General features: G+C 36.1%; 82 protein-coding genes (2 of these 82 only partly in view). 30 read left to right on the forward strand and 52 right to left on the reverse strand.

The annotated features are described in order from the left end of the window. The 22 genes from BKM63_RS19810 to BKM63_RS19920 form a co-directional block, all read right to left on the reverse strand. On the reverse strand, nt 1–430 hold the start of the coding sequence (locus BKM63_RS19810; RefSeq protein WP_071638310.1) for a glycoside hydrolase family 78 protein. It extends 2,345 nt beyond the left edge of the window; the window shows 430 of its 2,775 coding nt (coding positions 1–430); its start codon is at nt 428–430; its stop codon lies beyond the left edge, outside the window. 250 nt (nt 431–680) lie between these two features. Further along, nucleotides 681–2,543: an exo-alpha-sialidase gene (locus BKM63_RS19815; protein ID WP_071638311.1), complete on the reverse strand. Its 1,863-nt coding sequence runs from the start codon at nt 2,541–2,543 to the stop codon at nt 681–683. A gap of 149 nt (nt 2,544–2,692) precedes the next feature. Continuing rightward, nucleotides 2,693–3,610, reverse strand: a complete 918-nt coding sequence (locus tag BKM63_RS19820; protein WP_071638312.1) for a glycoside hydrolase family 43 protein — start codon at nt 3,608–3,610, stop codon at nt 2,693–2,695. A gap of 61 nt (nt 3,611–3,671) precedes the next feature. Further along, nucleotides 3,672–5,240 (reverse strand): glycoside hydrolase family 28 protein, encoded by a 1,569-nt coding sequence (locus tag BKM63_RS19825; RefSeq protein WP_071638313.1) that lies wholly within the window; start codon nt 5,238–5,240, stop codon nt 3,672–3,674. 194 nt (nt 5,241–5,434) lie between these two features. Then, on the reverse strand, nt 5,435–6,838 hold the full coding sequence (locus BKM63_RS19830; protein ID WP_071638314.1) for a glycoside hydrolase family 140 protein: 1,404 nt from the start codon (nt 6,836–6,838) through the stop codon (nt 5,435–5,437). A gap of 216 nt (nt 6,839–7,054) precedes the next feature. Beyond that, entirely contained in the window at nt 7,055–10,213 is a 3,159-nt protein-coding gene (locus tag BKM63_RS19835; RefSeq protein ID WP_242661195.1) for a DUF6298 domain-containing protein, read from the reverse strand. Between the two features lie 290 nt (nt 10,214–10,503). Beyond that, complete coding sequence (locus tag BKM63_RS19840) at nt 10,504–12,210, reverse strand: polysaccharide lyase (protein ID WP_071638315.1); 1,707 nt, start codon at nt 12,208–12,210, stop codon at nt 10,504–10,506. A gap of 54 nt (nt 12,211–12,264) precedes the next feature. Continuing rightward, nucleotides 12,265–12,954, reverse strand: a complete 690-nt coding sequence (locus BKM63_RS19845; RefSeq protein ID WP_071638316.1) for a DUF3826 domain-containing protein — start codon at nt 12,952–12,954, stop codon at nt 12,265–12,267. A 140-nt stretch (nt 12,955–13,094) separates the two neighbouring features. Then, nucleotides 13,095–14,804 (reverse strand): polysaccharide lyase, encoded by a 1,710-nt coding sequence (locus BKM63_RS19850; RefSeq protein WP_071638317.1) that lies wholly within the window; start codon nt 14,802–14,804, stop codon nt 13,095–13,097. 99 nt (nt 14,805–14,903) lie between these two features. Then, nucleotides 14,904–16,904 carry a RagB/SusD family nutrient uptake outer membrane protein gene (locus tag BKM63_RS19855; protein ID WP_071638318.1) on the reverse strand — a complete coding sequence of 667 codons (2,001 nt, stop codon included), beginning with the start codon at nt 16,902–16,904 and terminating at the stop codon, nt 14,904–14,906. A 13-nt stretch (nt 16,905–16,917) separates the two neighbouring features. Continuing rightward, nucleotides 16,918–20,289 carry a SusC/RagA family TonB-linked outer membrane protein gene (locus tag BKM63_RS19860; protein WP_071638319.1) on the reverse strand — a complete coding sequence of 1,124 codons (3,372 nt, stop codon included), beginning with the start codon at nt 20,287–20,289 and terminating at the stop codon, nt 16,918–16,920. 671 nt (nt 20,290–20,960) lie between these two features. Further along, a complete protein-coding gene (locus BKM63_RS19865; protein WP_071638493.1) occupies nt 20,961–21,953 on the reverse strand; it encodes a pectinesterase family protein in 993 nt (330 codons plus the stop codon). Nucleotides 21,954–22,168: 215 nt separating this feature from the next. Continuing rightward, entirely contained in the window at nt 22,169–24,193 is a 2,025-nt protein-coding gene (locus BKM63_RS19870; RefSeq protein WP_071638494.1) for an aceric acid hydrolase, read from the reverse strand. A gap of 122 nt (nt 24,194–24,315) precedes the next feature. Beyond that, entirely contained in the window at nt 24,316–26,775 is a 2,460-nt protein-coding gene (locus tag BKM63_RS19875) for a pectate lyase family protein (RefSeq protein WP_071638320.1), read from the reverse strand. Nucleotides 26,776–26,791: 16 nt separating this feature from the next. After that, nucleotides 26,792–29,122: a DUF5703 domain-containing protein gene (locus BKM63_RS19880; RefSeq protein ID WP_071638321.1), complete on the reverse strand. Its 2,331-nt coding sequence runs from the start codon at nt 29,120–29,122 to the stop codon at nt 26,792–26,794. A gap of 215 nt (nt 29,123–29,337) precedes the next feature. After that, a complete protein-coding gene (locus BKM63_RS19885; RefSeq protein WP_071638322.1) occupies nt 29,338–30,771 on the reverse strand; it encodes a sialate O-acetylesterase in 1,434 nt (477 codons plus the stop codon). A 400-nt stretch (nt 30,772–31,171) separates the two neighbouring features. Further along, nucleotides 31,172–34,573, reverse strand: a complete 3,402-nt coding sequence (locus tag BKM63_RS19890) for a glycosyl hydrolase (RefSeq protein ID WP_071638323.1) — start codon at nt 34,571–34,573, stop codon at nt 31,172–31,174. A gap of 150 nt (nt 34,574–34,723) precedes the next feature. Continuing rightward, nucleotides 34,724–38,074 carry a glycoside hydrolase family 2 TIM barrel-domain containing protein gene (locus BKM63_RS19895; protein ID WP_242661196.1) on the reverse strand — a complete coding sequence of 1,117 codons (3,351 nt, stop codon included), beginning with the start codon at nt 38,072–38,074 and terminating at the stop codon, nt 34,724–34,726. A gap of 162 nt (nt 38,075–38,236) precedes the next feature. After that, nucleotides 38,237–39,358: a glycosylase gene (locus BKM63_RS19900; protein WP_071638324.1), complete on the reverse strand. Its 1,122-nt coding sequence runs from the start codon at nt 39,356–39,358 to the stop codon at nt 38,237–38,239. A gap of 153 nt (nt 39,359–39,511) precedes the next feature. Further along, complete coding sequence (locus BKM63_RS19905; protein ID WP_071638325.1) at nt 39,512–41,185, reverse strand: hypothetical protein; 1,674 nt, start codon at nt 41,183–41,185, stop codon at nt 39,512–39,514. Nucleotides 41,186–41,424: 239 nt separating this feature from the next. After that, on the reverse strand, nt 41,425–43,611 hold the full coding sequence (locus tag BKM63_RS19915) for a family 78 glycoside hydrolase catalytic domain (protein WP_071638327.1): 2,187 nt from the start codon (nt 43,609–43,611) through the stop codon (nt 41,425–41,427). Nucleotides 43,612–43,963: 352 nt separating this feature from the next. After that, nucleotides 43,964–44,782: an AraC family transcriptional regulator gene (locus BKM63_RS19920; protein ID WP_071638328.1), complete on the reverse strand. Its 819-nt coding sequence runs from the start codon at nt 44,780–44,782 to the stop codon at nt 43,964–43,966. 101 nt (nt 44,783–44,883) lie between these two features. Here BKM63_RS19920 and BKM63_RS19925 point away from each other — a divergent pair, with 101 nt between their 5' ends. The 3 genes from BKM63_RS19925 (at nt 44,884) to BKM63_RS19935 (ending at nt 49,900) form a co-directional block, all read left to right on the forward strand. Further along, the gene (locus BKM63_RS19925; RefSeq protein WP_071638496.1) at nt 44,884–46,098 is read left to right on the forward strand and encodes an MFS transporter; all 1,215 of its coding nucleotides are present in this window, start codon (nt 44,884–44,886) and stop codon (nt 46,096–46,098) included. A gap of 393 nt (nt 46,099–46,491) precedes the next feature. Continuing rightward, nucleotides 46,492–47,862 (forward strand): phosphatidylserine decarboxylase family protein, encoded by a 1,371-nt coding sequence (locus BKM63_RS19930; RefSeq protein ID WP_071638329.1) that lies wholly within the window; start codon nt 46,492–46,494, stop codon nt 47,860–47,862. Between the two features lie 148 nt (nt 47,863–48,010). After that, complete coding sequence (locus BKM63_RS19935; RefSeq protein ID WP_071638330.1) at nt 48,011–49,900, forward strand: hypothetical protein; 1,890 nt, start codon at nt 48,011–48,013, stop codon at nt 49,898–49,900. A 103-nt stretch (nt 49,901–50,003) separates the two neighbouring features. Here BKM63_RS19935 and BKM63_RS23980 read toward each other — a convergent pair whose 3' ends face one another. From BKM63_RS23980 to BKM63_RS19950, 4 genes are all read right to left on the reverse strand, one after another. Next, nucleotides 50,004–50,816: a sodium:solute symporter family transporter gene (locus BKM63_RS23980; protein ID WP_242661197.1), complete on the reverse strand. Its 813-nt coding sequence runs from the start codon at nt 50,814–50,816 to the stop codon at nt 50,004–50,006. Further along, nucleotides 50,783–51,583: a sodium:solute symporter family transporter gene (locus BKM63_RS23985; protein WP_242661198.1), complete on the reverse strand. Its 801-nt coding sequence runs from the start codon at nt 51,581–51,583 to the stop codon at nt 50,783–50,785. Before BKM63_RS23985 ends, BKM63_RS23980 begins: the two co-directional genes overlap by 34 nt. Then, nucleotides 51,580–52,644, reverse strand: coding sequence for a Gfo/Idh/MocA family protein (locus BKM63_RS19945; RefSeq protein ID WP_071638331.1), 1,065 nt, complete (start codon nt 52,642–52,644; stop codon nt 51,580–51,582). The genes BKM63_RS23985 and BKM63_RS19945 overlap by 4 nt, the downstream gene beginning before the upstream one ends. A 157-nt stretch (nt 52,645–52,801) precedes the next feature. Beyond that, nucleotides 52,802–55,315, reverse strand: a complete 2,514-nt coding sequence (locus BKM63_RS19950; protein ID WP_071638332.1) for an L-rhamnose mutarotase — start codon at nt 55,313–55,315, stop codon at nt 52,802–52,804. A 443-nt stretch (nt 55,316–55,758) separates the two neighbouring features. Between BKM63_RS19950 and BKM63_RS19955 the strand changes: the two genes are divergently transcribed. Together BKM63_RS19955 and pelA are read left to right on the forward strand one after the other, a co-directional pair. Then, entirely contained in the window at nt 55,759–57,441 is a 1,683-nt protein-coding gene (locus tag BKM63_RS19955; RefSeq protein ID WP_071638333.1) for a glycoside hydrolase family 28 protein, read from the forward strand. Nucleotides 57,442–57,453: 12 nt separating this feature from the next. After that, nucleotides 57,454–58,641 carry a pectate lyase gene (gene pelA / locus BKM63_RS19960; RefSeq protein WP_083572293.1) on the forward strand — a complete coding sequence of 396 codons (1,188 nt, stop codon included), beginning with the start codon at nt 57,454–57,456 and terminating at the stop codon, nt 58,639–58,641. Between the two features lie 181 nt (nt 58,642–58,822). Here pelA and BKM63_RS19965 read toward each other — a convergent pair whose 3' ends face one another. From BKM63_RS19965 to BKM63_RS19985, 5 genes are all read right to left on the reverse strand, one after another. Then, a complete protein-coding gene (locus BKM63_RS19965) occupies nt 58,823–59,659 on the reverse strand; it encodes an amidohydrolase family protein (protein WP_071638334.1) in 837 nt (278 codons plus the stop codon). Nucleotides 59,660–59,665: 6 nt separating this feature from the next. Then, the gene (locus BKM63_RS19970; RefSeq protein WP_071638335.1) at nt 59,666–60,463 is read right to left on the reverse strand and encodes an SDR family oxidoreductase; all 798 of its coding nucleotides are present in this window, start codon (nt 60,461–60,463) and stop codon (nt 59,666–59,668) included. A gap of 185 nt (nt 60,464–60,648) precedes the next feature. Further along, nucleotides 60,649–61,662 carry a zinc-binding alcohol dehydrogenase family protein gene (locus BKM63_RS19975; RefSeq protein WP_071638336.1) on the reverse strand — a complete coding sequence of 338 codons (1,014 nt, stop codon included), beginning with the start codon at nt 61,660–61,662 and terminating at the stop codon, nt 60,649–60,651. A 212-nt stretch (nt 61,663–61,874) separates the two neighbouring features. Then, nucleotides 61,875–62,729 (reverse strand): fumarylacetoacetate hydrolase family protein, encoded by an 855-nt coding sequence (locus BKM63_RS19980; protein WP_071638337.1) that lies wholly within the window; start codon nt 62,727–62,729, stop codon nt 61,875–61,877. Nucleotides 62,730–62,895: 166 nt separating this feature from the next. Next, complete coding sequence (locus BKM63_RS19985) at nt 62,896–63,660, reverse strand: SDR family NAD(P)-dependent oxidoreductase (RefSeq protein ID WP_071638338.1); 765 nt, start codon at nt 63,658–63,660, stop codon at nt 62,896–62,898. A gap of 325 nt (nt 63,661–63,985) precedes the next feature. Between BKM63_RS19985 and BKM63_RS19990 the strand changes: the two genes are divergently transcribed. From BKM63_RS19990 to BKM63_RS20055, 14 genes are all read left to right on the forward strand, one after another. Beyond that, nucleotides 63,986–65,134: an ABC transporter substrate-binding protein gene (locus BKM63_RS19990; RefSeq protein WP_071638339.1), complete on the forward strand. Its 1,149-nt coding sequence runs from the start codon at nt 63,986–63,988 to the stop codon at nt 65,132–65,134. Further along, entirely contained in the window at nt 65,131–66,273 is a 1,143-nt protein-coding gene (locus BKM63_RS19995; protein WP_071638340.1) for a CaiB/BaiF CoA transferase family protein, read from the forward strand. The genes BKM63_RS19990 and BKM63_RS19995 overlap by 4 nt, the downstream gene beginning before the upstream one ends. A 128-nt stretch (nt 66,274–66,401) precedes the next feature. After that, a complete protein-coding gene (locus BKM63_RS20000) occupies nt 66,402–67,538 on the forward strand; it encodes a CaiB/BaiF CoA transferase family protein (RefSeq protein ID WP_071638341.1) in 1,137 nt (378 codons plus the stop codon). Nucleotides 67,539–67,540: 2 nt separating this feature from the next. Beyond that, a complete protein-coding gene (locus BKM63_RS20005) occupies nt 67,541–68,767 on the forward strand; it encodes an ABC transporter substrate-binding protein (RefSeq protein ID WP_071638342.1) in 1,227 nt (408 codons plus the stop codon). A gap of 79 nt (nt 68,768–68,846) precedes the next feature. Continuing rightward, nucleotides 68,847–69,914: a Gfo/Idh/MocA family protein gene (locus tag BKM63_RS20010; protein ID WP_071638343.1), complete on the forward strand. Its 1,068-nt coding sequence runs from the start codon at nt 68,847–68,849 to the stop codon at nt 69,912–69,914. Nucleotides 69,915–70,032: 118 nt separating this feature from the next. After that, nucleotides 70,033–70,473 (forward strand): MaoC/PaaZ C-terminal domain-containing protein, encoded by a 441-nt coding sequence (locus BKM63_RS20015; RefSeq protein WP_071638498.1) that lies wholly within the window; start codon nt 70,033–70,035, stop codon nt 70,471–70,473. 161 nt (nt 70,474–70,634) lie between these two features. Next, nucleotides 70,635–71,936 (forward strand): L-fucose:H+ symporter permease, encoded by a 1,302-nt coding sequence (gene fucP, locus BKM63_RS20020; RefSeq protein WP_071638344.1) that lies wholly within the window; start codon nt 70,635–70,637, stop codon nt 71,934–71,936. Between the two features lie 272 nt (nt 71,937–72,208). After that, on the forward strand, nt 72,209–72,796 hold the full coding sequence (locus BKM63_RS20025) for an RNA polymerase sigma factor (RefSeq protein ID WP_071638345.1): 588 nt from the start codon (nt 72,209–72,211) through the stop codon (nt 72,794–72,796). Between the two features lie 218 nt (nt 72,797–73,014). Beyond that, entirely contained in the window at nt 73,015–74,058 is a 1,044-nt protein-coding gene (locus BKM63_RS20030; protein WP_071638346.1) for a FecR family protein, read from the forward strand. Nucleotides 74,059–74,235: 177 nt separating this feature from the next. Further along, nucleotides 74,236–77,619: a TonB-dependent receptor gene (locus BKM63_RS20035; protein WP_083572294.1), complete on the forward strand. Its 3,384-nt coding sequence runs from the start codon at nt 74,236–74,238 to the stop codon at nt 77,617–77,619. A gap of 11 nt (nt 77,620–77,630) precedes the next feature. Further along, nucleotides 77,631–79,001, forward strand: a complete 1,371-nt coding sequence (locus BKM63_RS20040) for a RagB/SusD family nutrient uptake outer membrane protein (protein WP_071638348.1) — start codon at nt 77,631–77,633, stop codon at nt 78,999–79,001. Nucleotides 79,002–79,065: 64 nt separating this feature from the next. Continuing rightward, entirely contained in the window at nt 79,066–80,013 is a 948-nt protein-coding gene (locus BKM63_RS20045) for an ABC transporter ATP-binding protein (RefSeq protein ID WP_071638349.1), read from the forward strand. Nucleotides 80,014–80,024: 11 nt separating this feature from the next. Beyond that, on the forward strand, nt 80,025–82,295 hold the full coding sequence (locus tag BKM63_RS20050) for a Gldg family protein (RefSeq protein WP_071638350.1): 2,271 nt from the start codon (nt 80,025–80,027) through the stop codon (nt 82,293–82,295). Between the two features lie 11 nt (nt 82,296–82,306). Continuing rightward, complete coding sequence (locus tag BKM63_RS20055) at nt 82,307–85,129, forward strand: M16 family metallopeptidase (RefSeq protein WP_071638351.1); 2,823 nt, start codon at nt 82,307–82,309, stop codon at nt 85,127–85,129. A 110-nt stretch (nt 85,130–85,239) separates the two neighbouring features. Here the strand turns inward: BKM63_RS20055 and BKM63_RS20060 are convergent, their stop codons facing one another. From BKM63_RS20060 to BKM63_RS20075, 4 genes are all read right to left on the reverse strand, one after another. Next, nucleotides 85,240–85,725 carry a hypothetical protein gene (locus BKM63_RS20060; protein ID WP_071638352.1) on the reverse strand — a complete coding sequence of 162 codons (486 nt, stop codon included), beginning with the start codon at nt 85,723–85,725 and terminating at the stop codon, nt 85,240–85,242. Between the two features lie 361 nt (nt 85,726–86,086). Next, nucleotides 86,087–87,493 (reverse strand): efflux transporter outer membrane subunit, encoded by a 1,407-nt coding sequence (locus BKM63_RS20065; RefSeq protein ID WP_071638353.1) that lies wholly within the window; start codon nt 87,491–87,493, stop codon nt 86,087–86,089. 19 nt (nt 87,494–87,512) lie between these two features. Next, nucleotides 87,513–90,680 carry an efflux RND transporter permease subunit gene (locus tag BKM63_RS20070; RefSeq protein WP_071638354.1) on the reverse strand — a complete coding sequence of 1,056 codons (3,168 nt, stop codon included), beginning with the start codon at nt 90,678–90,680 and terminating at the stop codon, nt 87,513–87,515. A gap of 6 nt (nt 90,681–90,686) precedes the next feature. After that, the gene (locus BKM63_RS20075; RefSeq protein WP_071638355.1) at nt 90,687–91,847 is read right to left on the reverse strand and encodes an efflux RND transporter periplasmic adaptor subunit; all 1,161 of its coding nucleotides are present in this window, start codon (nt 91,845–91,847) and stop codon (nt 90,687–90,689) included. Nucleotides 91,848–92,112: 265 nt separating this feature from the next. Between BKM63_RS20075 and BKM63_RS20080 the strand changes: the two genes are divergently transcribed. The 5 genes from BKM63_RS20080 (at nt 92,113) to BKM63_RS20100 (ending at nt 96,788) form a co-directional block, all read left to right on the forward strand. Next, on the forward strand, nt 92,113–93,156 hold the full coding sequence (locus BKM63_RS20080; protein WP_071638356.1) for a sensor histidine kinase: 1,044 nt from the start codon (nt 92,113–92,115) through the stop codon (nt 93,154–93,156). Next, nucleotides 93,156–93,863 carry a LytR/AlgR family response regulator transcription factor gene (locus BKM63_RS20085; protein ID WP_242661199.1) on the forward strand — a complete coding sequence of 236 codons (708 nt, stop codon included), beginning with the start codon at nt 93,156–93,158 and terminating at the stop codon, nt 93,861–93,863. The genes BKM63_RS20080 and BKM63_RS20085 overlap by 1 nt, the downstream gene beginning before the upstream one ends. A 36-nt stretch (nt 93,864–93,899) precedes the next feature. Next, nucleotides 93,900–94,193, forward strand: coding sequence for a DUF3861 domain-containing protein (locus BKM63_RS20090; protein WP_071638357.1), 294 nt, complete (start codon nt 93,900–93,902; stop codon nt 94,191–94,193). Between the two features lie 114 nt (nt 94,194–94,307). Further along, the gene (locus tag BKM63_RS20095; RefSeq protein ID WP_071638358.1) at nt 94,308–95,306 is read left to right on the forward strand and encodes a glycoside hydrolase family 130 protein; all 999 of its coding nucleotides are present in this window, start codon (nt 94,308–94,310) and stop codon (nt 95,304–95,306) included. A gap of 69 nt (nt 95,307–95,375) precedes the next feature. Further along, complete coding sequence (locus BKM63_RS20100; protein WP_071638359.1) at nt 95,376–96,788, forward strand: PLP-dependent aminotransferase family protein; 1,413 nt, start codon at nt 95,376–95,378, stop codon at nt 96,786–96,788. On the opposite strand, the gene BKM63_RS20105 is transcribed toward BKM63_RS20100, so the two are convergent. The 3 genes from BKM63_RS20105 to BKM63_RS20115 form a co-directional block, all read right to left on the reverse strand. Further along, a complete protein-coding gene (locus tag BKM63_RS20105; RefSeq protein WP_071638360.1) occupies nt 96,783–97,388 on the reverse strand; it encodes a MarR family winged helix-turn-helix transcriptional regulator in 606 nt (201 codons plus the stop codon). The genes BKM63_RS20100 and BKM63_RS20105 overlap by 6 nt on opposite strands. Nucleotides 97,389–97,459: 71 nt before the next feature. Then, a complete protein-coding gene (locus BKM63_RS20110) occupies nt 97,460–97,723 on the reverse strand; it encodes a DUF2024 family protein (RefSeq protein WP_071638361.1) in 264 nt (87 codons plus the stop codon). Between the two features lie 245 nt (nt 97,724–97,968). Continuing rightward, nucleotides 97,969–98,196, reverse strand: a complete 228-nt coding sequence (locus tag BKM63_RS20115) for a thioredoxin family protein (RefSeq protein WP_071638362.1) — start codon at nt 98,194–98,196, stop codon at nt 97,969–97,971. Between the two features lie 186 nt (nt 98,197–98,382). Here BKM63_RS20115 and BKM63_RS20120 point away from each other — a divergent pair, with 186 nt between their 5' ends. Together BKM63_RS20120 and BKM63_RS20125 are read left to right on the forward strand one after the other, a co-directional pair. Further along, nucleotides 98,383–99,114, forward strand: coding sequence for a YggS family pyridoxal phosphate-dependent enzyme (locus BKM63_RS20120; protein WP_071638363.1), 732 nt, complete (start codon nt 98,383–98,385; stop codon nt 99,112–99,114). Between the two features lie 30 nt (nt 99,115–99,144). Continuing rightward, complete coding sequence (locus tag BKM63_RS20125) at nt 99,145–99,876, forward strand: AAA family ATPase (RefSeq protein ID WP_071638364.1); 732 nt, start codon at nt 99,145–99,147, stop codon at nt 99,874–99,876. 48 nt (nt 99,877–99,924) lie between these two features. Here the strand turns inward: BKM63_RS20125 and BKM63_RS20130 are convergent, their stop codons facing one another. The 9 genes from BKM63_RS20130 to BKM63_RS20170 form a co-directional block, all read right to left on the reverse strand. Beyond that, nucleotides 99,925–100,539, reverse strand: coding sequence for a thioredoxin family protein (locus BKM63_RS20130; RefSeq protein WP_071638365.1), 615 nt, complete (start codon nt 100,537–100,539; stop codon nt 99,925–99,927). A 3-nt stretch (nt 100,540–100,542) separates the two neighbouring features. Beyond that, nucleotides 100,543–101,019 (reverse strand): TlpA disulfide reductase family protein, encoded by a 477-nt coding sequence (locus BKM63_RS20135; RefSeq protein WP_071638366.1) that lies wholly within the window; start codon nt 101,017–101,019, stop codon nt 100,543–100,545. Between the two features lie 195 nt (nt 101,020–101,214). Continuing rightward, on the reverse strand, nt 101,215–101,868 hold the full coding sequence (locus BKM63_RS20140) for an Imm19 family immunity protein (protein ID WP_071638367.1): 654 nt from the start codon (nt 101,866–101,868) through the stop codon (nt 101,215–101,217). Beyond that, a complete protein-coding gene (locus BKM63_RS20145; RefSeq protein ID WP_071638368.1) occupies nt 101,865–102,188 on the reverse strand; it encodes a peptidyl-tRNA hydrolase in 324 nt (107 codons plus the stop codon). Before BKM63_RS20145 ends, BKM63_RS20140 begins: the two co-directional genes overlap by 4 nt. A 26-nt stretch (nt 102,189–102,214) precedes the next feature. Beyond that, the gene (locus BKM63_RS20150; RefSeq protein ID WP_071638369.1) at nt 102,215–103,138 is read right to left on the reverse strand and encodes a DUF6985 domain-containing protein; all 924 of its coding nucleotides are present in this window, start codon (nt 103,136–103,138) and stop codon (nt 102,215–102,217) included. Between the two features lie 42 nt (nt 103,139–103,180). Then, the gene (locus BKM63_RS20155; protein ID WP_071638370.1) at nt 103,181–104,530 is read right to left on the reverse strand and encodes a DUF6138 family protein; all 1,350 of its coding nucleotides are present in this window, start codon (nt 104,528–104,530) and stop codon (nt 103,181–103,183) included. Nucleotides 104,531–104,536: 6 nt separating this feature from the next. Beyond that, nucleotides 104,537–105,238, reverse strand: a complete 702-nt coding sequence (locus BKM63_RS20160; RefSeq protein WP_071638371.1) for a hypothetical protein — start codon at nt 105,236–105,238, stop codon at nt 104,537–104,539. A gap of 16 nt (nt 105,239–105,254) precedes the next feature. Next, a complete protein-coding gene (locus BKM63_RS20165) occupies nt 105,255–105,851 on the reverse strand; it encodes an SMI1/KNR4 family protein (protein ID WP_071638372.1) in 597 nt (198 codons plus the stop codon). An 81-nt stretch (nt 105,852–105,932) separates the two neighbouring features. Next, a complete protein-coding gene (locus BKM63_RS20170) occupies nt 105,933–106,250 on the reverse strand; it encodes a winged helix-turn-helix transcriptional regulator (RefSeq protein ID WP_071638373.1) in 318 nt (105 codons plus the stop codon). 155 nt (nt 106,251–106,405) lie between these two features. On the opposite strand from BKM63_RS20170, the gene BKM63_RS20175 reads away from it, so the two are divergent. After that, entirely contained in the window at nt 106,406–107,323 is a 918-nt protein-coding gene (locus BKM63_RS20175) for a DsbA family protein (RefSeq protein ID WP_071638374.1), read from the forward strand. 36 nt (nt 107,324–107,359) lie between these two features. Here the strand turns inward: BKM63_RS20175 and BKM63_RS20180 are convergent, their stop codons facing one another. Continuing rightward, nucleotides 107,360–108,058, reverse strand: a complete 699-nt coding sequence (locus BKM63_RS20180; RefSeq protein WP_071638375.1) for an SMI1/KNR4 family protein — start codon at nt 108,056–108,058, stop codon at nt 107,360–107,362. Nucleotides 108,059–108,107: 49 nt separating this feature from the next. After that, nucleotides 108,108–108,584, reverse strand: a complete 477-nt coding sequence (locus BKM63_RS20185) for a CinA family protein (RefSeq protein WP_071638376.1) — start codon at nt 108,582–108,584, stop codon at nt 108,108–108,110. 367 nt (nt 108,585–108,951) lie between these two features. Between BKM63_RS20185 and BKM63_RS20190 the strand changes: the two genes are divergently transcribed. Genes BKM63_RS20190 through BKM63_RS20200 form a run of 3 tightly spaced genes read left to right on the forward strand, consistent with a single transcriptional unit; the run spans nt 108,952 to nt 110,133 of the window. Next, a complete protein-coding gene (locus tag BKM63_RS20190) occupies nt 108,952–109,440 on the forward strand; it encodes a hypothetical protein (protein WP_071638377.1) in 489 nt (162 codons plus the stop codon). 39 nt (nt 109,441–109,479) lie between these two features. Further along, nucleotides 109,480–109,881, forward strand: coding sequence for a hypothetical protein (locus tag BKM63_RS20195; RefSeq protein ID WP_071638378.1), 402 nt, complete (start codon nt 109,480–109,482; stop codon nt 109,879–109,881). A gap of 30 nt (nt 109,882–109,911) precedes the next feature. After that, nucleotides 109,912–110,133 (forward strand): hypothetical protein, encoded by a 222-nt coding sequence (locus tag BKM63_RS20200; protein WP_071638379.1) that lies wholly within the window; start codon nt 109,912–109,914, stop codon nt 110,131–110,133. Nucleotides 110,134–110,268: 135 nt separating this feature from the next. On the opposite strand, the gene BKM63_RS20205 is transcribed toward BKM63_RS20200, so the two are convergent. From BKM63_RS20205 to BKM63_RS20215, 3 genes are all read right to left on the reverse strand, one after another. Beyond that, nucleotides 110,269–110,646, reverse strand: coding sequence for an STAS/SEC14 domain-containing protein (locus BKM63_RS20205; RefSeq protein WP_071638380.1), 378 nt, complete (start codon nt 110,644–110,646; stop codon nt 110,269–110,271). A 365-nt stretch (nt 110,647–111,011) separates the two neighbouring features. Beyond that, on the reverse strand, nt 111,012–112,781 hold the full coding sequence (locus BKM63_RS20210) for a RagB/SusD family nutrient uptake outer membrane protein (RefSeq protein WP_071638381.1): 1,770 nt from the start codon (nt 112,779–112,781) through the stop codon (nt 111,012–111,014). Nucleotides 112,782–112,784: 3 nt separating this feature from the next. Beyond that, nucleotides 112,785–115,343: the 3' portion of a SusC/RagA family TonB-linked outer membrane protein gene (locus tag BKM63_RS20215; protein ID WP_071638382.1), read on the reverse strand. Its footprint extends 732 nt past the window's final position; only the last 2,559 of its 3,291 coding nucleotides appear in the window; the start codon falls outside the window, past its right edge; the stop codon is at nt 112,785–112,787.

The raw sequence follows: 115,343 nt of genomic DNA on the forward strand, positions 1-115,343 counted from the left end.
CAATCCAAATCGGATTCAATTCTGATTCTAATGAAGCGGTTCTGAAAAAAGCTGTTTTACTCCATTTAGAAATTTTTCCAACTTGATTCCAGACTTTCACTTTCCAGAAATATTTGGTTTCATTTTTTAACGGACTTCCGCCATAAGTAATCTGCAGATTTTTAATGGAATTGACTCTTCCGGAATTCCAGATATCTCCCTCGTCATTTTTTAGTTTTTCTTCTGAAGAAGCAACCAAAATATGATACGCAATTTGAGAGGCATTCAATTCTTTTGAAACCAGCTGCCAGCTCAACCTTGGCTGATTCTGAATTACAGCTAATGGGTTTTCAGCCATTTCTGTTGTTAAATGTACAGGCAAAATTTGTCCTTTAGAAACTAAGGTTACTAAAAGACAAATTGCTAATACTATATTTTTGAAATTCTTCATTTCTTATTGTTGAGATTTTGAACGCGGATGAAACTGATTCGCTATCGCGAAGACGCTGATTGATGCGGATTTTATATTCTAGCTATTAAATAATAAAAAATTCGTTTTAATCCGTGTTTTTACGAAGTAAATCCGCGTCATCCGTGTTCTTTTTTTTGCCACTAATTACACAAATTTTCACTAATTTTTAAATTATAATCAAAAATAATTCGTGACAATTCGTGACAATTCGTGTAATTCGCGGCTATATTTAATTTCTTTTCGTTATCAACGATTCAATATTGAATACCGCTTCCGGAATTAATTTTCCAGTTTGAGGCAGATCGTCGTAATCATCTGTATCTGGTGCTGTGTCCGGATTTGGCGTATATCTTTGCTCGCCTGTACGGAACATAATTCGCTCAAAACCATCTACCGGAGCATAAAAAATTCTCGTTGATTCTTTTTCGTCGTTTACTTTTACAGTGTACGAACGGGTTTTAACGTTCAGTTTTACATTTACTTTATATTCCTTTCCGGCTTCGTATTTGGCAATCGTATTGAAACGAGCTCCCGTTTTTGTTTTCAACTGCCCATCCGAATCAAAAGTTAATCGTACCGCTGGCAATCCTTGTTTATTCTGAAATTCAACTTGTAATAGACCGTGATTATTCTGTTCTGGTTTAACTGTAAAAGTCACTTCCATTTTTTCTGCAAACGGAACAACACGTTCTGCACGCGCATAATCAAAATAATCCTGATCTCTTAAAGTCAGCCATTTTTTGCCGTCTTTCTTTTCGATTTTGGTTGATGCCCATGATAAATCGTAGGTATTCCATAACTTTAATTCTTGTCCGTCAGGAAGATTACTAAAAACATCATTCGCATTTTCTGTCACAACCGAAGTAACCGGAACCGGAATCGATGCTACCCAAATATCTTCTTTGTTTACGCTGTAGCTTACCCAGAGTTTTCCGTCAGGCGGAGTTCCGTCGCCTTCTGAGATACCTCGAACGTATTGAGGCCCTGCTGATTTGTAGTTGCCGCCATAACGCATCGGACTGATTTCCCCGTGAACTAATAGTAAATCTTTGTAATTCAATCCGTCATCACTTGTTGAAATTGCCAAAGGCCAGCGGTATTCTGATGGATTGTAAACGGTCGCATAACGATTATCAGACGTTTTTTGTCCCCAGATTTTAGCATTGCTGTTTACGAAACCGGGAGCACGAACAGGAGTGTATTCCCATGTTTTTCCACCGTCTTTACTGATCGAAGTCAGAGCGTGCTTCCATAAACCTACAACATCACCATTTGGTAAATGATAAGAACTTAATGCCTTGTAAGGTTTCTTTAGCGGAATTAATTCGTCATCACGATCTGCTTCTTCTACCCATTGCTGTAAAACCAACGGATCAGATAAAATTTCTTCGCAGGCTTTTTTCAAACCTTTATCTTTTGCCTGCGTATAAAATGGAAAAGCCGATTTCGACTTGTCCCATGATTTATTGTATCTGATGAAATAAATTTCGCCAAAACTTCCGTCTTTTTTGATTTCGCGAATTACACGTCCAATTCCTTTTCCGTCATTTGGATCGTCTTTTTCATCCATCGCAATTCCGTAATACGCCAAAGCAAAAAGTCGTTTGTCTTTTGAAGTATAAAAGCCCATTCTCTGGTGCATAATCGCATCCAGATTTTTAGCAACGCCTTCTACGCCCTCTTTTTTCCATCCGTCCGGAATATGATAAATTGGGAAAATTACTTTTGGTATTTTCCAGCTTACGCCGTCTTTTGAAGTCATAATCAGCGTCTGGCTTGGCGGAATATGCTCGCCCGCAGGATCGCTTAAATACTGCAGATAAAAAGTATCATTCCAATACGCCATTGTAGGCTGATGATTGTATGTCCAGCCAAAACCATCGGCTTTTTCCGGATGTTCTCTGCTCGCACGCATAATCTGCGTAGCGTGAACTCCAACTGCCGGACTTAACTGCCCGTGATGATAATCAACATTTGAAAGTGTTTTACCAACGTAACGGACGGTGTCATTCTGCGCATTTACAGCTGTACCAATCAATAAAATTGTGGCTGTAGTTAGGAGGTTGGTTTTTATTTTTTGGAAAGCAATCATTCTGTTTTATTTTTTGTTTCATGCAGATTTAAAAATGATTTTAAATCTGCGTGAAATTTTTCTAACTATTTCTTTATCTGCTTAATATCCAAAATCTGCGGGAAAAAAATTTACTCTCGCAGATTTAGCAGATTTATCAGATTTTTTATTTATTTCTTTTCTTTCAAACCTTTTAAAACTTCTTCAGAGATTGTTGTAATCGTTCCGTGTTTGTGTCCTTCGGGAAGGCTTATTTTTGATGAAACGTCTTCAAAATGAACAAAATCTGAAGTACTTAAAGCTTTATAATTTTTTGAACCGTAATTGTCATAATACAACAGCCATTTTTTAGCGACTTTCACCACCGTTGGTCCTTCTGATAAATATTCTGTCAAAGGTTCTGAACTTTTACTGAATGGCCCTAAAGGTGATTTTCCGAAAGCTACTTTTATGTTTCGCATGGGTCTAGTGTTGTCTTTTAGAACCAAAACATAGTCTTTTTTGCCTTTCTTTACAATCACACAGTCAATTACGCTGAAACCTGGTTCGTAATACAATTTTGTATCAGAGAATGTTTTGAAATCTTTTGTAGTTACATAATACATTCTGTGATTGTTTTTTTCTTCCTCGACACCTTTTTCAAATCGGAACGGAATTGTCGATGCCCAGATAATGATGTATTCTTTTTTGACATCATCATAAAAAATTTCCGGCGCCCAAACGTTTACCACTTCCGTTTCGTTTTTCATTACCGGAATATATTCTTGTTTTGACCAATGAATTAAATCTTTAGAACTTGCATATCCAAAACCATTTCCGCCTTTCCAGTCAGTTGTCCAAACCATGTGATAGGTTCCATCTGCGCCTTTTGTAATCGACGGATCACGCATAATTTTGCTTGCGCCGATTTCAGGTTTTAAGAATGAGCCTTCCAGACCTTTCCAGTTGTAACCGTCTTCGCTGTAAGCCAGATATAAACCTTCTGTTGCTGGTTCACGAAATGACGTAAAAAGGTATAAATCTTTTTTTTTCTGCGAATAACTAATCGCAAAAAGGAAAAAGGTTACTATGATGACTATTTTTTTCATGTTGTATTGCGTTTAAACTTTGTCAAAGTTTTAAACTTTGACAAAGTTGACTCACCAGTTTTTATTCTGTAATTGCTTTTTTATCTAAATCTTTTCCTTTTTTAACTGATGTTGTTACATTGTTAAAAACATTATTTTTTAGGAAAACATTCTTTGTGTCTTTTCCGTTTGCTTCGATGAAAACATCCGTAGCATTGAATGGAAAATTATTATTAATCAACACATTAGAAACATTATCTAATTTGATAACCGGAACATTTTTAATTGGTGTTGAAGATCCAACGTTATCTAAAATGATATTTTTGGAATCTGATATTTTGAAAGAAGAACCAATCGTTGCATTTACTTTTACATCGTGAAATTCAACATCTGTCGCCGTGTTAACTGTAAAACCTTCTTTTCCGTCCATATTGATGTTGGAGAAAGTGATGTTCTGAATCGGCATTTCGGTAATTCCTAAAATTTGTCCTGCTTTGTTCACGTTTGAAGCTGTGATATTGCTCATGTGAATGTTTCTGAAAATCGGTGTTTTCTCGGTTACAGGTTCTACTTTGGTATCTTTATCATAGAAAAGGCTTAGTACAATTGCTTCTTCTTTAATGTTTTTCATTACGATATTATCGACGCGAATATCTTCTACAACACCGCCTCGTCCGCGTGCTGCTTTGATACGGATTCCTCGATCTGTTCCGTCGAAAACACAGTTTGAAATCGTGATTTTCTTGATTCCGCCCGACATTTCACTTCCAATAACAACGCCGCCATGACCGCTTAACATTGTACAATTGGTAATCGTAACATTTTCAGTCGCTTTTCCGTATTTACGTCCGTCACCGTCTCTTCCTGATTTAATCGTAATGCAGTCGTCTCCAACGCTGATATGACAATTTGAAATATGAACATTTGTGCAAGACGAAGGATTGATCCCGTCTGTATTTGGCGAATGCGGATTAAAAATCGAAATTCCGGTTACCGTTACATTATCACAAAACTCAGGATTTATGGTCCAGAAAGGTGAATTTTGAAACGTAACGCCTTCAATTAAAATATTTTTACAGTTATAAGCCTGAAAAAAAGAAGGCCTGAAGAATTTTTTATCAACCGTTCTTTTGTAATAGGGCTCGGTGTAAAGGCCTTTGTTTTGCTCTTCCCACATCGTTTGGTATTTGGTTGGAGGAAGCGGTTCTTTGGCTGTTTCGATTCGGTACACTTCATTCCACCACGCTTTTCCTTGTCCGTCGATTACGCCTCTTCCTTTGATCGTAATATTTTCTACATCTTTCGCATAAAATAATGGCTGGAAACTTTTCATTACGATTCCTTCGTAACGCATTTCTACATAAGGCAGATAGTCATCAAAATTTTCTGAAAACTTTAAAAGCGCACCTGAATCCAAATGAATTGTGATGTTGCTTTTTAGTCTTAAAGCGCCGGTTAAATATTCCCCGGCAGGGAAAAAGATGGTTCCACCTCCATTTTTAGAAGCTTTTTCAATGGCGTTTTGAATGGCTTGGGTGCATTTTATTCCTTTGTTGTTTCCTCCTTCATTTAAGATGTTTAACCAGCCGTCGTTTGCGAAAGTGGTATTAAGTCCGGTTATGAAGCAGAGGATTATTAGTATATTTTTCATGGTTGTGTTGTTTTCTCATTTTTGTCATTTCGACGAAGGAGAAATCTTCGTTAGTAGCTCCGCATGATTGAGCAACTTTGTAGAGTTTCTTGCGAAGATTTCTCCTTCGTCGAAATGACAATATTGTGGATAATCTGTGATTACTTATTTCAAGAATTGCATTTCACTAATTACTTTTTACTTTTCACTAATTACTAAATAGATTTCAAAATCAAAACCCAGTCATTACCGTCTTCTTTTTTTCCTGCTGGTTGAAAATTTTGAGTTCCTTTATTATCAAAAGTTCCAATTTTAGTTTTCTTGCCATTTCTTGGATTGTACCAAGCTGCTTCGAATTTATCCCCGGAAATTTTTCCTAGTTTGGCTTCAATTATTCTTCCGTTGTAGGTGTAAAACAAAGCATATTTTTCTCCTCTTATCACCGGAATGTAATCGTATTTTTCTCCTTGGTTGACTACTAATGAAACATCTGGAGTTCCTTCTAAAAAGGGAAATTCCTCCATTAGTTTTTTAATATAAACCATCTGCTTTGCTCCTGGTGCATTAATGGCTGATGTCCATAGTTTCTTGTTTCCGTACGCTGGTTTATCGCCTTTTCTAAACATCTGCATTACAGCGTTGTGTCCGTACGTATAACCTGCTGCGCCTGATAAAACTGACCAATATCCGTAACGGCGAATATCATTTGCGGTCCATTTTGGTTGTAGAGTATCGTGGAGTCCGTGCGGAATTGCTTCGTAAGATGGTTCTCCGTCAAGCGTAGGTTTGGTTGGTTTTAATTCGAAATCTCTAAGCACAAATTTGTAATTGTCTTCTTTGAAATTCGTTTTTATTGAATCCTGATCGTATCTCCTGTGTCCTGACTGAAACATATTGAAATCCAGCCATTTTGCGTTGTGAAAATTCTCCGAAGAATCGGTTCTTCCAAACGGGTGAAAAGTCACTAATTGGTTTGGATTGTTTGTTTTTAAAGTATTCCCGATGGCGTTCCAGATATCCTGAAATTCATTTCCGTGTGTATCACCGCCATTTAACCAAATTACGTTGCTTTTGTTTTTATATCTGTCAGCCAAGAATTTAGCATATACAATTGCCTGTTCTTTGCTTACTTTATTTCCTTTAGAAACGTTGGTTCCCCAAACCGGAACCATTGCTAAATAAATTCCGTTTTTGCGAGCGACTTCTAATGTATAATCTACGTGATCCCAATAATCGTATTGTTTTGCATCTTTAAAATCATTCCCTGCAGTAAGCAATGGTTTTGATACGTCTTCATTGATTAAAGCTGGATCGCCATACACGTTAACGGCATTGATGTTGTGCAAAACCATCACCTGAACAACGTTGAATCCTTTGTCTTTTCTGTCTTTAAAATATTTGTCTACTCCTGCTCTGTCTAATTTTCCGAATGCCAGCCAGCCTGTGTCGCCCAGCCAGAAAAATGGTTTTTCATCTCCGGTAACAAAATAATGCTGATTTTTAGAAATTTTGATTTCAGGCAGGGCATCTTTTGTTTTGGCAGCCTGCGAAAATCCGCTTTGTGCTGTCAATAAAAAGCTTGCACTTAGGGCGTATAAATATTTAATTTTCAGATTCATTTTGGTTGTATTTTGAATTTATGTTTTTTGATATTTGTCACGAATTACACTAATTTTCACTAATTTTTTCTTTGCTTTGATTTTTTAGATTTGCGTAAAATATTTTATTCTCGCAGATTTGCTTCGCCAGTTCGCTATCGCTCCGGTGGCAGATACAGCAGATTTAATTTAAAATTAATTCGTGCAATTCGTGTAATCCTTGGCAAACATTTTCTTTTATTTCTTCACTACAAAAAGTACTTTTTCTTTTATTTCAGCTTGTGGAATTGTTACTTGTTTTCCTCCGCTTACATTGGCTTTTTTGTTGAAAGTTCCTGTTTCTCCGTTTATTGCGTATACTTCAAAAGTTCCTTTGCTATTTGATAAGTCGATTGTAATATCCTGATCGGTTTTCAGATAAAAAAGATAGCTTTTTCCTTTGTTTTCGAGTTTCCAGAGATTGTCTGAAAACGTATTTCCGTCTACTAATTTCATCTCGCTTAAAGCGGTATAAAAGTCTGGAAGCTCGATTTTCGGAATATTTGCTAATGAAGCGCCCGCCATTAAAGCCGGCCATCCGAATCTTGGCGAACCGTCGGTTGAATATAAAATTACCTTTTCAGGATATTTTTCCCGGTATTCACGCACGGCACGATATACCTGATTATCCGTTTCTTTTCCGGTTTTTAATTTTCGGGCGTGTTGTCTTGGTGCTAAATTTTTACCGCCTTCTGGTGCGTAAGCCGATCCGTCTTCTTTGTAATACCAATAACGAATATCAATGGCATCTACAGTTTTAGCTCTTTTGGCATCATTTAAAATAGCATCCTGAACGTCTTTTGTAGCACTTAAACCAATGATTGCTTTTTTACCCCTTTCGTCTTTCCATTTTTGAACTTCGTCCAGCCAGAATTCCATAAAGTGCAGCGGACCTGTATATTCGGCACTTGTTAATTGAATTACGTTGCTGTTTTCTGCAAAATTCTCCAGCGATTTTCTGATGAAGCCCTGGTGCAATTTTCTTCTTACAGTATTCGTAACATCATAAAACTGCTCTGCCATAAAAATACGTTTGTCTCCTGCATACGGCGGCGGTTCTGGAAAACCAGTGCTGTTTATATTGTTGGCCGAACGCCACGGTGAACTTGACCAGTGTGCTCCAGCTTCAATAATATTATGCTGAAAATATTGCTGATTGACTAATAATTGCCCATTCGCTTCTGCCGCATTCGCAAAAAGCGACAAACGATCCCAGTACCAATCATTGAATTTTGTTAAATCATATTTACTTAATTGATCCCAAGCCAAATCCTGACCGCTTCTGGCAAATGGCTGTTCGTAAAACGGCGGCCAAACATCGGCATCAAAACGGCGAACTCTTTCATGATCGTCCATTCTTCTTTCGTACCACAAACCGTAATTGTGCTCTAAAGCAACCATATTATTGGTACTCAAATAATCTGATACTTCATTGATATTATCTGTAAATCCGGTTCCGGTTCTTCCCGGAACGAATCTTGTAACATCCGGAACTGATTTAGAAATATCACTATCTCTAAGACTTCCTCTCCACCACGGCACGCTTAATCTGTTTCCGGCGATTACTTTATTGTCATAAGTAAGCCATCCATTTTTTGTGGTTACTTTTTTATCTGAAATTGTATTTTGTGTCGAATTTATTTTTAGATCATTCGCATTTTTAAGTCCTGAATTGTTTGTATTGATTGGATTTGCTTTTGAAACTTCTGCAATCCATTCTACTAAACTTTGCTTTGGAGCGACTGAATTTTTGGTTAATTCGGTGGCAACTTCCATTGTAGGACTTGAAGAAGGTTCTGAACCTAAATCATAAATATGCGGATTGACAGGAAGTTTTTCCAGTCTGTTTTCTAGTTGTGCATAAAATAAACTTCTTGGTGAAATATGGTTGTTTACGTCTTTCCAGTGCCCGTCTCCAGCCATAATGCCGCCCCAAGTTCCAAAAGCCCAGTTTTGCGCTGTTGGCGGATTGTAACATTCGATTTTTGATGCTGAAGTTTCCCAAATAACGCTGTTTGCAGCGGTCCATCCTGCTCCTCTTCCGTTTTGTTCCCTGTTATTGTAGCTTAAAGCGTGGCCGTCTACATAAGAAATTTCAAATAATACGCCTGTTGCCCAGCTTCCAATGGCGCCGCTGTTATTGAATGGTAAAAATGATTCGCATTGAATAAATACATTTGGTCCTGTTGTACCAAAGCCGCCTACCGTAAAATCGTGGTAGCCGTATTCTGAATAACAGCGTTGAAATAAGGTCTGCTGTCCTTCTGTATAAAAAGTATGACGTCTAAAACCTGCAATTTCAGAAACGGGTTCGGTGGCAATACAGTCTTCAACTGTAATTTGCTGTGCCGATTTTAATACCGAAACCGCTCCGCCGGCAAAATGCTTAAAACTGACTTGTTTTACCCAGGTATTTCTTGCGTTTTCAATGCTGATTCCGAACCATCTGTGTTCTTCGTCTTTTGGTTTTGAAGTATCATAAGCTGATTTCAATAAAATATTTTCGATTCCGATTTGCTCGATTCTTCCCGACCATGAATAGGTGTTTACTTTTGCAGTTCCGTAAACATCATCTAAAGCCATTGTTAGTGGAGCATTTAATGTCACTTCATTGCCATTGATTTTGGTTACAACTCTGTTCCAGGTAATATCCCAGTCATTTTTTTTCCAGCCAACCCAGCCTGTTTCTGCACCAAAATCATCCATTTTCAACTCTTTAATCCAATTATCGGTTAAAGGTTTTGTGATGATAATTTCATCTGATGGCTTTAATTTTGAGGTATTTTTTAACTGAATTGTTTTGGTTCCAAGCGACGTATAATTTGTACTGAATTCAAAGATTTCACCGAATTTTTTATCGTCAATTCCTAAAATTCTGATTACAGCTTCTCTTTTTAATCCAGTTCCTAAAAGAATGGTTCCGTTTTCATTATTACCGCTTCCGCGTAAAATAACGCCTGATTTTTTAATAAATAAAGTACCGCTGATTTTAAAAGTTCCCTTGTCTAAAAGTACTGCTCCGCGAAAACCTGATTTGTTTGGTTTTAAATTACTTACATAATCAATCGCAGCCTGAATTCTTTGAGTTGCATCTGTTTCTTGTTTTGGAACAAAAATTTTATTCTCGACATTCGGAATTGCTTTTTCTGATGCCATGTATCCTGCATAAGAAAAATCAGGAATTTGGTTTCCTTTATTATCAGTTGTGAAAGAAAGTTTTCCTTCTTTGGTTTTGATAATGTCCGGGAAATTGGTTTGTGCTGTTGCAAGGCTAATGCTGAAAAGCATCACGAAAGCCGATAAAACTATTTTATCTTTTTGAAGGGAGATTGTATTTTTTAACTGGATAAAATTCACCTTATTATTTTTTTTTAGACTTTAAAATTAAACCATATGAGTAATATAAGCTCATATAATTTTTAGGTTTGTCTTTCTCCACAATCTTGTCATTTTTCTATGAAGGAGAAATCTCCGTTAGTTGCTCCACTTGCTGGATAAACTTTGTATTAGTTACTTGCAGAGATTTGCTGCGCCCGTTCGCTATCGCTCGGGTTTTCTTCGTTGAAATGACAAACTTTGTGTGTATTCTTTATGTTAAAACCTATCAGATTTAATTTGAGAATAATCTAGTGACTAAATTTAAGACTTTATTGTAATAATCCTTTTAATTTCGCCAATGTATCCGTGTTATTTTCGGTTTTTGTCCAGTCAATTTTATTGTTTGGATCGATTCCGTTAAAATATTTCTCGATGTTTGTATATCCGTCTCCGTTTGAATCTTTAACCGCATCTGAAGCATCATTCGGGTTTAACCCAAATTTTTTCTCCCATGCATCCGGAATTCCGTCATTATCAGAATCTTTGTATGCTTTTCCTTTGTACTTTGGATAACCTCCCACTTGGTCAGGATGCGTTATAATTCCTTTTTTATAAGAATCTGCAGGCAGTCTTCTTTTAATGTATTCTTTTCCAATTGCGTTTTCTAAACCGTCTTTTACTTCAATTTTTCCTGTGCGGACTTGTTTGATGATTCTTTCGTCAACTGCATCTCTTTTCGGAATTGTTGCTCCCACATTCGTCAAAACAAAATCATACGCTTCCTGTGCCGGCATGATATTAAACTTTGGCATTGAGAAAGGTTTTGGCTGTTTTATTGCAGCTAAAAAATCTTTTGTTTGCGCTTCCGGAAGATCTTCTAATTGTACACCGCCATTCCAGTTATCTGCTGTAACTTCTGGAGAACCCACGATAAAGTTACCTGAAACATAAGCTCTTCCGTATTGTTTTGGCTCAATGTAGCCAGATTCTGGTTTTACAATTCTGTAACGAATTGGCTGATCTGCTGGTGTTATTGGACCTGGTTTGAAGTAATTATTGATGATATTCAGCATCGAACGGTAATCACCTCCGTCAAGGGTACGATTCCACCAATTGAATACTACGTTATTGACGAAATTAAAATCGCCGTACATTCCGATAGAAGCATTTCTTGAAATGTTATCTGCCCATAAATTTCGCATAAACGTACTGTTTAATCCGCCGATTGTACTTCCAAAAGCGTGATTATAAGTATCTAAACCTTCCGAAGAAATGGTATTTTGAATGGTGATGTTACAAGCTGGTAATTTCTCCAGTTTTGATTTTGCATTAGCTGCGAATTGATGTCTGTATAGCGAAATATTCTCGTCTAATCCCCAGCTTACTGAGCAGTGGTCTACGATAATATTTCCCATCGGATTTCCGCCTAATGCATCATCTCTTCTTGTTACTTCGGTTGCACCGCGTCTAAAACGCATGTGTCTGATAATAACGTCATGAGTATCAATTTCTAAAGTTTCTCCAGCGATGCAAATTCCGTCACCCGGTGCAGTCTGCCCGGCAATTGTAACGTAAGGCGCTCTCATGCTGATTCTTTTTTTCAATTGAATAATTCCCGAAACATTAAAAACAATGGTTCTTGCTCCAACCGCTTCGCAGGCTTCACGAAAAGTTCCTTTTCCGCTGTCTTCTAAACTGGTAACTACAAATATTTTTCCGCCACGTCCGCCTTGTGTGTATGCTCCACCCCCTTCAGCACCCGGAAAAGCCGGAATATCTGCCTGAACAAAATCTTTAGGATAAGATGCCCAAGGTAAATAAGGCTTTCCTTGTTTTGCCTGCTCCTGAATAATATGATAGTTGCTTGTCCAGATTTCGTTTAGTCTTTTTTCTTCATCTGCTAAAACTGCATCTGCTTTTTCCTGAACTGGTTTTGGAATTACAGGATATTGCGCATAAGCAGATGATACAAGAGAACAAAATGACAACGCCATAAATGTTCTTTTTAAAGTACGGTTGGGGAAAATAGTATGCATTGAATTGTGTGTGGTTGTAGTTAATAGTTGTAATAGAAAATTTGATGGAAAAAATTATTCTTTTGCAGTCGAATCTTTTACTTTATTCTTTTCTCTCTGCTCAACACGTTCGTGCCAGTCTTTACTTTCTTTGTTTAGATCGTAACCTTGTTTTGATAAATAGTTGTTGATTCTTCCTTTATATTTACCAAACCAGCCGTGCTTTTCTTTAGATGAACCACCGTCCATGGCATGTTCTCTTGCTTCTACTAAAGCTTTGTAGATATAGTCTTTTTGTTCTGCCGTTAAATTTGGAAGCATATCGTTATAACCTGCAACAGTTATAGGAAGCACGCCGTAAGTCATTCCGTCTTTAACTTCAGTAATTTTTTCTTCTGACAATTCTTTACCTAATTTTTTAAGGTAAGATTTGTGCAATTTTGCAATTGATTCATCTGCTTTTGATTTCAGTTTATCAATCTTCTCGTTTTGTTTTTCTTTGGCTAAAGCAGTATCTTCTTTTACTTTTTTGATTTCTGCATCTCTTCCATCTTGAATTTCAGTTAAATCTCTAAACTGCTGTGCAATAATATTTGAAACTGCTTTTTCCTTTGCCTCGTTTTTTAAATCTAATTTCGTTACAATTTTTGCAGCTCTTTCGTTTGTAACTTTAACATATTCAGGATCTAAATGCTGCTGCGCACTTAAAGTTGAAAAGGCAAAAACAAGCGATAATAGACCAATATTTATTCTATTTAGTGCCATGATATTTTTATTTATTTGAAAAAATCTTAGAGATTCTTAAAGGCTTTATTTTTTAATCTTGCTAACTAATCTGCTAAATCTGCGGGCTAATTTTTTTCTCGCAGATTTAGCAGATTTGTAGATTTTTATTCTGATGTTTCTTATTTTAAATCTAGTAAAGGTCTAACTAAAGTTTCTTTGTTATTAGCTAAATCTTTCCAGTTTACTTTTATTGCCGGGTTTACGCCATTGATGTAATCTTCAATATTCGAGTATCCGTCTCCGTTTAAATCTCCTTTTGCATCAGATGGATCGTTTGGATTTAAACCGTATTTTTTCTCCCATGCATCCGGCATACCGTCTTTGTCTGTATCTAAATAAGGTTTTCCCTTGTATTCAGGATATCCTCCAACTTGAGAAATATCTGTAATGATTCCTTTTTTATAAGAATCCATCGGTAAACGTCTGTGTTCGAATTGATAGAATTCTTTTTTCTCTAATCCTTTTGCATATTCAGGAACTCCCGTTTTTACAGTTCTTACGATTCTTTCGTCAACTTTATCTCTAATTGGCAATGTTGCTCCAACATTTTTAAGAACAAACTCATAAGATTCTTCTGCAGTCATGAATTTATTGAACCAAGGCATTGGGAATGGTTTGTCGCTTTTCATTTTTGCAAAATATTCTTTTGCTTCATCGTACGTCATCAATTCACCTTTCTTGTTTTCAAGCTGAATTCCGCCGTCCCAGTTGTCTTTAGTTACTTTTTCGTTGTTGTTAACCACGTTTCCGTTTACATACGCACGACCGAAAACCATGTACGGCAATTTGCTTCTTCCTGATTCTGGTTTCAAGATTCTATAGCTGATTGGCTGCGTTAAATCAGTAACCGGACCTGGTTTGTAAAAGTTATTAATGATGTTGTAATTTGCGGTGTAATCTCCACCATCTGTTGATCTGTTGTACCAGTTAAAAACAACGTTATTTACAAAATTGAAAATTCCGTTCCACCCAATTGAAGGGTTTCTACCGGCATTATTTGCCCACATATTTCTCATGAAAGAGCAGTTTTCTCCACCTAAAGTACTTCCGAAAGCATGGTTGTAAGTGTCTAATGCTTCTCCAAATAAACTGTTTTGAATTGTAATATTTACAGTTCCAACTTTGATGTCTGGATACCCCGGTCCCGGATTGTACATGTGTCTGTAGATTGACATATTTTCGTCTAATCCCCAAGTTGCAGAAACGTGATCGATCATGATATTTCCAACGGGATTTCCTCCAATAGCATCATCACGACGACCTACGAAAGTTTCTCCGCGACGGAAACGTACGTGTCTGATAATTACGTCATGCGTATCAATCCAAGTTGACTCTCCGGCGATACAAATACCATCACCTGGTGCAGTTTGTCCAGCGATTGTAATGTAAGGTGCACGAATGATTAATGGGCTTTTAAGTCTGATAATTCCAGCTACATTAAATACTACAATTCTTGCTCCTCCTTTTTCGCAGGCTTCACGCAAAGTACCTGGTCCGCGATCTTCTAAACTTGTAACGGTGTATACATTTCCTCCGCGACCACCAAATGTGTACATTCCTCCTCCTTCAGCTCCCGGAAAAGCAGGAATTTCTGCCTGAGGTAAATCTGTTGGACGAGATGCCCACGGAATATATGGTTTTCCATGCTTTGCTTCTTCTTCAATAATCACTAAAGCTTTGGCCCAAGCTTCGTCAGAAAGTCTTGCAGCTTCTTCTTTAATTGCTTTTTCCTGCGCCTGAACTTCTGGACTTATCTTCGGATATTGAGCAAAACATTTTGCACTTCCCAAAAAAAGCAGAGATGCGATAAATAATGCGGAATTTTTCATGTTAATTTTTCTTTTGGTAATTCTTTTTAAACAAATCACCTGTACTTTTTTAAGAATACAGGTGATTTCTTTTATGTAATTTTCTTTTAACTTTAAAATTTATTCTTGATAATCATAAGTACCAGAAGCACCATTTGCATCTTTCCATCCAACAGTTTGTGTTAACCACGGATTTTGTGCTAATACAGCCTGGCTTAGTCCCTGAATATAATAATTCTGTCTCCAATTTATTGAAGCAGGTTGTCCGCCAATATTATCCATAGGAGTTGGAGGAGAACGTAACTCAAAATTTGCCGTATAAAAAGCAGCTAAAGCTGTAATCTGTGCGTCAAAATTTGCTGCATCCGGGTCTACTGAGATAGAAGCACGAGACGAAGTTAAAGGATCTGTATTAACAGGGCTTGTACCAATTTTGTAATGTAAATAATTACCAACACGTTGTGTACCATTAAGAGGCGTTACTCCCAGTTTTGAACAAGTTCCCGCATCATTACTGTACAGCATCCATCTTTGTATATCCCAGAAACGTTTACCTTCATACGCTAATTCTACTCTACGCTCATATAAAACTGCTTCAATAGCTTCGTATTTAGTTCCTAAAGTTCCTATTCCGTAATTATCTGCTGGTTTGATTCCAACACGATTTCTAATTCTTCCTAAATAAGCAATTGTATTATTTGTCTGGCCTAATGCTGCATAACATTCTGCAATGTTTAACAATAACTCAGCGAAACGGTAATCGATAATATCTGTACCTGAATATTGGAAATTACTTGCATTCCCAACCGTAGGGCTTGACATTTTACGAACAAAAGCAGGGCTCGGCACATCATTACCCATACTAAAACCGTAAGTATTAGCCGCGGGAGCAGACCAGCGATACGCCCAAACAGTAGGCTGACTTGCTGTAGTAGGAGTACTATTAGTATATGGCCAGTAGCTTCCAGAAAATGCAAAAGTTCTATAAAAACGAGGATCACGATCTTTAAAAAATAAGAATGGATCATAATTATTTGCTGCAGTAGGTCTTTTTCCACTAGCCATAGGAAATAAGTCAATCATACTTTTTGGAACTTTAACACCACTGCCTCCTGCACCTCCTTGACTTGCAAGTCGTATAGATTTTTCCCATGAATTATTTGAATTAAGGGCCGTAGTACCATTTGCTAATAAGCGAACAGTGATGGCTTCAGGATTGAAACTATTATCAGAAATGTAGAACATTTTTGCCCAATCACTTGCCGATGCTCCATATAAATTTTGTCCAGCTGCCATTAATTGTGTTTCAGCTTCTAAACCTGCTTTTAATGCAGCATCCCAACGCTCTGGAGATTCCCAGTTTTTATTAAATAAAGGACTTGCATATGTTAACAAAACTCTTGACTTTTGAGCCAAAGCTGCTCCCTTAGTATAGCGACCATACTCAGCTGCCCCCCACTCATTAGCTGTAGGTAATAAACTGGCGGCTAAATCTAAATCACTTACAATTTGTGCAACTACTTCAGAAACTTTAGCTCTAGGAATTTGCGTTGCAGGGTTATCATTAGTCGCGTTATCAACAGTAGTTACAATTGGAACCCCTCCGTAAGTACGCATTAAATCAAAATACTGAATAGCACGTAAATAATACATCTGTCCTTTTACACGATTACGAAAAGTCTGCGACAAGTTTGCCCCTTTTGTATCAATATTTTCGAGCATACTGTTACAATCTCTAATTCTGTTATAAGGCTCATTTTTAATAGCATCTCCTAAAGGAGTTCCATAATAAGGAGAAGCATCAGCAGCATTCTCCCATGTATAATTAGCATTAATTAAACTTTTATCTGCAATAGTATTTGATATTCCGCCTACTTCTTCTGTATAAGTAGCCTGTGTTGTACTAAATGATCCTACTAATGTAGCCATAGGAGATTTATAGGCATCAAAGAAATCATAGTAAAGATTATTTACATACCAGGTTACACGTTCTTCACTCTGATAGAATTCATCATCAAAATAGTTGTACTGTTTTTTTTCTTCCAAAAAATTATCGCTGCACGAAGCACTTACAATAAGTAAAAATGCCAGTGATATATATATATTAATTTTTGTTTTCATAATTATTTAAATTTTAGAATGTAACATTCAAATTAACTGACCATGTTCTAAGTGTAGGATATCTTGCAGAAGAAGTATCGTACATATTACGGTAATGATCTGGATATGGATTATACAAATCCCAAAGGTTATTTCCTGTAACTCCTAAAGTAACTCTTTGCACTCCAATTGTTTTAAGAGGCTCTTGCGGCAATTCAAATCCTACTGTAAGATTTCTAACTACACATCTAAAATTGCTAAGCTCCCAAAAATCTGATGGTGCAAAAGCAGTACCCTGCTGCCCCATGTTAGGATACTTTCCGTTAGGATTATCAGTTGCATCGTACATATCTCTCCAAAAAGTCTCGTGTCCCCAATCGTTTTGCGTAGACCCTGTTCCTTGTTGTACTAAATCAATTGAATTATATCCTCCCCAAGTTGTAGCAATTTGAGTTCTAAAATAAAAAGATTTATAATTTAATCCTAAATTCGATGTAAAGCCATAGGTTCTATTACTATTCGCTAATTTAATATAATCTAATTGTTTTTCGATACGACCATCAGCTGGTGCCTGACTCTTTGTCGATGAATCATATGCGCCTCCAACATCTTCATAAGCCAGCATTCCTTTTCTCATTTGTGACACATTGTTTATTCCTAAATAATTAGGAACTCCTCCCACTGCTGCTGCGTTTGCCGTTAGATAATTCCAGTAATTAGTAACGTCTTCATCTGTACGCAAAATACCATCTCCTGTAGAAGTTTGTTTCCATGTTCTGAATCCCCACACTGGTAAGAAGCTTGAATATCCTTCCTGAACAGTATTGTAAGATGGGTGTTGTATTGGTGCTGTTGGATATTTTTTGTACTCATTATCAGAGAAACCAAAGTTGATTCCTACGTTATAGCTCAAATCTTTTTTAATTTTATCTTTCCAATTCACACTAACCTCTGTTCCCCAAGCATTTACATCTGCATAATTTTGTTCAGCAAAAGCACCGCCTATTGAAATAGGAGTTCCTGCTTCGCCGGCAAGACTAATTAACATATTTGTAGATTTATCATAATAAAAATCTGTAGTAATCTGAAGTCTGTTTCTTAACATGGTGATATCAAGACCTATATTTTGTTTAAGCGTTGCATCCCATTTAACATCTGGATTAGGTGTTGGTCTTGGCGTAATAGCACCTCCAAGCACTCCTCCTGCACCGCCAAATTGATTTCCTTTATCAGCAATAACATCATAAAGAACAAGCCAGCGCCATGGTTTGATATTATCTTTTCCTGTTTTACCAATAGAATAGCGTAATTTTAAGTTATCAATAAAAGGAACTGCTTCTTTAAACCATTTTTCATTTGAAACAACCCAACCTACTTGAGCTGATGGGAAAAATCCCCAATAATTTTCTGGTGCAAATTTTGTAGAAGCATCACTTCTAAAAAGTAATTGCAGAATATATTTGTCTTTATAACTATAATTCACACGTCCTAAATAAGAAAATGTTCCAGACTCTCCCTTATTTGCAAGTGAATTTGTTGTAATTGTACCTGCTGTTGTATTACTTCCTAAATAATCTTTTGAAGTACCTTCGTAAGCTAATCTAACACTTTTAAAATTAGCTTCAGAGCGTTCGATACCAAACATTCCATCAATACTGTGATCGCCAAAAGTTCTTGCATAGTTAGCGAAGAAGTTTGCCTGAACGACTTTATCAACATCTGTATTATAGTAAACTCTTGAGTTTCTAATATTTGTCTCTATAGCATAATCACCCTGAGGGTTAGTTGTAACATTATAAATAGTTGGATCAGCAGCACTAGCAAGGTGATTTCCAATTGTTTCATAGTTTCTAATTCTAGCTAAATCATAAGGTAATTGTACCTGCTCAGAGTTTGCACTAGACTGAGTTCTTGCGTAACTTCCTTTAAGCGATAAACCTTTTAAGAAAGGAACTTTATAATTCAAAGATAAATTCACATTATATGAAAACTCTTCATCAATTTGATAACCACTGTCTAAAGCAGCAAAATAATTCCATCCTGCTATAGTATTATTTGCGTTTGCGCTTTGTAAATTACGATCTGTACGGGCAATTGGAGAAAGCCAATAATCTTTCCCTTCTACAGTAGTAGACCAAGGAATATATCTTGGCATGTGCAGTAAATATCCATAATCTGCCTGCTCTCCACCTGATGCTCCACCAAAACTTGAATCGCTGATGTTTGCAGATGCTTTAGAAAATGATTTTCTAGTATCAACTGTATTTGCAGAAATTGCTGCAGAAAGTTCAAAATCTTTAGCCAGCTTAGCTGTTAAACCAGTACGGAAATTCCATTTTTTATAATCTTGTTCACCAAGGTTTGCTCCCTGATCAAAATAAGTTACACCTGCAAAATAGGTCGCTTTATCATTTCCACCACTTGCACTCAATGAATGTCTTTGTTGAAAAGCTGGTTTCCATGCCTTTTTTAACCAGTCATAATCTAATCCTTTCATTTGCTCCAATTCTTCTGCAGAAAAGTATTTTGATTTATCAGGATCTAGATTAGAATTTAAAAATCTGTTTTTCCAAATTCCATGATCGTAAGCGCTCATTACTTTACTATGGCTGACAGCATCATTAAATGCTGACTGACTATAATAATTAAACTTTAATTTACCATCCTGACCTCTTTTTGTCTTTACAATTATGGCTCCTTGAGAGGCACGAGAACCATAGATAGCAGCAGAACCGTCTTTTAAAACTGTAATACTCTCAATTTCTGAAGGATCTAATCTGTTAAATGTTTCAAGAGTAGCTAATCCTGTTGTTGGGTCGATTTGTACCATGTCATCAATTACAATCAAAGGAATAGTTGTATTTCCATCTTTAGAAAAACCAAAAGATTGACGAATCGAAACATCTGCTCCAACTCCCGGACGACCTGAACCACCGGAAACATTTAATCCCGGAGTCAAACCTCTTAAAGATTCACCTAAGTTTGAAACAGGTAAGTCCTGAATTTCATCTGGCTTTATTGTAGCAATTGCACCAGTAATTTTTTGTTTTTTCTGAGTACCATACGCTACAACTACAATATCATTCAATTCATTGGCATCTTCTTGTAATTTAGTATTAACAATTGTACGCCCTGCCAAAGGAATTTCTGCTTTCTTCATTCCAATAAAAGAAAAAACTAATGTTGCTCCTGGCTTTACAGTAATTTGGTACTTTCCGTTGTAATCTGTAGTCACGGTGTTTTTAGATGACTTTTCTGTTACGTTTACACCAGGTAAAAGAAATCCCGTATTATCAGTCACTGTACCTGTAATCTTAATTGGAGTGCCTGCGGTTTGAGCATAAGTAATTACACTCATCAGTGCAAACAAAAGAAAACTACATCTTTTAATAAGTGCTTGTTTCATAAATGCTTTTTTGTTTGGTTAGGTTATTATGTTAGTTAGTCATGTTTAAATGTGTCTCACTTTTTTACAAGATTTAAATGAAACCTTAAAGTAAAGAAAATTAAATGTTAAAAACACATTTATTTTTTATAATCCAAAAATATAACGATGATACATTACAACCGTCCTGCTCTATCCTGTTTTAATGGCATTATCTAAAAAAAAACTACTCAAAAAAACAATATTAATAAAAAATAGAAAGAATAAGTGAGCTAAATAGAAAAAACAAACAAAATGTTTGAGTATAATCAAATAGAAGATTGGCTTTTTAGGCAAAAACAGCAGAATGTGCATCAAAAAAGAAATTTATATCTTTTTTATGCAAAATATCGCGCAGACTCTCTGTTTTTAAAGAAGTTATGCTTGTCGTAATTCAGCAAAAAATGCTTACACTTTTTGCATTCAAATTGCAATTAAAAGTAAAATACTTACAAGATTAAAAAGAGAAAGAGACCTGAAACAATACTTAAATATTTCACAAAAAAAATATTTTTTTAAACGTAATTTCTGACCAATAAAAAAATGAAACGTAATTTATACACTAAATTTTAATTCTAAATGGAAAAAATCAACAACATTGCAGTCAGGTCAGGCACTCACAAGCCAATTGGAATGTATAAATATTCTATTTTTTAGAGTTTATTATCGGGATTCCAGCCATTAAAAACCAAATCTCTTTTATATTTTGAACTATCTGATTTTGGCAGCTGATATGACCATGAAACCCTTTTAGATAGATATTTTGCACCAGCTCCCTTACTTCCTAATTCTGCATAATAAGCCGTTTTGTCTTTATCAGGAAACCTTGTATCAATCCATGCATTCCAACCCTCTGGAATAATATGCAAACCTAAGTCTGTATTAATAAAAACGGTTTGAGCATAAGGCCTCCAAGGTCTTCCCAAAAATACTTTATCGACGGATTTGTCTTTGGCTGTAAGTTTAGAATCAACAAAAACAAATCCATAAGCCTGTCCTTGCGGCGTCGAAGCTGCTGTGATATAAGAGTTCATTAAACTTTCGATGGTACATTTATAAAAATAAGCCGTTGCCGCACCGAAAATAAAATCGGTTGTGCCGTTGATTAAACAATTCACAAAATAGCTGCGGGTATTTCCTTCTGATAAGTAAAGAGTATCCTGATTTCCCAAAATATCGCAGTTCTTTACTGTAACCCGATCACTTTTAATATGAAGCGCAACCGCCTGCCCTACTCTTCCTGCGGTATTTTCTACAGTAAGATTTTCTAGCGTACAATCGTTTCCTTTAATCAAAAATGAATACGAAGTTCCCGTTCCAAAAGCGGTCTTTCCTGAGGAATCTTTTTCTCGAAGCGGTTTTCCCGAATAATCATCAAATGAAATAATCGTTTTATTTCGATCCGTTCCTTTTAAAGTGATGAATGCTTTTGAAGCCGGAATCTCCAATTTCTCAACATACTTTCCTGGCTTTATAGTTATTACAACAAGTTTCTCTGAATTGTCTTTTACATTGTTAACCGCTTCCTGAATGGTTTTAAAATCTCCTGAACCATCTTGCGCAACGGTTAAAGACAATTTGTTATCGAGCGTTTGGGCTGATAAGAAAGTAGTTGAAAATAAAAATAAAACGCTTAGGTATTTCATATTTTTAATTATTAATTGAATTTTTTCGAGCGATACCGAGCAGGCGAAGCAAATCTTCATAAGCAGCTCCGCAAAGATTGTCGATTTTCTATGTAGAGTTTCTTACGAAGATTTCTCTCCCGAAGCCTCGGGATCGAAATGACAAATTTTGTGGAGAAAATCCGTTTATAATCCGCGTTTTTACGAAGTAAATCCGTTTCATCTGTGTGCAAAACTTAATGCGACATCCAAACCGTCATTTCGCCTTTTCCTTTATTTCCCCATGCAAAATACGGAATCAATTTGACTGGTACTGCAGTTGCATCTTTGGAACTAAGCGGTTTGTATAATGTTTTATTCCAAGAATTATCAGATTTTATAACCGCTTCTGCATCAATGCTTACTAAGTTTCTATTATTCAATGTAAAACTGTTAGTGGTAAATTTCGAATTCACATTTAAAGCAATATCATTTACACTTGTTTTTGCAGGAAGCTGATCTGATTCTAAACAATAAACCAGCGGTCCTCTTTTTACAGCGATTTGATTTTTAACTTCTTCTACCAAAGGATTGGCTTCCATTAATTCAACCGGCATTGGGAGATCTAATTCGATCACATCTCCTTTTTTCCATTTTTGATTTAATTTTAAATAAGTGCCGGAAAGGATTTTGTCATTACTCTTTGCATTATTAACTGAAACCGAAGCATTCTGACTCCAGCCCGGAATTCTTAAAAAGAAATTCTGCAGATCTTTTGGAGCCTTTACAATTTTCAACGTTATTTTTCCATCCCACGGATAATTCGTCTGCTGTTCGATTTCGATATCTTCTCCGTTTAACGATTTTGTTTTCAAAGAATTACTTCCGTACAAATTTACATATAAACCTTCTTTTGAAAGATTGTAAGCATAATTTCCAACTTCGGCAACTGTTCTTGTTACGTTTGGCGCACAACAGTTTGATAAGGCGATATAACCTTCGCGTTCATTTCCCCATCTTTGGTGAAACGGCAGGTCATTAGAAACATTCAGCGGATTATTGTAAAGGAATTTTTCTCCTTCCAAATCCATTCCGGAAAGTACACTATTATAAAGTGCCAACTCTACAATATCGGCATATTTAGCATCTCCGGTAATTTGAAGCATTCTCCAGTTCCATAAAACATTTCCAATATTGGCACAGGTTTCGGTATGAGCCGTTGCGTTTGGCAATTGAAAAGGGCGGCCGTAAGCCTGATGAATTTTCTGCACTACTGTTGGATCGTAAGAAGTTCCGTCTGGCGAAACGCCGTCGTACAAAGAACCACAGCCTCCTGTAATGTACATTTTACGGTACGTTACATCATCCCAAATAGATTCCAGATTGTCTAACAATTTCCTTTCTCCTGTTTCGGCGTATAAATCAGCAACTCCCGCATACAGGTAATTCGCTCTTACAGCGTGACCCATGGCAGTAGTCTGCTGTCTAAACGGAATGCGATCCTGATTGTCGTCGGTTCCATCATTTGTAGTTCCTCTAATGTCAATCAAATTATTAGCCAGTTCCAGATATTTCGGATTTTTAGTCGTTCTGTACATTTCGACAATTCCCATATAATGTGACGGACAAATCGCATTTCGAGCCAGTTCCGGTGATGCTTTTTTGTAGAAGTCATATAAGAAATCGGCAACGCCTTTTGCAATATTTAAGAAGTTAGTTTTTCCTGTAGCACGATAATGAATGCAGGCAGCAGTCATTAAATGTCCCATATTGTATTTCTCAAAACCCAATTGTTTTTTTACTTCTTCCGGCCCTAAAGTTCCCCAGCGTTCATCGATTAAAACAGGTGTATGAATGTAACCGTCTTTGCGCTGTACTTTCGCGAAAAGCGCAATAGCTTTGTCCATTTCCTGATCAAGTTTCTTGTCTTTTGTAACGGCATAAGTGGCTGCCATTCCTTCAAAAATCTTGTAGAAATCACCATCATGAAACGAAGGACCTTTAAATGTTCCTTTGCTTACGCCTGCTGCAATTTCGAAGTTTTTGTAGGCATGCGAAATCTCATCGTTATGATACAAATCCCACATATAAGGCAGGGTGTTTTTGGTTTCTACATCAAACTGTTCTTTCCAGAAACCATTTGTCCATTTTACATCTTGTAAGCCAATGCTTTGCAGTTTTGAATACGGACTTTCTGAATTCGCAACCAAACCTTTGTTCTGCGACAGTAATCCAGAACTAACAAAAAACAAACTAAGGGAAACATTTAAAAAATTTTTCATTTTATAATGATTTTTAACCATATAAGCAATATAAGCTCATTTAAAACAAACTTTATTAAACTTGAACTGCATAAGATTAAGTCTATCTTATAATTTCTTATATCACTTATATGGCTTACTATTTATTTTACAAAGAAATTAATTGTTCTGCTCATTGAATCTCCGTCGGCGTCTTTTACGGTTAGTACGAAAGAAGCGAATCCTTTTTCAACGGTTGCAAACTGAATTTCTTGTCCTTTTAAAACTACTTTTCCATTTTTAAGATCAGAGAAAGTGTAAACAGGTTTGTTTTCATAACCTTTGAAAAAATCTCCTGCATTTAAAACTTGCTTTTCACCTGAATTCACAAAATAATGAGGCGTTGACAGCCAATCCAGATAATTGTCTAATTGCGTAAAACCATCCTTATCTGTATCCTGATTAGCATCTGAAAAATCTCCTGCTTTTGAATTTTCGTTTAAACCAAAAGCTTTTTCCCACCAGTTTGGCAATCCGTCATGATCGGTATCCCAATCTGAAGGACGTCTTTCTGAAGCAAAGTTTGACCATCCTCCTGCATCTTGTTCGTTATCGATCATGCCGCCCAGACCGCTTTTACTTCCTTTATAAGTGAAAGTTCCTTTTAAAGTTTCACCAATAATTCGGTTATCGTGTTTATCAAAAAACGGCTGATTCGCCCCAACATCTGAAAGTACGTTTTTATAAGCCGCTTTAGCAGATTGTGTATCTACATACGAAGGGAAAAATGGCTTATCTACGAAAGTTTCATATTCTACTTTTTCATTATGGCTTATAGTAGATTTTCTTCCTTTATCCTGAGATTTTTCATCAAAATAACCGGGCATAATATTTCCGTTAAAATAATAACGCTGCATTCCTTTTCCAACGCCTTCATGCTGTGCATTTAAAGCCACAAATATTTTAGTTGAAGCTCCAGGTTTGTAATAATTATTTACAAAATTCACCTCGTTTGCACCACCATCTGTAGTTCTTTTTCCCCAGTTGTAAACCACATTATTGGTTATATCCAATCGGCCGGTATAATAACCGTCACCGTTTAAACCGCCGCCAATACTCCAGTTACGACCATAATTATGAGCCAGTAAATTGTGATGAAAACTACCAATATCGCCGCCAATTGTAGCTGCAAATCCGTGCATTTTTCCCGCTTCGTATTTATCATGACCTGCCACATTCAACGCTTCAGAAATTAAAGTTCGCTGCAAAGTAATATGATGGGCGCCACGCGAACTAAACGATTCGTCAATTGTCCAGCTGATCGAACAGTGGTCAATAATACTGTAATCTGCACCCGTTAATCCCATTCCGTCAAAAGTAGTGCCGCCTCCAATTCTCACTTTTAAGAAACGCACAACACCATCATTTCCAGTCAATCCGATTGGAGCTCTGCTGATGGTAATTCCTTCGCCCGGCGCTGTCTGACCCGCAATAGTGATATAAGGCTGATTTGCCACTAATCGTGAAGCCAGTTTTATATTTCCTGAAACAGTAAAAACAATAGTTCTCGGCCCGATTTCCTGATTGATAGCGTCACGTAAACTTCCCGGTCCGTCGTCATTTAAATTGGTTACTTCAATTACTTTTCCGCCGCGTCCTCCAACAGCATAGCGGCCATAGCCTTCTGCTCCCGGAAATGCCAATTGTGCAGGTTTGAACGACCACACATTTCCTAAAGTTACTTCGCCATTTGCATCCACTTCATCCACTCTCCAGTAATAAGTTGTTCCTGAATATAAGTCAGAAACTGTAAAACTTCTATCTGCTAATTTTCCTTTGAACTCTTTTGATGATTCTGTCGCATTTTCTACGGCATTTTTATCTTCACCAAAATACAACTTATGAGCTGCCACATTTTTTACAGCATCCCATTTTAAAGTTAGAGTTTTCCCCACTTCAACATGTTCGTCACGGTTTCTTGGTTCAGGAGTACGCGCCTGATTCATCAAATTTGGTGTGTCAATTTCAAATCCATTGATCACGATTTGTTTTACGACATCAGGATTTGAAGTTGGGTCGATTTCAAAACGAACAATTACATCTTTGCCTTTTTCTGCATTAAAAGTGATATACGCCATCGATGCATCGATTTTAGCATTGGCTCTCTGACTTGCATTTACTGTTTGCTGCAGTTTTCCGTTTACGAATATTTTTATCGGAGAAAAAGTTTTTCCTGTAATGACATCAAAAGCGTTATGAAAAGTTAAAAGTGTATGTTTTCCTGCTTTCAATCCATTGATTTTCAATTCTAAATTTTCAGAAGTTACCAAGCCGTCGCTTCCTAATTTGTTGTAATGCGGTGCGCTCATTCCAACTTTGTACCACTTAGAAGTAAAATTTCCTTTTAACTTAAATGACACATTATTAAATGATTTTTCGGCTTCTTTTCCTTCGTTGATCACCCAGGAATCATAACTCGGATCATGAACCTCTTCCAGTCTTCTTTGAAAAAAGTCAAAATCGACTTTTACTATTTGTTTATCCTTATGCTGCGCAGATTGTGCTTGCCCATTTGTGGTCAAAATCAGCGACAAAACAGCAGCGCTTATTAATTTCTTTATCATTTTTGTTTGGTAATAGTTAGTTTAATTTTGTTTTTTCTGTTTCAGATTTTCCAAGCAGATTTATAATGTCTTTTTTTCTTTCTTCCGGAATAACTTTTAAAACCTTCAATTCTCCATTCAGGAGTTCGGCTTCAACCGTTGTATTTTGTTTTGCATGTAATTTAAAATGAACGTTCCAATCCTTTGGCCAGGCTGGAAAAAGATAAATTTTTCCGTCAGTTTCCTGCAAAAGCATTTCCTGCATTCCAATCATTCCCGAACCGCCCCAATTATGATCTGGAACCCAGTCAAATCCTGGTCCCCAAAAAGCTGGGAAACGTCGGTCTGAATTCGCCATTTTTAAGGTATTGTATTTCGCAGCTTCTTCTGTTAATCCCAAACGTGCTGCGAAAATATTGTCTTGTTTCCATCCAATATGACTTCTAAATTTTAAAGCATCTGCATCGTATTTCCAAGTGTTTAAAGCCGTTTCTAAATCAGGTTTTCCAACTCCGTAAATTCCCCACGGATAAACGGGATATAATTGCGGCACTTCCGAATTATTCACTCTTTCCCAAGATTTTGCAGGAAGTAAAACTTTATGATTTTCAATCTGTCCGAAATTTAAAGGCGGAATTCTATTTTGAAATCCTTTTAAATATTCAGCATCTTCTTTGGACAATTCTTTTGCAGAAAGGCTTAAAAGATTGGCTGTAATAACTTGTAAAGCCGAAATGGTACTATTGGCATTATTTGCCATTTTATACGTTTCTGCTCCCGAACCCGGAAAAAGAACCAGTTTGCCATTTCCGTCCAGTGCTTTTCTCCCTCTTTGCTTCGCTAAATATTGATAATGTTCATCAAAAAAACGAAGACAACTGATTATGAAAGCATTATATTTCTGAATGTCTTCTCCAGCATATTCTTTTTGCTGCAACATCATTTGGCAGAATTCAAAAACCGTGTCCCACTCATATTCCAGCCACGCATTGTATTCCATCCCCGGATCGTAATCTGCGGGACGTTTCCATTCGTATTCTGCGGGATTTGGCAATCCGAAATTTTCCAGTTGTTCTGTAAACGAAGCGCCATTATGATTCCAATATACTTTGCTTCTTAATTCGGCATTTTTCTGTAAACTCAAATAATAATCCAGCTGTGATTTCATCATATCAAAATCACCGCTTTTTACCATTGGAAAATAAACCAATCTTTGATTTTGAGCCGTCATGGTTCCTCCTCCCCAATTTCTGAAATCAGGCGTAAAATCTAAATCGGGATTTGTAAAAACGGGATCAACGGTAAATAATCCGCCGTTGAATTTTGTTGGGTATTTTCCATACGCATTACAGCCGAGCATATATCGAAACAGCTGATAATTCTGTCCGATTTGATAAACCGAATCTTTGGCATTCGATTGCTTTTTCTGAGTAAAAATAAAACTGCGGTTCCAGAAATTATTCCACCATTTTATCGTGTTTTTTTCTGCTTGTTTTGCTGTGTTCTTGTTTGCAGAAATCAGACTTTTCAATCCATTCTCCCAAGTTGAAAAATCAGATTGATTGGTATTTAAATAAATTTCTAATGCATGTTTTTTGGATGGCTTTACGCTTGTTAAATTAAAACCTTTAAAATCTGTCGATTGGTATTTTCCTAAGTACGTTCCGTCAGGTTTTAGATTATCGCCCGTCATAAAGCCCCCGAAAGTTAAATTCGAAATCGGATTCAGCATTTGGTCTTTAACCGACTCCATTTTCTGCTGTTTTACAGCCACATCAAAAACGGTATTTTCCCTGTTTCTGTGGTAGAATTTAACTCTATTATTTTCAAATGAAATCGAATCTTTATAAGTCACAATATCTCCCTGAGACGCCCATTTATAGGAATTGGCATTATTGGCTTTTCCTTTTGAATCACGGTTTTTATAACGCCAGCTTTCATAAGAAGCCGTCATTTTTAATGCATTTTTACTTTCTAAATCAACGTGGATTATCGGTTTAAAAACATCTACCCAAAGTTTAATTTTAGTATTATTCTGCCCGACTAAAACATATCCGTCTTTTAGTTTCAATTCCTGATGAAAACCTGCTGCTCCCTCAAAAGGATTCGGTGTTAGCGTCACCTTTACCCTTCCTAATTTCAGCAAAGTATTGTGTTCGTCAAAAGTACCGCTTCGCGAAAAATAAAAATACAAATCGCCTTTTTCTACCCATACATTCATACCAATATCACCGCCTCCCAAAGGCATTGATTCTGATGAATTATTGCTCTGCGTTGTCCAAACCTGATTGTAATTATCGAGCACTGGAATTTGTGCTTTAACTAAAAGCGATGCAAAAAGAAAAAGTAAAATTATTGTATTTTTCACACTTATTTATTTAGATGTAAAATTACTTAAAAATGGAGAGCCACTTTATATTAATATTTTTAATCGAATATTCTAATTTCTTTTTGTTTGTGTTTTAGGAAAGACCTGCCAGCTATTAATTTACTGGCAGATTAAATCCAAAAAAAATTTGACCAATCAAGTAAATAACTTAAATGAACTTATTAGACTTTAGATATCATAAAAGGTTTAATCGATTACCATTCATCCGTTCTAAACGAAGAAACCGGCAAACCGCCTGCACTAAACAATTCCGCTTTTGCGAAATCCTTCCATAAATAACGAATAGCAACTGGTTTCTTTACTTTATCCGAAGTTAAAACCACTGATTTTCTTCTCACTACCGTTTTTGCCGGATAGAAAACTTTGTCTTCTCCCGCTATTTCAAAACCTGTTACTTCTTTATCATAAGAGGTAATTCCGTTGGCAACATCATCAAAAGAAACGGTGACCGAACCGTCTTTTATTTCCATTGATTTGTATTTCGGACTTTCGAATTCGAAACCTTCGATTTCGTATGTTTTTGCCAAAGCCTGGAATGCCAATCGGTTTCCTCCTTTTTCTTTGTCCATTGGGTGAATATTATTTTCTTCTCCCACGTCCATTAAAACCGCCATTCCCGAATTCGGAATTTCCTTTGAAGCTTTAAACTGCGCCTCTCGCAAATAAGCCGAATTGTATTTCTCCAAATAATCTTTTGGATGAAAAGAGGCATAATTAAACGGCGCTATCTGAGCGTAGTAAAAAGGGAAATCTCCTTGTTTCCACAAAGCTCTCCAGCTTGAAACCATTTTTTTCATTAAAGCAGTGTATTCAGATGCTCTTTCGTAATTCGATTCTCCCTGATACCAGATACAGCCTTTTATTCCGTAACCAATTACAGGCGAAAGCATTCCGTTAAACAAAGTTGTTGGAACACGATTTGGATCTTTTGCCAATTCTTCTTTTGTTGTTGGAATTTTAGCGCTGGCGAAATCTTTCAGCATTTCCTGATTCATCCACGCTTCCATGCTAGAACCTCCGTAAGAAACATGAATCAGTCCCACCGGAACGTCTAAAACTTCTTGTAAAAGCGAACCAAAATACCAAGCCGTTGCACTAAAATTGGAAGTTGATTTTGGCGAAGCCACTTCCCATTTTCCTTCAAAATCCTGCAAAGGTTCTAAAACAGTCGCACGCGGAATGGTGATTAACCGAATATTTTTATTGGTTGATCGTACAATGATTTCGTTTCCGTTTTTTACCGGTTGTCCCTGAAATCCTTTTAAAGGCATTTCCATATTCGATTGTCCGGAACACAACCAAACTTCGCCGATTAAAACGTTTTTAATGATTACTTTTTCGCTTCCTTCAACAACTTCAATTGTAAACGGGCCACCAAATGACGGTGTTTGCAAAGCTGTATTCCATTTACCGGAGTTGTCTGCTTTTAACTTGTAGGTTTTAGAATCCCACAAAGTTTTTACTGTAACATTAGCGTTCTTTTCTGCCCAGCCCCAAATTGGTGCACTTGACTTTTGCTGCAGCATCATGTTATCTGTAAACAATGCCGGCAGTTTGATTTTGGCATTCATTTGAATGGTTGCCACAAATGCAATTACAACAACAAAAATGTTCTTTAAATTTTTCATTTTACCTTATGCTTTTAATTCTAAAAATTTATGCCGCTCCTCTGGAGCTAAATTATTCTTATATATTATTTTCTATAACTATTTCGCTCTTCCAGAGCTTGTCTTTGTCTCGAAAAAAGTTATGTCTTTTTTAAAATAAAGACATGTCTTTAAATATTAAACAAATATTTTAACCTTCCTAAATAAGTCCCAGAGGGACTAAACATTTATAGAAAAAACGATACCATCACACAAAAGCTCCATCGGAGCGACATCTTTATCTCATTTTTCAATTGCCTCCAGCTTTAGCTGGAGGTCTTAAGATTTTCTCTATCTAGGGCTTTAGCCAAACTAATTATTTGGATAAAGCCCAATCCAAATTTTCTACTAAACCTCCAGCTAAAACTGGAGGCAATTGCTTTTATTTTTCTTTTACAAACTTAACCGGCCCGAATAATCCTGCTTTAAGCAATGGCTCTCCTTCTAAACGATATGCTGCATTTGTCCACGTTAATTGTTCTTCTTTTGGTAATTTTTGATCGCCCATTAAGCGGTTTGCCCAAGTGTTTGTAACCTTTATTTCTATTGTGTTTTTTCCTTTTTTTAATGCCGATGAAATATCAGTTCTTAAAGGGAATGTCCAAATGGCATCGCAATCTTTTCCATTGATTGTAATCTCTGCGATATTAGAAATTTCACCTAAATCCAACCAGATTTTATTGGTGTCTTTTCTTTTCCAAATAAAATCTTTTTTATAGCTGACAGTTCCTGAATAATATTTAATTTGTTCATTTTCAGAAGTACTCCAGTCAAAAAGCTTATCGATTTTGATCGTTTCTTTCGGACCTTTAAATGCTGGATCAAATTGCAGATTCCAGTTTTCATCTAAAGTCTGAACCGTTTCAAATTCTAAATTCTTTTGATCGGATTTTGCAGAAACTTCCTTTGCTTCTCCTTTAAAAATCACAAAACCAGATTCATTTTCATTTAAATTAATTGAGACAATTGTTCTGCCGTTTTCGATTTTCCAATTGGCCGTTGCTGAAGTCTTATCGGTTACAGGATTGTACCAAACCGGAACTTTTCCCTCAACTCTAAACGAAGCTTCAAAAGACCTTTTTTCTCCTTTTTGATTGGAAATAAAGTAAACATCTTCCGTATCCGATTTGCGGTGTGTCCACGCAATTGTTTCAGAATCGGCTCTGTTTAAATTCGGGAAATAAACGTCCTGCGTGATTCCAATGGAAGCAAAATCATTTTCTAAGTACGGAAGTTTAATAACCGTTCCTTTTCCTATTTTCCAAGATGATGCGTTTGAATTCCAAATTTCATCTACTAACTGCTGCCATTTTTTAAAATCTTCATTCGATTGTAAACCAGGTTGCAAATTCGGTTTTTCATCAACAAAAATGGTTGCGCCATCTTTTACTAATTGTACTATTTTTTCTGCGGAAGCCAAAGAAATCATTTTGTTTGGTGCCATTTTATGACTTCCCGGAAACAATAAAGCACCGTATTCGATTCCGCCTCCAAAAGAGATTTTTCCGTTCTCCATTTTGGCACGATTTATCAAAACATCTGAATTGAATGAATCGTATTGATACCCATTCAACGCATTTATCCATTGCGATAAATCGGTTAAATTTTTAGAATACGATACTTCTTTTGGCATCTTAGCGCTTGGCTGTCCTTCATTTTTTAACCTGATTTCTTCGCTGGCAACACGTTCTTTTCCAAAAACATTCGGAATAAAAGGCACTAAACGATCAGGCAAAACAGAACGAGAAGGCAGATCTTCGCCGATAAAAACAGCCAGATCCACTACAGGTTTTCCTTTTTGCAATTGGAATTGTACTCTTTGGCAATACTCAAACCACGCTTTTCCGGGTTCCCACCAAGTCTGGTCTCTTTGAAAATAAGTTCCAATTCCGCCTAAAGTCATTCCCGGTTTTCTGTCGATCCACGGATTATGAACAAAAACGTGGTAGAAAAAACGGTTAATTCCGAGAGCATAATTTCTGTCGGCAACCACTTTTAAATTTCCGGGATGTTCGTCCCAATCCATTTTTAAAGCCGTAAAAGCCTCAGCCTGAATAATATCTTTTCCATAAATATGTCCGCCAGAAATAGCGTCTAGCATATCATTTGGTTTGTCGTGCGTTGGGCTTTTCAGCCAAAATTCACCGCTTGGATAATCAATATATTTAAAATGCAGAAGTCCGTCGCTCATCATGGTTGGCGCGACATTTTCTGAACTGAATTTGACATTCGAATCATCCGCAATTTTTCTCAAAGTCCCAAAGAAATTCTCGGCAACTAATTCTGAAATCGTTTTTCGAACATCGTATAAAACCTTTTCTGAAGTCTGAATATCTTTTACCGGAATCCCAGCCATAACCGGAAGATAATCAACAATATCGTAGCCCCTTCTAGTTTTAAATTCGGCTCTAAAAACAGGCGACCAGTTTTGACTGCCGCATTCCCAGCTGTCCATGTGCAGGATTTTAACCACTTTTGAAGCCAATTCAGGTCCGGCAACGCGAAGCATTTCTCCAAACCAATGATCCAGCTGAAAACGAATCGCTTCTGAATTAAATTTGTCCACTTCCAGTCCTCTTCCTCCGCCTGCTGTAGCATTTTCGTGACCTGTAGAAGTGTTTCCAAAACGGATTATTCTCCAATTCGCTTTCGCAGAAGCTTTCCAGTTCAAAACACCGTCTGCGTTCACAAACTGTGAAATATTGATCATTTTTGATGGATCAATACAGTCGGAAGTGCTGATTTCTTTCTCTGTAACCTGCGGACTCAATCTCCAAATCGCAGCTGATTTTCCCTGATAATTATCGATTAAAGGTTCGTTTGACAAATAGATTTTTGCCACTTTTAAACCTTGATTCCATTTGGCAGGATCTAAATCTTCTGCGCCTGGTTCCGTACCTTCCGGATCGTAAACGAATCTAAAATATTTAGCTTTTGTGGGTACAATGCCGTGGGTATAAAAAGCATCAACATCCTGCCAGCCCTGACGCGGTGTAGTTAGTCTTCCTAAACTTTTAAAATTCACTCCGTCATCGCTGTATTCTACTATTAAACGATGCGCCTGATAATTATTTCCTTTGGTTTCAATCTGGATTGATTTACACAAAAACGGCTCTTCAAATTCGTATTGAATCCAGCCTTTTTTGGGCATTCTGAATTGTCCGTCTTTTTCAGATGAACTTAAAATCGAAGCGTCTGATTCCGGATTTGTGGATGTTATTTTTGGACGTTTTTTATTCGAAGTAATAAAGCTTTCTTTTACCGGAATGGCAAACGTTGCAATATCTTTATAATAGTCTTTGTAATGATTTGGAACCGCTAATTTTAAGTTTTTAAAACTGTTTCCACTTACGATTGTATCTTTCCACACCACTTTCTGCATTGACATTTCCGGCGTAATCCAAGGTCCTCCGGCAACGGCAAAACCATCGGCGGGATGAAAGGCGATTTTTACTCCTATTCGTTCTGCTTCGGTTAAAGCAAAACGGACTAACTCCCAGAATTCTTTGCTCAACTGCAAAACCGGCGGCTCCATCAATGGCGGATTTGCAGGCCCTTTGATGGTCATTAAATATGCACCTTCGATCCCGCCTTTTTTCATCGCTTCTAAATCGGCTGTAATTCCTTTTTTAGAATACGCACTTTGCATCCAATACCAATATACCCAAGGTTTTGAGGATTCAATTGTAGGCTGAAAAAAGCTGTTTTCTTTTTTATGGATTTCCTGTGCGGAGACGAAGCTCGCAAGAAGAAGGATAAAAAAAAGGTGTTTTTTTTGAAACATTTTTATTGTTTTATTACAATCTGCCTAATCTGATAAATCTGCGGGGAAAATTTACTTTCGCAGATTTGGCTGATTTAGCAGATTTTTTGATTTTTCTTTTTTGTCATTTAATATTTAGTTCTTAATTTTAAGATTATCAATTATCAATTACTAATACTTAAACTTCTTCAAACTATTTTCTAATTCGTTTTTTGAACCGCTGAAAGGCGTCAAATAAAAACTATATTGATAATCTCCTGATTTAATTTGATATTGTTCTATTGGCTGTGCTACAATTGTCCAGCTGTCATTTCCTCCCACTCCCATCTGCATTAAATCGATATTTAGCGTTAAAAATCCCGGATCTTTCAGATCGTACGTATGACCAGCAGAACTTAAGTTTTCCTGTGTATACGGCCATGCGCTCATGCTTAAAACTTTGGTATCGTTTACCACTAAAAATCCGTTGTTTTTCTGCGGAGTTGTCAAGGCCATCCATCTTACATCGCATCGGTTTCCGTTTTCCTGCGGTTTTGGGTAATGTTCAATAAAATCATTTATTGGCAATGAATATTTCCCAACAAACGAGCCAAAACTTCTGTCGTTGTAATTTTCCAATTCTCCTTTTCCATACCACGAAATCTGATCGAATTTTCTTTGAACTCCCATCTGCATTCCGATTTTTGGAATGTTTGGCAGTTTGTTTGATGCTTTTAAACTGTAATCTACTTTTATCAATCCATTTGGTAAAATATTGTAGACCACATTTACGCTTGCACTGTCTTTTATAATTTCGTAATCGCTTGTAATTTTAATTTCTGAAGCCGATTTGTCGATTATAATGTTGACCAATTTTGGTTTTGCTTTGTACCATTGTTTCAACAGCTTTTGCGATTTCCAACCTCTTTTATCGTTATCTGTAAGCGGTCTTACGAAGTTAGGAAGCAATGGAGCAAAAACCTGTTCTTCACCATTGAAAATATATGAACTCAAAGCTCCGTTTGCTTTGTTGATGTTAATGTCGAAATTTTTTCCTTTGATTTTAAAATCAGAATCGGATTCTGAAACGTTTAAAGTTTCTTTTTTAGATTCAGGCGAAACCGCTTCTTTCTTTTGCAGCACAAATTGATCTTCCGCGACAGCGTAACCTTTTGAAGCCCAAAGTTCTTCTTTTGAAAGCTGGAATTCTATATTCAAAATATACTCGGCACCGCTTTTCATTTTTGGCAGATACTGACTCACATTTAAAGTTGTGGATTTCCCAGCTTCTACTTTGAATGGTTTTAATATTTGTGTTTTGATTACATTTCCGTTTTCCAAAATTTTTAAAACCGGAATATAATCTTCTAAAGATTTAACGGCCTGACGGTTTTTGATTTCTAACTGATTTCCGTTTAAAGTGGAAACCGCTGGCTGATACACCCATTTATTCTCAAAAATAGATCCTTTTGGTTTTCCGTTAGAATCTACAATTCCTTTGGTATTGAAATTTCCGTCATGGTATTTTTCGCCAAAATCTCCTCCGTGGGCAAAATAATTCTGACCTGATCTTGAATCGAATTTCACCAATCCCTGATCTTTAAATTCCCAGATACAGCCTCCGATTACTCTTGGAAGCGAACGGAATTCATCCCATAATTCTTTTAAATTTCCAACTGAATTTCCCATTGCATGAGAATATTCGACGAAAATAATTGGCCTTGTATCTTTCTTTTGATCAACTAAAAATTTTGGAGTGAAAACGCCCGGATAAAAACGGCTGACCATATCCACATACGAATCATCCTGCGGATTTTCGAATCGGTAAGCGTGATCGATTGTTTTAGGATATCCCAGATCCAGCGGATCTATGTAACCGTCTAATTTTGCATTTCCCTGCGCTGGTTCGTAATGTACTGGACGTGTAATATCGAAATCGTGAACCCAGCCCGACATTGCCGCGTGATTTGGTCCTTTTCCGCCTTCGTTACCTAAACTCCACATCACAACTGACGGATGATTTTTATCTCTTTCCACCATTCTGATCATACGTTCCATATAAGCATTTGTCCAAAGCGGATCGTTGCTTAATTTACCGCCAATTCCGTGTGTTTCCTGATTGGCTTCGTCCATAACCATGATTCCGTATTGATCGCATAATTCGTAAAAATAAGGATCGTTTGGATAATGACTTGTACGTATAAAATTGAAATTGAACTTTTTAATCGTGGTAATATCTTGTTTGATATCTTCTCTCGTAACGGCTTTTCCTCTTGTTGGATGATGATCGTGACGGTTTACGCCATACACATAAGTTTCTTTTCCGTTGATGAGCATTTTACCATTTTCTTTTGAAAATTCAATCGAACGGAAACCTACTTTACAGCTTTTGGCTTCGGTAATAGTTCCGTTTTTATCTTTTATCGAAATAACCATCGTATATAAATTCGGTTCTTCTGAACTCCATTTCTTCGGATTTTTGATGGTTTCCTGAAAGAATCCAAAACGCACATTGTCGAGACGAGGATAACTTTCGTTGATTAAATCGATCACGGGTCTTTGAAGCGGTTCTTTGAAAATTGGCTGATTATTAGCATCGTACAATTGAACATTCATCGTGTAATCTTTGACTTTTTCTCCTGTAAGATTCTCCACTTTCGGACGCAGTTTGAAAATCGCATCGGTATATTGTTTGTCTAATTTGGTTTGAACAAAGAAATCCTGAATGCGTAATTTCGGCTCTGCCATAATGAAAACTTCACGCTGGATTCCGCTCATGCGCCAGTGATCCTGATCTTCCAGATAAGAGCCATCTGCCCAACGAATTACCTGAACCGAAACGACATTTTCTCCTTCTTTTAAATAAGGCGTAATATCAAATTCTGATGGCAGAAAACTGTCTTCTCCATAGCCTAAAAATTCTCCGTTTAACCAAACCTGAAAGCCAGAACTTACGGCTCCAAAATGCAATGTAACCGTCATGTCTTTCCAGTTTGCCGGAACGGTAAAACTGCGTTGGTAAGAACCAATTCCGTTATAATCTTTAGGAATATAAGGCGGATTTATTGGTCGAAACGGATAAACGGCACTTTTGTAAATTGGATTGTCATAGCCTTTCATTTCCCAATTGGATGGCACTTCGATTTTATCCCAGCCTGAAACGGTACTTTTATAGAAATCTTTTGAAGCTTCTTTCAGATTTACGGCATATTTAAAATCCCAATCGCCGTTCAGCATCTGGATTCGGCTTTTGGTTCTGTCGCCTTTTAATGCATCTTCAACAGAGGTATACGAATAAGCAGTTGCTCTCGAAGGCTGCCTGTTGATGCTTGTAACCGTTGGGTCTTCCCAAGGTGCAAATTGGTATTTTTTATGCAATTCAGGAACTCCTGCCGGTTCTCCTGTAACGGATTGGGCGTGGGTTGTGTAAGATGTTAGAAGTAAGATTACAGTCAAAAAGTCGAAAGTCAAAAGTCGAAGGTTGAAAAATGGAATTCTATATTTTGATTTTGACGTAAACATTGGTTTTATATTTTGTTTCATTGTTATTGCTTCAGATGTCCCTACGGGACATAAATGCGTATTATTTATTTTTTCTACCGACCAGTGCCTCCTAACGGAGTCTTTTTTGATTTTTGGTTAAGAGTATTATGTGTCTCATAACTTATAACTCATAACTCATAACTCATAACTCATAACTCATAACTACTTTTTAACTTTCACTGGCGGCGCCACAAAATTCAATTTGCTTTTTCCTAAATCTTTAGAAGTTGCGATTGCGATTCCTCTTTGTTCTGCTTTGTTAACGGCACAGTAAAAATGATAAACAACACCATCATGTTTTACCACAAATGATTTATGCGCAAACAAATCGTCATAAGGTTCAGAAGATTTAACTAAATCCTCGCCTTTCCAGTCGGTCCAGTTTACTAAATCATTTGAAACTGCAAAACGGTTAAATGCACCTTGATTCCACCCTGTCCAAAAAGCTCCAAAATAGAACATTACCCAAGTATCATTTATACGCTGAATATAGGCATCTCCAGAGATTCCTTTATGATGATTGATTAATGGTTTATCGCCATAACGCTTCCATTCTTTCATATCGTTTGATACCGCCATTGCAATACGCTCTGCGCCTTTAGCAGGATTTATACTATCACCACGGGCATTATAATACATGATAAAATTGTGTCCTGTCAGTTTATCTTTATCACGAATCACACTGTTTTTGTACATCGTGCTATTATCCCACCATTTTGCGTCTTTATCTTTTGGCGTTAAAACCGGATTTTCTAATCTTTGAAATTCGTGTGGTTTTGTCGGAGCTTCTTTGGTATAAGCCATTCCGATTGATAGAATACCAGCTTCGTAACCTTTGCTGTCTCCGCCAAAATAACTCATCCAATATTTATCATCGTATTTTCCCCATTCGTAACTTCCGCCCCAAGTTGGGTCCTGCAACGAAATATATCCTGCTTTTTGGTTGACATCCCAATGTTTTTCATTTTCTGAGAAGGACATTACTTTTCCTAGATATCTCCAATCTAAAAGGTTGTCACTTTCTGCTAACCATGTTTCATATCCTCTTCCGTCGTAAATTAAATACGTCATATACCATTTGCCATCTTTTCTGAACACACTCGGGCAATCCATTTTATAGGAGTTGTCTGTCGGAACCATCACCAAACCGTATTTATAAGGCGTTTTGATTTCTTCGTAAATCTCCTGCATTACGGTTTCTGTAATTTCTCTTTTCTTGTATTTGGTTGCACAGCTTGTTATGGAAAGTGCTGAAATAGTTAGAATTAGGTATTTAAGTTTCATTTTTTATGTGTGTTTATGGCACGCGGATGACGCGGATTAAACTGATTTACACTGGTTTTATTTTTTGTTTCACGCAGATTTAAAAAGAATTTTGGCAGATTTTAAATTAAATAATCTGCGTCAATCCGTTTAATCTGTACAATCTGTGGGCTATTATTTCAACTCTTTCAAACGCGACTCCATCACGTCTTTGTTCAGTTTTACTTTTACCATTCCTGTTGGATGAAATCTTCTCTTTAAATCGATTGCATTGTACACTATTGTATAAACATCATTTCCTTCTGGGATTAAACATAATGGTGTTCTCATAATATCCCACCATTTATCAACTTTGGTTTCTATTGGAAGATAATGCGCTTCTGACCATTTAACGCCGTCTGCTGATAATGAATAGGCAATCATATTTGGTAAATGATGTCCCCAACCGTCTGGGCCTCCGTCAAAAATAGCGATGTACAAACCGTTTGGTAATTGACTTACGATTGGATTTTCAACAAATTGCGGATGCATCGTTTTAATAGGTTCCAAACCTTTGTTCATTCTTGTCCAAGGTCCTTCTAAACTTTTAGATTCGGCTAAAGCCACAAACCAGCCTTTTCCGGATTTCTTCGGATAATCAGCCCAAGAGTTAAATGGGTATGCGCCACTGTAAAATCCAAAATATTTATCGCCGACTTTATACGGAAAAAACGAAGCAACTCCCTGACGGCCTTCCCACGGCTGAGAATCCAATCCCGGTTCCATGATAATTCCCATATCTTTATAGGGCCCGCCAATTCCGTTGATTCCATCTACAGTTGATTCGCAACGCCAAATTCTTCCAAATGAATGATTTGGTTCTATTTCTTTGCTAACCGTATAAGCCAAATAATAGCCATACCATTTGTTTGCTTTTTCGTTAAAAACCGGCATATACGACCAAATGGCTGCACGGCGATCGTTCATCGGGTTATCGTCTTCGGTTACGGCGTAAGTTCCGCTCGCTTGATAGATTGTAGATTCTCTTTTCCAGTTGATTGCATCTTTACTTGTCCAATGTCCGATTCTGGTTTTTACACGATCGTAGTAATAATCTACACCAATTTCTCCCGCTCTTTCGGTTGGAAACATATGATAGGTATCGCCTACTTTCACCACGCGTCCACCTTCAAATCCACCCTGAATTCCTTCTGTTCCAGACATTCCTTCATCAATCACGGGTCTGCTTTCTCCGCCGATAATTTCAAAAAGCGGTTTTTCATCTGAAAATCCTTCGACAATGAAAGTTGGATTCCAAAGTTTTCCGTCCGGAAGCTCTGCGTTTCTGAAACTTAATTTTTGACCGTCTTTTACTACTCCTAAAACTGCAAATAATCCACTCCCAGGATTTATGGTCTGTGTTCCTTTTGGAAATGAAAGCGCATATACATTAACGGGAGGTAATCCTGTAATCGTCAATCCGTTTTTTAAAACCAATTTTGCGTTCTCCAGTTTATTAGATTGAAGAAATTCGGAACTATTTTCCTGAAAAATCCCCACTAAAACCTGAACCGGCTCTTTAAATTTTAACTGTAAAGGAGTATTTGTACCGCTTTTGTATTTGTCCAAAGGAAGTTCAACACCTTGAAAACCTTGCAATTCCGGCGCTAAACGCACAATATTATGTTTGCTTCCCGAAAAAACATGAGCGTATTGTGTGGTTGTGAATGTTTTGTAATTTGATTTTACTATTTCAAATGATGCTGGTTTCCATGTGTTATTTTGTGCTGAAACTTGAATACAGACGCTTAACAGTATTAGAAAAGCTGTTTTTAATTTGAAATTGTATTTTGTATTTTTTGAAAACATTGGTTTTTTATTTTTTTATTGACTATAAATTTCCTCAATCTTGTTATTTCGACGGAGGAGAACTGGGCGATAGCGAACAGGCGAAGCAAATCTTCGTAAGTAGCTCTATAAAGTATTTCCTCTCTTTATCGAATATTGTCGCGGAGATTTCTCTCCCGAAGCCTCGGGATCGAAATGACAAACTGAAAGTTACAAACTAAGAACTAAGTACTAAGAACTATTTACTAATTACTAAGAACTCAAATCGCTTTATAACTCACTTTATATTCTACATTCGGTTTTACAATCAACTGATATTTATTTTTTGCTAATGCTGTAATCGTTCCTGAATTTGTTTTTGGTTTGCTGGCACTTTCAAAAATTAATTTTCCTTCTCCTTCGCCTGCTTTTACTTTAATTTCTTTGGTATTGCAATACAATGAAACTTCCCCATTTGGTGTTGGCACTTTTCCTTCCATCCATTGTAAACCGCCGAGATTTGGCTTGATTTCATATTCTGAATATCCCGGAGCGGTTGGTTTTACACCTAAATAATATTTTCCTAATAAATAAATCGGACTTGCACCCCACGCGTGGCAAAGGCTTTTACCGTAAGGACGACCATACATCGTTAAATGTTCCGTTCCTTTTTTGTTTGGATTGTACTCTTCCCAAAAAGATGTCGCACCCTCATTCAGCATGCCGCCCCAGTAGACTTTCATTTCTTTTAAAACGTAATCCTGTTCCCCCATCGCACACAACGCTTCCAACTCGTAAAAACGCATATACGGAGTTGTGATTTGAAGAACATCTTTATTGAGCAAAACCTTATTTTTTACGCTTTGTTTTTGTTCTTCATTAAAATAATTGAAGAAAATACCGAACATATTAGCGTATCTGGTTACAATATCCTGCATTTTACCGTCGATACGCTGGTGTTTCATCACGTTTTCTTTTTTATCCCAAAACACCTCAAACAACTTTGTTTTTAAATCCTCGGCTAATTTTTCATACTGTTTTTGGTCTTCCTTTTCTCCTGCAATTTTAGCACTCACCGCCATCGCTTCTAAACTTCTGGCTAAAAGCATTTGCTCAAAACTAACCTCGCCGGTTTTGGGTAATCCGTTGGCCCAATCAATAAAAACCCAGTCGCCTTCTAATGGTTCCAGAAATCCGTTTTTGTTTCTTCTTTCTAAACAAAACTCCATCAGCGATTTCATTCTAGGATAAAAAGTCTGGATAAATTTCGTGTCGCCCGTGTGCAAATAATAATCGTAAACGCCCACAAACCAATACAACGAATAGTCCATTATGATATTAATATGAGCGGTCACTGGATCTTTACCGCGAAGTGCCAGCAGCGTACGTTCTACAGAAGCCGAATCAAAGAATAAATAATAATTCATTAAATAACTTTGGTAAGCGTCGCCAGACCAAACCCAACGGTCGCGTTTAATTCCGTCTATAAAAAATTCGCGAGAGGTTAAATGCATTGTGTAGGCCGAAACATCCCAAATTTTATTCAATTGTTGATCTGATGATTTGAATGCACCACGATAATCCAAAGGCAGATATTCATAAAGCATTGAAATTGAATCATATTTTACCCCTGCATCTGCCTGAACCTGAACATAGCGAAATGCTTTTGAACCATCGTGCGTGTAGGTTTCCGCTTGTTTTCCATCAAAAGATAAATGATCTAAAGTCTCGCATTTTGCAGAATCTAAAGCTTCTTCACGAGATTCACCATAATACAAGGCTACTTTGCCTTTTCCTTTTAAACCGTGAATTTTAATGTAGCCAAAGGTTTCTTTACCAAAATCTATTAATTGACCGGCTCCTGCTTTTTCTGTTCTAACTGCACTCAAAGGTTTAGTGGTCAGTCTAAATTCGGAAGGTTTATTTTCTGACGAATAAAAGTTCCAGGAACCAACTGGCACCCATGGAGTTCCAGACTGCTGTGCTTTTCCCGCTTCGTCAATCCAAAGTTTATCTTCGTTGGTTACTTTCCAGGAAGCATTAGATTTAACATATTTACCATTAATAAAAATAGCCGGCAATACTTCCTGATTGTAAACTTTAAAAGAAATTTTGTGTTTTCCTGCAGGAATTTTTATTGATTTTGGCTGTCCGTAAATTTGAACGCCGTCTAAAAGCAATTGAAAAGATCCTTCTGAATAGATTTTTGCCTCGTCTGGTTCCGGAATATCTACTTCTGTCTGAAAAGTTACCAATGCATACGGACTGTAATATTGCCAAAGCGGTGGAAATACCGCTTCTCGTTCTGTACGTCTTACCTGCATTTTATTGCTCAACCAAATTTCGAAATCGCCTGGATACCAGATCCATGTCGCTTCTTTTGATTTTTCTTGCGCTAATAGGAAAGTGGAAGGAAATAAAATAACACAGAAAAACAAAAATCTAAAAATGGAAAATCGGCTTTGCATATCTTTTTTTTTTGGAGCTAAAGATAAGTGTTATTTTTACATTTCACAACCTGCACTATGCTGTTATTTCATAAAAACAGTACTTTTTGATATTTTTTTAAGGGAAAAATTATGGGTTATCACTTTTTTAGTATTAAAAAAAATGATGTTTGGATTTTTTAGTGGATGCTGATCAAACAGATTTATTTTAAAACACAGATTCATGCGCATTTTAAATATAAATGCAACAAGCTTTGTCAAAGTTTTGAACTTTGAAAAAGCTATTGAAGAGAAACAAAAGAAAAGATTCGTATAAATCCGCGTCTTTACTAAGTAAATCCGTTTTATCCGTGTTCTAATTTCGTTTTATAATTTAAGCAATCATTTTCTCCGAATCATTTTCATCTTCTAAAATATAATTAGAAGGTGTTTTTCCTAAATGCTTCTTAAACATATAGATAAAAGCGCTCGTAGTTTCATAACCCAAGTTAAACGCAATTTCTTTAATAGATTGTTTTTCGCCCAAACGTTTTATGGCTTCCAACAGTTTTAATCGCGTGCGCCAATCGCTGAAATTCATTCCCAGTTCTTTAATAAACAAACGCGATAAAGTTCTGGTGCTCATAAAAGATATTTCGGCGTAATAGTCGATCGTATTTTTACTCGCAACATCGTTCATTAAAAGTTCGACTACTTTTTGTAATCTTTCGTGATTGGTTGTTGGCAGAAAGGTTGCACTTGGCTGAATCAAAGCTAATTCATCTAAAAAAACACCGACAATTCTGCTTTGGGAAGGCGTAAGATTTCCTTCTGTTCCAAAAGAAATAATTTTGAATACCAACTGTTTTAAAAACATCGGAATATCAAAAGAAAAACTATTTGCTGATAATCCTTCCATGGCAGACGGATCTATAAAAACGCTGTAATAATTAACGTCTTTCTGGAAAGTAACCTGATGTTCTACTCCGCCCGGAAGCCATAAGCCCTGCAACGGATTCACAACCCAAATGTGGTTGCCCACTACAACATTCATTACACCACGCGTGGCGTATATCAACTGCCCTCTTGGGTGCGAGTGCGAGATACACATTTCATTGGTTACCATTTCTGTGTAACCAATAACGGGTATGGATGAATCTAATTGATATCCATACTGCTGTGCCATTCTATATGTCCGAATCTGGTTATTCATTGTCCAAATATAGCAATTCTGACATTACTATTCTTTTGATCTTTGCAAAAAATAATACAGCTGTTGTTTTTAAACCTAATTTAAGAATCAAAAATTACCAAATGGACACTATTAAAGCAAACCCCGAAATAGTTAAAAAAACCACCTATTCGATCTTATTTATTATAAGTTTCTCGCATCTAATCAATGACCTTCTACAGGCTGTAGTGCCTTCAATTTATCCGCTTCTAAAAGAAAATTTTAGTTTAAATTTTACACAAATCGGAATTATTACTTTAACCTATCAAATGGTGGCTTCTATTTTACAGCCGTTTGTGGGAATGTATACCGATAAAAACTCAAAACCTTATTCGCTGATTGTTGGAATGTGTTTTACAATGGTTGGGCTTTTTCTGGTTTCAATCGCTTCCAGCTTTGTTTATTTATTGTTATCAGTAAGTTTAATCGGAATTGGATCTTCGATTTTTCATCCAGAATCTTCACGTGTGGCGCATTTGGCTTCTGGCGGTAAAAGAGGTTTGGCGCAGTCTATTTTTCAATTGGGAGGAAATGCCGGAAGTGCTGTCGGACCTTTATTAGCGGCGTTTATCGTAATTCCGCACGGACAATCTTACATCGCTTGGTTTTGTATTATTGCTCTAGTTGGGATTTTTGCTTTGTATAAAATTGCGATTTGGTATACGGCAAATTTATCTGAAAGAATGGCTAATAAATCTGCGCACCAAATCGAGACGCATCATTTATCTAAAAACCGTGTAATTGCTTCGCTGATTATTTTATTGGTTTTGATTTTCTCTAAATACTTCTACATGAGCAGTATCACGAGTTATTATACTTTCTTTTTGATCGATAAATTTCACATTACAATTCAGCAGTCACAAGTATATTTATTCTTATTTTCAGGTGCTGTTGCTGCTGGAACTTTGATCGGCGGACCAATTGGAGACCGATACGGAAGAAAATATGTAATCTGGGTTTCGATTCTTGGAGTTGCTCCTTTTACAATGTTACTGCCTTATGTTTCTTTATTTTGGGTTGGAACTTTATCTGTAATTATCGGATTGATTCTTTCTTCTGCATTCTCTGCAATTTTAGTTTACGCAACTGAATTAATGCCAGGAAAAGTCGGACTTGTAGCTGGCCTTTTCTTCGGATTTGCTTTCGGAATGGGCGGTTTAGGTTCCGCTATTTTAGGAAAAATCGCCGATGCTACAAGTATTGAATATGTCTTTAAGATTTGTGCGTTCCTGCCTTTGATTGGGATAATTACAGGATTCTTACCTAATTTGGAGAAGAAAAAATCTGTTGAGAAATAATTTTAATCTAGCAAAGTCACAAAGACGCAAAGGTTTATTTTTAATTTAAGATTTGAATTGCGTTCCGCTAAAGCGGGATGAGAAATAATAGAAAGCTCAAAAGGCTTTAGCCAAAACATTTACAATTTGGCTAAAGCCTTTTTCTATTCTTGCTTTACCTCCAGTTAAAACTGGAGGCAATTCATAAAAAAAACTTTGTGTCATAGTCGAGATAGCTATCAGAATGGTAAACAATAAGTTATAACTGGAAGTAGTTAATAAAAACTTTGAGCCTTAGCGCCTTCGCAGCAGAAAAAAAGTTCTTCGTAACACAAAAATAAGCTCTTGTAACTATTTTAAATTTTTGAATTACTTTCTAAAATAACTTCGGTATTAATTTAACCGAAAAAAATTATGGAAGCAACTACATTCAACAAAGCAAAACAATTATTGGGAAGCTGGTTACCCCAAGATCCGCAAATTATAGAAAATTGGACACTTAAAATAAAGGAATTTGCCAAAAAAAATCCATCACCGCTGATTCCTGAAATTTCGGAATTTCAAAATCTGGTATACTCAGACCCTGTTTTGTATGCGAATGTACAGGGAATGTTTGCCGAAGCTCATTTTTTAAAACAACAAACTCCCTTAACTTGGGAACCAGAACCAATGACATTTGAAGATTTCCTTGTTTTACTCAACGGAATCATGCAAACCGCGCCTGAAGCTTACCAAACCGGTGCTCCCGGAAGTCAATCGCCTGCAGGCATGATTGGCTTTCCTATTAATGCCCTTTTAGCCTGGCCTATGGCCACCAATTTTGGGTATGATGTTTTTTCAAACACATTGGTCAATCAGCAGTTAAAGAAAATATTAAACTATTGGTCCAAATTTTTGGTTACAGAAGATTCCAGATATGTTTTAATAGAAAATGACCCTTCTGAGAACGTCATTGCATGGCTGAGCGAATTAGCACAATCCGAAATGATGCAAGTTGCTCAAGGAGCTTTAGGTTTAGAACCAAATCCTATTGCGCCGAACGCCACATTTTCTGATGTTTTTCAGTCTGATCCTTCAGATGTATATTATGGTTTCAAAAGCTGGGATGATTTTTTTACTAGATTGTTCTGCCCAAATGTACGTCCTGTAACTGCGCCAAATGATGATTCGATTATTGTAAATGCTTGTGAATCGGCACCATTACAAGTGGCCAAGAATGTAGCTTTGTCAGATCAGTTTTGGTTAAAAGGACAGCCTTATTCGTTAGAAAACATGCTGAATTTTGATCAATTAGCACCTCAATTTGACGGCGGAACAGTTTATCAGGCTTTTTTGAGTGCCTTGAGCTACCACCGCTGGCACAGTCCTGTAAACGGTAAAATCGTAAAAACGGCTGTTATAAACGGTTCATATTATTTAGAAAATCTGTATCAGGGTTTTTACAATCCAGAGGGGGCCGATTCGAGTGCACCCAACAATTCGCAGGCGTTTTTAACAGCAGTCGCGACCAGAGCCCTTATATTTATTGAGGCAGATAATCCAGCTATTGGACTTATGTGTGTAATGCCGGTAGGTATGGCAGAAGTTTCTAGCTGCGAAATAAAAGTGCAAGCTGGTGATGTTGTCAAAAAAGGCGACGAATTGGGAATGTTCCATTTTGGAGGCTCAACGCACTGTTTGCTTTTTAGACCAGGTGTTAATTTAGATTTCAGTACTTATGAAACACCAGGTTTAGACGCTCCTAATAATATTCGTGTAAACACTCAAATAGCAAAAGTGCTTTAAAAGCTATTTCATAATAAAACACATAGTTTTCTAGATTGAAAAGCTATGTGTTTTTTTTATAGACATAACCATTGGTTTCACTGGGGGTTCATTAATATCCAATTTCCAAATTTATTTAAACTAAAATAACCTATAACCAAAATAATTTATGAAAACAAACAAACTCTTATTGCCTATTATTTGTATTCTCTTTTTTCTATTTTCTTGTAGTTCGACTCAAAAAAAAGGATCTACAGACAATAAAACAGTGTCGACATCTCCTGAAAACAAAGGAACAAATACAGATTTGACAAATAATTATGTTGTTGAATATGATTTTAAAACAAGGCTTTATACACATAATACTTTAAAACCTAAAGTACATTATCCAATAATATACAGAATTAAAAATATCAACAGATTTGCGTATAAAATTGAAGTAAAATCTAAGGATTCAGTATTAGCTTTTTCTTTCTCAATTGATGATCTTCCAAAAGAAATTTTTGTAGGACAAAAAAAAGAAGAACAAGCTACAACAGGTTCTAATACAGACAGTACAAGTCCAAAACCAGCTATGCAGGTAACTACAAACGATGTCAAGGATGTTAAAAATGAAACTCCTGATAAGAAAGATGGACTGGTTGATGTTTTAAATTCAGCCCTAAAAATACTGGAGCTAGATAAACAAATCGCTCAAGATGCTGAAAAACTTGCTGCAATTTCAGATTTAATAAATAAAAATAACTTAGGGTTGATTACTGACTTTGTAAATATTTCATCATTATTGGATTCTGTAGATATAAAAATTGAAAAATTAGAAAAAATTGCAATTGTTAGTGAGGAACAAAAGAATGAGTTAGAAAGCTTAAAATCAGTAAAAAAAAATCTAACGGATCAAAAAAATTTAATTTCAACAAGAAATACTCTTGATTCTACACTTAAAGACAATGTTAAAGATAAAGAAAACTTAAAAACATCTAAAGAAGCAGTTGATACATTTATAAAAGATAATGAAAAACTAAGTGTGCTTTTTTCGCAATTTCGCGAAACCTATCGTGAGGTTAATAAAATTAATTCTTGCTACGATCGATTATATGAACTCATTAGCTATCATCAGCTTGACTATTTACAAGCACAAAAAGAGATATCTCCCTTTGAAGAAGAAGAAAAGAAATTTTCTGATTATAAAAATCAATTACAAATTTTAAAATCAAATTATTATGATATACAAATACAGTATGAAATACTAAAAAGAAATTTCCAATTAAATGAAAAATTAAGTGAAGGTGGCCAAACAAAATTATATAGTCAAGGAGAAGATTTTATGACTAGAGCAAAACGAATGTATGAAAAAATTAACTTAACCGAAACTCAAAAGAAATTAAACCTAATGCCAATGATTATTAAATCATTAAAAAATTCAAATACTTTTGAATGGATGTCTTCTCCTATTCAACCTATTGGAGATGTTGTTTCATTTGATGTTGATATAAAAGCTAAAAATAAAACAAGTGAAAAAGTTATCGATGAAGTAAAAGATAGACATCAAGAATTTACAAGAGGAGGAACACGAATTGATTTTGGTTTAGGGCTTGCTGCCAGTTATTTTAAAAATACACCTGTTTACGAGTTACAAGTTAAACAAGTCAATAATTTGTCTCAAATTACGATTCAGCAAAAAAACAATGAACTAATAGTTCCTTCTCTAGTTGGACTTGCAACTATGAGTCTTCGAAGCTCAACCTATACATGCATTGGTGGAAGTGCCGGACTCGGTATCGATGTCGTTAATGGTAAAATACAATTAAGTAACTTCTTTGTTGGGCCTAGTGTAACTTTTGGCAGATATGAAAGGTTAACTCTTACCGCGGGAGCGTCATTTAGAAATGTTCAGCAATTAAAATCTGGTTATGAAATTGGTTCAACCGTCACTGAAACATCTGATGATATAGAAAATTATCTAACAGATAAGTATAAAGTTGGATTTTTCGCTTCTCTTACATTTGTCTTAACAAAAGGAGTAAAAGAAAATTTAAAAAAAATACCATCTTATAGGTAATTAATAAAAACTTGTATTTTTCTTTTAAAATGAATATTCTCCTTTCAATAAAAAAAATGCTATTTCAAAAATTGAAACAGCATTTTTTTATATAAGTAAGATATTAATTCCCATTAAAAACCAAATACAAAATCAAAATCGTCAACCCCAACAACCCAAACAAAAGCTTCACCTTTTTACTAGTTTTAGGAATATCCGTTTCATCTGAAAAATTAACTTCGGGATTTTTATCGGTTAAAGAAATTATAACTGCAGCAACTAAAAGCACTGCAAAAATGTAAAACGAAATCAATAAAAAGTGAGGCCAGGCGGGATATTTATCGGCAGGGAAAATCCATAAGTATAAAACCCCAACAAATAAACTAAACGCAGAACCCCAAGATAATGTCGCATTTACAGCTTTTTTCGTAGTGCGTTTCCAGAAAACACTCAGCAAAAACACAACCGATAAAGATGGCGCCAAAAAGCCCAAAACCGCCTGAAAAATATTGAATAAATTTTGTCCTTTGATATTGTCAATTGCAACGGCAATCAGAATCGCAAAAACACAACCAGCAGCAATCGTTAAACGTCCAATTTTAATTTGATCTTTGATAGTTGCCGTCGGGTTGATTTTTTTCACGTAAATGTCATTGGTAAAAACGGTGCTCAAAGCGTTTAGAGAAGAACCAATTGTTCCTACCAAAACCGCAATCATCACGCAGATTACCAAACCATTCATGCCGCTTGGGAAAAGATTTGTAACCATTGTCATATAAGCCAAATCGGAATTGCTTCCTAATTCTGGATATAAAGCATAGCACAAAATTCCGGGAAGAATAAACAACGGCAAAGCCATAACTTTTAACCAGCCAATAAAGTTTACACCCAATTGTCCCTGCTCTAGATTTTTAGCTCCCAAAACACTCTGTACCATCGATTGATCGTACAGAAAAAAGCAACTGCAGCAACAGGATATCCTAATAAAATAGCCGGCCACGGATAATGCGCATCATCTGAAGGTCGGATTAAATTCCAAAAATTAGAAGGTGTTTTGTCAATTAAAACATCGATTCCTCCCAGTTTTTGCAAACCTAAAAACGAAAGCGTAAGCGAAACTACAATAAGTAGAATCATCTGAAAAACATTGACTTTAGCAATCGCTTTTAATCCTCCGGCAAACGTAAATATTCCAGAAAAAATCACCAATACCGTAACACTCTGCCACATCGGAATTCCTAAAATCTGACGCACTAAAACGCCTCCGCTGAACAATCCTAAAGACAGCCAGCTTACTAATATTTTTACTAAAGCGTACCACGCTAGAATATTCTGCGTACTGTCGCCGTAGCGTTTCCCCATATATTCGGGCATAGTGCTCACTTTACTCGCAATATATCGCGGCGCAAAAAACATCGCCAAAAGCAGTAAAAACACAAAGGCGTACCACTCAAAGTTTCCCGCAACAATTCCCGTAGCGTAACCAATACTCGCAAAAGCCAATAAGGACGAAGGTCCAACATTGGTTCCCCACATATTAAATCCGATGCTGTACCAGTTTAATGAATTGGATGCCAGAAAAAGCGTTTCGTTTTTCTTGCTCTGCTTCACACTCACCACATAACCAATGACTAATAAAGTCACCAAATAAACGGCTACAATTATAAAATCGAGCGTCGTTAATTTATCGTAGATGCTGTTCATAGTCCGTATTCGTTAAGAATATCGGCAATTTTAACCGGCATTCCAGTTTGCAGTGATTTGTCCATTGCCTGCAATAAAGCCACCGTTCCAATTCCTTCTTCCATGTTTGGATAAGCTTCAAAACCCTGCTCGATGCTGTCGACAAAATATTCTAAGTAATTCTGATATTCACCGCCGTGATGGCTTTGTCCTTCAAAACGGAAATAATATTTTATTGTGCTGTCGCCCCAGGTAATTACTTTTTCTTCGCCCGTTTTGTCTGTAACCGCATAACGCAATTCGTGATAATCGGCCTGACTTGCTCCTTCTGTTGCTCTTAAAATCGTACTCATTCCGCTGTCGCGTTGCGCTGGCTGAGTTGGCGAAGTATACACACCACTTACACGGGCAATTCTTCCATCGGTTGCTTTAAAGATAAAGTGCATCGTATCTTCATTTTTCAATCCTGCTGATTGTCCGTTACTGCTGATCATTCCGTAACCCATTACTTCCTGAATGTTTGGCAGATACCATCTGATGAAATCTACAGGATGGCTCAAACCTCCGTACAGCCATTTAAATGATTGCAAAAGCGACCATTCTTTCTTTAAAAACCATCTGTGATCGGCGTGATATTGGGCTTCGATTGTAATTAAATCGCCAATTAAACCCGCTTCATAATCGGCTCTTTGTCTTTTGGCTGGTTCGAAGAAACGGGAACTTTGACCAATGAAAACTTTTTTTCCAGTCGATTTGCTTAATTCTAACAATTCTTTAGCATCCGAAAGATCATCGATAAAAGGTTTAGTACAAACCACATGTTTTCCATGCAACAAAGCTTGTTTTACGTGCTGCGCATGCAAATGATCCGGCGTGTAAATCGCAATTATATCAATTGAAGCATCGTTTAATAAATCTTCGTAATTGGTGGTGTACGAATGAAAATCGAATTCTTTTGCGCGCTGTTTGCACAAGTCTTCGTTTCTGTCGCATATTTTTACAAGCTCTAATTTTGAACTTTCTATAGCGGCCGACATGGTGCTTCGTCCTTCTCCAAGTCCTAGAATGGCTATTTTTAGCATGGGGTGTGGTTATTTTAGATTATTGATTTTAGATTTTAGATTATTTCCGAAATCTTCTTTGAGATTAGTTTTGTTTTTTTCACGCAGATTAGGCAGATCGAGCAGATTTTCTTTATTCTTGATTCTATAATAAATTCTTTCTACTTGGCTCTTCCTTCTATTTTTTCTCCTCTACACTCACCTTGTTCAAGAAAATCCAGGTTTCATCCGGTTTTGCGCCTTCAATTCCCGATTGGTATTTCTTCATTAAAGCGTTCCATTCGTCTACGCGCGGATTATTTTGAGTTGTTTTCGGATTTAGTTTGTCCATATTTTCACCCTTCGGAATACTGATTACCAAGATCAATTGCCTGTCTTTTTTGAAAACCTGTAACTGCTGGAAATCGGCGTTGCAAAAACCTTTTGCTACTTCCGGCCATTTTTCAAATTGGGTTTTGTGATAATCCACATATTCTTTCTGCCCTTTTTCATCAGCAGGAAGATTGGCTGTTAAAACAACATTTTCCCAATCCGATGCCGGTTTCGAATCTTTACATCTTTCAAAGTTTTGAAAATCGTAAACCATATCGTCATAGATTTTAATTTCTAAAGAAGGAAAAGCACCTGCCAGTTTACGCTTCGTTCTTTCCGGCTGATTCATTTTTCCGTAAATCACCAAATGATTTTTCCATTGGTACAATTCCTGACCTACGATTCTAAAACCAACCAAAGTCGATTTGATTTTTTCGATGTCAAAATCGTTTCCTATCAATTCGATTGCATACGGTTTTGGCATTTCCTGCAATCCCCATTTTTCATCGATTACAACTTCTTTTTCTAAATCTTTATAAGGCGCTCTAATTCCGGCTGCCTCTTTAATTTTTGTACTCACATACGGATCGTTATGTTCCCAGATATTTCCTTTTGGACCGTTATGGTTTTTTAGGATTTTCTTTTCGGCAATCCAGTTATTTTTAATCGTAAAACCTTCAGAACCTTCATCAGTATACAAATACAGCCATAAAAACGGATCGTGTGCATACGGACTGTTGTACACTTTGTCGATATAATTTTCTTCGATTCGGCTGTTGGGTTGTGCCGAAAGTGTATAAATTCCTGCTACATCATGCAAATGTTTGGCATAATGATGAATTTTGTTTCCTAAAATTTTGTTGTTCTGCATCACGTTTGGCGTATGCGTCCATCCCCAGCCCATCGCCATTCCGGAATACGATACGTCTGAAATTTCGTTGTGCTCAATGGTAATATTGCGAACAAAACCAGCGCTGATTCCTAAAGTTCCCCAATCTTCATTGGTTACGTTTGTGATTAAATTATCGGCAATCACTTCATCAGAACACATTTCTCTTTCGTCTTTTATAATTAAAGGCAAATGCGCTTCAAAAGCTTCTTCAGAAAAAATGCCGACATTGATGGCACTTCCGCCTATATCCTTAAATAAATTTCCTTTTACAGTATTGTGATTCGTTCCTTTATTTAAATCCAAACCAGTCGAAGCCAAATGCTCAAAACGGCAGGATTCAAACTGAATATTATTGGCATAATTAACTTCAACCGCCGCACGAGGTCTTCCTACCCACGCCTGATTTTCTAAATTGGCCTGATTTGGCGTTCCCGGCTGTTTCAATTTATAGGCATCCAACAAATACAAACCAGATTGCAACGGCACATGACCTTGTTCTGAAGGACGCAGCCAATTGCTGTATTGAAATGAAATTCCTTTAAATCTAAAATGACTTACAGGCGAATCAATTGTTCCTTTTACTTCAACCAGATTTTCTAAAACCGGAACGGTAATTTTTGCCGAATTGATCTCTTCGCCCTGACGCGGAATATAATAGATTTTGGCATTTTTCTTGTCCAAAAACCATTCTCCAGGTTCGTTCAGCATTGAGATTCCGTTATTTAAATAGAAAGCAGAATTTCCGTTGTTTTTAGAAATCCACGGTGCCGGCCACGGGTGTTCGCTTTGAATACGGCTTTCAGGCTCTTCAAACGAAAGTCTGGCGCTGTCTTTCTGCACTTCAATATTTTTGATTCGGAGATTGGCAATTGACCACCATTGTACGATAAACATTTCTATTCCCGGCTCAAACTTTATCGATTTGTCTTTAAACGGAATCCAGCAGGTTTGCGACTGATGATCCCAGGATAAAATTCGGTCCATTGCATTTCCGGCAGTGCTTTTGGCTCTCACGGCTTTTTTTCCGTTGACCCACAATTGTCTATAATTGATAATTGAACCGGCTTTTTGAGGCGCATCGGCCACCCAGAATGTGCCTTTTTTACCATTTAAAACAGTAGTTTTTTTCCAGTTTTTAATTTCGATTCCCCCGCTAATAATTGGCTTTGCATTTACATCGGCTTCAATTGTTGTTGGACTTTCAGGCGTTCCAGAATCTTCTGGTCTTACAAACAAAGGTTCGTTTAAATAATACGTGCCGTTCATTACTATAATTCGGATTCCGTCTTTTATAGATGGATCTTTTAATCGGCGCAGTTCTCTGGCTTTTCGCATTGCCATGTGAACCGTTGCCAGCGGATTTGATTTTGTTCCGATGTTGGAATCATTTCCCGACGGTGACACCCAGATTTCAGCGGCATTCGCCGAAAAAAAGGTGAAAACCATTAAAAAAACGATCAGTAATTTGTTGAAAGAAATTAAACGCATTATTTATAGTATTGATTTTTTTCTTAGGATAAAATTATCAGGCATTAATTTAAAGCAGTAATAATTTTACAAATAAATGTATTTTTAACACTTTTACCAAATAATTGGGACAATTTAAAAGAATATAAAATGACAGGCATCCTGTACCCTCCTGTAAATCTGGGAAAACCGTCCCATTTACTCGTCTTTTATACTTAAAAATCAATTTAAGATTTTAACCCTCTTTCCATCAAAAAAATCAAATTCATAAAAAATCTGTTATAATTAAATCAAAAACATCGTTTCATAATATTTTTTTAATAGATTTGTGTAATCGATTACATTATTAGATTATAAGTTTTATAAGAATATTTTTATTCATCAAATAAAAAAAACTAAAATAAATAATCGACTCATCATCAAAAATAGCGTAAAAGTAAATTACAAACCATAATACGATACTAATGAAAACTAAACCGACTAACCTTTTCTGCGCAGTTCTGACCGTTATTGCGCTAAGTTTAACCACTCTGAGTTTTGCCCAAAAATCAAATGAGACTTATAAAGACATTGAGTTTAAAATGGCCAAAGTAAAAGAACCTGTAATTCCAAAAAACAGCGTGAACTTAAAAGATTTTGGTGCAGTTAATGGTGGTTATGTTTTAAATAGTAAGGCTTTCGCCGATGCGATCGACGCGCTGTCAAAAAAAGGAGGAGGGAAATTGATTATCCCGCCGGGAATCTGGCTTACGGGTCCGATTATCTTAAAAAGCAACATCGAATTACATGCCGAAAGAGGCGCTCTGATAAAATTTTCTACAGACAAATCGCTGTATCCTATTATCGAAACTAATTTTGAAGGACTAAACACCTGGCGCTGCATCTCTCCTATTTACGGTAAAAATTTGGAGAATATCGCTTTTACCGGAAGCGGTGTTTGGGATGGTTCAGGCGAAGTTTGGAGACAGGTTAAAAAAAGTAAACTAACTGAAAGCCAATGGAAAGAAGTTCTTTCAAGAGGCGGTGTTTTAAACAAAGACAAAACGAGCTGGTATCCATCTGAAACTTTTATGAATGCCTCTAAAGGCGCGGACCAAAATGTTCGTCCGGATTTAAAAACAAAAGAAGAATTTGAAAAAATACACGATTTTCTTCGTCCCGTAATGGTAAGTATTCAAAACAGTAAAAGAGTATTGTTTGACGGTCCTGTTTTTCAAAATTCACCAGCCTGGAACATTCACCCGTTTATGGTTGAAGACTTGATTGTGAGAAACGTAACGGTTCGAAACCCCTGGTATTCTCAAAACGGTGACGGTCTTGATGTAGAGTGCTGTAAAAATGTTTTGATCGAAAATTCAAGTTTTGATGTTGGAGATGACGCAATTTGCATTAAATCAGGAAAAGACAAAGACGGACGCGAAAGAGGTGTTCCGTGCGAGAATATTATCGTAAGAAACAATATCGTATATCACGGTCACGGCGGAGTAACCGTGGGAAGTGAAATGTCCGGCGGTGTAAAAAACCTTCATGTATCCAATTGTACTTTTATGGGGACGGATGTTGGACTGCGTTTTAAAAGTGCACGCGGAAGAGGCGGTGTTGTAGAAAATATCTTTATTTCAGATGTTTTTATGACCGATATTCCATCTCAGGCTATTTCGTTTAACTTGTATTATGGTGGAAAATCGATCGCAGAAACTTTGGAAGAAGGCGGAGACAAAATCGTAAATAAAGCTATGCCGGTAACGGTTGAAACGCCTCAGTTTAAAAATATTTCAATAAAAAATATCACGATTAAAGGGGCACAGCAGGCGGTATTTTTACAAGGTCTTCCTGAAATGAATCTGGAAAATATCGAAATCTCTAATTTAACAGCTACGGCGCAAAAAGGTTTTTCGATTATTGATGCAAAAGGAATCAAAATTACAAATGCAAAATTAGACATCGAAAACAGTAACATCTTTGAGGTTTATAATGTAAAAAATATGTCATTAAAAAATGTAGAGTTTAATTCAACTTCGCCTAAAGCAGTAAATATAAATGGTGAAGGAAACAGTAATATCGAATTGGTTTCTTCTAAAAATTTAGATTTCTCAAAAACAACTACACTTGGAAATGATGTTCCAAAAGGAGCTGTAAAATTTTAATCACAATTTCAAATGAAATTTATAAACAGTTCAAAAGCAGTTGTTTTCGGCCTATGTGTTTTCTCGTTTTTACATTCGAATGCACAGACTAGTAAAGAGGAGAAAAATACCATCAGTACCAAACCTTTTACAGACGGCACGAATCATTGGTACCACATAAAAGACAAAACCAATATTGTAAATCCGGTCGAGAATCAGCCTCAATATGCTGAAACAGATTATGCTAAAATCGCTGATAATATTTTACTTTTTCAGCGTAATAATGGCGGATGGCCAAAGAATTACGATATGAAGGCTATTTTAACGCCAAAGCAGATTGATACGGTTATAAAAACCAAACCGATTCTGCACACTACTTTTGACAACGAAACGACTTATACGCACGTCAATTATCTGGCTCAGGTTTATACGCTGACTAAAGAGGAAAAATACAAAAACGGCGCCTTAAAAGGAATTGATTTTATTTTGGAAGCGCAATACAGCAACGGAGGCTGGCCTCAATACTTTCCTTTGGAAAAAGGGTACAGCCGCCATATTACCTTTAATGACGGAGCTTATATGGGCATCATGAATCTGCTGAAAAAGATTGTAATCAACGATCCTGATTTTACTTTTATAGACACAAAAACCAGAAAAAAGGTAACAGAATCCTACGAAAAAGGATTAGACTGTATTTTAAAAATGCAGATTACTGATAATGGAAAACTTACAGCCTGGTGCCAACAGCACGATGAAATCACGCTTTTACCGGCTTGGGCGCGCAAATTTGAACCGCCAAGCATCTGCAATGCCGAAAGTGTTGATGTTGTCTTGTTTTTAATGGCGATCGACAAACCGAATGAAAAGATCATTAAATCCGTGCAAAGTGCGGTAAAATGGTTTAACGATTCTAAAATCTACAACACCAGGGTCGAAAGTTTTAAAGCTCCGGAAATGGATTCAAAATACAAGAAAATAACAAACGATGTGCGCGTCGTAACTGATTCTACAGCGCCGCCAATCTGGACGCGTTATTACGAATTAGGAACGCATAAACCATTATTTTCTGATCGAAACAGTGAACTTTTATATTCACTTGCCGAAGTGAGCCGGGAACGCAGAAGCGGTTATGCCTGGTACACCGATAAACCGGAAAAAGTTTTGAAAAAATACCCAGCCTGGCAAAAGAAATGGGATTCTGGTAATGATGTTTTGAAATAATAACTACGTTCTGTCATTGTGATTCTCAAAGTGAGTTTTTAAAACAGTAAAAGACATTCAATATACCTTTGTTTGATAAGTTTGCAGGCAAAATCTTTGTAAAGTTTAAAACTTTCACAAATAGCAAAAACAAAAAAAGCGTGAATTATTCCATTCACGCTTTTTTATTTTCTTGATATTTCTATTGATCCAGCTTATAAAATGCAATTGCATTTTCATACCAAATCTTATTTTGATCCTCTGTGGAAAACTTCGAAATGTAATTTTCTAAAGTTTTTACGACTTCGGTATAATCTGACGCAACATTTAGAACCGGCCAGTCAGACCCGTACATTAATTTATCTGCTGAGAAATTTTCGAAAATCACATCCAAATAGGGCTTTAAATCTGATGGTTTCCAGTTTTTCCAATCGGCTTCTGTTACCATTCCGGAGATTTTACAGCTTACGTTTTCATATTTAGCGATTTCTTCGATGCCGTTTTTCCAGGAATCCATATTTCCGGATTTGATATCCGGTTTTGCGATATGATCAATCACAAATTTTTGGTTTGGAAAATCTTTCACCAAACTTATCGCAGCCGGCAATTGACGATGAAAAATCAAAATATCATAAGTAAAATGAAATGCTTTTAAAGCTGAAATTCCCTTGCGGAAATCTTCTCTAAACATAAAATCATCGTCCTCGCCCTGAACGACATGACGGAATCCTTTAATAGTTTTATTTGAAGAAAAATGACGTAACCGTTCTGAAATATTATCTGCACGAAGATCAACCCAGCCAACAATTCCCTTTATGAAGTCATTTTTAGAAGCCAGGTCCACAAGAAAATTAGTTTCTTCTTCAGACTGGCTTGCCTGAACTGCTACACAACCTGAAAACTTATTTTCAGTAAGCAGCGGCAGTAAATCTTCCGGCAGAAAATCTCTTTGAATTTTCGACATACTTTCGTCAATCCAGCTGTCTCTAACGGGATCAAATTTCCAGAAATGCTGATGAGAATCTATGCGCTTACTCATTTTGAATTAGTTTACATCGTTGATTAAAGCACGATCTAAATGCACGTAACCGCCGTCTACAAATACAAATTGTCCTGTAGTATGCGACGAACGATCAGAAATAATGAAAAGTGCAGTATCAGCAATTTCATCAGTCTTAGTCATTCTGCCTTCAAATGGAATACTTTTGTTGATTTTTTTCAGCACGGTTTCTCCATCTGCCAAAGTTTTAATCCAGTCTTCGTATGCCGGAGTATAACTTTCGGCAATAATAATAGCATTCGAACGGATTCCGAATTGAATTAAATCAACCGCCCATTCTCTTGTAAGTCCAAGTACGCCACCTTTTGCAGCAGCGTAACCAGAAGTACCGCCCTGCCCTGTCAAAGCTACTTTTGAACCAATATTCAGAATATTTCCTTTTGATTCTTTTAAATACGGAAGTGCGTATTTAACCAATAAAAAATAGCTCACCACATTGAGTTTCAACGAATCCATAAATTGCTCGTAAGTAGCATCTAAACCAGCACCATCGTTTACACCAACGTTGTTGATAACAGCGTCGATTCTTCCGTATTTTGCTACGATTGCTTTTACAGCATTTTCAATTTCTACAGGATCGGTAACGTCTGTCTGCACAAATAAAGAATCTATTCCTTTTTTTTGAAGATTTTCCGCGTAAGCGAAACCTCTGCTGTTTCTGTCAACCAAAACCGGAATTGCTCCTTCATCTGCAATTCTGTTGATGATTGTTTCTCCGATACTGCCTTCCTTTCCAGCCGAACCGGAAACGACAACAATCTTATTTTTTAAATTTAAATCCATTTCTTTTTGTGTTAGATGTGATTTGTAAAATGTGTCTTTTGTGAAATGTGATTTGTGAAAAGTAAGATGTAAGATGTGAATTTAAAATCAGGTTGCTTCTATTTTTACAACGAAAATTACATTTAATTTTTTACTTTTTACTTTTTACTTTTTACTTTTTACATTTCACATCTTACATTTCACAATTAATCAATTTCAATTAACGCTTTGATGACATTGTTTTTCGGATCAATTAATTGTCCGAAATCAGTAATCATTTCTGAGAAATTGGTTCTGTGCGTAATGTATTTTTTAGGATCGATTTTGCCTTCTTTCAAACATTTCATGACATATTCGAAATCTTCAATAGTAGCATTTCTGCTGCTCATTAAAGTCGATTCTCTTTTATGGAAATCAGGATGGCTGAAACTCAATTCGCCTTTTTGAAGTCCGACTAAAACAAATCTTCCGCCGTGCGAAATATAATTAAAAGCACTGTTCATTACTTTCTGATTTCCGGTTGCGTCAATTACTACATTTGCCATATCACCGTTTGTCAATTCTCCCAGTTTAGCCGCTACATCATCGTTTAACGGATTAATGGTTTCATCAGCATTCAATTCGGTTTTACAGAAATTTAATCGGTAGTCGTTGATATCCATTACGATAACTTTTGCTCCGGCAATTTTGGCAAACTGAATCAGTCCAATTCCAATTGGGCCTGCTCCCATAACCAAAACCGTATCCGTTGCCTTAACACCCGCTCTTCTAACGCCGTGTGCTGCAATCGCCAATGGCTCAACCAAAGCCAGTTCATCATAATCTAATCCCTGACCCTGAAGTAAATACTGCTCAGGAATAGTCACATATTCAGCCATTCCGCCGTCAATATGTACTCCAAAAACTTTAATATTTACACAGCAGTTTGTTAGTCCGGTTCTGCAAGCCACACATTTTCCGCAGTTGAAATACGGAATAAAAGTCACTTTATCGCCTGGCTTAAAACCTGCCGCATTTCCTTTTATGTATTCTGCCGCCAGCTCATGTCCCAGAATTCTCGGATATTCAAAATACGGCTGAGTACCGCCAAAAGCGTGAATATCAGTACCGCAGATTCCAATTCGTTTTATCTTTAAGAGAACTTCGCCGTCTTTTGGTTCCGGAATTTCTCTTTCTTTTAATTTAAATTCTTGCGGTTTCTCGCATACAATAAATTTCATCTTAGATTTTTTTTACTAATTGATAAAGCCCATTCGTGAAAATTTATTTAACACATAGAAACATAGATTTTTTTCTTTTGAAAGAAGACAAAAAGAAACTAGTTTCTTAACACATAGCTATGTGCGTTTAAATAAGTGAAACGCCTTTTTTGACTATACAACATCTATGTTTCTATGTGTTAAAAACAATTACATCCTTAACAGGCTTATAATTATTTTTTATACGCAACCGCAGTTTGTTTGCTTGTACCCAAACCTTCAATACCAAGCTCTACAACATCTCCTGCTTTTAGATAAATTGGATCCGGCTTAATTCCTAAACCAACTCCCGGAGGTGTTCCTGTACTAATGATATCGCCAGGAAGCAAAGTCATAAACTGGCTTAAATAATGTACCAAATACGGAATTTTGAAAACCAGATTCAATGTGTTGCTGTCTTGATATTTTTTACCGTTAACGCTCAGCCACATCGACAAATTATCAACATCTTTTACTTCATCTTTCGTAGCCAAAAATGGTCCAAGAGGCGCAAATGTATCGCATCCTTTTCCTTTTGCCCATTGTCCGCCGCGCTCGATTTGAAATTCTCTTTCGCTGTAATCATTCAATAAAGCGTAACCTGCAACGTAATCTAAAGCCTCAGCTTCTTCTACATAACTTGCTTTTTTACCCACCACAAATGCCAGCTCCACTTCCCAGTCGGTTTTTACACTGTTTTTTGGGATAATTACATCATCATCAGGACCGCATAAGGAAGTTGTCGATTTAAAAAAGATGATTGGTTCTGTTGGGATCGGCGCACCTGTTTCTTTACAGTGATCTACATAATTTAATCCGATACATATTATTTTTGAAGGTCTCGCCACCGGAGATCCTAAACGCACACTGGCATCCACTTCTGGTAACGAAGGGTTGCTTTCTAATGCTTTCTGCAGTTTCTCTAGTCCATTTTCTTCAAAAAAGCTTTCGTTAAAATCTGAAACGATAGAAGAAACATCATATCTTTTTTCATTAATTAAAACTCCTGGTTTTTCTTTTCCGATTTCTCCAAAACGTATTAATTTCATTGTATTTTATTTTTAGTTATTTTTTAGTTGCTAAGGGGCTGAGGGGCTAAGGTTCTGAGTTTTTTTTAAGTTTCTAAGATGCTGAGATTCTAAGTTTCTTTTCATATAGACCTGACAGGTTTTAAACTTAGAATCTAAGCACCTTAGAACCTTAGCCTCTTAAAAATTAATTATTTAATTTGATAAATCCTCCGTCGATTGGGTAATCGCATCCAGTTATAAAACCGGCTTCTTCGCTGCATAAATACAAGGCAAGAGCGGCAATTTCATCAGGTTTTCCCATACGGCCGATTGGCTGTGATTTAGAAAGTTTTTCGAACATTTCTTCTTCTTTTCCGGCATAGTTTTTAGAGATAAATCCATCAACAAACGGCGTGTGAACGCGCGCTGGAGAAATAGAATTACATCTGATATTTTCACTTAAATAATCTCTGGCTACAGATAAAGTCATGGCCATAACGGCTCCTTTTGCTGTTGAATAAGCAAATCGGTCAGAGATTCCAACCCAGGCCGCAATAGAAGCCATATTTAAAATAACACCTCCGTTTGAAAGTCTGAATTGTGGAATCGCAGCATACAAACAGTTGTAAACGCCTTTTACGTTTACCTCCATCACACGGTCAAAATCAGCTTCAGAAGTTGTGTCTACTTTTCCAACATTGGCAATTCCGGCATTATTAATTAAAATATTAATGTTTCCAATTTTTTCAAAAGCAGCTTTTACATCAGCCTGACTCGCAACGTTACAAGCATACGAAAATACCTTTCCGCCGGCATTTTTAATTTCATCGACAGCCTCCTGTGCACTTTCAATAGATAAATCGATAATATGAACTTCTGCTCCCTGTTTAGCAAACAAGGCCGCAATCGCTCTTCCAATGCCGCTTCCGCCACCTGTTATAACTGCTTTTTTATTTTGTAATGAAAACATTTTAAATAGTATTTAATATTATAAAAATCTGATTTTAGGTTTTTCTACATCTACCTGAAATAATAAATGTAAAAAACACAATTACAAATGTAATCGATTATCACAATATTAGCATTTTATTTTAATGTTAAAATAAGAAAATGATCATTCTTTAATAAATTATAACATTTTTTATTCGGTTTGTAAAAAAATACACTTCATACAAAAGTATTATCAAAAAATTTAATGCAAAAAGTTACATTTTCTTGCGCAATCCAATCTTATTTCTAATTTTGTAATTGTATTTTTTACATTTATTATTTTACCTACACCTAAATCAATACAAATGGCAGTATTAAAAGGCATTACGTGGAATCACACAAGAGGTTTACTCCCAATGGTTGCAACGGCACAACGCTTTACCGAGTTAAATCCGGATATCGAAATTACCTGGGAGAAAAGAAGTTTACAAGAATTTGCAGATGCTTCTATCGAAGATTTAGCAAAACGATTTGATCTACTGGTTATCGATCATCCATGGACAGGTTTTGGGGCGCATACGAATGCTATCCTTCCCCTATCTGATTATCTTCCTGCTGATTATATAAAAGATCAGGAAATTAATACGGTTGGACGTTCTTACGGAAGTTATGTTTTTAGCAATAAATTATGGGCGCTGCCTATTGATGCTGCGACTCCGGTTGCGGCGGCCCGTTTGGATATTTTAGAAAAAAAAGGAATAGCAGTTCCTCAGACATACGATGAATTATTGGCGCTGGCTAAAAAAGGACTGGTTGCATTTGCCGGAATTCCGGTTGATGTTTTAATGAGTTTTTATATGTTTTGCTGCAGTTTAAGCGAAGCTCCGTTTCAGTCTGAAGAAAAAGTTATTTCTGTGGAAACAGGAAAAAAAGCTTTGCAGATGTTTCGTGAATTGGCTCAATTAATTGATCCTGCAAACTTTAACAGAAACCCAATTCAGGTTTATGAAGCGATGGTGAATTCTGATGAAATTGCCTACTGCCCTTTTGCCTACGGATATTCTAATTATTCGAGAGCAGGATACAGCAAAAACCTGCTTCATTTTTATGATTTGGTAAAACTGAATAATGCCCCAATGATCAGCTCTTTGGGCGGAACAGGATTAGCAGTTTCTTCTTTCAGCAAACATATTCCTGAAGCGATTCGTTATGCCGAATTTACAGGATCGTCTCAGGTACAGCAAAATATTTTTGCAGATAACGGAGGACAGCCTGGACATTTACAAGCATGGAAAAACGACCGAATCAATTCGATTACCAATAACTATTTCAAAAATACACTTCCGGCTTTAGAGAGAGCATTTTTAAGACCGAGATACTCCGGACACATGTATTTTCAGGATCATGCGGGCGATGTAGTTCGTGATTATTTGATGAAAGGCGGCAGCGAAGAATTAGTTTTAGATGTACTTAATTCGCTTTATGCCAAATCTTTAAAACTGCAAAATTCATGAAGCCGTTAGAAGGATTAATTGTATTGGAGTTCTGCCAGTTTTTGGCGGGTCCTTCTGCCGGATTAAAGCTGGCCGATTTAGGTGCGAGAGTCATCAAAATCGAAAGGCCGGTAAAAGGCGAAGCCTGCAGACAATTAAGTATCAAAGATTTATTTGTAGACGACAGCAGTCTTTTGTTTCATACTATTAACAGAAATAAAGAATCTTTTGCAGCCGATTTAAAAAATCCGGACGATTTGGTTTTGATCAAAAAACTAATTGAAAAGGCGGATATTATGACGCATAATTTCAGACCCGGCGTAATGGAAAAAATCGGGTTGGATTTTGAAACGACGCTTACAATTAATCCAAAAATAATATACGGAACCATTACAGGTTACGGCGACAAAGGCCCGTGGGCAAAAAAACCGGGACAGGATCTGCTTTTGCAGTCACTTTCGGGTTTAAGCTGGTTAAGCGGCAGAAAAAGTCAGGGGCCAGTTCCGTTTGGTCTGGCTGTAGCCGATTTAATGTGCGGTAATCATTTCGTACAAGGAATTTTAGCGGCGTTATTAAAGAGAGCCAAAACCGGAAAAGGTGTTTTAGTTGAAGTAAGTTTACTGGAATCGATTTTGGATGTTCAGTTTGAAGCAATTACTTCTTTTTTAAACGACGGCGGACAGCAGCCTGAAAGAGGCGATGTAAAAGGAAGTGCGCATGCTTTTTTGAGTGCTCCTTATGGCGTTTACAAAACACAAGACGATTATATTTCGCTGGCAATGGGCGATTTGATTTTTATTGGAAACACACTTGGAGTCAATCTAAATCAGTATGCCGATAAACATCTTTGGTTCGAAAAAAGAGACGAAATCAGAGAAATTTTAGCTGCTAAATTAGCGGAACAAACAGCAGATTATTGGCTGGAAGTACTTCAAAAACAAGGTATTTGGTGCGGAAAAGTTTTGAATTACCAAACGCTCGACCAACAGCCTTTTGTTCAGGAACTGCAGTTAAAACAAACCGTAAAAAATTCTCAAGGCGAAACTTTGGTTACAACCAGAAGTCCGATTCAGCTTGACGGACAAATTTTAATCAGTTCAAAAGCAGCACCAAAAGTGGGCGAAGATAATTTAGCAATACAAGAGCAGTTTATTCGGTAAACTGTTGAATCGTTTATTTGCTTAATCGTATTAAGTAAATAAAGAAATAAACGGATTAACGGTTAAACAAATACAACGATTAAACGAATAAACGATTAAACGAATACAACGATAAAACGGTTAAAAAAATGAAACCACTAGAAAATTATTTAATTGTAGATTTCAGCCAGTTTTTATCTGGCCCATCAGCAAGTCTTAGACTCGCTGATTTGGGCGCACGCGTTATAAAAATTGAAAAACCAGGAACGGGCGACATTTGCAGAACCTTATATACTTCTGACTTAATCATGAACGGCGAATCGTCTGTTTTTCATACCATAAACAGAAATAAAGAATCGTTTGCCATTGATTTTAAACAGCCGGAAGAACTTCAAAAATTAAAAAAATTACTGGCCAAAGCCGATGTTGTCATGCATAATTTCAGACCGGGCGTAATGGAACGCATTGGGCTAAGTTATGAAGATGTAAAAGCGATAAACCCAACAGTGGTTTATGCTTCGATTTCAGGTTTTGGAGAGCATCCTAATTTAAAAATTTTACCGGGACAAGATTTGCTTTTGCAGTCTTTAACGGCCTTAACATGGCTGAGCGGCAATCAGGAAGACGGTCCCGTACCAATGGGATTATCGATTGTTGATATGCTGGCCGGCGCACATTTAGCACAGGGGATTTTAGCCGCTTTGTACCGAAAAGCAGCACATAATTTGGGCGGAACGGTTCAGGTAAGTATGCTTGAATCGGCTTTTGATTTTCAGTTTGAAACCATTACAACCTTTTTTAACGACGGAGGTGAACTTCCTGTTCGAACAAAAACAAACAATGCGCATGCTTATCTTGGTGCACCATACGGAATTTATCAAACCAAAAATGGCTATTTGGCCTTAGCAATGGGATCGATTCCGGTTTTGGCTTCACTGCTTAAATGTGATGAATTACTTCAATTTCCTGAAAATAAATTTACGCTGAGAGATGAGATTAAAAATATTCTCGCCTCTCACCTTTTGACACAGGAAACGCAGTTTTGGCTGGATATTTTAGAACCCGCAGATATTTGGTGCGCTGGAGTTTTAAATTACGAACAGCTTTTTAAAGAAGATGGTTTTAAAGTTTTAGAGTTTACACAGCAAGTTGAAATGCTTGACGGTTATTCGTATAAAACAACGAGATGCCCAATAAAAATTGACGGCGAATATTTTACTTCGACAAAAGGTTCTCCAAAATTAGGACAGGATAATGAGCGAATTATAAAAGAATTTATAGCATAAGTATGGAAAAATTCAGAATCGCTGTTAGAAAATTTTCTCCTTTTGAAAGTACGCTGCAAAAGTTGTGGGATGCATTCTGCGTGAAAAACAACGTTAACATTGAGGTTGAAATGATACCGCTTGAACTGCACGATCTTTACGAAGAAACGATTACCCACAACGGTTTGAAAAACGGAAAATGGGACATTGCACATTTAAATACCGACTGGATTTTTGATGCTGCAAATGAAAAAGCGGTTCTTGATTTAACGTCTTTTATTAATCAAAATCCGCCGCAGGATTATCCGCAGGGCTGGCATCAGTCTTTATTAAATCTCCAGCAGATTAATAGCGGAACCTACGGACTTCCGTTTCACGACGGTCCGGAATGTTTGATATACAGAAAAGATTTATTTGAAGATGCAGCCGAAAAAGAAAATTTCAAGAAACAATTTGGTTACGAATTGTTCCCGCCAAAAACCTGGGAGCAATTCACCCAAATCGCAAGTTTTTTCAATCGTCCGGCCGCTAATTTATACGGCTGCGTTTTTGCTAATTTTCCAGACGGTCATAATATGGTTTTTGATTTCTGCCTGCAGTTATGGACACGAGGCGGATCGCTTTTAAACGACAAAAATCAGATCCTTATAAATCATAATCAGGCTGTAGAGGCTTTAGATTATTACCGAAATATAGTTAATAATAAAAAAGCCGTTCATCCGGGTTCGAAGAATTTTGGTTCTGTTGAAGCTGGTATGGCTTTCGCCGAAGGTCAGGCTGCAATGGCAATTAACTGGTTTGGTTTTGCATCAATGTGCGAAGTAATCGATGAATCGAAAGTTAAAGGCAGGGTTGATATTACCCAATTGCCTCACAATCCAAACCATAATACGGCGTCGCTGAATGTGTATTGGCTTTACACAATTGGAACCGGAAGTAAAAACCAGCAATTAGCTTACGATTTCCTCCGATTTGCCACAACGCCGGAAAGTGATAAATTATTGACAACCGAAGGTGGTATTGGCTGTAGAAAATCGACCTGGAATGATCCCGAAATCAACAAAACGATTCCGTACTATCATAAACTCGAAATGCTGCATGAAAATGCTTTGACTTTGCCGCAAACGCCAATTTGGCCAAAAGTGGCAGAATTAATTGACCAAATGGTTTTGAAAGCCATTGAAACAGAAATTCCGTCGAAAACACTTTTAGAAGAGACACAGGAAAATATTGAAAAATTGACGAATTGATTAGGCCTCATCAACTTCGCCAAAGTTTAGAACTTTGACAAAGTTTTCGGGGACTTCCTAAACCTAAAATAAATAAAAAATGAATATTCCCTATAAACCTTTACTGCCCGAAACTAAACAGCCCATCATCATCATCGGCGCGAGCGGTATCGTAAAAGATGCACATCTGCCTGCTTATAAAATGGCGGGGTTTACGGTTTTTGGCATTACAAACAGAACGATTGCAAAAGCACATGACCTGGCGAAACAATTTGACATCCAACATGTTTTTGAAAATGTGGCTGATGCGGTTAAAAATGCGCCTTCAAATGCGGTTTACGATATTACGGTTTTACCTGATCAATATATCGAAATATTAGAACAGCTTCCGGACGGCGCTGCGGTTTTGATTCAGAAACCAATGGGAAATGATTTGGCACAAGCCAGAGAAATTGTAGAAGTCTGTGAGAGAAAAAATCTTGTTGCGGCAATTAATTTCCAGCTTCGATTTTCGCCTTTTGTAAGCGCTGCAAGGTATTTAATCAACGAAGGGATCATTGGCGACTTATACGATTTAGAATTTAAAGTAACCGTAAATACTCCGTGGGAGTTGTTTCCGCTGATTAAAGAACATCCTAGATTGGAAATTCTTTTTCATAGTGTTCACTATATCGATTGCATCAGATCATTTCTCGGAAATCCGAAAAGTGTGATGGCAAAAACAGCGAAACATCCTCTTAAAAAATTATCGTCTAGCCGTTCTACCATTATTTTAGATTATGCCGAGGACAAACATGTGGTGATCAACACGAATCACGATCATCATTTTGGACCAAAACACGAAGAGAGCTACATTAAATGGGAAGGAACAAAAGGCGCTGTAAAAGCGAAAATGGGCTTACTTATGAATTATCCTGACGGACTTCCTGATATTTTTGAATATGCGGTTGAAAATGAAAAAGGAGAATTTGAATGGAAAAAAGTAGACCTTGAAGGTTCTTGGTTTCCAGAAGCTTTCATTGGGGCTATGTCTAATTTAATGCGATTTAAAGAAGGCTCAGACTCTAAATTACTGGCAAGCGTTCAGGACGTTCTGGATACTATGAAAGTCGTTGAAGCCTGCTATATCAGTAACAACAACGGCGGTGTATCCTTAACAGAATTATAAATTTTTAAACCATATAAGTCATATAAGATAATTTAAGCAGGGCGGTGAATTTAAAAGCTATACGCAAATAATTAAATGAACTTGTATCACTTATATGGTAAAACAAAACAAAAACAATATGTCTTTTAAATCAACATTTTTCGAGGATTATAAACTTGATGATAAAAGAGTTACATTAGGCAGAACTATAACCGAAACTGATTTTGTGGTTCACGCCGGACATACGGGAGATTTTTTTCCGCACCATATGGATGAAGAATGGTGCAAAACGCAGCCATTCGGACAACGTATTGCGCATGGAACTATGGTTTTTGCCATTGGAATCGGCCTAACAGCATCAGAAATAAATCCGGAAGCTTTTTCTAAAGGATACGACAGAATGCGTTTTGTGAAACCGGTTCATATTGGCGACACAATTCATTCTGAAATCACAATTTCTGAAAAAGGCGGAGCCAAAAAACCAGATATGGGAACGGTCACAGAACATGTTGAAATCATTAACCAAAGAGGCGAAGTGGTTTTGGTATGTGATCACCTTCTTTTGGTTAAAAAGAAATAATTCTTTTTGAGTTGCAAAGGTTCAAACTGGCAAAGGGACAGAGGGTTTTCTTCTCAATACACTTAGATCAAGACGCACTGCAGTGCGTCTCCAAAAACCTCTGACCCTCCGTTACTTTGAACCTTTGAACCTATATAAAAAAACAATAAACTATCTAACTAATGCAAGTAACAAACCAAACAGGCGATCTTCACGAAGTGCCGACAGAAGGCGGGAAAACAAATTATCTTCTGCCCTTTATTTTAATTACCAGCTTATTTTTCCTTTGGGGAATGGCACATAATCTGGATTCTATTTTAATTCCGCATCTTAAAAAAGCGTGCGAATTAAACAACCGCCAGTCGACTTTGATTGATACTTCGGTGTTTTTTGCTTATTTTATAATGGCAATTCCGGCCGGAATGCTAATTAAGAGATTCGGTTATAAAAACAGTATCATTACAGGATTACTAGTTTTTGCAGCGGGAGCATTTTTATTTGTACCTGCGGCAAATTCAAGAACTTACGAATTATTTTTATTCGCTTTATTCGTAATCGGATGCGGATTGACGATCTTAGAAACCAGTGCAAATCCGTATGCTGCGATATTAGGGCCTGCAGAATCTTCTTCTAAACGATTAAATTTAGCGGCATCTTTTAACGGGCTGGCCGCAATGGTAGCGCCAATTGTAGGTTCGCTTTTTATTCTTTCAGGAAAAAATCATACGCCGGAACAAATGGCAGCAATGCCGGAAGCGGAAAAAGCATCTTATTTATTAGGTGAAGCCGCTGCGGTAAAAATGCCTTATATTATTTTAGGAAGTGTTTTGGTTTTAGTGGCTATAATTTTCTATTTCATGCATTTGCCATCAATGAAACCACAGCATACAGAAGCTGAAGTGAAACCCGGATTCTTCTCTGTTTTGAAATTCCGTCATTTAAGCTGGGCAGTTGTCGCGCAATTCTTTTATGTGGGCGCGCAGGTTTGCATTACGAGTTTTTTCATCAGAATCGCCCAGCAAGGTGCTGGCTTAGACGAAAAAACAGCCGGATACTATCTTGGTATTTATGGTTTCTTATTTATGGCCGGTCGTTTTATTGGAACTTTCTTTTTGAAATTTGTCAAAGATTACGTCTTGCTTTCCATCTATTGTGCTGCAAGTATTGTACTTTGCTTATTAGCTATTTACGGAACCGGAATTGTGGTAATTTATGCATTAGGCGGTATCGGATTTTTTATGTCGATTATGTTTCCTACGATCTTTTCGTTAGGATTGGTTGGATTAAAATCGAATACTGAAACAGGTTCTTCATGGCTTGTTATGTCTATTGTAGGCGGTGCGATTCTTCCGTACGGAATGGGAACTTTAATCGATATGAAACACGATGATATTCAGGCTGGATATATTATTCCGCTTTTATGTTTTGTTATTATTTTATCATTTGGATTATACGGACATAAAGTAAAAACTGCTGTAAAATAATTTCGTTTTTAAGAATTTTAAAAGCCTTCAAATTAGTTTTTGAAGGCTTTTTTTCTTGAGAAAGCACTTAGAAATCAGCAGAGAAAAGAACTTTGTACACAAAGTATTACGTTTCATTGATTTGTAAAATGCTTATTTATTTTTTTATAATCATGAAAAAAATCCTGCAAAAAAATATCAAAACCATATTTCTGTTAATTATTTTACATTAAAATAACACATATATTTAAAAAAGTAATAATATTGTCTCAATCAACGCAATTTTTAATAAAATGTCATCAAGTTTCAATTCCGATCAAACCAGACTCCTTTTTGAGTTGTCTAAGGGAAGTGAACTGGCTTTTACTCAATTGTATAACCAATACAAAAATGCTGTATATGGTACGGCATTAAAAATAACCAAATCAAAAACACTGGCCGAAGAAACGGTTCAGGATGTGTTTCTAAAAATTTGGCAAAACCACGAAAATCTCGCCGAAATAACCAATTTCGAAAATTATCTTTTCATTATTTCCCGCAATCATATTTTTGATATGCTGAAAAAAATAGCAAGAGATACCAGTCTGGTTACAGATATAAATTACAAAAGCGTTTCTTCAGACGATACTGATACTCATATCAAAGATCAGCAATATGCCATTATTCTAAATGAGATTGTAGAACAACTGCCTCCACAACAGCAAAAAGTCTATAAAATGGCGAAGTGGGAAGGTTTAAGCCATCAAAAAATTGGCGAAGATTTAGGCATTTCTACAGAAACGGTAAAAAAACACATGGCGCAGGCTTTAAAATTTGTACGCATAAAAATTTCTCCTTACATGAATATGTTCATGACATTTCTACTGTTTTTTACGGTATAAAATCCCGCCTTTTTTCCTTCAAAATAAAAACGCAGAAATATTTTTTAAGTTTTTTTTACATTTTTTTTACTTTCAACTACTCCCTCCCCTTTTTTTAATCGTCTTTATATAAAATACGATCAATTAAATGGGCTGACCCTCTTTTTTGATTGTTTTCAAAAAAAAAAATACCCCAAAATTTATCCATACAAACAAGTACTAATTTAATTAACGAACAAATGCAGCAAAAAAAATTCGAAGATTTATTTGAAAGTTATCTGCAAAATAATCTATCAGAACTCGAGCAGCAGGAAATGATGGAGATTATTGCGCAAGGCACGCATGATGATTTCATTAAAGAAAAAATTCAACTGATGCTGAACGAAAATAATGCTGTAGAAGCAATAGACCACAAGCAGGGAGAATTCATTTTAAATTATATTTTATCTAAACCACAAAACGAACCAAAAGTATTTACACTTGAGCCGGAAAGAAAAAACAGAAAAAAAATCGTCCGTTTTGTTTTTGCTGCCGCAAGCATTGCCCTTTTAGCGTTTATAGGCAGTACTTTCTTTTTCAAATCAAATCCGGTGGTTCCTGCTGCAACTATAGAACAGCCTGTTAAAGAAAGTTCTTTAATTGCTTTTAGCGGCAAACAATTGGTTCACCTTCCTGACGGAAGTACGATTCTGTTAAACGATAACAGCAGTTTAAAATACGATCAGGATGCTTTTGGCACTAAAACACGTGAGGTAACCTTAACGGGAGAAGCTTTCTTTGACATCAAAAGAAACGAACAAAAACCATTTATCGTACATACTGGTAAAGTACAAACCAGAGTTTTAGGTACTGCTTTTAATATCAATGCCCGAAGCTCTTCTGATAATATTGAAGTTACGGTTGCAAGAGGTAAAGTTCAGGTGGGAGATACCGAAAAAGTATACGGTGTAATTACTCCTAACCAGCAGATTAAGGTAAACAGAACTACGCTAAACTACGAGCAGCATAATAATGTAAGCGCCGCTATTGTAACCGAATGGAAAAGTAATTATTTGATTTTGGATGATATTAATATGCAGGAAGCAGTTGCCTTAATTTCTCAAAAATACAAAGTTCAGATTTTACTTTCTAATGAAAAAATTAAGAACTGCAGAATCACAGCAAGTTTCTTAAATGAAGAAGATTTAGATCATGTGATGAAAGTAATCTGCAGTGTTATTGAAACTGAATATCATTACAACAAAGCCGGAAACATACTGTTAGACGGAAAAGGTTGTGAGTAAACAATAAAGAAGAAATGGCTGACTAACCTCCTACTTAGAAAGCTGAAGAGAGAAAATTATTAACCTTTAAAAAAAAATTAACCAAAAACCAAAATAAAAAAAGCCATCCAGCTCCTACACCAGATGGCCCAGATTCTTAATAATTAATCCAGTAACCATTAAAAAACATGCAAATTTATGAAATTACGCTGTAAAACAACCATGTTTGACAGTGAAAAGAAATCATCTTTTTTTCACTTGTCAAAAAAAACAATTATGATCATGCGAATCAGTTTATTCCACATTTTCTTACTGACCTGTGGTACTCATATGGTCTTTGCTACCGAAATGAGCGGTCAAAATTTAGAATCAATATCTGTTGACATTGAACTTCACAATCAGGATATTAAGACTTTATTTAAAACAATAGAAAATAAAACGGGATTACTGTTTGCTTATCAGCCGCAAATCATAAAAGATTTTCCAAAAGTAACTACACCCAGAGGACGCCGAAGTGTTAGTGACCTTTTAAACTCTGTATTTCAGGGCAGTAATTTAGTTTATAAACAAGTAGATAAAAATGTTGTTATCTACAAAAAAGAAACTCCCAAAACTGCTGCAAAAACAGAGAATGACGATGATGCAAATTATATGCTTACCGGAAAAGTTCTGGATGAAAACGGACAGCCTCTTCCCGGTGTTTCTATAGCTGTCGCAGGCAGTAATAAACAAGGGATTTCAGATTTTGACGGGCAGTTTTACATTGAATTACCATCAGGGAAACACGTACTAAAAGTATCTTATCTGGGATATAAAACACAGCAGGTTACCGTTGAAAACCAAACCTCTATTACCATCAAAATGCAGCCCGATCTGGCTAAACTGGATGAAATCGTAGTAATTGGTTACGGTACCACCACCAGAAGAACTTCAACTGGATCTGTAGTGAAGATTACATCTGAAGATATTCAAAAACAACCCGTAACCAATATTTTGCAAACACTGCAAGGAAGGACTCCGGGAGTTTTTGTAACTCAGACTTCGGGTTATGCGGGAAGTGATATGAATATCAGTATTCGAGGCCGAAATTTTATTGAAGGCAGCAACATTCCGCTTTATATTGTTGATGGTGTTCCATACATTGGAGACGACATTAAACAGCAGGTACAGGATCAAAATGTAATTAGAGGTGCTCAAAAATCGACGAGTCCGCTAAACATTATTAATCCAAATGATATCGAAAGCATCGAAATTTTAAAAGATGCTGATGCAACTGCTATTTACGGTTCAAGAGGTGCAAATGGTGTTGTACTTATTACTACTAAAAAAGGAAAATCCGGAAAAACAGAGTTTACTATAACGACCAACTCAGGGGTTTCGGAAGTAGTACATATGGCAAAAATGTTAGATACTCCCTCTTATCTAAACATGCTGCAAACTGCTTTGAATAATAATGGCAACGTTGCTGATGTTGATAGTAACGGTATTGCTATTACAGACTGGGATCCTAATGCTTATACCAACTGGCAGAAAAAGTTAATTGGAGGAACTGCAAATTTCAATAACTATTCGGCATCCTTAAAAGGCGGGAACGAAACAACTAATTTTCTTTTAAGCGGTGCTTATCATAAAGAAACTACGGTTGTGCCTGGGGATTTCAGTTATGATAAATTTTCTACTAACTTCAATATCAATCACAGTACATTAGACAGGAAATTAAAAATTGGAGCTTCTGTAATTTTTGCAACAGATAATAACAAACTACCTTTTTTTGATATCACAACTTATGCGCTGGGTACTGCTCCTAACCGTCCGTTATACAATGAAGATGGCAGTTATTACTGGTCACCGGATTATTTTAGTGACATAAATCCTCTTGCCGCTTTGGAGAAAAGAGTTGACGATAAAGGACTCAATTTAATTACCAGCTTTAATCTTCAATACGAAATTGAAAAAGGACTTTCTTTCAAAACAGATTTAGGATATGGCAGAGCGCAGATGCAGACGAAACAATTTATGCCGGGCTCTGCAACCAATCATGTTTATGCCGAAGCAAACGGAAGTAATGTAAACTTTCAAAGATCTTATACGGTTTCAACCAATAATACCAATAATTTTACTGTTGAACCACAGCTTAACTACACAACAGAATTATGGAAAGGAAACTTAACAGCACTTGTTGGAGGATCATGGCAGAATAGAAAATCAGAAATGCCGTCTTACGTTAATTCAAGCGGTTATAGTGCAGATAATTTAATTGGCAACTTAGGTACGGCAGAAAGTGTAACTGCCAGCAATGGAAGTGTAGAATATAAATACATTTCTCTTTTCAGCAGACTTAACTATAATATTCAAAACAGGTATATTCTAAACGTTAACTTTAGAAGAGATGGTTCATCCCGTTTTGGAGCAAATAATCGTTTTGGAAATTTTGGATCTGTAGGTGCTGCCTGGGTTTTTACTCAGGAGAAATTCTTAAGCAATCTTGCATGGTTAAGCTTTGGAAAGCTGCGTTCCAGTTATGGAGAAATTGGAAGTGATGAAATTGGAGATTATCAATATGCCGAAACTTTTGACACTCGTACATACGGCAACGGAAATGCTTCTATGTCTGCAGCACGAATTGCAAACCCTAACATTAAATGGGGATTAACAAAGAAATTTGAAGCCGCGCTCGATTTAAGTTTCCTTAATGATCGTATCTCTTTTACTGCAGCTTATTATAAAAATACTTCGAGTAACCAGTTGGTAAGCTATACTCTTAGTGCACAGGCAGGTTTTACAACTTATACGGCAAACTTACCGGCTGAAGTTGAAAATACAGGATGGGAATTTACTCTTGGTACAACAAATATTCATACTAAAAATTTAAATTGGTCAACTTCTTTTAATATTTCTACCAATTCTAACAAATTAGTATCATTTCCCGGAATAGAGTTTACCAGCTATTATTCTCAATATGTGATTGGAAAGCCATTAGGCGGCAGATATTTATACAATTTTACAGGTGTAAATGCCAACGGTATTTCGCAATTTGAAGATGTAAACGGAGACGGCAGAATCTCAAGCGGATTTGCTGAAACCGGCAGAGGAGACAGAAAATATTTTGGACCTACTTATCCTCAATATTATGGCGGTATCTCTAACACGATTAGTTATAAAGCTTTTACGCTTGATTTCTTATTTCAATTTGTAAAACAGGACGGTAGAACTTTAATGTCAGACACTGGAGCACAGCCTGGCTATCCTTACAGCACTGCAAATTTTCAAGTGGATGAATATAATGATTATTTAGCGCAGGGAAATGTTTTAAGTTCAGGGTTTCAAAATAGTTTTTTCAATTATATAGGATCAACTGCTTCGATTGTAGATGCATCTTATATAAAACTTAAAAATGTAAGTGCCTCTTATCAAATTCCTTTAGATGAGGCAACAAAGAAATTCCTGCAGAGTATCCGACTTTCGATTCAAGGACAAAACTTAGTAACGTTTACTAAGTATAAAGGCCTTGATCCTGAAACGCAGGGATTGGCATTGCCGCCATTACGTACTATAACTTTTGGAACTCAGTTTACATTTTAAATCTAAAAATCATGAAAAATATTTCAATTAAATATACCTCTATATTTTCGTTTTTTCTTTTATTAGGAATTACGAGCTGTGATGCTGCTCTTGATGTTGATCTTCCAAGTAATCAATTATCATCAGAAAGTGTTTACTCTACAGAAACAACTGCTGAAGCTGCTGTAAACGGAATCTACCAAAGTATGGTTACCGATTTTTATTACAACAGAGTGCATTCTGCTCTTGGACAAACTGCTGACGAATTGGTGCCTGCAACAGGTATTGCAAATGTTTACAGTTCTAATGAAATTCTGGAAACTGACGGAACTATAAATGGTAATTGGGGCGAATTGTATAAAACGATTTATAATGCTAATAACGTAATCGAAGGAGTTTCTAAAAGTACTTCTCTTAATGCAGTTAAAAGCAGACAATGGATTGCAGAAGCAAAATTTTTACGAGCATACTGTTATTTTTACCTGACTAACCTTTGGGGTAATGTACCATTAGTTCTTACAACAAACATAGATGTTTCTGCATTAGCACCGCAATCGTCGCAAGAAGATGTGTATGCGCAAATTTTGCTGGACTTAACAGATGCTTCTAAAGATCTTCCGGTAGATTATAAAAATTATGATCAGGAAAGAATTAGAGCTACAAAATGGGCTGCAGAAACTTTATTGGCAAGGGTAAATCTTTATTTAGGCAGATGGACTGAAGCCACTGCGCATGCCTCTGCAGTAATAAATCAGACAGGAATTTACAAAATCATCACTGATCTGGGAGAGGGCAATAGTCCCTTTATCGCAGATAGTGATGAATCTATATTGCAGATACCTTACTTTAATGTTGATTATACATACGAAGGATCCTCTGTATTTACTACCGGCGGTACTTTGTTGCTGAGAAAAGGTAATTCACTCTTTGAAACCGGTGATGCCAGAAAAACAAACTGGACAGTTGAAATTAGAAATAGAGCCGGTGTATTTCTAGGTATTGCACCTTATAAATATCAAAACGGATTTGAAGATTCTCCTGTAGAACGCTCTACTCCTTTAAGATTGGCAGAACTTTATTTAATTAGAGCCGAAGCCAGGGTAAAATCGAATGATATTACCGGGGCTCAGCAAGATATTAATGTAATTCGAAACAGAGCTTTATTAGATGATACCGCTCTAACAGATGCAAATCAATTATTAGACTTAATTGCGCTGGAAAGACAACGCGAGTTCTTTGCAGAAAACGGCCATCGTTGGCTGGACCTTAAAAGAACTGGAAAATTAGATGAAACACTCTCTGTTTTATCTGATAAAATCTGGAAAAGTACAGATAGTTTATATCCAATTCCAGAACCTGCCATTCGTTCTAATCCCTTTTTAACCCAAAATTCAGGATACTAAAAATTAAAAATAACGCAAGAATGTGTTTTCAGTAAAAATACATTCTTGCGATTTTAAAAACACTATGGAAACAACAATTGTAAGAGTTGAGGATTTGTCGCATCAATACAGTAAGGATTGGGCAATACAAAATATTAGTTTTGAAATTAAAGAAAATAGAATTTTAGGTCTTTTAGGATCTAATGGTGCAGGAAAATCAACTACAATGAATATTCTTTGCGGTGTCTTAAACCAGACCAGCGGTAATATTTTTATTGATGGAATCAATTTAAAAGAAAACCCTGTTGAAGCCAAAAAATTAATTGGCTTTTTACCGCAGACCCCGCCGTTGCATTTAGATCTAACGGTAGACGAATACTTAATTCACTGTGCCGAACTGCGACATGTAAAAAAGGAAAATCTAAAAAATGCTTTAGAGAAAGCCAAAGAGCAATGCGGTATCTCCCATTTCAGCAACCGATTAATTCGAAACTTATCCGGAGGTTACAGACAGCGTGTAGGTATTGCCCAGGCTATTATTCACGAACCAAAATTGGTAGTTTTAGATGAACCCACAAACGGACTTGACCCAAACCAGATTTTAGAAGTTAGAAAATTAATTAAAAAAATATCAAAAGATAAAGCGGTCATTTTTTCGTCGCACATTCTATCTGAAGTTCAGGCAACCTGTCAGGATATCAGAATGATCGAAAACGGACACATGGTTTTTGCTGATACACTTGATGCTTTCAATAATTATATCGAAGCAGATAAATTAACGGCAAGTTTTGAAAACCCGCCTGCAATTAACGTCTTAACAGATATTCCTGAAGTAACAGCAGCTGTTTTTCTTTCGCCTAAAAAAGTGCAGATCACTTTTACCGGAACGCAGGAAGTGGCAGAAAAAATTATTTCATTAAGCGTTTACAACAATTGGAAACTACGTGAAATTCAATTTGAAAAAGTATCACTTGACGAAATTTTTGCTCAATTATCTAAAAAAGCGCCTTCTAAAAACGCTATTCTTTCTTAAAAAACAAACAAATGAAAACAATATACAGAATTGCTAAAACAGAGCTTAACACCATGTTTTATTCGCCGGTGGCATGGGTCGTTTTAGTAATATTTTCGATCCAGTCCAGCTGGAAATTCTTCGGTACGGTTGAACGTTTTGAAAAAGCACAAAAAATTGGAGAAGGTATTGGTAACCTTAGTCAAACGATATTTTCAGGTTTCAGCGGCTTATATACCGAAATGCAGAATTATTTATACCTGTACGTCCCGCTTTTAACAATGGGATTAGTAAGCCGTGAAATTAACAGCGGGTCGATCAAACTCCTGCTTTCTTCCCCAATTAAAATTAAAGACATTGTATTGGGTAAATATTTAGCCATTGCCGCTTACTGTCTTTTATTTATTGTAATACTAGGTATGCAGGTTGGTATTGCGTACTTCTCCATCGATAATTTAGATTTAAAATTTGCTGTTTCGGGACTTATCGGCTTGTATTTGTTGGTTTGCACCTATGCTGCAATCGGACTTTTTATGTCTTGCTTAACTTCTTATCAAGTTGTTGCTGCGATTAGTACTTTGGTGGTTTTGGCAGGTTTAAATTTCATTGGAAAACTCTGGCAGGATGTCGAAGTTGTAAAAGATATCACTTATTTCCTTTCTATCGCCGGACGTGCAAACGAAATGCTGGAAGGACTTATTATCAGTAAAGATGTATTTTACTTTGTTTTAGTAAGCAGTCTTTTTATTGTACTGAGTATCTATAAATTACAAACCGGTAGAGACGCACAAACCATTTCTAAAAGAGTTTTAAAATATACTTTATTGATCACAGTTGTTTTATCACTTGGGTACATTACATCTAGAGCTCCTCTTACGTTATATCACGATATGACTCGTACAAAAGACAGAACATTAACTAAAACCAGTTTAGAAATTGTCAAAAAAATAGAGGGCCCTATAAAGTTAACCACTTATGTAAACTTATTAGATATCAATTATTATATGGCTATGCCTTATTCTCAAAATTCGGATAAAGCAAGTTTTGAAAAATACACTCGTTTTATACCACAGCTGGAAATGGAATATGTGTATTACTATGATACTTCAAACAATGAAGCTTTGTATGCCCAAAACCCTGGATTGAACGACAAGCAGCTGGCGGAGAAAATGATCGAAACCCAGGATTTAAAGCTGAAAAAACTATATTCTCCTGAAGAAATTAAAAAGGTTATAGATTTAAAATCTGAGCAGAACAGAGTTGTCCGTACAGTAGAATATAACGGTAAGAAAACATTCCTAAGAATGTTTGACGATATGTTTAAAGTTCCTATGGAAAAAGAAATCTCTGCTTCTTTAAAACGTGTTGTGGTTCCGGCACCAAAAATTGTTTTTGCAACCGGAAACATGGAAAGAAGCGTTGACAAAATTGGAGATAAAAATTACAAAACCGGATTTAATGAAATCACCTTCAGATATTCACTTATCAATCAAGGATTTGATGTTTCTTCTGTTGATATTAATGCGCAGAACATTCCTAACGAAACGAGTATTTTAATCATCGCCGATCCGAAAACGCAATTGAGCCAGGGCGCATTAGACCGTATTACGAAATATATCGATCAGGGAAAAAATGTAATGCTTTTGGCTGAACCGGAAACTAATTCTGCTCTGGCGTCAATTACAGATAAATTAGGTTTGAGTTTTACAAAACAAGCTCTGGTTCAGGAAAGTGAAACCAATTCTCCTGATTATTTAGTAACCGATTTCCAAAAAAACATCGACACTGCTGTAATTAAATTTAGTAAAACCAAAAACGATCATAATCCTATTCCGCTTTTAGGAAGCAGCGGCATTAAAACGACAAAAGACGCAGGTTTTAAAGTGACAGCGCTTTTAAAAACCAATAATCAGCCTGCATGGGAAGCGCCAGCTGGAATTACTTCCATTCCTGAAAATTTGAAAAAACAGCCTTCGACAACAGCAGTGCCGCTTGTTGTAGCTCTAACAAGAAATATAAACGGTAAATCTCAAAAAATAATTGTGGCCGGAGATGCAGATTTTATGGGCAATGCCGAGTTAAGCCGAGGCGGTTCAGGAACATTCCAGTTCGTAACTGATATCTTCAGCTGGTTTACCAACTACGAATTTCCAATCGATACCACGCGCCCTGAAAATACTGACAAGAAAATAACCATGAATGCTAATCAGGTTTTTATAAGTAAAATTGTCTTCATCGGACTGTTTCCTTTATTGATTATACTCAGCGGTGCTTTTATCCTAATTAGAAGAAATAGAAGATAAAAAACAACGAAATGAATACTAAAAAAACTATCATTATTGGGATTATGGCCTTGTCTTTTCAAGGCGCATTTTCTCAGTTTAAAACCAACATTCCGCTGGACAAAAACGTGACGACCGGAAAATTAAAAAACGGACTCACCTATTACATCCTGCATAACGAAGAACCAAAAGACCGCGCCAGTTTTTACTTTGTGCAAAACGTTGGCGCCATACTGGAAGACGACAATCAAAACGGATTGGCACATTTTCTGGAACACATGGCTTTTAACGGAACCAAACATTTTAAAGGCAAAGGCATTATCAAGATGCTCGAAAAAAACGGAGTTACTTTTGGTAAAGACATCAATGCCTATACCGCTCACGATGAAACCGTTTACAATATCAGCTCGGTTCCCGCTGGCAACGAAAAACTGATAGATTCTACACTTTGGGTTTTACACGACTGGTCTGGCTCTCTTTCTTTAACCAATGAAGAAATTGATGCCGAAAGAGGCGTAATCAGAGAAGAATGGAGAACCAGAAGAACCAGCGGTTTTCGTTTAAAAATGCAGACAGATCCCGTTTTATACAAAGATTCGAAATACAGTAAAAGAGATGTTATTGGTGATTTAAATATCATCAATAACTTCAAATACCAGGATCTGCGAAACTATTACAAAAAATGGTACAGACCAGATTTACAAGCCGTTATTGTAGTGGGAGATATTGATGTAAAAGCTATAGAGCAAAAAGTCAAAGCGATATTCTCTGATATTCCACTTGCAAAAAAAGCAGCAGCAAGAACCTATGAAAAAATTCCGAAACATAACGAATTGTATTTTGGTACGGCGACAGATAAAGAAGCTTCATCGACTTCCATTACACTTCAGTATGTCTTAGATGAGCCTTTATTAAAAGACAGCATCGTGACGCGCAAAAATGTAATGAATTCATTTTACACCAGTATTTTAAACAATCGTTTTAAAGAATTGCTCATAAAAAATCAAGGTGGTGCTTTAAATTTAAAAACGTATTTTGAACCTATTTCCAGACTAAATACTTCATTTAATATTTCGGCTTTAGCCAAAAAAGGAAAAATACTTGACGCTTTTGAAGAAGCTTATACCGAAACAGAACGCTTAAATCGTTTTGGCGCCGCAAAAGCCGAATTAGATCGAACGAAAAAACTTTTTATTAGTTCCTACGACGATTTTATCAGTAACAAAGATAAAGTGGATAATGACAGCTGGGCTGATAAACTCACCAATTATTTCTTAAAAGCTAAGCCATTCCTTTCCCCTGAAGATGATTATAAATTAATTGTTGGGATCATAAAAAGCATCACTTTAGAGGAATTGAATGCTTATGCAAAAACGATTCAAAAACCAACAAACCAGATAGTTTTGGTCAGCGGGTCAGATCAGGATAAAAATGATTTTCCTACGAAAGAAGCGGTTATAAATGTGATAAAAAAGGTCGAAAACAAGACTTTAGAACCTTACACAAAACAAGAAAACAATGCTCCTTTAGTAGAAAAAGAACTAAAACCTGCCCCAATTAAAAAAACATTTGAAATAGCCGGAATTACAGACGCAAAAGGGTATATTTTGGAAAATGGAGCCAATGTTATTGTTTTGCCAACAAAGTATTCGCAGGATCAGATTGTCTTTTCCGCATTTGCAAAAGGCGGTAAATCTTTAATTAAAACCGAGGATTTAGCTTCTGCTGAAATTGCATCAACGATTGCAAGATCATCGGGTTTGGGCAGTTTTGATAATATTGGTTTAAAAGAAAAACTTACGGGTAAGGTGGCACAATCTGCTCCTTTTATTGGCGAGAACACACAAGGATTTCAGGGAAGTTCCAATAAAGCCGATTTTGAGACCATGCTTCAATTGTTATATCTTTCTTTTGAAGCACCTCGTTTTGACCCCAATATTTTTAATATTCTAAAAGAACAATATAAAAATCGTTTAGAAACCATTAAAAAGGATAACGAAAATGCTTTTAAAGACTCTATTGATCTGGCCAATTCAAACCATAGTGCGCGTACTTTCATATTCAATGAAAAATTCCTGGAAACTATTGATCTAAAAAAAGCAGAAAACATTTACCGTGACCGATTCAAAAATGCATCTGATTTTACTTTTGTTTTCGTTGGAAACATTCCAGAAAAAGCTTTAGAATTAATTCAGAAATATATCGGAAACCTAAAATCAAATCCAGCTTTAAAAGAAACTTTTACAGATCATAACATCGAACCGAAAAAAGGTAAAACCGTAGTGCATTTTAATCGCCCGATGGAAGTGGCAAAAAGTACTGTTTACTTAAATATAACAGGTAAAACAGAGTACAGCAAAGAAAATGCTATGACTATGTACATCATTGGTGAATTATTATCTAAACGATTCCTGCAGACTATTAGAGAAGAAGAAGGCGGCAGCTACGGCGTAAATGTTGGCGGCAATCTGGAATTAATTCCAAAACCTTCATTCAGCCTGGCTCTGACTTTTGACTGCAATCCTGATAAACAGGAAAAATTAATGCAGATTGTCTGGAAAGAAATAAACGATTTAAAAACAAACCCGGTCAACGCAGATGATTTAGAAGATATTAAAAAAGCCTTGTTGAAAAACAGAGAAGAATCACTTAAAACCAATTCTTTCTGGAATACAACAATCTATAACAGCACATTAAATCAGATTCCGTTTTCAACAGATGAAGAATATAAAAATTTAATTTCTAAAATTAATCAAAAAACTATTCAGCAGTTTAGTAAGCACGTTTTGGATAGTTCTAGTAGTGTCGAAGTTATTATGAACCCTGAAGCCAATCAGGAAAGTAAAAAACTTTAGAATACATTTTTATTTTTATTAGTCATTAAAGGTTGTCTTAACGGACAGCCTTTTTTGTTTAATAGTTTTAGAAATTAAAAAACGCCTCTAAATGAGGCGTTTTTCATTACTTAATGGCGATCATTGTGACTACCATGATCTTTGTTTGATTGTTTTTTGGAATTGTTCTTATCCCTATTGTCATGTTTCTGATTACCATGAGATTTATTCTTTTTTGCTGGTTTTTCTCCTCTTGTTTTCTGAGGAGTTCCATGGTAACCTTTTGGATAACTGGCTCTGTGTCTGGAGTGATACGAATATGGAGCATCTCCTTTGTAATCGTTTAAAACTACCTTATAACCGGAATATAAATCATATTGTCTGTATTTTGCAGGAAGTCTTCTTTCACGAACCCATCTGCCGTTATTATCATAGATATACTGGCTTTGGGCTACATCATAATAAATATCAATATCCGGCAAATAGTAATATCTGCTGTCATCGTATCCCTGCGGTCCCCAGTTTGGAGGTGTTCCGATGTTTATATTAACTGATACTTGTGCATGAGCAAAAAATACACTCATAAATAATACGGAGGCGAATACTAACTTTTTCATGTTTTTAGAATTTAAATATTAATTTCAAATAGATAATAATCTAAAGTAGTGCCAATATCAACGTTTATCGAATGAATTATACAGAAACGCTAAACCAATCGACGAAAAGTATCTTTTAACCGATATATATATTTAAAATTAAAAACGCCTCAATAATGAGGCGTCTTTAGTCATGTTTAAATTTAATTAATAGCGATCATCATGCGAACGATCATGATCATTGTGGAATTTTATTGTTTTATTTTAGATATGCCGCAGAAATAAATCTTAACACAGTAAAACTAAATACAAAATTTTAATATTGTATATTATTTAGACCAAGGTTACATTTTTAACGACAAAAGTACCTTATTGCCGTATTTTATTTCCATCCGCCGCCCAAAGCTCTGTACAAATTCACAACAGCCTGCAGTTTCTGTAAATTATCATTTACACCGCTTAATTGTGCCGAAAGAAGATTTTGTTCAGAGGTTAATACGTCTGTATAATTGGTAGCCGAACTATATTCTAAAAGCTGCTGCGTAAAATCGACTGCTTTTTCTAATGCTTCAATTTGCTTTTTTCTGGAATCTTCTTTTGCAGCAGCCATTTGGTATGCAAACAAGGCATTTGAAACTTCCTGTCCTGCCGTTAAAAGGCTTTGCTGGAAATTATTGTAAGCTTGTAATTGCTGCGATTGAGCCGTTGTTAATCTGGTTTTATTTAAACCCTGATTAAAAATTGGCTGCGTTAATCCTCCAATTATCGAGTAGAAAATAGAATTGCTGAAAAAGTCTTTTAATTCTAAATTCGAAAATCCGCCGCTTGCTGTAAGCGTTAAACTTGGATAAAAATAAGTTTTAGCCAGGTTAGTAGATTCAAAAGCTACTCTGAAATTAAATTCTGCCTGACGCACATCCGGACGATTTTCCAACAACTGAGACGGAACTCCAACAGCTATATTTTCAGGAATAATCTGCGTTCCCAATTCACCTCTGTCAATCGGTCCCGGCGCTTGTCCTAATAAGATATTGATAGCGTTTTCGGTTTCACGAATGCTTCGTTTTAAATCCGGAATCAAAACTTCGGCCGCATACTGGTTGGCTTCACTTTGTACAACAGATGCCCCTGTTACAATTGCGCCTTCCTTTAAAGCTTTAATGGTTTCAACATTTTTGATACGGCTTTCTAAAGTTTCCTCTGTAATCTTAAGAGATTTATCATAAGAAAGTAATAAAAAATAATTATTGGCAATATCTGCAATCAATTGAGTCTGAACTGCCTGTTTAGCTGCATCTGTTGCTAAATAACTTGCCAAGGCAGCTCTTTTAGAACTGCTTAGTTTTCCCCAGATATCAGCCTCCCACGAGGTGCTTAAACCTAATTTGTAAGTCGTCGTTAAGGTATTAATATTAATTCCCGCCGGAAAGTTTAAACCAGCTTCTGACTGTTTTGTACGTGTGGCACTTGCATCCAGGTTTAGGGTTGGATAATACGCCAGTTTACTTTGGCGCAGCGAAGCTTGTGCCTGAATAATGTTTTCAATAGCATTTTTCAAATTAAGATTATTATCTAATCCTTTTTGAATCAATGCATTTAGTTTCTCATCCTTAAAAACGCTCTGCCACGGCATATCTGCAATTGTAGTCGTATCCGCAGAAGTCTCGTCACGATACAGTTTATCTGTCGAGAGTGTGGTTGGGCGTTCGTACTTTTTGGTAATCGAGCACGCACTCAAAAGTGCGGCTGTGATTACCATAAGAATATATTTGTTTGAACTATTAGTCATCTCTGTTTTTAATTAAATTTTACTCTTTGTGAGCTTCTATTAACTGAATTTCCTCTTCATCGTCATCGTCGTCATATCCTTCTTTGGCCGGACCGCTGATTCTTTCTTGTAAAGTCTGGAAAATGATAAACAAAACCGGAATAACAAATACCCCTAAAATGGTTCCGATTAACATACCTCCTACAGCTCCGGTTCCAATTGATTTGTTTCCTACGGCTCCTGCTCCGGTGGCAAACATTAACGGCACAAGTCCCAGAATAAAGGCAAACGAGGTCATTAAAATTGGACGTAAACGTGCTACGGCTCCTTCAATTGCGGCTTGCACAATCGGCAGTCCTTTTCGTCTTCTGTCTAAAGCAAATTCAACAATCAAAATACCATTCTTGGCTAGAAGTCCAATTAACATAATTAAGGAAATCTGCAGGTAAATGTTACTGTTTAGTTTGAAAATAATCGAGAACAAATAAGCTCCTGCTAATCCAAACGGAATTGAGAATAATACCGCAAACGGCAAGATATAACTTTCGTACTGCGCACTTAATAAGAAATAAACGAAAACCAAACATAAAATAAAGATGAAAATCGTTTCACTTCCTGAAGCCAATTCCTCACGCGTTAATCCTGAGAATTCATAACCATAGCCTGCCGGTAAATTTTCGGCGGCAACTTCCTGAATCGCTTTAATAGCATCTCCGGAACTAAATCCAGGGTTTGGAGCTCCCGTAATCGAAATAGAAGAGAAAAGGTTAAATCTTGAAATAGATTCCGGTCCAAAAACTCTGGTCATTTTTACAAATTCTGTAATTGGTGCCATTGTTCCAGCGCTGTTTCTAACGAAGATTTTATTTAATCCTTCTGTATTGGTACGGAATTCCGGCGAAGCCTGAATCATAACACGGTATTGTTTTCCGAATTTATTGAAATTCGAAGCGTATAATCCTCCGTAATATCCTTGCATTGTAGACAAAATTGTATTGATCGAAACACCAGCATCTTTCGCTTTCGCCAGATTTACATCCATCATGTACTGAGGGAATCCCGGGTTAAAAGGAGTTGTTGCGTATTGTATTTCAGGACGTTCTGCTAATTTTGCTAAGAATTCATTATTTACTTTAAAGAATTCTGCCGTGGTATGTCCTCCTTTATCCTGTAATTGGAATTCGAATCCACCACTTTGTCCAAAACCTTGAATCGTTGGCGGCGAAATAAAGAAAATATTAGCCTCACGAATACCGCTTGTTTTTGCAAAAAGCTGTCCAATTACATCATTAACACTTAGGTCACGTTTTTCCCAAGTTTCTAATTTTATAATAACCATACTATAGGCACTTCCCGCTCCAGCCGTAAAGTTTTGTCCTACAATACGAAGCGTATTTTTGACCCCCGGAATAGTTTTGGCAATACTGTCAACTCTTTTGGCAATTACATCAGAACGCTCCATAGAAGCAGACGGCGGTAAGCTGATATTGGCAAAAACGGTACCCTGATCTTCCGAAGGAACGAAAGCTGAAGGCGTGGTTTTCATCATATAAAACAAAGCAGCACCGGCAATTACAATAGAAGCCGCCACAATCCATTTTTTTACAGAAAGGAACTGAACTGATCTTTTGTATTTTCCTGTTACGTTATCAAACGCAACGTTAAACGCAGTATAAAATCTTTGTAAATAAGTTTTATGTTTATGATCGTCTGCATGCGGTTTTAAAAGCAAAGCACATAAGGCCGGACTCAAAGTCAGGGCGTTTACTGCCGAAAGAATAATCGCCACAGCCAGTGTAATACCAAACTGTTTGTAGAAAACCCCTGTTGATCCTGTAATAAAAGTTACCGGAATAAATACGGCCGCCATTACAAGTGTAATTGAGATGATCGCACCAGAAATTTCACCCATGGCATCAATCGTAGCTTTTTTAGCCGATTTATATCCGTGGTCTAATTTGGCGTGCACGGCCTCGACGACCACAATCGCATCATCGACCACAATACCAATGGCCAGAACCATTGCAAAAAGCGTTAATAAGTTGATCGTAAATCCAAACAAACTCAGGAAGAAAAATGTACCTACAATCGCAACCGGAACTGCAATAGCCGGAATTAAAGTAGATCTGAAATCCTGAAGGAAAATAAATACTACAATGAAAACTAATATAAAAGCTTCAACCAAAGTGTGAATTACTTTCTCAATAGAAGCATCTAAATTCTCATTTACGTCAACAAGAATAGTATATTTTACTCCTTTTGGGAAATTCTTTGCGGCTTCTTCAATTAGTTTTTTAGAGTTATTGATTACATCACGTGCATTTGATCCGGGAGTCTGGCTGATGGCCATCGCTGTCGATTCTACTCCATTGGTTTTAGTTGTTGAGGCATAACTTAAAGCTCCCAACTCAACTTTAGCCACATCTTTTAATCGAAGTATTTGTCCGTTACCAATAGATTTTATAACAATATCCCCAAATTCCTGAGAACTGGTTAAACGTCCTTTATACTTAATTACATATTGAAAAGCCTGATTTCCGTTTTCACCAAATTTACCTGGTGCAGCTTCTATATTTTGTTCTGCCAAAGCGGCCGAAATATCACTTGGAATCAGCTTATACTGCTGCATAATATCTGGTTTCAGCCAGATTCTCATCGAGTAATCTTTTGCACCAAAAACGGTTACATCTCCTACTCCAACTACACGCTGGATCTGAGGTACAAGGTTAATCTTAGCATAATTTTGCAGGAAAGTCTGATCGTATGCTTTATCATCACTGTATAAAGAAAAAATCAGCAAGTTACTACTCTGGCTCTTTGTTACTGTTACCCCAGCCTGAGTTACCTCTACCGGAAGTAAACTTGTAGCTCTCGAAACCCTGTTCTGCACGTTTACCGCCGCTAAATCCGGGTTTGTTCCTACTTTAAAGAATATTTTTATCGAAGCATTTCCATCATTGGTTGCTGTAGAAGTCATGTAAGTCATGTTTTCTACACCGTTAATTTGTTCTTCAAGCGGAATTACAATACTTTTTAACACCACATCGGCATTTGCACCCGTATAACTTGCGGCAACGTTTACTGTTGGCGGCGCAATATCAGGATACTGAGAAATAGGCAGTTCGACCAAGCCTAAAATACCTAAGATGACAATAATAACAGATATTACTGTCGAAAGTACAGGTCTTTGTATGAATATTTTAAACATTTTTTCTTATTTTAAGTCTGCGTAAACAGTTTCGGCATTTTGATTTTGAGGTTTAATCTCAGTTCCTTCTTTTAAAGAAGCTACACCTTCTAACACAATTTGATCTCCTGCTTTTAAGCCGCTTGTTACCACATAATAATTGCCTGCTGTATTTTCAAGCACTGTGATGTTAGCATTTTTGGTTTTTCCGTCTGTTCCTACAATTACTGCAAAAATTTTATCCTGAAGTTCGAAAGTAGCGCTCTGTGGAATTATAATAGACTCTTTCACTTCTTTTGGAATTCTTACTGTTGTACTGCTTCCGCTTCTGATAACTCCTTTTGGATTAGGAAAACGTGCTCTTATGTTTACTGATCCGGTTTCTGTATTAATAAGTCCGTTTACAGTCTCTACATATCCTTTTTCAGGATAAGCAGAACCATCTGCAAGAATTAATGAAACAGGTGGAATTTTTTTAATTGCCTGGGTTAATGAAGATCCTGCTCCGGCATTTTCTGTAAAGTTTAAAAGCATTTTTTCGTTTAATGCAAAATAGGCATACACGTTTCCAATACTTGAAACCGTAGTTAAAGGTTCAGTTGTATTTGAGCTTACCAGACTTCCTAATCGAAACGGAATAGAACCTACAACGCCATTAACCGGACTTGTTACGGTAGTATAGCCTAAATTGGTTTTGGCATTGACCAAAGCAGCATTTGCCTGAGCCAAAGCGGCTGCAGCTGATTCATAAGTATATTGTGCCGATTCTAAATCGTATTTACTAATGATTCCTTTTTCAACCAAAGGCTTTACTTTATTTACAGCAAGTTTTGCCGCACTTAAATCTGCCTGAGCACTTTTAATGCTTGCCGCTGCAGTACGAACCTGCTGTTCGTATTCAGGAGCACTGATTTTAAACAAAGGCTGTCCGGTTTTTACCACAGCACCTTCATCTACAAAAATCTTATCGATATAGCCTTCTACTCTCGGTCGGATTTCTATGTTTTGCTGTCCTTGGATACTTGCAGGAAAGTCTGTATTTAAAGTGGCTGATTTTGGCTGTACGGTCAGCGTTTTATACTCTTTAATTTGCGGTGCGCCTCCGGCCTGAGCCTGTTTATCATTTTTACCGCAAGATGCGATAAGAACTGATGCTGCGAGAATACTTAAAAATGATTGCTTATTCATTAGAAATAATATGTAATTATCGATTATATCGAACAAAAGAAATAAAATATTACATACAAAAAATTTCAAATAGACGAAGACCATTAAACTATCGATAAAGATAACCTTAGACACGATGGAAATTTTAAAAAATTAAACAAGCGTTTAATTTTATAGCTCGTCGGCTCTAAAATGGTTTTTAAAGTCTGTAAATCTCTGTTTAGCGATTGGTTTAAATTCACATTTAAATAAAATGTAATATTGTCTCAAAAACAAAAATAAACGAATGGCAACAAACCTTTTTAGACCTTATTTATTTACCGGACTTCACATTCTGGGCTGGTTATTATTGGGATTTATTATGCTGTTTTACATCCCCTTAACCTGGAATGTAGTACTTCCGTCTGTTTTTTGGCTCTGGCAGATTATTATATTGATTTTATTAATTACCATATTTTATTCTAATGCAAAAATTATAGTCCCAAAAACCATTATAAAAGACAATACTTCTCCTTTTCTAATATGGGCTTTTCTCACGATTTTTGCCATGCAGCTAATCGCCTTCTTTTATACGTCACAGACAGATCTTCACACTAAAATTAGTCTTGTTTTAGGCTTCAAAAAATATAAAAACCCTTATTTTGATAATTATGTTTTAATGCTCACTTTATTAGTTTTGGGCATTAGCACGAGCTGGGCTATGTTACAGCACTGGCAGAAAGCCGCACAGCACAAGCAAAAATTAGAACAGGACAAAACAATGGCCGAACTGGCAATGCTAAAAGCTCAAATCAACCCTCATTTTTTCTTCAATTCCTTAAATAGTATTTATTCTTTAACGTATACAGATATTGAAGATTCTAGAAATGCGCTTCATACTTTAAGCCGAATGATGCGTTATTTACTTTACAGCACCGAAGAAACAACGACTTTATTAAAAGAAGCCGAATTCATGAAAGACTTTATTGCCCTGATGAAACTTCGTGCCAACAGCAAACTGACCATCACAACTGATATTCCCGAAAAAATACACGATTACCCAATTGTTCCGATGTTATTACTACCTTTAGTAGAAAATGCTTTTAAACACGGAATTCATGCCACAGATAAAAGTGAAATTCATATCTCGCTCAAGCAAGCCGGAAGCAGTCTTGAATTTGAAGTAGAAAATACTTATTTTGAAAAATCTTCTACAACAAATGAAGGCGGCATTGGGCTTACAAATACCAAACGCAGACTGCATTTAATTTATCCGCATAAACATTCGCTGATATGCGGTGTAACCAAAAATGGCATGTATAATGTAAAACTGCAAATAACTTTACAATAATGACAATAATAAAATGTATAGCAGTAGACGATGAACCTCTCGCATTAAAGTTAGTTCAAACTTTTATTGAGCAGACTCCTTTTTTAGAACTAAGTGCCAGCTGCGATAATGCGGTTGAAGCTATGAGTTTAATTCGGGAAAAACAGCCGGATCTGGTTTTTCTGGATATCAATATGCCCAATTTAACCGGAATGGAACTGGCCAGACTTTTGCAGGAACAGCCTGGATCACTGCCTAAAATTGTTTTTACAACAGCTTACAATCATTATGCAATTGAGGGTTATAAAGTGAATGCTGTAGATTATCTCTTAAAACCCTTTAGTTACGAAGAGTTTTTGCGAGCAGCGAATAAGGTGCTGCAGCTAACCGAAGAATCTTCTAATCAATATCAGCCCATAACTGCAGACGATGAATTTATTTTTTTGAAAGTAGAATATCAATGGGTTCGAATTTCTCTAAAAGAGATTTTATATATCGAAAGTCTGAAAGATTATGTAAAAGTACATCTAGACGATTCAAAAACAGTGGTTTCTCTCATATCCTTAAAAGCTTTAGAAGAAAAACTACCCTCGGCAAAATTTATGCGGGTGCACCGCTCGTTTATTGTCTGCCTTGATAAAATAAACGCCATCAGCAAAAACTCATTTTTATTGGAAAAACCGAAATTACGGTGGGCGAACAATACAAAGAAACATTTAAAACCATAGTTGATAAATGGTTAAAATAAAATTGAAATTACTATCATGGAAAAAAGATCAAATAAATATTATTTAACATTAAGTTTAAAAGAATACGCTAACGGTGAAACCGAACCGGCAAAAGAACTCGGAATTGAATTTGATAATCACGATGAAATATTTGGAATTATTGAGCGAATAAGAGAAAAAAACATATTCGAAAATCCATCTGAAGCGACTCAATTTGCGCTGGGATTAAAATTGTTCAGCGAAATAAAACTGAAACACCGCAAAAATCCTTTATTCGATGAACTAAACGAAGTATTTCCAATCTTCATGAAAAAACTAAAAAGCTTGTAGTTCACTGCAAGTTTTTTTTTTATCCCAAATTATGAAAGAATTTTAAAATGTTATGTAAATCAAGTTATTGCCTATTTCATTAATTTTATTAGAATGATCTAAAAAAATAGCTTTATGATACACAAACATGGATTAATTATCACTAAAACAGCATTGGATTTTGAAATTGAAGGTGTTCTAAATCCAGCCGTTATTGCTGCTGACGGAAAAATACATATTTTTTACCGCGCTGTGGCTTTAGGAAATCATTCCACAATTGGATACTGCCGTCTTTCTGATCCTCTTACTATCGAAGAACGATATGAATATCCGGTTATAGTGCCTGAATTGCCCAACGAGAAATATGGTGTCGAAGATCCGAGAATCGTTAAAATCGACGACCTTTATTATCTTTCTTATTGCGGTTATGACGGCGAGAATGCTTTTGGATGCGTGGCTACTTCTCCCGACTTAAAAACTTTTACAAAACACGGAATTGTGGTACCGCAGTTAAGCGGCGATGAATTGCGCTCTTTAATAAAAACCCAACAGGATTTAAATATAAAATATTTTCAGCCCAGTACCGGAAGCAGTTATGTATGGGATAAAAATGTGGTTTTTTTTCCGAGAAGAATAAACGGAAAACTTCATTTTCTACATAGAATTCGTCCTGGTATCCAAATGGCTTCCGTTAACGAGCTCGATGATTTAAATCCGGAATACTGGCGAAATTATATGCTCGATTTCAAAAATCATATTGTACTCGATCCAAAGTTTCCGCATGAATTGAGCTATTTAGGAAACGGTGCTCCGCCAATCGAAACAGAACACGGATGGCTTTTAATTTATCATGGAGTTCACGATACCATAAACGGCTATATGTACGTGGCCTGTGCAGCACTTCTCGATATCGATGATCCAACCCGCGAAATTGCACGTTTGCCTTATCCGCTATTTGTTCCGGATCAGCCTTGGGAATTAAAGGGATATGTCAATTATGTCTGCTTCCCAACAGGAACTATTCTCGACGACGAAGAATTATACATTTATTATGGCGCTGCCGATGAAGGTATTGCGTGTGCCTCAGTAAATTTAAAAATCCTGCTGACAGAACTTTTGGCTAATAAAATCTAGTTTTCTATTTTTTTAAATTAAATTTGGACTATTAATCCAAAGCTTTTTAAACACAAATAGACAGTCCAGATGTTAAGACCATGGCAATTTGAGATCCAGTTAGATAAAAAATCAGACAAGGCACTTTATCTGCAAATTGCTGATGCTATAATCATTGCGGTTAAATCCGGAAAATTAACCAGCGGTAACGCCTTGCCCGGAAGCCGACAACTGGCTGGACTATTAAATGTAAACCGAAACACAGTAATTGAAGCCTTAGATGTTTTAATTGCCGAAGGCTGGCTGATTACAATGGATAGAAAAGGAACTTTTATTGCCGATATCCTTCCTGAAATTAACTCTAATAAAAAGGAAGAAACAAAAATCCATATTGAAGCTGAAAACCAAAAACCGCATCTTGTTTTTGATGACGGACTTCCGGACAGCCGTCTCGCTCCTATGAACGATCTGGCACGTGCATACCGTGAAATATTCAACAGAAAATCACGCTGGCAGATTATGGGTTACAGCAATGAACTCGGCAATGCCGAATTTAGAAAAGCCATTGTTCAAATGCTGAATTTCAAACGCGGCATGAATGTTTCTTTTGATGAAATCTGTATAACGCGCGGCAGTCAAATGGCAATGTATCTCGCGGCGCATTGTTTGTTATCTCACGGAGATTATATTATAATTGAAAACCCGGGTTATAAACCTGCCTGGGAAGCTTTTGAAAATGCCGGAGCCAGTCTGCTTCCGGTTAATGTAACTAAAGATGGTTTGGATTTGGACGAAGTAGAAAATCATCTTAAAAAACATTCTTCTATAAAAGCCATTTATGTAACGCCTCATCATCAATTTCCGACCACGGTTACAATGAGTTTAAAAAAGAGATTAAAACTTATCGAATTATCCAATCAATACGGATTTACGATTATTGAAGATGATTATGATAATGAATTTCATTTTGGACAAAGACCAATTCTGCCAATTTCGAGTTATAGTAATGCTAAAAACTACATTTACATTGGCACTTTAAGCAAAATTGTCGCTCCGGCGCTTCGTATTGGTTATCTCGCTGCTTGTCCAGAGAATATCGCAAAAATTGGACAGCACCGAAAAATAATTGATGTTCAGGGCGATAATATTATGGAAGAAGCAGTACTTCATCTTATAAACGAAGGAAAAATCAAGAGGCATCTCAAAAAAACAAACTTAATTTATAAGGCAAAAAGAGATTATTTTGAGAGCTTATGCAAGCTTCATTTAAAAGACAAAATCAGTTTTAGCAAACCCGAAGGTGGTCTGGCATTTTGGATTGTACCGAACAAAACGGTTGATACAGAAAAAATATGTACCGAATTGCTCTCAAAGGGAATCAAATTAATGAGCCCCGAGAAATTTAGTTTTGACAAGCCCGTAAATGGTTTTAGACTGGGATATGCCTCACTGACCGAACAACAAATGGAAGAAGGAATTACAGCACTTTCAAAGTATTTATAACCGAACAGGTTTATGATCCTGACAGTCAAGTCTTATATCGTTTGTTTCCAGTTTTGTATTTAATAAACGGCAATAATTATTTCCGTTCTGCTGTGAAAAATAACCACAATTATGGCAGGTACTCTGAACACTTATAACCTGTAAATCATGTAATTGCTGAATCAATGAACTTATATTTTTCCACAAAATCACTTTATCCTTTTGGGAACTTCCTGATACTAATTCAAATAACGGATCTGTAAAATCTTCTGTCAGCAGAACCATTTCTAAACCTTTGGGCGTTAATTCCATGGTATAACTTCTGGAATCTGAAGTATGAAGCGTTTTGGTGATATATTTTTTTTGATCCAAAATTTTAATCGTATCACTAATCGTCGCTTTTGTTAAATTAAACTCTTTAGCAAGATAACTTACAGTTGCTTTATTTGCAGCGTGATTTTTTATGAAAATCAGAAGCTGAATCTGTATCGGACTCAAATCGTATTTTTTTGCTTTTTCCCACAACAAAACCCGGAAAACCTGAGACAATCGTTCGAATCCTGCGGTAATTTTTCCGTCTAAACTACTATTTTGCGTTTCTAAATTGAAGATGTTTTTCATAATTATATCCAATAAAACAGACTGAAAGCCCCCACTTTCAGTCTATCGAATTACTAATTCTAAACGAAAAATTAATAACAATTTTCCATTTCGATAATCGAAAATCCGTTTTTAAGAATTTGATTTTCAATATCTGCAGGTGCTTTATCGATATGACAAAATCTGCATTCTTTTGAGGTCAAAGGCTGGCCTTCCTGCAAAACTGTTTTGAGATATTGTTTACCGTATTCAAAAACCTGACCTGCATCGTCGGTATTTTCATCAACCAAAATATCAAAATGCATTACTTTACCGTCTTTTCGGGTTACATAAGTATCCCATACTGCTACTTTCATCTTATTTTTTATTTTTAGTTTTTATTTATTGTTGTAGTTTTAAACACATAGGAACATAGTTTTTAAAAGTGTTGTAAAAGGCGTTTCACTTGTTTAAACAAACATAGTTATGTGTTAGAAACTAGTTTCTTTTTTTACTCTTTATAAAAGAAAAAAATCTATGTTTCTATGTGTTTAAAAAAATCTTTTTCAATTCAATGTTTATAAAAACCTCTTCGAAGAAAACTCCAAAGAGGTGTTTATATTTACCCAATCACTTCTTCCATAGAAGCGCCGAAGTTAATGTGCAGTACATTTCCGTTTGGAGTTACCAAAGCCGGAACCGATTTTAAACCAGCCTTTTGAGCTTCTGCTATTCGAGATCTGTCTTCTCCGATGTTTACTACTTCAACATCTTTAACTAAATTTAAAATGTCGTGTTCTGCGCTTACGCAAACTGGACAACCTGCGTGATAAAAAATTGATTTGCTCATTTGATTTGATTTTAATTTGACTTCATTGCCAGGACAAAATTAGGCAGGATACCTAACCATTAAATAATCCAGTTTTGTCATTTATAATCAGTTTCTGGTCCAGTACTTCATTTTTTATCTGGACTACTTTATATAGAAAAAACTGGATCACTTTTACAATCCACTTTAACTTTAACTTTGCCTATTATGAAAGAGGATATTATTTTTAATTTGAAGCAGGTTCACCATCGTATCGAAAAAGCCTGCCAAGATTCAGGAAGAGACGTTTCGGATGTTCAATTGTTACTGGCTACTAAAACTGTTCCTGCAGATAAAATACAAATAGCCGTTGAAGCCGGAGAAAATCTTATTGGAGAAAATAAAATGCAGGAACTTCGCGATAAAGATGCGGAACTTAAAAATTTAAATATCAATCGTCATTTTATTGGTCATTTACAGACAAATAAAGTAAAAGATGTTTTGAAATATGTTAGCTGTATTCAGTCTCTCGATCGATTAAGCCTGGCAGAAGAACTGCACAAACAGCTCCAAAAAGAAGGTAGAAATATTGATGTTTTTGTTCAGGTAAATACCTCGTTTGAAGAAAGTAAATTTGGGCTCCCGCCGGCAGATGTTATTCCGTTTATTAAAGAAATTAAAAAGTACGACACTTTAAAAATCAAGGGATTAATGACGATTGGATTATTAGATGTTGAAAAAGAAAAAATGCGTCCGTCACTTCGCCTGCTCCGCGAAATAAGAGATAAAATTTACGAGGCAAAAATTGAAAATTTAACCGACTTAAAACTCTCAATGGGAATGTCTCAAGATTTAGAATTGGCTGTTGCCGAAGGTTCTAATCTTGTGAGAGTAGGAACTTCGATTTTTGGAAACCGATTTTTAGGTAAAGAAATCTGGAACGAAAATATTGCAGAATAAAACCTAATTTTGCACCAAATAAAATCTCAAATGAATCTGTACGAACTTGTTGTAAACGATACCGAAAAAATTGCCCTGGAGGATTTGCTTTTCAGCGAAGAAAACAAAACAGCTCTTTTTCAAACAATTAAAGAGCATAAATATCTTGAGGAATTAAAAAAATACAATCTCAAAGTAGATAATAAAATTTTACTTCACGGGCATTCAGGCTGTGGTAAAACGACTACTGCAAAAGCCATTGCGACGGCTTTAAACAAAAACATTGTGATTATCAACCTCAGCACTTTAATCAATGCTAAAATTGGAGAGACTTCTAAAAATGTAAAAGCCATTTTTGACAAGGCAATTCGGGAAAAAGCAGTATTATTTCTGGATGAGTTTGACCAGATTGGCAAAAGCCGTGAAAGCGATGATAAAGATGTTGCCGAAATGAGGCGTTTGGTTAACACCATTATTCAGTTAATTGATTATTTCCCAACTGATAGTTTACTGATTTGTGCTACGAATTTTTACAATAGTATTGATACAGCATTACTGAGAAGATTTCAGATCAAACTAAAATTTGAAATGCCAAATGAGAATGAACTGAATATTTACTATAATAAGTTACTGGTTGATTTTCCTCTTCATTTGCAGGATATTCCGAGAAAATATGCAATTTCATACGCCGAAGCAAAAGACTATGTGCATACGACAATGAAAAGGCAGATTATTGCAGAACTGGAACTTGAAGAACAAAAGCTCGAAAAAGCTCTTCTATAAAAAAAGCGTCTCAATAGGAGACGCTTTTTAACAAATTAAATTCTGGTGTTAAGCTTTTGCTTTTCTTTTTACTGTACAGCCAATTTCCTTAGTCTGCGTTATAGCTGGTTTTTGACCGCTTTTTAAAGATGCGATTACATCTTCGGCATATTTTACTTTGTCTGCTTTTGTTCCTTCCGGATCATTATCGATGGCTCCCACATATTCTACTACGTTTCCTTTTGCCGTTTTAGAAACGATAAAAACGTGCGGCGTGCGTTTTGCACCGTACTCGTCTGTAATTTTTTGTCCAGCATCAAACAAATAAGGGAAAGGATATTTTTTCTCTTTTGCCAAATCCTGCATTTTACTGAAAGTGTCTGCTGTAGAAGCTTCCGGATCATTTGGGTTAATGGCAATTACCGGATATCCCTGCGGTTTGAACTTTTTATCTAAATCGATAATTCTCTGCTCATAACCCACAGCATACGGACATGTATTACAGGTAAAAACTATAATATAACCTTTTGCTTTTGGAAAGCTTTCTAAAGAAACTTCTTTATTGTCAACATTTTTTAGTTTAAAATCCGGTGCAGTATCTCCTGCCTTTAGTGTCGTTCCTGTTTGTGCCTGAGCTAGAAAGGCAGAAAATGCTAATACTAGTAATAAAATTATTTTTTTCATGGTTTACAGTTTTTTATATTCAGTTAATAATTGTTCGTAGGTAAATTCACTTTCAACAAATTTTCGTTTATCATTTTTAATGAAAAGTGTCGCCGGAATACTTCCTGACCACGAAGGATCTATTCTGTCGATATATTCCTGAGGGCTGCTTTCGTTTAATAGAAACACTTCGTTCTTCAGATTTTTCCTTTTCACAAACGGAATTACATTTGAATTTAATTTTGATTTGAAATCAAGGCTTACTAATAAAACTGCCAGTTTCTCTGATTTGTGTTCAGTACTTAGTTTTTCAAAATGAGGTAATTCCTTAATACATGGTGCACACCATGTTGCCCAAAAATTCACTACATAAGTACTGTCTTTTCCTTTTTTAATCCTTTCGTTTAACTGATCAATATTCAACAGCTTAACATTCTGACTGTAAGCCGAAACCGAAAAAACACCAAACAGAAATATATAGAAAAAAGACCTGATTTTCATGAGGAATAATACTTTAGGATTAATTTGTGCCTTACAAATATAAAGTAATGAATACTTACTTTTTGTTAATAAAAGTTTAATGGAGTTTTTTTTGAGATGAGAAGACTAAGAACTCCTAAAAGCAAAAAGCTTTACAGGCACTCATACTATGGAACTTCAGAATCTCTGGCAGTATTATTACACATCATCAAAAAACTACTTTTTTAAAGCAGCTAGAACCTTATTCAATTTGACGACATCTTCCTGATAACGCGGATATGCCGCTATATTTCTCACGCTGTGGTTTTGACTGTTTGTTATTCCTATTCCCGTTATTTCCTGAAATGGAGATTCCATAATTAAACCATTTAAAATACAATCGGCGATATATTCAGAATGAGTTTCAAATTTTGGAATAGTCTGCAGATGTTTTGTAATAATTGGTTTTAGAATAGATTTTTCATTTTCTTCTATTCCTGTCATTGGTAAAAGAAGCAAAAAGAAAACAGGATCATCTTCAAAAACCAGTAATTCATTTAAGGTGAGAAAACATACTTCAAAATGACCTCCCAAATTACCAATGTAAATATCATTCAGAAAAAAATTGATTTCATATTCCTGAAATTCAATAGCAAAGTTTAAATTCTTTGTCAGATCACCTGCAAAATAGCGTGGATTTTCTTCGATAGTTTCATAATTGAAGAATATTCTTTCCCACTCATAAAAATCATTTTCGTTTGTTTCTATAACCTCAACGGCTTCATCAATATTAATTTCTTCTTTATCATCAAAACCTCTGAACCAGCATAAATAAAATTTCCAGAAGAAGGTATTAACCTTGATTTCTTCTCTTTTTATCTGATTATTCATGGCTGTAAATGATTTTGAGGTGTCCACATTCTAAAGAATTTAAACATTTTCGGAAATTCTTCACGTGGTACAAATGCAAGGCAGACTTCTCTATTTTCTAGTGAGGATTCAGTTAAAACAATATTATACGGTTCTTTTTCTGCATTTCTAAATTCTTTTTCAGAAACAACGCAAACCACTTTCTTAAATATTCCGTTTATCCATTTCTGCATATTCTCATTATGTTCAAACTTTCTAAAACAAGCTAAAGAAGCATGTGCAGTTATTACAGGAACCAATTTATCAGGAACGTCCTCTTTCACTAAAATGTACATTTTCATATTAAATCTTATAGTTGTTTTGAATATTATTTTTCTTCAATCCACGTTAAAAATGCCGTATCCGCACCACCTATTTTAACAATTCGGTTTTTATGCGTCATTACTCCCAGACCGTGTTCACTATCCCAGGAACAAGAGAAAAGAAAACCGATATACGGCAGATTCTCTTTAAAGACAGAGGTAATGTAAACAGCTGCAGGCGATATCAGACTGGCAAAACCTTTTATTTCCATAACATCCGGCATAAAGTCAGGTTTGTCTTCTTCGCTGTAATTATAATCCTTCTGCCATTGTGGGTATACTTTCAATAATTCAGTTAAAATGCTCTGTAGTATTTCCTTTTGATTAGTTTCGAGATAATTAATTCCGTTTTCGTGTTCTATTGCAAGTTCTTCTTCCTCTTCATCATCAAATAAAATTTCACACCTAATAATTTCTTCTTCCCCAAAAAATGACTGCCATTCTTCTAATGCAACAGAATCAAAAAAATTATCTTCGCCTTCATCCTCTTTTACAATATCACGCGGATTCTCTAAATGTTTATTAAAAAACTCATAACAAAATGGTGCTCTGGTGAATATATAATCCGGGTTTTCGTTGTAACACAAATAGAAATATTCTAGTGCTTTTTCTTCGTTACCGCATTCTAAACAGCATTGTCCTCTGTAATAATTTCGAACATAAGGTTCATTTCTCCCTGACGCCGTATGACGGTCATTAATATCAAGCCATCGCATCATATTGGGAAAATCTTTGGCCCAGATATATTCGTTAGTCATTCTGCCTGCAATAATATAAGCCTGATAGATATTGTATTTTTCATCATCGGCCTCTGCCCATTTTTCTTCGATAAAATTGATAAGATCTTCTTTTGTCAATTTATTTTTCTTCAAAGAAAATTTATCTAAGAAAGTAGATATATCGTCTATTATATTTTCTGCGTTTGACATGCTTTATCTTTTACATTTACGGCTGTTTCATTCTATAAAATCTTATAACAGCTTTTCGAATAACTTTTTTTGTTCCTCAGTCAATTGTCTGGCAATTTTACCGAAATCCTTACTTTGTCCAAAAGTCGTATACATGACACTTTCCCAGCAGTAAGCGGCCATTTCCTGAGCGTCGGTCTCGCTGTCTGAGTATTCTTTTAAATTTTCATCTGTAAAATAATACGCCGCAAAATTCTCCCTGCTGTCAAGTAACAACTTTAGACTATTTTCGGTAGAGAAATACGCAATAAACGCTTTATAATGCGGGTGTTCCTGCAATGACAAAACCGCATTGATGTACACCTTTATTGATTTTTTTGTTACTCCAAATTTTTCTAAAAATACCGGAGTAAATTTTGACTGAATGGATTGGTGTTCTTCATCTACAGTTTGATAATAATCTACCAGTGTATCAAAATAATTTTCGTTTTGCAAGCCTAAAGCAAAAACAGCAAAGGTCGAAGGCATTGCACAATTTTCATCTTCAAGATTGGTGTACCATTCATATTTGTGTTTAGTAAGATCAATATATTCCAGAATCAGAGAATGCAGTTTTACATATTTTACTGCTCCGGCTAATAAATAATGCTGTCCGCATTTTGGAAATCCTTTTACAGGAAGTAACTCTTTTGTTTTAGCAGAAAATGCAATTTCGAAACTTTTAGGAAAATCTGATTTCAAAAGATTATTGACAAGTGTCAATGCCTTTTTATAACTTTCTTCGGTTTCGTTAATCAGTTTAATATGGATCGCGGCAAAAACATCATTTGCTTTAAAGGCTAAATCGCTGTCTTTATAATTGGTTAATTCTTTTGGTAATTTACCTGTTCCATTTTTCTTAAGCTGTTCTACTTCATCAGAGCCTAATTGAGTGACAACATCAAAATATTGATTAGCTGTAACCGATGCATAACTTGGACCGTATTTAATATGAGAAACAGCCAGATAACATAAAAAACTTAACAGCTCATTTTCTTCTTCTGTTAAGGTATTTTTTGATGCAATTTCTCCTGTTTTAGGTACAAATATCCTTGAATTATTTCTTTGGACACGATCGAATTTAGCACAAATCAAGTCTTTTGTGAGGTTTCCTAAAGTATATTCGTAACTCTTAAATCCGCTTAATTTTCTAAGTTTCTCAATAAAAGAAACATATAGTTCTTTTGAGAAAGAACGTGTCTGAAAAAAATATTTTACGATAGAATCAAGCAGGAATTTCTCGCCGGAATCCAGCAAATAAGGATTAGGATATTGCTCATCTATTTTAACTGTTCCGCCATTTATCGCTTCAATGAATCTTTCTAAAAGCAGTTCATTTTCTTCAATTTTGACCAGGTAATTTAAATTTCTCATTATAGTTTAGTCGTTTTCATCATCATTATATTCCTCATCGTCATCGTACGAAAGATAAGACCAGTCTATGTCTATATGGTCCAAAATAGAATCAAAACGATCCTGATCGCTCGTTCCGATAAAAGCAGCAGTGCAATTGTTCTCCTTATCAAATGAAAGACTGATTACATCATAAAAATCATTGGTGTATACTTTTTGGTTATCTCTGCTTATTTCAGGAACTAATGTCCAATTGTTCTCTACGAATTTTACTTTATCGGAATCAATTGATCCAAAATGGTTTCCGTTGTATTTTAAGCCGCCCAAAGTACCGCTGAAAACAGCCATAAAGAGAAAAAAATCCTCCGTGCTTTGGGTTTCAATTTCCCAATCGGATTTTTCAATTGTATCGTAATTGCCATAAACAGGCGGATTATCGAGTTTTAAATCTTCTTTTTTTATTCCCCAAAAGGCTACAACCTGGTTTTCTTCATAAATAACCAAATAACCGTCATCAGAAAAATCAACTTCATCCTCAGGTTTCAATAATCTATTAAAAGAATAATTAAGATTTTCTTCTTTACCCAGCTCCAGATAATATTCTTTGAGTTTTGCCGGAAGCGCTGTTTTTAGTTTCTCTTCGAGTGCACGAATTTCAGCTTCTGAGAATCCATAATTTTCATTTTCTGAAAGATTATAAAGACGCTTTATTTTTTGTAAATAGTTCATAGTTTTTTTTCGATATTTAATATCTCCACTTTTTAACTGTAGTACTGCCCAGTAAATCGACAACTATTTCTTCTGTCCAATTGTCTATCTCTTTATTTTCTGAAAAATCATTTTGAGCAAAAATCAGACAGCCTTTTAGGTAATCATCCACAGTGTCAAAAATTTTAGTGAGATAAGGCGTATCCTCGTGGTCGTAGTAATAAATTTCTTTTGTTTCACTGTGAAAACAAAACATGTTTCCGTTGCCTAAATAATCACTGAAAGAAATTAAATACGGTAAAAGCTGTTTGTCTTCCTCTGTAAAATCCGGGCCATATTGAGGTGTGTCTGCCCAAATATCTTTAATCCAGTCGACTTCGTTGAAATCCTGAAGCTGTTCTCCAATATCGGCAATTCCAAATGTCTGATAAAATAGTTTGAGATTTTTGGGGATTGTTGTTCCTAATTTGGTTTCCAGATTCAGAATCTCTTGTTCTGAAACAGGCTTTTTTAAATCGTCGCCAAAATTAGCAGCAATAGATTCAATAATTTTTTGAGTGTTGATTTTCCAATCTGCGTCTCCAATTTTGTTAAACGGAATCAGAATATCTTCTTTGCTGTTTATCTCAATCATAACTTCGGCTTATATAATTTTCTAAGCGTGAAAATACATAATTCCCCTTACGATTGCAATTACTTTTGAAATCGATTTGTATTATTTTTCAGAAAAAAACTCCAATTGCCTGAAAACCGGAATCAACGATTTTCCTTTTTCTGACAAAGTATATTCAATATGCAGCGGTTTTAGCCTGATAACATTTTTATCCAAAAGTCCAAAGTCTTCTAATTCGCGAAGTGCGACCGCCACAGATTGTTTATTTGCTCCTTTCAAATCTCTCAAAAGTCCGTTGAAACGCAGCGGGCCGTCAACAGCCAATAGAAAAATCTGCGGTTTCCATTTTCCTGATAATAATTTCAGAAGTCCCTGAGCAGGACATTCGTTTTCTTTTTCTGATTTATTTTCTGTAGTCATCTTTTTTAGACTAATTGACTTGTTATTAATTACGGACGAACTTTGCGTAAAAGTAAAAAACCTAAGCGTAAATAAAAGCAGTTATTATGAAAATACTGTCGCTGTTATTAATCCTGATCTGCAGTGCAGGCTGCTAGTCACAAACTAATTCAAAAATGAGCGAAAATAAAACCAATCCGTTATTGTGTAATCCCGAAACCGGAACTTGTGAAATGCCTGCTGGCGAAACATCAAAAGAATCCATTACTATTACCGCACAAAAGAAACCTATAAAAATAATCTACTACACAGATCCTATTTGTTCTTCCTGCTGGGGAATCGAACCGCAGCTTCGAAAACTAAAAATCGAATATGGCGATTATCTAGAAATTGACTACAGAATGGGCGGTTTACTCCCAGACTGGAATTACAACAGCGGGGGTATCAGCAAACCGTCGGATGTCGCACATCACTGGGATGAAGCCAGCATATATTATGAAATGCCAATTGATGGCAATGTATGGCTCGAAGATCCGCTGGATTCTTCCTATCCTTCTTGTATTGCTGTAAAAGCCGCCCAGATTCAGAGTCAGGAAAAGGCGTTGAAGTTTATGCGCATTCTTCGGGAAAAATTATATCTCGAAAAGAAGAATATTGCAAAATGGGACAATATCGCCGAAGCAGCGAAAATAGCAGATTTGGATATCGAAAAATTAAAAAAAGATTATGATGGTGATGCTGAAAAGCTGTTTCAGGAAGATCTAAATCTGGCGAAAGTTCTTGGTGTAAGAGGTTTTCCGACCTTGTTTTTTGCCGATGAAAACAACAATAAGCTGACCGTTTATGGCTCCAAACCTTATTCCTTTTATGAAAATGCTCTGCTTGCTTTATTTCCTGAAGCTAAAAAGAAAAAGTTTGTAAACCAGAACGCATTATCGCTTTTTGAAGTTTATCCAACATTGGCCGTAAAAGAATATGCCGTTATTCAGGATATATCTGTTAATGATGCTGCGATTATTTTGGAAGAATTATTCAGAAAAGGAAAACTGGAAAAGAAAACGATTAAAAATGGTTCGCTTTATTCTATAAAATAATTTAAAAATTAAAGCCGTAAAAATGTTTTTACGGCTTTAATTTTTCATCTGATCTTTTATTAATTTAATAATTGAATCAGCTTCTTCTTTAAACTGAGTTTGATATTTTACTCTCACAGCGCTTTTGCCAAGAGCGTCAAAATAAACCCAGCCTCCTATTTTTTGAATAATATATTTTGGCTGTGTTGCTGCATTGTATAATTTATCAAAAGTGACTTCATTTAAAAATAGCTCATGAACATTGTCAAATAGTTTTTTACTTAATTGTCCGTTACTTACAAAGCTTATGTATTCCTGTTCAAAATTGTAATTAGTGTCAAAATACAGATCAGAATTAAAATTGTATTTCTGATTATAATAAGCAATTACTTTTTCAAAATTTTCAAAATAAACAGCCTCGTCAGAGTGGCGCGGTAACAAAACAATTGGTTTTTGATTATTGTTTTTAACCGTAATTATATCTCCATCAATGGTTGTGGCAATAGTTTGTGAATTAAGAATGAGCTGTTCTTCGCTTTCTGTCAAAGTCCAGAAATCCATATAATCGCCAAAGTTAGATTTGATATAATCCTGATCAGGTTTTTGTATCATCAATAATTCATTTATCGAACCCAAACCGTAAGTCATCAGAAAATCTAAATAGTCCGCAGGCAGCGAAAATGAACCCCGACTTAGTGCTTCTGTTTCACTATTCGTTAAGGGTTTTACGGTGCCGATTTTATATAATTCGATCATATAGTGATTGTAAATTATGATTACAATTATACACAAAAACTATAAGTTTTTAAGCAATTTCTTCTAAAATCAATTCGGCCACAGCATCAATTGCCTGATTAATTATACTTTCAGGCGTTCCATTAAATTCAAAACGTTTTGCTGTTTCTTTGTCGGCAAAAATAATATGCACAAAGATAGTTCCTACCGGCTTTTCTTCGTTCTCGCTGCCTCCGGGTGTAGTTAATCCGGTTAAGGCAACGCAGATATCTGAATTTATATAGCGAAAAAAATTCTGCGCCATTAATTTAGTTACTTCAGCGGATTCTGCACTGTATTTTTCTATTGTCCCCCAAGGGATATGCAGTAAATCTTCTTTCATGGAAGAGTGGTAACAGACCATCCCTCCTATTAAAATTCGGCCTGAATTTACAACTGTCGAAAACTCATAACTCATTTTTCCGGCCGAAGCACTTTCTACAAATGTTATTGTCAGATTCTTTTCTATTAACGCCTGACAGCAGGCCGTAACTTTATCAGATGCCATATTATTTTACTTTTAATTAAATATTTCCTTATCAAAAATAAAATCTTTCCAATTTTTAAGATTACATAATTTCCGAGTATGATTACATTATAAGTAACTGTTAATTATGCAGCTATAATTTATTTTCGTGTAAGATTTTCGGTTGTTCTGCATGGTAAATTTGTAAAACACAAGATTAAAAACTTATACGCCATGAAAACTGAAGTTCAGAAAAATAAAAATATAAATGCCGCAAATAGTATAACAAGTACAAAGTACAAGACGGAAAATTGCCGGGTAAAACAGTAACAAAAATTACTGCTAAAACTTTGGCAAAAAATAACGGATTCAAACCCAGCGAATAAATATTAATCTAAAAAACAGCGTTATGGAAAAGCAGAATAATTTTGATTATGGTCAAACCGACCCTGATTTTATAGATCAAAATACTCTTGTTGATGGTACTTATTCAAATGAAGATGAGTACAAACAAGAATTAAAGAAGCAAAACACTCAGGAATTTGGCGAGAGCAATCCTGATGTAATAGAACAAAATACTCTGGTTGATAATGATAATTATGCAAGAGATGAAGATCCTTATCAATATCAGGAAGAGTTTATTGGAGATTTAAACCATCCGGAACAAGACTTTGAGAAAAACACCAATGTTAGGTCTGAGAATATTCCAAATCAGGAACGAATTATTAATGAGGATGATTTGATTACCAATGATGGCGAAAGCGATCTAAATGACGACAACGATCCGGATGAATTAGATTATGAAAATGATGTTGAAAAAGACGGGGATCTAGATAATGATGAAGAATTGGATGACTTTGATGCGGAGCATTATCCGGAAAATCATCCAAGAGAATAATCGAAAATAACTAAGAGTTTCGTTTAAAATTATCCATTTATGGCTATTGCAGATCAAATTATCTGGCTTTTTGTTCTGGCTGTTCCAACAGCCTGTATAAGCTGGACGGTAACGCACGAAGAGATTTTTAGAGAACCTCACGAATGGTGTGTAAAACACTCAAAAAACGAGAAATTTTTACTCACCAGAAAATTCTTTTATCTTTTTACTTGTGAATACTGCTTCAGTCATTATGTTACAATTGGCTTTTTAATCTTTACAGATTATAAACTTTTGTTAAACGACTGGCGAGGCTATATTTTGGCCGGGTTTTCGCTGGTATTTGTTGCAAACATATATATGAGCCTTTTTGCCCTTTTACGTCAGGCTATAAAAAAAGAAAAAGTAGAAATTGAAAAAATTGAGATCGAAACTGATAATGAGAAGCTTATCAACAAATAAAAATACGTTTAACTAAATAAATTAAAAATTATGGAAAATTTACAATTCATAGATCCATTATTGCACGGAATCAAACCACTTGAAAAAAACACTGCCAATCTTACAGTAAAACAACTGGCCTGCGCCGGTCTTGGCTCAATTTTACTTGGAGCAGTTTTAAAGAAAACAGGTCATAATAAAGCTGCCGCTATTGTGGGAAGCCTTGCGCTGCCATTACTATCTGCAGCAGTTTACAAAAAAGTAGCAAAGTGATAAAAGGAAGCGAATTTTGCTAATGATGAAATGCCCGTTAAGCTAATTCTTAACGGGCATTTTTTATACACTTTCTAAATTATCTTGCTGAAGATGATAATTTATCTAATTGGGAAATTTCTAATTAGGTAATTATTAATTTGGAAGATTAATATTTCCTTCCACCCAATTTAATGCTTTGTTAAAAGCTTCCTTTTTAAATCCGTGGAACTCACCGGGAACCACATAACTGAAACCGTTTGTAAAAGAAATAATGTCTTCAGAATCTGTTACAATTGCAGCTCTGTTCCATTTTCCTAAATGTTTTAAACCTAAAAGTGCATCCTGAAGCCAGGCGCCGGCAGTAAAGTTTTTAATATCTGTATCCAGAACAAGTAAAAAATTGATTTCATTGGTTTGTTTTACCAAATGTTCGACTGCAGGAACTACTGCGGTTAAGAAATCCTCTTTTGTTACTTCTGCCAATGCTCTAAATGCAACTATATTATCGGTAGTGTCAATTTGATGTATCATGATTTTTTATACTTTTTGAGTTATTAATTGTGTTTGTAAATCAATTTTATTTTTAGAAACTAGTGCTTCCAAAATATCCAAAATTCAACTCAAATATACTGATTACATGACAGTTAAATATTATATTTTTTCATTTGTTTATTATAGTTTTTTAAGGTACTGAGGCACTAAGACGCGAAGGGACAAAGGTTTTTTCTTCGTCTCTAAGATTATGCTGGTGGTTATTTATATTCTTAACTCAATTAGATTTCAACGCATCTTTAAAAACCTTAGCACCTGAATCTTAGCACCTTAAAAAGAAAAAACCTGCTTCTTCCGAATACAGGCTTTTTACAAAAAAATAAAAAATAAACTAACACAAAATCTTAATTATATCCCTGGTTCTGTTGAATGACTTTTTGGTCAATAACGGTTTGAGGAATTGGAAATGTTCTTCTAAATGGCTGCGTAGCAGGTTTTGCTGTTCCAGGCAAGTCAAATTTCCCAAAACGAATACTTTGAGGTCTTCTTTGTAATTCCCAGTACAATTCGAAGCCTAATTCTTTATATAATTGTGCTGCATCTAAAGAAGTAAGTGCTTTTCCAGGAGCGTTTCCAAATAAAGATTCTCTTTTTCTGCTTGTACGCAGTTTGTTTAAATCATCCATTGCAAGGCCTACGCTTCCTTTTCTGAAATATGCCTCGGCTCTCATAGCGTAAATTCCTCCTAAACGGAATAACGGAATATCAACATTACTGTTACCATTTCCTCCCTCCGGATCAAACTCATATTTAAATACACGAGCTCCCTGATTAATTTCATTTTGAGCAAAAACAGATTTAGAAGGGTCTGCAAATGTCAATGATGGTGTAAAATTCATTCTTGTAGTGGTACTTTTTTCCATAAATAATGGAGAAACTTTAATACGGCCGCCTACCATTTCAAGTGATCCTGAAGGCAGTAATATTGGTCCATACTGAAGCCCGGCCTGAATTCCTCTGTTAAAATGGAACCAGGGCAAACTCGGGCTGCTTTTAGGAACGATGTCTGTTGCAGGAACACTTACATCTGTACCATCGTTCATAAACCATGTACCATCGGCATATTGATAATGCTGTTCGAATCTTGGATCATCATGATTACCATCCCAGGTTGCATAGAATTCAGGAGTTGTACATGCTGCGTTTGTTCCTCTGTTTGCGGCAGATGTTCTTTGATTACGCTCCATACACACATAAGCAAAACTGTTAGAACCATTACGGATGTAATCTATTTTTTGAGAAATCGCAAAAATAAGTTCTTTACCGTTGTTGTTATCTCTTGCAAAGTTTTTGAAAAAGTCACTTTCTAAACTAAATTTTCCTGACTCGATGAGTAAAGAAGTGTAATAAATAACACGGTCCATATCTGTTCCGCCGCCAGTTATAGCAGGTTCATTAAAATTGAAATTTGATGAGGCATTATAACGATCTTTAAAAACCGCACGATTCAAATACATATTAGCTAAAAAAGCATAAGCCGCCTGTTTGGTAAATCTTCCGTGGTACGTTCTCTGTGTTCCAATATCAGCCAAATCAGGAATTAAAGCTTCAACATCTTTAATTAACTGGTCAATTTGAGTATCTGCTTTTAAAATCTGCAAAGGCGCATTCACATTCAATGGATCTCTATAAGGTGCTTGTCCAAATAAATCCAATGTCGTATAAGTGTAATACGCTAAAAGAGCTTTTGATTCTGCTAAAAATAATGTCTTTTCCGGAAAAGTATTTTCCTGAGCTGATTTAACGGCGGTCAAAGAACGTGTGATTCCGTTATTCAATAAATCCCAGTTCGAAACTATAATAGCATTAGTTGAACTCCATGTAAATTCATGCATATCTCTCCATTTTCCGCCATCTCCCCAGTCGCTTCCGCGAGTTGGTAAAATAGCTTCGTCTGTAGTATATTCCTGCATGGCAAAAACGGCTCCGTGATCTGTAAAAGTTCCGTCTCCAAGTCTGTCATAAGCTGCGGCAAGTGAACCGGCAGGATCTGAAACAGCACTTGATGGTTGTTCATCTAAAAGAACTTCATCTAAATCAGTACAGCTGTTTAAGAGAAAAATAAAAGAGAATAGTGCTAAAATTTTTATGCTGAAAAATGTCTTTGTCTTCATGATTTATAATTTTAAAGTTGCTCCGAAACTGAACGTTCTCGAAGTTGGATAAGCAGCGTAATCAATACCAATAGACTGGTTTCCTCCGTTTGGTTTCGGGCTGTTAATTAATGGGTCAAATCCTGAGTAATTTGTTATTGTAATCAGGTTATTTCCTGTTAGATAAAGTGTTAGTCCGTTTAACCAGTTCACTCCTTTTAAGTCGAAATTATAACCAATACGAGCTGTATTTAATCGGATAAAATCAGATTTTTCTAAGAAAAGAGTCGACAAAATTGGCGAGTTTGTTGGGTTTGCTCCAGACTCATAGTAATTTGTCGCAACGTTTCTGTCAGAAGCCAGGTTGTTGATATTTAAGGCATTTAACCCTGTATTATTCAGCAGATAACCTCCTGTCTGTCCAATGATTGAGAATGAAAACGTAAAGTTTTTATATCTCATGTCACTATTAATTCCGTAATAAAAAGTTGGTAAAGCTCCTTCAATGATAACTCTGTCGCTGTTATCAATTTTACCGTCACCATTTTGATCTTTAAAGATGTTTCCTCCTTTTTCATCAAAACCAATATGCTGTAATAAATAGAATGAACCTGCTGCATAACCGCTTTTGTAAATATTAGCATTTACACCAGATTGTCCAGGACCTGAAATAGTTCCCGTTAAAATTTCTGAAATTGGTAAGTCTTTAATTTTATTGTTTAATGTTGCTCCGTTTACATCAACATTCCAGCTGAAATCCTTAGTGTCAACTAATTTTGAACCTAACATAAATTCAAAACCTTTGTTTACGATTTTACCTTGATTACTAAGGTTCATCCAAACCGTTGGTGTTGGGCTTAATAGCGGCGAAGTAACATTTAAGATTGCATCTGTAGTGGTTTTATTGAAATAATCAAGTGTTCCGTACAATTTATCTTTCCATAAACTAAAATCTAAACCTACATTGTATTGTGTTACAACTTCCCATTTTAATTCCGGATTTGGTGTTCTAACTACAGAAACCCCATTTACCAGATTTAAATCATCGTATAAATAATACCCGTCAGCACCAGATAGAGAATAACTTGCTTTTGTAATTTTATTTTCAACTTCCTGATTTCCTGTTTGTCCCCAGCTCGCTCTTAACTTTAAGTTATCTAAAGCTGTAACATTTTCTAAGAAACTTTCTTTAGAAATATTCCATCCTAAAGCAAATGAAGGAAAGTAACCGTATTTGTTATTATCACCAAAACGAGTCGAACCATCAGCTCTCATCGAAGCCGTTAAAAGGTATTTATCGTTTAAAGTATAATTCAATCTTCCAAAGTAAGACTGTAATTCGTTTTCCTGCGCATAACCGGAAAGTACAGGCAGTATTCCTTTAAATCCAGGATTGATTTCCGGTTTAATACCAACACCTTTTTCAGTAATTCCTTCAATACTAAAACTTGTTCCAGATCTTTCGAATTTTTGATAAGAGAAACCACCTAAAGCTTCAATTTTATGTTTGCCAAATGAAGTATTGTAAGTTAAATAATGCTCGATTAAGGAGTTTTTTGAGTCCAAATTATTTTGAACATACTTTCCTATTTTACTTATATCTGTAATGTTTGGATAAATAGTCGTATTTCTTTCAGATGTTGAACGATCTATACCAATGTTTAGTTTATATTCTAATCCGTTTACAATTCTAAAAGAAGTTTCAAGATTTCCTAAAACTCTCAATGTATTGGTTTGATCCTCATAAATACTCAATAAATAAGCAGGATTGTAATGCGCATTCATATTAAAGTTGGTGTAGTTTCCGTTTGCATCAAAAACTGACCTTGTTGGATTAGCCATTAAAGTATGTATAACCAATTGCCCGTTAGAACCTCCATCATCACTTGTAGGAACACCATCATCTGTAGTCTGGCTAGCCGTAAGATTCACTTTTAGTTTTAAACGTTTGTTGTCTAAAAATGATTCTGCCGCATTAATTCTACCAGAAAGACGTTTAAAATTACTATTACGGATAATCCCTTCCTGATCCATTTTTGCAATAGATGCATAATAATTTCCTGATTCTGTTTGTTTTGCAAAAGACAAAGCATTATTTGTCGTAATTGCAGATCTAAAAATCACATCCTGCCAGTCTGTGTTTCCGCCATGGTCAAATGATTTATCTTTTATCGCATTTCTATACTGACTTGCATTTAAAACGTCTAATTTATGAGCCACAGTCGAAACTCCCATATAGGAGTCAAACGTTAATGTTCCTTCGCCTTTAGAACCTTTTTTAGTTGTAACCATCACCACTCCGTTAGACCCTCTTGCTCCGTAAATAGCCGCTGCAGAAGCATCTTTTAAAACTGTAATCGATTCGATATCACTCGTATTCAAAAAGTTTAATGGATTTTTTGCTGTTGAAGATCCAAAACCCACGTTAGTTCCTGCCGGGCTGATATCATCATTTGCCAATGGCATACCATCAACAACAAATAAAGGTGTACTTCCGCTTCTGATAGATCCAACTCCACGAATGGTAACATTTACGCCGGCTCCTGGTTCACCGCTTGTACTAACAACACGAACACCTGCTAC

Source organism: Flavobacterium johnsoniae (assembly GCF_001879205.1).
GTDB lineage: Bacteria > Bacteroidota > Bacteroidia > Flavobacteriales > Flavobacteriaceae > Flavobacterium > Flavobacterium johnsoniae_A.

Coding starts and splice junctions, on each gene's coding strand:
- BKM63_RS19965 (WP_071638334.1), bottom strand. CDS start 59,659: ATGAGTAAGCGCATAGATTCTCATCAGCATTTCTGGAAATTTGATCCC.
- BKM63_RS19915 (WP_071638327.1), bottom strand. CDS start 43,611: ATGCAAAGCCGATTTTCCATTTTTAGATTTTTGTTTTTCTGTGTTATT.
- BKM63_RS20155 (WP_071638370.1), bottom strand. CDS start 104,530: ATGAGAAATTTAAATTACCTGGTCAAAATTGAAGAAAATGAACTGCTT.
- pelA (WP_083572293.1), top strand. CDS start 57,454: ATGAAATTTATAAACAGTTCAAAAGCAGTTGTTTTCGGCCTATGTGTT.
- BKM63_RS20195 (WP_071638378.1), top strand. CDS start 109,480: ATGGCTATTGCAGATCAAATTATCTGGCTTTTTGTTCTGGCTGTTCCA.
- BKM63_RS20090 (WP_071638357.1), top strand. CDS start 93,900: ATGGAAAAAAGATCAAATAAATATTATTTAACATTAAGTTTAAAAGAA.
- BKM63_RS19865 (WP_071638493.1), bottom strand. CDS start 21,953: ATGAAATACCTAAGCGTTTTATTTTTATTTTCAACTACTTTCTTATCA.
- BKM63_RS19830 (WP_071638314.1), bottom strand. CDS start 6,838: ATGAATCTGAAAATTAAATATTTATACGCCCTAAGTGCAAGCTTTTTA.
- BKM63_RS20100 (WP_071638359.1), top strand. CDS start 95,376: ATGTTAAGACCATGGCAATTTGAGATCCAGTTAGATAAAAAATCAGAC.
- BKM63_RS20205 (WP_071638380.1), bottom strand. CDS start 110,646: ATGATACATCAAATTGACACTACCGATAATATAGTTGCATTTAGAGCA.
- BKM63_RS20010 (WP_071638343.1), top strand. CDS start 68,847: ATGAATATTCCCTATAAACCTTTACTGCCCGAAACTAAACAGCCCATC.
- BKM63_RS20065 (WP_071638353.1), bottom strand. CDS start 87,493: ATGACTAATAGTTCAAACAAATATATTCTTATGGTAATCACAGCCGCA.
- BKM63_RS20005 (WP_071638342.1), top strand. CDS start 67,541: ATGGAAAAATTCAGAATCGCTGTTAGAAAATTTTCTCCTTTTGAAAGT.
- BKM63_RS20190 (WP_071638377.1), top strand. CDS start 108,952: ATGGAAAAGCAGAATAATTTTGATTATGGTCAAACCGACCCTGATTTT.
- BKM63_RS20095 (WP_071638358.1), top strand. CDS start 94,308: ATGATACACAAACATGGATTAATTATCACTAAAACAGCATTGGATTTT.
- fucP (WP_071638344.1), top strand. CDS start 70,635: ATGCAAGTAACAAACCAAACAGGCGATCTTCACGAAGTGCCGACAGAA.
- BKM63_RS20200 (WP_071638379.1), top strand. CDS start 109,912: ATGGAAAATTTACAATTCATAGATCCATTATTGCACGGAATCAAACCA.
- BKM63_RS20165 (WP_071638372.1), bottom strand. CDS start 105,851: ATGATTGAGATAAACAGCAAAGAAGATATTCTGATTCCGTTTAACAAA.
- BKM63_RS19890 (WP_071638323.1), bottom strand. CDS start 34,573: ATGTTTCAAAAAAAACACCTTTTTTTTATCCTTCTTCTTGCGAGCTTC.
- BKM63_RS20015 (WP_071638498.1), top strand. CDS start 70,033: ATGTCTTTTAAATCAACATTTTTCGAGGATTATAAACTTGATGATAAA.
- BKM63_RS20000 (WP_071638341.1), top strand. CDS start 66,402: ATGAAACCACTAGAAAATTATTTAATTGTAGATTTCAGCCAGTTTTTA.
- BKM63_RS20055 (WP_071638351.1), top strand. CDS start 82,307: ATGAATACTAAAAAAACTATCATTATTGGGATTATGGCCTTGTCTTTT.
- BKM63_RS20035 (WP_083572294.1), top strand. CDS start 74,236: ATGAAATTACGCTGTAAAACAACCATGTTTGACAGTGAAAAGAAATCA.
- BKM63_RS19990 (WP_071638339.1), top strand. CDS start 63,986: ATGGCAGTATTAAAAGGCATTACGTGGAATCACACAAGAGGTTTACTC.
- BKM63_RS20110 (WP_071638361.1), bottom strand. CDS start 97,723: ATGAAAGTAGCAGTATGGGATACTTATGTAACCCGAAAAGACGGTAAA.
- BKM63_RS20150 (WP_071638369.1), bottom strand. CDS start 103,138: ATGTCAAACGCAGAAAATATAATAGACGATATATCTACTTTCTTAGAT.
- BKM63_RS20210 (WP_071638381.1), bottom strand. CDS start 112,781: ATGAAGACAAAGACATTTTTCAGCATAAAAATTTTAGCACTATTCTCT.
- BKM63_RS20175 (WP_071638374.1), top strand. CDS start 106,406: ATGAGCGAAAATAAAACCAATCCGTTATTGTGTAATCCCGAAACCGGA.
- BKM63_RS20145 (WP_071638368.1), bottom strand. CDS start 102,188: ATGAAAATGTACATTTTAGTGAAAGAGGACGTTCCTGATAAATTGGTT.
- BKM63_RS19985 (WP_071638338.1), bottom strand. CDS start 63,660: ATGTTTTCATTACAAAATAAAAAAGCAGTTATAACAGGTGGCGGAAGC.
- BKM63_RS19980 (WP_071638337.1), bottom strand. CDS start 62,729: ATGAAATTAATACGTTTTGGAGAAATCGGAAAAGAAAAACCAGGAGTT.
- BKM63_RS20030 (WP_071638346.1), top strand. CDS start 73,015: ATGCAGCAAAAAAAATTCGAAGATTTATTTGAAAGTTATCTGCAAAAT.
- BKM63_RS19920 (WP_071638328.1), bottom strand. CDS start 44,782: ATGAATAACCAGATTCGGACATATAGAATGGCACAGCAGTATGGATAT.
- BKM63_RS20125 (WP_071638364.1), top strand. CDS start 99,145: ATGAATCTGTACGAACTTGTTGTAAACGATACCGAAAAAATTGCCCTG.
- BKM63_RS19935 (WP_071638330.1), top strand. CDS start 48,011: ATGAAAACAAACAAACTCTTATTGCCTATTATTTGTATTCTCTTTTTT.
- BKM63_RS19955 (WP_071638333.1), top strand. CDS start 55,759: ATGAAAACTAAACCGACTAACCTTTTCTGCGCAGTTCTGACCGTTATT.
- BKM63_RS20040 (WP_071638348.1), top strand. CDS start 77,631: ATGAAAAATATTTCAATTAAATATACCTCTATATTTTCGTTTTTTCTT.
- BKM63_RS20075 (WP_071638355.1), bottom strand. CDS start 91,847: ATGAATAAGCAATCATTTTTAAGTATTCTCGCAGCATCAGTTCTTATC.
- BKM63_RS19870 (WP_071638494.1), bottom strand. CDS start 24,193: ATGAAAAATTTTTTAAATGTTTCCCTTAGTTTGTTTTTTGTTAGTTCT.
- BKM63_RS19875 (WP_071638320.1), bottom strand. CDS start 26,775: ATGATAAAGAAATTAATAAGCGCTGCTGTTTTGTCGCTGATTTTGACC.
- BKM63_RS20045 (WP_071638349.1), top strand. CDS start 79,066: ATGGAAACAACAATTGTAAGAGTTGAGGATTTGTCGCATCAATACAGT.
- BKM63_RS19950 (WP_071638332.1), bottom strand. CDS start 55,315: ATGCGTTTAATTTCTTTCAACAAATTACTGATCGTTTTTTTAATGGTT.
- BKM63_RS23985 (WP_242661198.1), bottom strand. CDS start 51,583: ATGAACAGCATCTACGATAAATTAACGACGCTCGATTTTATAATTGTA.
- BKM63_RS20025 (WP_071638345.1), top strand. CDS start 72,209: ATGTCATCAAGTTTCAATTCCGATCAAACCAGACTCCTTTTTGAGTTG.
- BKM63_RS19845 (WP_071638316.1), bottom strand. CDS start 12,954: ATGGCACTAAATAGAATAAATATTGGTCTATTATCGCTTGTTTTTGCC.
- BKM63_RS19860 (WP_071638319.1), bottom strand. CDS start 20,289: ATGAAACAAGCACTTATTAAAAGATGTAGTTTTCTTTTGTTTGCACTG.
- BKM63_RS20120 (WP_071638363.1), top strand. CDS start 98,383: ATGAAAGAGGATATTATTTTTAATTTGAAGCAGGTTCACCATCGTATC.
- BKM63_RS19825 (WP_071638313.1), bottom strand. CDS start 5,240: ATGAAAAATATACTAATAATCCTCTGCTTCATAACCGGACTTAATACC.
- BKM63_RS20160 (WP_071638371.1), bottom strand. CDS start 105,238: ATGAACTATTTACAAAAAATAAAGCGTCTTTATAATCTTTCAGAAAAT.
- BKM63_RS19945 (WP_071638331.1), bottom strand. CDS start 52,644: ATGCTAAAAATAGCCATTCTAGGACTTGGAGAAGGACGAAGCACCATG.
- BKM63_RS19885 (WP_071638322.1), bottom strand. CDS start 30,771: ATGAAAAATTTAAAGAACATTTTTGTTGTTGTAATTGCATTTGTGGCA.
- BKM63_RS20050 (WP_071638350.1), top strand. CDS start 80,025: ATGAAAACAATATACAGAATTGCTAAAACAGAGCTTAACACCATGTTT.
- BKM63_RS19975 (WP_071638336.1), bottom strand. CDS start 61,662: ATGAAATTTATTGTATGCGAGAAACCGCAAGAATTTAAATTAAAAGAA.
- BKM63_RS19895 (WP_242661196.1), bottom strand. CDS start 38,074: ATGAAACAAAATATAAAACCAATGTTTACGTCAAAATCAAAATATAGA.
- BKM63_RS20060 (WP_071638352.1), bottom strand. CDS start 85,725: ATGAAAAAGTTAGTATTCGCCTCCGTATTATTTATGAGTGTATTTTTT.
- BKM63_RS20130 (WP_071638365.1), bottom strand. CDS start 100,539: ATGAAAAAAATAATTTTATTACTAGTATTAGCATTTTCTGCCTTTCTA.
- BKM63_RS20080 (WP_071638356.1), top strand. CDS start 92,113: ATGGCAACAAACCTTTTTAGACCTTATTTATTTACCGGACTTCACATT.
- BKM63_RS20070 (WP_071638354.1), bottom strand. CDS start 90,680: ATGTTTAAAATATTCATACAAAGACCTGTACTTTCGACAGTAATATCT.
- BKM63_RS20180 (WP_071638375.1), bottom strand. CDS start 108,058: ATGATCGAATTATATAAAATCGGCACCGTAAAACCCTTAACGAATAGT.
- BKM63_RS19995 (WP_071638340.1), top strand. CDS start 65,131: ATGAAGCCGTTAGAAGGATTAATTGTATTGGAGTTCTGCCAGTTTTTG.
- BKM63_RS19970 (WP_071638335.1), bottom strand. CDS start 60,463: ATGGATTTAAATTTAAAAAATAAGATTGTTGTCGTTTCCGGTTCGGCT.
- BKM63_RS20135 (WP_071638366.1), bottom strand. CDS start 101,019: ATGAAAATCAGGTCTTTTTTCTATATATTTCTGTTTGGTGTTTTTTCG.
- BKM63_RS20170 (WP_071638373.1), bottom strand. CDS start 106,250: ATGACTACAGAAAATAAATCAGAAAAAGAAAACGAATGTCCTGCTCAG.
- BKM63_RS19855 (WP_071638318.1), bottom strand. CDS start 16,904: ATGAAAACAAAAATTAATATATATATATCACTGGCATTTTTACTTATT.
- BKM63_RS20085 (WP_242661199.1), top strand. CDS start 93,156: ATGACAATAATAAAATGTATAGCAGTAGACGATGAACCTCTCGCATTA.
- BKM63_RS19840 (WP_071638315.1), bottom strand. CDS start 12,210: ATGCATACTATTTTCCCCAACCGTACTTTAAAAAGAACATTTATGGCG.
- BKM63_RS23980 (WP_242661197.1), bottom strand. CDS start 50,816: ATGGTACAGAGTGTTTTGGGAGCTAAAAATCTAGAGCAGGGACAATTG.
- BKM63_RS20140 (WP_071638367.1), bottom strand. CDS start 101,868: ATGAATAATCAGATAAAAAGAGAAGAAATCAAGGTTAATACCTTCTTC.
- BKM63_RS19820 (WP_071638312.1), bottom strand. CDS start 3,610: ATGAAAAAAATAGTCATCATAGTAACCTTTTTCCTTTTTGCGATTAGT.
- BKM63_RS19925 (WP_071638496.1), top strand. CDS start 44,884: ATGGACACTATTAAAGCAAACCCCGAAATAGTTAAAAAAACCACCTAT.
- BKM63_RS19850 (WP_071638317.1), bottom strand. CDS start 14,804: ATGAAAAATTCCGCATTATTTATCGCATCTCTGCTTTTTTTGGGAAGT.
- BKM63_RS19930 (WP_071638329.1), top strand. CDS start 46,492: ATGGAAGCAACTACATTCAACAAAGCAAAACAATTATTGGGAAGCTGG.
- BKM63_RS20185 (WP_071638376.1), bottom strand. CDS start 108,584: ATGGCATCTGATAAAGTTACGGCCTGCTGTCAGGCGTTAATAGAAAAG.
- BKM63_RS19900 (WP_071638324.1), bottom strand. CDS start 39,358: ATGAAACTTAAATACCTAATTCTAACTATTTCAGCACTTTCCATAACA.
- BKM63_RS19905 (WP_071638325.1), bottom strand. CDS start 41,185: ATGTTTTCAAAAAATACAAAATACAATTTCAAATTAAAAACAGCTTTT.
- BKM63_RS19815 (WP_071638311.1), bottom strand. CDS start 2,543: ATGATTGCTTTCCAAAAAATAAAAACCAACCTCCTAACTACAGCCACA.
- BKM63_RS20105 (WP_071638360.1), bottom strand. CDS start 97,388: ATGAAAAACATCTTCAATTTAGAAACGCAAAATAGTAGTTTAGACGGA.
- BKM63_RS20115 (WP_071638362.1), bottom strand. CDS start 98,196: ATGAGCAAATCAATTTTTTATCACGCAGGTTGTCCAGTTTGCGTAAGC.